Origin of the sequence: Haemophilus parainfluenzae (assembly GCF_036288925.1) — a bacterium.
Lineage (GTDB): Bacteria > Pseudomonadota > Gammaproteobacteria > Enterobacterales > Pasteurellaceae > Haemophilus_D.
In genome coordinates, this window is the sequence record NZ_CP127167.1 from 173,015 (window position 1) to 288,357 (window position 115,343).

Here is a 115,343-nt window from a genome sequence, read left to right on the forward strand (position 1 = left end):
CAAATTTTCAGCCGCACTTTTAATTTCTTTAATTTGCTCTTCGACCGTTGTGCCCGCAGCAGCCGCTTTTTCTTCTAGCTCTGCACGCATTTTTTGAGCTTGCTCTTTTAGCTCTTCAACGGTTTTACTTAAGTCTGGGGAAAGCTGTTTTAGATTCAGTTGTTCCGCTTTCTTGATGCTATCTTGCAATTCTTGCAATTTAAGCTCTTGTTTTAATTCATTTTGAACATTAGCTGCCAACCCACGGATCGTTTTCACCCAGCCCATTACCGTGCGAATAGCCACAGGTAAACGCTTAGGGCCTAGTACTACTAAGCCCACAAGCATCAATAAAACAAGTTCGGAAAAACCAATATCAAACACGGTTATGCCTGTTCTTTATCTTTTACAGTTTCAGTTTTTTCAGCGGTTGTTGTACCGTCTTTAATTTGAGTAAATTCCGCATCTTTTTTCGGTTCATCGTCAGACATCGCCTTTTTAAAGCCTTTTACTGCTGCACCGAGATCAGAGCCCGCATTACGTAATTTTTTCGTCCCAAATACTAATAAAATCACGACTAATAAAATAATCATTTGTGCTGGGGATAAACCAAACATAGAAAAACTCCGTTAGAATTAAATTGAAAATTTGGGCTTGAATATACTCTTTTTATGCATTTGTCTCAAGAGGTAATTTTAAAAGTGCGGTCAAAAAATAATGTTATTTTCAACCGCACTTTAGTCTTATTATTCAGCCAGTTCTGTTTGCTCGTGTGCCATCAATTCTTGGCCTACATCATCTAGCAAACTTAAGTAGCGTTCATAATGTTTCAACATATCGGCAATCAATTCATCTTGATTCATATATTGCACATCATATCCCACTCGTCCATCAAAGAAATAGGTATACGGTTCATAGGTCATACTATGCTGAATATGTGGTAAGTTATCATCATTAATTAGCTGTTTAGAGACATCTCTACCAACAGATTTCACACCATACATAAAATCACGCATGGATTCTTTTTGAATAACCAATTCCACGGCAGGTTCATCTTGTTCAAATAACGTGTTAATTTGTACGCTCAACTCATATTTACTAATCAATTCTTGGCGTAACTCACGCATAGCCGGTAAAACCGTATGTTTGAGGAAACGTAATGTATCTTTTTCTTGCGTTTGATTCATCATCTGCTCCAAACGATCTTGCCAGTTATCTCCTGTCCAGAAAATACTGGTTGGATTGACCTTAGTATCAAAATATTTTTTATCCGCATTCAAGCCTTTCCATAAACTAAAGCACATAATCAACATCAATATCGCAAAAGGTAATGCCACTAATAAGGTCATTGCCTGTAGATTAGCCAAGCCACCTGATTGCATCAAAACAATGGCAACAACTGACATTAATACACCCCACATCACTGCTTGCCAACGAGGCGATGTAAGACTTTTATCGCGAGATGCAATATTATTTAGCACATAAATACCGGAGTCTGCCGAAGTAATAAAGAATAAAGAAATTACCACTAAACTCACTAAACCGGTTAAACCAGAAAGCGGTAAATAATCCAAAAACTTAAAGAGTAACGTTTCAGGTGAGGAAATCATTTGTCCTAATGCACCTGCCGCCTCGCCATCATTTAGCCAAATAGCCGTGTTTCCAAATACAGTAAACCACAATATGCCAAACATACTAGGAATGACTAATACACCGAAAATAAATTCTCGAATTGTACGTCCTCTGGAAATTCTAGCAATAAATAGGCCTACAAATGGCGCCCAAGAACACCACCATGCCCAATAGAGAATTGTCCAACCACTAAACCAATCAGTATGTTCCTGTTCATAAACGTAAGTTTTAAAGCTTAATTGTACTAAATTGCCAAAATAAGTGCCGATATTGTCGCTAAAAGCCGATAGCAAGTATAATGTCGGACCAGCCACCAACACAAAAATTAATAAGCTGAAAGCTAATGTTAAATTTAGTTCACTTAAGATTTTTACCCCTTTCCCTACGCCAGAAATCGCGGAAAATATCGCTAAACTCATTACCACGGCAATCACGATAATTTGTAGACTAAAGCTATTTTCACTAATCCAGCCTAATTGATGTAAGCCGGCCCCCAATTGAGAAGCACCGAAACCTAACGTTGTAATAATACCGAATAAGGTAGCAAGTAGCGCCATTATGTCGATAAGATCGCCTAACTTGCCATTAATACGCTCTTTCAATAACGGATAGAAACAAGAACGTAATGCCAGTGGCAATTTATAGCGAAACCCAAAGTAGGCTAACGCTAAGGCTATGGTTCCATACACGGCCCAAGCATGAATCCCCCAGTGAAATAGGGTATGTAATAATGCTTCTTGTTGCTTATGCTCTGCTGCACCAGATGTAATATCAGATAAATAATGCGTCAATGGCTCTGCAACACCAAAAAACATCAATCCAACACCCATGCCTGCAGCAAATAACATCGCTAACCAAGATAGAAAACCAAATTCGGGTTCCTCTTCATCATTTCCCAGTTTAATATTGCCTAGGCTACTCACCGACAAAATGACTAAAAAACACAAAAATACTGAAAATACTAATACATAAAACCAACTAAAATTGGCAAAAATACCTGATTTAACAACATTTAATAACGTTTGTGTTTGTTCAGGTAAAATTAAAATCATTGAGACTAGTAATACAACAAAAAATAACGTTACGCCAATCACTAAAGGATTGAATGACGTCTGTTTTTCCATAAATTTAGATAAAGACAAGCTTTCCCCTTAGACGTTAAGTGATCTCTAATAAAATTAAACAAAACAGGGCTTAAGCCCCAAATGGTGCAATGGAACCATCACAAATGACAGCACGGAGAAGTGCGATTTTGAAGGAAACACTCAGAAGGACTTAAGGAATTGTTCCCATATACAGTTGTTATAATATCAAAATATCATCATTTTTTCAAATTGACGAAAATTGAAATACGATAAAAGAAAAAGTGTGGTCAGAAAAACCGTTAAATTTCTGACCGTACTTTGTTAAATGTTGATTAAATTCGTTCTTCAATAATGCCGCCACCCAAGCACACTTCATCTAGGTAAAATACCGCTGATTGACCTGGTGTGACCGCGGCTTGCGGTTCATCAAAAATCACTCGAATGCAATCATCATCAATTGGCTCAACCAAACAAGCTATGTCCGTTTGGCGATAACGAGTTTTCACTGTGCAACGGAACGCCTCACGTACAGGTTCGCGATTTATCCAATGTAACTGTTTAGCAATTAAGCCTTTGGAGAACAAACGTGGATGATCATGGCCTTGTGCCACAATCAATTCATTGTTTTCGACATCTTTATCCACTACATACCAGGCTTCATCACCAGCATTTTTTAATCCACCGATCCCTAACCCTTTACGCTGCCCGAGAGTGTGATACATCAAACCTTCATGGCGACCAATAATCTCTCCATCTACGGTACGGATGTCACCTGGTTGAGCCGGCAAATAACGTGCTAAGAAATCCTTAAACTTACGCTCACCGATAAAACAAATCCCAGTAGAGTCTTTTTTCTTCGCAGTGATTAAGCCTAAATCCTCCGCAATAGCACGTACGATCGGCTTTTCAATTTCACCAACAGGGAAAAGGCTTTGGCCTACCTGATTTTTACTCAACGTGTAAAGAAAATAGCTTTGGTCTTTATTGCTATCTAAGCCACGCAATAGCTCTGCTTGATTATCTGCACCACGACGACGCACATAATGACCAGTAGCAATATAGTTAGCGCCCAAATCTTCCGCTGCATATTCCAAGAAAGCTTTAAATTTAATTTCTTTATTGCACAAAATATCTGGGTTTGGCGTACGACCAGCTTTGTATTCTGTTAAGAAATGTTCAAACACGTTATCCCAATATTCTGCCGCAAAATTGATTTTATGTAGCTTAATACCTAGCTTGTCACATACTGCTTGCGCATCAGCAAGATCCGCTGCGGCTGTACAATAATCGGTATCGTCATCTTCTTCCCAGTTTTTCATAAACAGGCCTTCCACTTGGTAGCCTTGTTGTTGAAGAATAAAGGCAGACACCGAAGAATCTACCCCGCCGGACATACCGCAAATGACTTTTTTAGTGGAATTTTCGGCAAGTTGTTCTGCAGAGAATTTCGGAAAATGTTTTTCGTAGGTTTGTGATTTCATAGTTTAGTAATAAATGTTCCACTAAATAAATAATTGGGCATTCTACCGCAAATCAAGTAAGAGTAAAAATGCCCGACAATTTCGGGCTCTTTCATACAGGTTACGGCATGATCACTTCATTGAACGTCGAGAAGTTACCGTTTTCCCTCCAATCCCCCAGTTATCCATATCGACTTCGTCAATAACCACCACTGTCGTTTCGGGATTTTTGTTTAACACTTTCTGTAATAAATGGGTGACACCTTCAATTAACTCTGCTTTTTGTTTAGCTGTCGGCGCCTCTGCTCCACCGGTCACTTTAATATTGACATAGGGCATACTGTTCTCTCATCACAACGTTAAATGGAACTACTTCACTTCATAAAATTGCGAATCATCGTCTTTCTTCGCAAATTTTTGTTCGTATTCAGCTTTGGCATTTTCATCGCCAGCATCTAATTTTTCTTGCAAAGTGTCGCAAGGTTTATCGCAATCACAGGCTTTGGCAATACCGAGTGAAGAAAGACCTCCACAGCTGCCTTTTAAAGCTTGTTTTTTAAAGATAAAGCCTACTGACATCAATACGATGATTGCCACAAAAGCTAATAGAGTAAAAAATAACGTTTGCATGATTATTCCTTATTTTCGAGTAATTTTTGGAAGGCTGACGACATTTTCGTTTCAAAGCCTTTTTCCGTTTTCATAATTAAATACACGGGAATATTTTCTTTCTCAGCCACTTCAAGTGCTTTATTTTCACCGAGTACAAATAAACCAGTAGATAAGCCATCAGCCGTCATCGAACTTGGTGCGAGCACGGTAATTGAGGCTAAATGATGCTGAATTGGATAACCTGTTTTTGGATCGATTTCATGAGCAAAGCGTTGACCGTTTTCCTCAAAATAAATACGGTAATCGCCTGAGGTCGCCATCGCCATATTATTTAAACCTATCACTTCTTGAACAGCTCTTTCACCGGTATTATTCGGTTTTTCAATGGCGATTTGCCACGCTTTATTCTCGGGATTTTTACCTTTAGCGCGAATTTCCCCGCCAATTTCTACCATATAGCTTTGTACGTGATATTGCTCTAATACATCTGCAACTTGATCCACGCCAAAGCCCTTAGCAATAGATGACAAATCAATATAAACCTGCGGTACTGCTTTACTTAATGTTGGGGTGTTACCGCTCATATCAAGGTGAATTTTATCAATTCCCACCCAACTTTGACGTTCAGCAAGTTGTTCTGGGGTTGGTTTACGTTCTGGACGTTTTTCTGGGCCAAATCCCCATAAATTCACTACAGGTCCTACCGTCACATCCAATGAACCTTCAGTAACCTGATTTAAACGGATCGCTTCTTGTAATACTTTCGCAAAGTCAGCAGATATTTCAATTGGTGTATTCACTTGTGTATTTTGATTAAAGCGACTTAATTCAGAATCTTTAATGTAAGTAGACATTTTCTGATTCACGTCTTTTAAAACCACTTCAATTTGTTCATGTGTTTTTTGTGCGTTTTCGCTAACAGAATCATCCTCAATATAACGGATATGGTAAGTAGTTCCCATGGTTTTACCACTAAGTGAAATAATTTCGGGATCTTTCTTACATGCACTTAATGAACAAGCTAGGATTAAAGCAATCAATCCGCTTAATACTTTTTTCATCTATTCCTTCCTAAATATATGAATTACAGGCAAACCGACTCTTCCATCAGCTTGCCTGTAATCCATCTTAAATATTGACCGCACTTCATCACAAAGTGCGGTCAGTATTCATGATGTTTTGATTAACTAAAATCAACCACCGAAGTCATCTAATAAGATGTTTTCATCTTCAACACCGAGGTCTTTCAACATTTTGATGACCGCCGCGTTCATTACCGGAGGTCCACACATGTAGTATTCACAATCTTCTGGTGCTTCATGATTTTTCAAGTAGTTTTCATAAAGTACGTTGTGAATAAAGCCAGTGTAACCTGTCCAGTTATCTTCTGGTAACGGATCAGATAATGCCACGTGCCATGTAAAGTTAGGATTTTCGGCTTGAAGCTGATCAAAATCTTCTACATAGAACATTTCACGTTTAGAGCGTGCACCATACCAGAATGACATTTTACGTTTAGAGTGTAAACGTTTTAATTGGTCAAAGATATGAGAACGCATTGGTGCCATACCTGCACCACCACCGATGAAGACCATTTCATTGTCAGTTTCTTTTGCGAAGAATTCACCGAACGGACCTGAAATTGTCACTTTATCACCTGGTTTTAATGACCAAATATAAGAAGACATTTGACCTGGAGGTGCATCAGGTTGACGTGGTGGAGGCGTTGCAATACGCACGTTAAGCATAATGATGCCTTTCTCTTCTGGATATGAAGCCATTGAGTAAGCACGGATAATATGCTCGTCCACTTTAGACACATAACGCCATAAATCGTATTTATCCCAATCTTCATGGTATTCTTCTGGAATATCAAAATCTTTATAGTAAACCGTATGTGGATCAGCTTCGATTTGGATATAACCACCTGCACGGAAAGGTACTTCTTCGCCTTCAGGAATAGCCAATTTAAGCTCTTTAATGAAGGTTGCTTTGTTATCATTAGAAATAACGGTACATTCCCATTTTTTCACGCCGAAGATTTCTTCTGGAAGTTCAACGTCCATATTGCCTTTTACATTCACTTGGCAAGCTAAACGATAACCTTCTTTTGCTTCACGTTTATTAATGTGAGAAAGTTCGGTTGGTAAAATTTCACCACCGCCACTTTTCACTTTCACCACACATTGACCACAAGAGCCACCGCCACCACAAGCAGAAGAAACGAAGATACCTTTACTTGCTAATGCACCAAGCAATTTACCACCAGCAGGTAAGGTGATCGCTTTTTCAGGATCGTCATTAATAGAAATGGTGATATCACCAGAATCCACTAATTTTGATTTAGCGAATAAAATAATCGCAACGAGCACTAAAAGGATAACCGTAAATGCCGCAACACCTAATAATAAAATTGAAGATTCGCTCATTTATGCCTCCTTATAACTGAATACCAGAGAATGACATAAAGCCAAGCGCCATCAAGCCTGCAGTGATAAAGGTAATCCCTAATCCTTTTAAGCCTGCCGGTACATCGGCATATTTCATTTTTTCGGTTAAGCCTGCAAGCGCAACGATTGCTAACATCCAACCAAGCCCTGCACCCACACCATAAACTGCAGATTCTGCAAAAGTGTATTCACGTTGTACCGCAAAAGAGACACCACCAAAGATCGCACAGTTTACAGCGATAAGTGGAAGGAAAATACCTAATGCGTTATAAAGTGCTGGGAAGAATTTATCTAAAGCCATTTCAAGTAATTGAACAAGACCCGCAATAATCCCGATAAAGGTAATAAAGTTTAAAAACTCAAGGCTTACACCTTCTACTAATGCGCCATCTTTTAATACATGTTCGTATACAAATTGGTTCGCAGGCACCGCAATACCAAGTACCACTGTTACCGCAACACCAAGGCCAAACGCCGTAGAAACTTTCTTAGAAACTGCAAGGAAAGTACACATCCCTAAGAAGAAAGAAAGCGCCATGTTTTCAATGAAGATCGCCTTCACGAATAGGCTAATATAATGTTCCATTGATTATTTCTCCTGTTGCTCAGGTTTCCACGTTCTTAAGCCCCAAATAACGAAGCCGATAATAAAGAACGCACTTGGTGCAAGAAGGAATAAACCGTTTGGTTGATACCAACCGCCGTCTTGAATCGTTTGGAATACAGGGAAACCAAATAAACGACCAGAACCGATTAATTCACGTAATGTGGCGACAATTAATAAGATCGCACCATAACCTAAACCATTACCGATACCATCAACAAAGCTTTCTAGCGGAGGTGATTTCATCGCAAACGCTTCTGCACGACCCATTACGATACAGTTTGTAATGATAAGGCCAACGAATACAGAAAGCTGTTTAGATAAACCATAGGCATAAGCTTTTAATACTTGGTCAACCAAGATTACTAAAGATGCGATAATCGCCAGTTGTACAATGATACGGATACTATTTGGAATATAGTTACGAATCAATGAAATGAACAAACTGGAGAAACCGGTTACCAAACTTACCGCAATCGCCATAACGATTGCTGTTTGTAATTGGGTTGTTACCGCTAATGCAGAACAGATACCCAAAATTTGCAAGGCAATCGGGTTATTTTTAACAATAGGATCGAATAAAAGACCTTTTAAGTTTACTTTTGCATCAGCCATTATTTGATTTCTCCTGCTTTAAATTTCGCTAAGAATGGACCAAAGCCATTTTGGCTGAACCAATAATCAAATGAACCTTGAACACCGTTACTGGTTAAAGTTGCACCTGATAAACCATCTACACCGTGCTCTTTATCTGCAGCAGAGCTACCTTTGTAGATTTTGAATTTTTGGTTACCTTGCTCATCGAATAATTTTTTATCGACAAACTGTGCTTGCCAACGAGGGTTCGCAATTTCGCCCCCAAGACCAGCTGTTTCACCTTGATCATAGTAAGTAATACCTTTGATGGTATTCGCATCTGGTGCAACAGAAACAAAACCATACATGGTTGACCATAAACCACGGCCATACATTGGTAATACAACTTGGGTTACATTGCCTTGCTCATCTTTTACAAGATAAACACGCGCTTGGTTTGCACGGACCTTGATCCCTGCTTTATCTGCCTCAGCTGGGATAGCTTGGCTTTTAGCTGGATCTTTAACGGCATCTTTAGGTTCAAATTTATTGATTTCTTCTGCTGAAGCTTGAACGTAATCACCACTTTGCAAATCCACTAAACGAGGTTCAATAAATTTGTTGTAAGTGTCTTTGATTACTGATGCATTATCTTCTTTCATTAAGCCAGCAACAGTTAAAATGTTACGTTGAACGTCGAGTGCTTTTTGTTCATCTTGTTTGGATTTTAATGCTACTGCAGCACCAGAAACCACGATAGAACACACTAAACTTAGCAACACAACAACGGTAACTGTACCGCTAACGCTATCTTTATTAAATTTAGCCATTTGTTCTTGCTCTCCGACGTTTGATATTTGCTTGAACCACGATGTAGTCGAAAATTGGTGCAAATAAGTTTGCAAATAAAATCGCTAACATCATCCCTTCTGGATAAGCTGGGTTCACTGTACGAATTAATACCGCCATCACGCCAATTAACGCACCGTACCACCATTTACCTGTATTGGTGAATGAAGCTGACACAGGGTCTGTAGCCATGAAGATCATACCAAGTGCAAAACCACCTAATACAAAGTGCCAATGCCAAGGCATTGAGAACATTTGGTTAGAATCAGAACCGATTAAGTTGAATAAGGTTGCTGTTCCAATCATACCGATCATAACACCAGCCATAATGCGCCAAGAAGCAATACGGGTGAATACAATTAACGCACCACCGATTAATAACGCAAGCGTTGAAACCTCACCCATTGAACCAGGAATATTACCGATGAATGCATCCATCCAAGTAATTGGTTGACCTGTTACAGTGTGTTGTAATGCGGCTTGACCACCTTGAGACCATTGTGAAAGTGCGGTTGCACCAGAGAAACCATCTGCAGCAGTCCATACTAAGTCACCGGAAATTTGAGCCGGATAAGCAAAGAATAAGAATGCGCGACCAGCAAGCGCAGGGTTCATAAAGTTACGACCTACACCACCGAAGATTTCTTTCGCTACTACGATACCAAAGCTGATACCAAGTGCCGCTTGCCATAATGGCAATGTTGGTGGAACGATTAACGCAAATAAAATGGTTGAAACGAACATCCCTTCATTTACTTCATGACCACGCACCACTGAGAACAATAATTCCCAAATTGTACAAACGGTAAATACCACTAAGTAAATTGGTAAGAAGAAGATCGCCCCTAATGCCATTTTTGAGCCCCAAGTTGCATTATTGGTCAAGTCTAAACCTAATGAACTTGCAAGTGCATAGTGCCAATCATTAGCAATTAATTGATCTAAATTGCCTAATTGATTTAAGGCAGGGATCGCTTGGTTACCCACATTGTACATCCCGTAGAAAATCGCAGGGAACAACGCAAGGAAAACCGTAATCATCATACGTTTTGAGTCTAACGCATCACGAACGTGTGTGTTTTTGTGCGTTACCGTACCCGGTGTATAAAGCAAGGTATAAATCGATTCAAAGATCGGATAAAGCTTGCTGTATTTACCGCCTGGTAAAAACGCGGGTTCCATTTTTTCAAAAAGATTTTTTAAACCCATTTTTAACCTTCCTTCTCAATCTTATCTAATACTTGACGCAAGATTGAACCGTATTCATATTTGCCTGGGCAAACGAAAGAACATAACGCTAAGTCTTCTTCATCTAATTCAAGACAACCTAACGCTTGTGCGCCATCGGTATCGCCCACGATTAAATCACGTAATAATAATGTCGGTAAAATATCCAACGGCATCACGCGCTCATAGCTACCGATTGGTACCATTGCACGCTCACCACCATTTTCTGCGGTAGTGAAGTTGAATAATTTTTTACCAAAGTGACCTAATACGGTACGGGTAATCGAGTATTTGTTCGATTGTGGTGTGATCCAACCTAAGAACTCTTTCTCATTACCTTCTGCAATCACAGAAACTTGTAATGCATAACGACCCAAATAGTCGTGAGCATCTTTTGCAGTTTGACCACAAAGTACAGAACCAGAAATCACACGGTTATTGCCGCCTTTCAATTCGCCTGCTGTTAATTGAGAAAGGTTAGCGCCAATTACAGTACGAACTAAACGAGGGTCTTTCACTTGCGGACCAGCAAGAGATACTATACGTTCTACATAAAGCTCGCCCGTAGTGAATAATTTACCTACAGCAACCACATCTTGGTAATTGATATGCCATACGCTTTTATGAACACCAACCGGATCGATAAAGTGAATATGTGTACCCACTAAACCAGCAGGATGAACACCACCAAAATCATGTACTTTTAGATTAGCTAAATCCACGGTTGGAATATTACTATCACTCGCTTTACATAGATTTAATGGTTTATTTGGAAATAGACGACTTAATACGGTTAAACCATCAATAAAATCTTGATGATGAGCACTCAACACTACTTCTGGATTGACCGCCAAAGGATTAGTATCCATGGCATTAATAAATAAGGAGGAAGGTTCTGCATCCACTGCTGGTACTTTGCTAAATGGACGAGTGCGCAATGCTGTCCATAAACCAGAGTCAATAAGATTTTGTTTAACTTGCTCGGAAGAAAGCGTATTAAGTTGATCTGCGTTATATTTGGCAAAAGTAACAGACTCATTACCTTGCACATCAATGACCACAGATTGTAATACACGTTTTTCGCCACGATTAATTACAGTGATAGTACCACTCGCAGGGGCTGTGAAAACCACTCCTGGGTTTTTCTTGTCTTCAAAAAGCACTTGGCCTTTTTTCACGACATCGCCTTCACGTACCTTCATAGAAGGACGCATACCCACATACTCTTCACCAAGAATCGCAACCTGATTCACAGCGTTACCGCTATGGATTACTTGTGCTGGTTTTCCTGCAATAGGAAGATCCAAGCCTTTTTTGATTGTAATCATACTGTTTGCACTACTTTTCTAGGTTAAAAACACGACTGCAATCAAAGCCTACGCCTTAAAAGCAATCTCACGATTGAGCGTGACAAAAATACTTTTAAAACAAAGCATTATCAACTGCCACATAAATAGAAACTCAAATCTGTTTTAATGTCTCGACAAGTTAAACAACTATTAACTTGCCCAAAATTAAAATTTAAAAGCACACTATTCTAGCGGAAAATAAGGGGTTATTCCACTTTAACCCGCACTTTTTGTAAAATATTTGTGAACTGATTTTCACAATACTCTTTAATAGGTGGTAATGTTACAGTTAACCAAAAGACCATTCTACATTACCCGATAGTAATTTCCCTATTGACCAATCCCAAGACAATTTGGTGATTCTGGAAATGCTTCACCTTGTTTTTCCCATTCACTTTTTGTATAAAGATGAAGCGCTAATGCGTGAATGCCATTTTTTAAATCATCGGCAAAAAGTTGGTAAAGTTTTTGGTAACGTTGTACCTTGCGCATGCCTTCAAAAGCATCGCTGACAATTACTAATTTAAAATGAGAATCAGCCCCTCGACCAGAACTATGCATATGGCTTTCATTTTCTACGGTGGCAAAGTGCGGTTGAAATTCGGCCTGAATTCTCTCTAATAATTCTTGCTGTTTTGACATAAAACTCCCTAACTTTTTGCTATACATTCAGCGTTAAGTTTGTAAGAATAACACAAATTAACCTAATTCAATGAGGAAATTATGAAAGTAACAAACAAAATCAAAGCATTATCAACAATGACGTTGGCCGCTGCAACATTATTTTTAGCGGGTTGCCAAGCGCAATCTAATACCTTAACTTTTACCCCTCAATCACCAACTGCATCAATGAATATCAACCAATCAGCAGTGGTAACAGTTAATACCCGCGATTCTCGTCCACAACAAGAAATTGCAACTTATACTAAATCAGGTGAACTGATTAAATTAAACGCCTCACCAAGCGTGACTCAACTTTTCCAACAAGTGATGCAACAAAATTTAGTCAGCAAAGGTTTCCGTATTGGACAAGCGAATAATGCAAATGCTGGCGTAACTGTTGATGTAAAAGAATTCAACGCTAAAGTTGAGCAAGGTAATTTACGTTATACCTTAAACAGCAAAATTCAAGCGGTTGTTTATGTACAAGGTCCACGCGGACAATACAACAAAACCTTTAATGCGACCCGTTCACAATCTGGTGCATTTAATGCGAGCAATGATGAAATTCAAAAAGTGTTAGGCGAAACATTCAAAGATATTGTTAATAATATTTATCAAGATCAAGAGGTTACTAACGCAATTAATCAATATACCAATTAATTAAAAGTACCGTGTCCTTTTCAATAATACTTGACGAAAGTGCCTTTCAAGCGTAACATTCGCCCGATTTTTTAACGAGAAGGACACACACTTTGGACAGTCATAGTCGATACCGAATATCGCTTTAGACTCTCGCCTCTTATCAGCGAGAGTTCGCTGGTAATCAACTTACCTTTCTTCGGCATCTTTTATCGAACGAAACCCATTTTTAAAATTTTAAAACATGAAAAATTTGACCGCACTTTTCCCTAGTGCTCATTTCGTTTGATCTTTTTTGTTCACAGTTAGATCTTCATAATCCCAAAAGGAGTATGACCAATGATTAACGCTTTTGCCATTAACGATTCCCGCTTGCTTCGTATTGATGACGAGCCGGCCGACCTCAGTTCTGCCATTTGGTTGGATTTGCTTGAGCCATCAGGGGAAGAGCGTGAAATGTTGCAAGAAGGCCTAGGCCAAAGTCTCGCCTCATTCCTCGAATTAGAAGACATCGAAGCATCGGCTCGTTTCTTTGAAGACGAGGATGGTTTACACTTGCACTCATTCTTCTATTGTGAAGACGAAGAAAATTACGCTGACCTCGCAAGCGTAGCGTTTACTATTCGTGATGGGCGCTTATTTACCCTACGTGATCGTGAATTACCGGCATTCCGTTTATATCGTATGCGTTCCCGTAGCCAGCGTTTATTAGAATGTAATGCATATGAAGTTTTGCTCGACTTATTTGAAACTAAAATTGAGCAATTAGCGGATGTTATTGAAAACGTCTATGCAGATTTAGAAAAATTAAGTCGTGTGATTTTAAACGGCACACAAGATGAAGCTTTCGATGAAGCCTTAAATACGCTAACCGAACAAGAAGATACCAGTTCTAAAGTGCGTTTGTGTTTGATGGATACACAACGCGCATTGGGTTTTTTGGTGCGTAAAACTCGCTTGCCTCCAAATCAATTGGAACAAGCACGTGAAATCTTACGAGATATCGAATCCTTGCAACCGCACAATGAGTCTTTATTCCAAAAAGTAAACTTTTTAATGCAGGCGGCGATGGGTTATATTAATATCGAGCAGAATAAAATCATGAAATTCTTCTCGATAGTGTCGGTCATGTTCCTACCGGCAACCCTTGTGGCATCCACTTACGGGATGAACTTTGACTTTATGCCAGAGCTACATTTTAAATATGGCTATCTAATGGCTATCGGCTTAATGATTGGTGCGGCAATTACGCCTTATATCTATTTTAAACGGAAAGGTTGGTTATAATGGAGATTTCCCAAACTGCGTTATTTTTAGGATCGATTATCGATCTGTACTGTTTAGTGTTAATTTTACGCACATGGCTGCCTTTAGCGAACGTGGATTATTACAATCCCATTTCTCAATTTACGCTGAAATTAACCCAGCCGGTTATTGCGCCATTGCGTAAAGTTTTTCCTGTGGTAAGAAAAGTGGAAACCGCTGCACTGGTTTTAGTCTTCTTGCTTTGCGGATTAAAATCAGTTCTATTTGGCGGATTAAATCTCAACTACTTCCTACTATTGGGCATATTAGGGCTAATTAAAAATATCGGTATAGCCATTTTCTATGTGTTAATCGCAGGTGCAATTTTAAGTTGGTTTAATCGTGGCAATAACCCTGCATTCTATGCGTTATATCAGCTGACTGAGCCAGTATTAAAACCAATTAAACGCATTTTACCCACAGTAGGCATGATTGATTTTTCACCGATGGTTATCGCCATTGTTCTGTTATTTTTGAATAATCTCTTTTACGACTACTTCCAGGGTTTATGGGTAATCGCCGCTTAAAGTGCGGTCAAAAATAACATTATTTTTCGGGCTGGATTTTCCAGCCCTTATTATAAATGTGGTGAGTAAATTTAGTTATGTCTGCAATCGAACAAACGCCTGAAGGGCTACGTCTTAAAATCATTTTGCAACCCAAAGCTAGCAAAGATCAAATCGTGGGATTACATGATGATGAACTCAAGATTATGATTACAGCTCCACCCGTTGATGGTCAAGCAAATGCTCATTTGCTGAAATTTTTGAGTAAAGCATTCAAAGTACCTAAGAGCTCAATAGTTCTTGAAAAAGGTGAATTAAACCGACATAAACAAGTTTGGATTCCTTCGCCCAAATTAATTCCATCTGAAATTCAAAATCTCTTATAAAATCAGCAAAAAAATCACCGCACTTTCTACCAATTTTCCCTGTTTTACGCTATCCTATATCACATTTTACAAAGCAAAATATGCCGCAAAGTGCGGTCAAAATTTAAGGTGATTTTCTATGCAACAACATTACCGTCCTGATTTGATTGAACCCGCAGTTCAACAATATTGGGCTGAAAATAAAGTCTTCAAAGCAATCAAAGATACGTCTAAAGAAAAATATTACTGCCTTTCAATGTTCCCTTACCCATCTGGTCGTTTACACATGGGCCACGTGCGTAACTACACGATCGGTGATGTGGTTTCTCGTTATCAACGTATGAACGGCAAAAATGTGTTACAGCCAATTGGTTGGGATGCATTTGGTTTGCCGGCTGAAGGGGCTGCAATTAAAAATAAAACTGCACCCGCGAAATGGACTTACGAAAATATCGAATACATGAAAAACCAACTCAAAATGTTGGGCTTTGGTTATGACTGGGATCGCGAAATTGCTACCTGCCGTCCAGAATACTACAAGTGGGAACAATGGTTCTTCACTGAGCTTTACAAAAAAGGCTTAGTGTACAAAAAAAACTCAACCGTAAACTGGTGTCCGAACGATGTAACTGTGTTGGCGAACGAACAAGTGCACGACGGTTGCTGCTGGCGTTGTGATACTCCGGTAGAACAAAAAGAAATCCCACAATGGTTCATTAAAATCACCGACTATGCAGAGCAATTATTAGGTGGATTAGACCAACTGCCACAATGGCCAGATATGGTTAAAACTATGCAACGCAACTGGATCGGCCGTTCTGAAGGGGTGGAGATTACTTTTGATGTAGCGGATACCGCAGAAAAAGTTGCAGTTTATACGACCCGTCCAGATACCTTCTATGGTGTAAGCTATTTAGGTATCGCGGCAGCGCATCCATTAGCCGAATTAGCGGCAGAAAAAAATCCTCAATTAGCCGAATTCATCCGTGAAGCGAAAAATGCCAAAGTGGCCGAAGCAGACCTTGCCACGATGGAGAAAAAAGGGATGGCAACCGGCTTATTCGCCATTCATCCATTAACCGGTGAAAAATTACCGATTTGGGTCGCTAACTTTGTATTAATGCATTATGGTACTGGTGCAGTAATGGCGGTTCCAGCACACGACCAACGTGACTTTGAATTTGCTCAAAAATACGATTTACCAATTAAACAAGTAATCGCACCGCTTGCCGATGAAGAAATTGATTTAACTAAACAAGCTTTCGTTGAGCACGGTAAATTAGTAAACTCTGCTGAGTTTGATGGTTTAGATTTTGATGGCGCATTCAACGGTATCGCGGACAAATTAGAAAAATTAGGCGTGGGTAAACGCCAAGTTAACTATCGTTTACGTGACTGGGGCGTTTCGCGTCAACGTTATTGGGGGGCACCAATTCCAATGCTGACCTTGCCAAACGGTGAAACCGTACCGACACCAATCGAAGATTTACCGATTATTCTACCGGAAGATGTGGTCATGGACGGTGTGAAAAGCCCAATTAAAGCCGATCCAAACTGGGCGAAAACTACCTTCAATGGTGAACCTGCGTTAAAAGAAACGGATACTTTTGACACCTTTATGGAATCATCTTGGTACTACGCACGCTACACCTCGCCAAGCTATGCGAAAGGTATGTTAGATAAAGATGAAGCTAACTACTGGTTACCAGTGGATCAATATATCGGCGGTATTGAGCACGCGACCATGCACTTGCTCTACTTCCGTTTCTTCCACAAATTATTGCGTGATGCAGGTTTCGTCACGAGTGATGAGCCAGCACAAAAATTATTATGCCAAGGCATGGTGTTAGCCGATGCATTCTACTACACTAGCCCGACCAACGAGCGTATTTGGGTAAGCCCAACGCAAGTGACCCTTGAGCGTGATGAAAAAGGTCGTATCATCAAAGCCACCGATCCGGAAGGCCGTGAATTGGTGCATACCGGTATGACCAAAATGTCGAAATCCAAAAACAACGGTATCGACCCACAAGAGATGGTGGAAAAATACGGTGCAGATACTGTGCGTCTCTTCATGATGTTCGCATCTCCTGCAGAAATGACACTTGAATGGCAAGAATCCGGTGTAGAAGGGGCAAAACGTTTCTTAGGTCGTGTATGGAATTTGGTGTATGAATACAGTCAAAATCCTGCAAAAACTGCTTTAGATGTGACCGCACTTTCTGCAGACCAAAAAGCGCTTCGCCGTGATGTGCATAAAACGATCGCGAAAGTGAGCGATGACATTGGTCGCCGTCAGACTTTCAATACCGCTATCGCGGCAGTAATGGAGTTAATGAATAAATTAACCCGTGCGCCATTAGAAAGTGAACAAGATCGTGCTGTGATGGCAGAAGCATTAAGCGCAGTCGTGCGTATGCTTTATCCAATCACACCACATATCTGCTTTGAATTATGGAAAGCCTTAGGCAACGAAAGTAACATTGATCATGCCGAATGGGTGAAAGCTGACGAAGCAGCGATGGTCGAAGATGAAAAACTTATCGTGGTGCAAGTCAATGGTAAAGTTCGTGGTAAAGTCACCGTTGCAGCTGATGCGGATGAAGAAACCGTGAAAACGGTTGCATTTGCAGATGAAAATGTGAAGAAATTTACTGACAATACACAAATCGTGAAAGTGATTTATGTACCAGGTAAATTGTTAAATGTGGTGGTTAAACCGCAATAATCCATAAAATAACCGCATTTTATTCTAAGTGTTGCATAAACAGCTCTTAAACAAAATAAAGTGCGGTGAATTTTACAGGTAATTTTTATGATGAAATCAATCAAAACGATCTGCTTTGTTGGGGCAACAGCCTTTTTAACTGCTTGTGGTTGGCACTTCGATAATGGTGCGGCTGTTCCTGCAGAATTAAAAACAATGGCTCTTGAAAGTAGCGACCCATACAGTGAAATGTCTATGGCAATGCGTAAGCAACTGCTTAGCAACAACGTGAACCTGGTTCCTGCAAAACAAGGTGTACCAGTGTTACGTTTAAATAAACAGACTTCAAGCGACAAAGTCGCATCAGTCTTTAAACAAGGCCGAGAAGCAGAAAAAGTATTAACCCTTGATGTTGAGGCTAGCGTGCGTTTAGCAAATGGGGAAACCTATCCAATCTCTGCAAAAATCAACCGCACTTTCTTTGATAACTCACGTGCTGCATTGGCAAAATCAGCTGAACGCGATGTGATTTGGAATGATATGCGCGAACAAGCGGCTCGCCAATTAATTAATAAAATGGCTGCCTTGCAACATCAAGTTCAAGGAAAATAATGAACCGCATTTTTCCTGAGCAACTGGCCTCAAACCTGAACAACCATTTAGCGAAAGTCTATTTTTTGGTTGGGAGCGATCCCCTGTTGCTCAGTGAAAGTGAAGATCTGATTCATCAATCTGCTCTTCTTCAAGGTTTTGATGAAAAAAATCAAATCACTATAGATACTAATACTGACTGGCCCGCATTAATCGAGACCAGCCAGTCTATGGGACTCTTCTTTAATAAGCAAATTTTCATTCTCAATTTACCCGAAAATTTGACCACACTTTTACAGAAAAACCTTCTGCAATTTATCAGTGGATTAAATGAAGATAGCTTGCTTGTCCTCACCTTGCCTAAATTGTCTAAAGCAGCCGAAAAACAAGAGTGGTTTATTCAGGCAAATCAACTTGAGCCACAAGCTGTTATCGTGAACTGCCAAACACCGAACTCAGAACAACTTTCTCGTTGGGTGAAGCATCGTACAAAAAATATGGGATTATCAGCTGATGAGGAAGCCATTCAACTACTTTGTTACAGCTATGAAAATAATCTACTGGCATTGAAACAAGCGTTACAGCTTTTAGATTTGCTTTACCCAGATCACAAACTTACGTATAACCGCGTTAAATCAGTGGTAGAGCAATCTTCTGTCTTTACCCCTTTCCAATGGATTGATGCCTTGTTAGCAGGCAAGGCAAATCGCTCAAAGCGAATTTTGCGAGGTTTACAAGCTGAAGATGTGCAACCTGTCATTTTATTGCGTACTTTACAGCGTGAACTACTCACGTTGTTAGAATTAACCAAACCACAGCTGCGTAATCCCTCTCTTAACACGAGTTTGCCTACACAGACACTCAAAGCGGATTTTGACCGTCTCAAAATTTGGCAGAGTCGTCGTCCTCTTTATACAACTGCGATACAACGACTTACCTATCAAAAGCTTTTTGAAATATTGCAAGAATTAGCAGATATTGAGCGCACAGCCAAGCAAGAATATGGTCAAGACGTGTGGGTAAAATTGGCAGACTTATCGGTTAAAATTTGTTTATAAAAAATCTCGGCGTTAACCGAGATTTTTTATTATTGCGCAATTTTTAAATCTTGATACAGATAATTTCGATAGCTATTCACTAAATCCACATCCTCTGCATCTTCGAGCTTACCTTGGCTTAGCTGACGCATAGCGATATTCGCTCGCATAAAGTCATCTTTCGGTGATAAACCTGCCACATCAAGTAATACACCACCAACAAAGGCTAAATCTAAGAAATCTTGCTGTTGAACAAAGTCAGTCCTACGATTAGTTCTAACCACAAATTGAGTCACATAATCTGGATTCGCAAAGTTACCTTTTTTCGGTGGGAGCTGATTATCAAAAGCGACTTGGTGATCACCAAAATAACCGAATACATAAGGTGTTTCTCGTGATTTCAAATAATCATTCAAGCCTTCGATTGCCTCATTAAGGCTAGCAATGCGATCAATATAATCGTTCAAGCAAGAAATCGCTTTTCCCCCTAAGCGTTTACTCGCCAAATTAAAATGATTTGGCATATTCGTGTTGTAAGGGCCGTGCTCTTTCATCGTGAGCACATAAACAAACATGGGCTGTTGTACATTTTCCAATGATGGATGCTGTTTCTGCAAAATCAGTTTGGTGTAATACATCATCTCTTCGCTTGTAATATGCCAGAGATTTTTGCTGATTGATGCGGGATAGCCTAAATCTTGTGGTTGCAACATCAAATCAAAACCAAAGTGGTCATAAGCAGGTTTTGCGTTGTAGTTACCTTTCGTAAAAGGCGATAACGCTACGCAAAAATAGCCTTGCTCACGGAGATTTTTAATAAAACCCGTCTGTAAGTGTGGCACAACAGAATAAAACACCCCACTTGCTAAAGCACCAAAATCGGTTGAAGGCACCCCTGCAAGGAAAGCAAATTCAGATTTCCACGTTGCACCGCCCACCGTATGTACACGCAATGGACTCATAAATACGGTATCTTCCTGCTTATTAAACATTGAAAATGGTGGGATGGTTTCTGCATCAAAATCAAATTGATGAGGATTCAAGGTTGATTCTTGTAAACAAACCACAATGTCGGACTTTTCTGCACTTTCAGTTTTACTCTCAGCCTTTTCATTTAAAAGTGCGGTCATTTTTTCTTTAAATTTTTGGCTATTACCTTCAAATTCTGGCACTTTAAAAAATACGCCACGACAAGACATAGGCAGGTTTAAGAACACATCTCGACCATCATCCGGCAATGAGTCTAACCAGACTTTTGTCGCATCTGGATCTTTAGAATAATGCCATATTAAACCAAAACTCGTTGCTGCAAGTATTGCTGCAAATACGCGAAATCCAGTTGAGGCATTTTCTACATCTGACCAGCCAAAGACGGCATAACCCAATAGACCTAATAGCCCAAATACACCGAAAATCGCCCCTTTATAATGTAAAAGGGTTTCCCAATTTCGCCAGTCTGTCACAAGCCAAAAATCTGAAATGAGTAAAGGTTGTTTGTAGTAATGAATTTTCATTCGATGGAATAGCATCAACACCACAAAAAGCACGGATGCAAAATTCAATCCGCGTTGCCATTGACCGGTTATTGCAAACATTGAGCTAAACAATAAAACGAATAATGCAATCGCAAAAAAATATGTCCAACGATAGTGCGAATTGACGATAAAAATCACCGTCGCAATAAAAAATAAACTCAGAAAAATACTTGGAATCATAATAAATAAATTTGATTAAATGTTATTTGACACTTTCAGCCACTAAACGCTGAATCAGCTTTAAATTGGCTGGCGGGAATTGTCCTGCATCAAGCTCACGTTGTTCAAGCCAAAAACCTTCCTGGCCTTCTCGTCCAAAAGGCTCGCCGATCCATTCAGTGACCAAATAAAAACTAAAATCTAAAATTTTGGTTGGATATTCAAATTGAAAACGTTCGTACAGTTCAGCATTTAAAATATGAATGCCAATCTCTTCTTCCAATTCTCTTTTTAAGGCTTCTTCAGGGGTTTCACCTGCATCAACTTTACCGCCTGGAAATTCTAATGCCTGTGCAAAATCTTGTCCTTCTAAACGCTGGGTCAAATATAGCTGCCCAAATTCATTACGAATAATCCCTGCCGCAACTTGAATGATAGGCTTACTCATCGTTTTTCCTTATCTCAAAAGTAGAAAGAGCGGTTATTTTTAGCGGTGTTTTAAAACACGCAAAAATTTAACCGCTCTTTTCCTTAACTAAGCATATCGGGCTTTACTGCCGTGACAATGCTTGTATTTTTTACCTGATCCACAAGGACAAGGTTCATTACGTCCAATATGGCGATCTGAATAGTCCTCGCTTTGAGCTTGCTCTGTGTTTTCACCTACAGGATGATGCATTTGAGCTTCACGCTCAGCCATTGCTTGACGTGCTCGCTCTGCCTCTTCTATCTCTTCCTGCGTACGAACTTTCACACGAGTAAGTGTCATAATCACATGATGTTTTAAAGAATCTAACATTTCAGTAAACATACGGAAAGATTCTTTTTTGTACTCTTGTTTTGGATCTTTTTGCGCATAACCACGTAAATGGATACCTTGACGTAAATAATCCATTGCAGCCAAGTGCTCTTTCCAAAGCTCATCAAGGGTTTGTAACATCACGCCTTTTTCGAAATGACGCATGGTTTCTTCACCCGCAAGCGCTTCTTTCGCTTTGTATTCATCTTCCGCTTCTTGAATAATGCGCTCACGCAAGTTTTCTTCGTGAAGATTATTATTTTCTTCTAACCAATGTTCAATTGGTAACTCAAGGCCAAACTCTTGCGCTAAACGCTCTTCTAAACCTTTAATATCCCATTGTTCTTCTAACGATTGTGGTGGAATATATTGGTCAATCACATCATTAAATACATCGCTGCGGATTGCTTTAATAGTCTCTGAAATATCATCATTATCGAGCAAGTAATTACGTTGTTCGTAAATCGCATGACGTTGGTCGTTCGCCACATCATCATATTCAAGCAAGTTTTTACGACCGTCAAAGTGGAAGGCTTCTACTTTTGCTTGCGCTGATGCAATCACTTTAGCAAGCAGTTTAGATTCCATCGCTTCGCCTGGTTGAGTGAAGGCTTTACGCATCATATTTAATTTACCTTCATTCAGATAAATACGCATTAAGCCATCTTCTAAAGAAAGGTAGAAACGTGAAGAACCTGGGTCACCTTGACGACCAGAACGACCACGTAACTGGTTATCAATACGACGTGATTCGTGACGTTCTGTCCCGATAATATGTAAACCACCGGCTTGCATCACGATCTCATGATTTTTCTCCCACTCAGCTTTAAGTGCCTCGATTTGCTCTGGGGTTGGGTTATCCAATTTTGCAGCTTTTGCTTTCCAGTTACCACCCAGGATAATATCGGTACCACGACCGGCCATATTGGTTGCAATGGTTACTGCACCTGGCGCCCCTGCTTCAGCAACGATTTCCGCTTCTTGTGCGTGGAATTTTGCATTCAATACATTGTGTTTGATGCCCGCTTTATCTAACGCTTGAGAAAGCATTTCAGATTTTTCAACTGATACGGTACCCACAAGAACTGGTTGATTGCGAGCAACGCAGTCTTTGATATCTTCAATAATCGCATTGAATTTGTATTCTTCATTCTCAAACATGACGTCCGTACGGTCATCACGAATCATTGGACGATTTGTTGGAATGACGACAGTTTCTAAACCATAAATTTGTTGAAATTCAAAGGCTTCGGTATCTGCTGTACCTGTCATACCCGCTAATTTGTCATAAAGACGGAAGTAGTTTTGGTAAGAAATAGAGGCAACCGTTTGGTTTTCGCTCTTAATCTCTACCCCTTCTTTCGCTTCGATCGCTTGGTGTAAACCATCAGACCAACGACGACCCGCCATAGTACGACCAGTGTGTTCATCGACGATTACGATCTCGCCATCTTTCACGATATAGTCTACATCGCGCTCAAATAAGGTGTTTGCACGTAATGCCGCCATAACGTGGTGTAACAATACAATACGCGCAGGTGAATAAAGGGAATCACCTTCTGGCATTAAACCTTGTGCGATTAACCACTCTTCTACTTTTTCTTGACCGCGCTCAGTCAAATACGCCTGTTTGGTTTTAAGATCTAAGGTGTAATCGCCTTCACCGGTATATTCTTCCGTATCTTCTTTTTCTTGCTTAATTAAATTCGGAATTAATTTATTTACCGCAATATAAAGCTCAGAACTGTCTTCCGCTTGACCTGAAATAATCAACGGCGTACGTGCTTCATCGATTAAGATAGAGTCCACCTCATCCACTAAGGCATAGCCTAAATGACGTTGGAAACGCTCTTCTTTAGAATGCGCTAAGTTATCACGAAGGTAATCAAAACCTAATTCGCTGTTTGTCGCATATGTAATATCTGCCGCATAAGCTTCACGTTTTGCTTCAGGCGGTAAGCCTGGGATATTCACGCCAACAGTCATACCTAAGAATTCAAATAATGGACGGTTGGTATCCGCGTCACGACGAGCTAAGTAATCATTCACTGTCACAACATGTACGCCTTTACCTTCTAACGCCATCAAATAACAAGGCAAGGTTGCAGTTAAGGTTTTACCTTCACCCGTACGCATCTCAGCGATACAACGGTTTGTTAACACCATACCACCGATTAATTGCACATCGAAATGACGCATACCGAGTACACGTTTACCCGCTTCACGCACGGTAGCAAACGCTTCAGGTAAAAGTTGTTGTAAGGTTTCACCGTTAGCTAAACGGCTACGGAACTCGTCAGTTTTTGCTCTTAATTCATCATCACTTAATGCTTCAAAAGCCGGCTCCATTTTGTTGATTTTCGCAACTTGTTTTCTTAATCTGCGTAAAATACGTTCGTTACGGCTGCCAAAAATTTTTGTTAAAAAACTCATAATTTCTCTTTCAAATAAAAAATAAAAAGGATCATCCGATTAAAAAATCGGTTCGTTCAAAGATAAAAGAAAATTAAATGATGGCTGGGCCGGCACGAATAGGGGCAAAAACAGGGAATTCTGCCGCAATAAAGTGCGGTTGAATTTTTTCGTGTTTTTGATTGGAATGGGTTTTGTGATTTGTTGGCTGAGGTTGAACCTGCAATGCTTGACGAATTTCACGCACCGCAATCAATATATGTTGTTCAGATGATGTTTGGTAATTTTCACCGCTCATATTTGATGAAGGCTGAGCCTCCAGTCCCTGAGCAACAGGTAAAGCAAAAATCGCAATCATGCTTAACAGCAACTGCGACCAGAAATTTGTTTTACCTTTGTTTGATTTCATCATCTTATTGTCTCTGACAAAATTTGTGTGTATTGTATCGGAAATTCAACGTAAAGTCATTATTGGGGTATTTTTGTGGAAAACAAGCATGAGCGTTATCAAAAAGCCATGAATATTATTGATGTGCTAGAAGGATCACAATTTGCCAAAATCATGCAGAAAGGGTTAATGTTGAATGAACTAAACCAAAACATCAGTCGCCTTTTTCCTCAAGAATTTAAAGGACTTTTTCGGTTAGGCTCCATCACAAATGGGAAACTCTTTATCGAAGTCAAAAGTGCGGTCGTTCGCCAAGGGATTTTATTTCGCCAAAACGAATTACTCACTGTAATTCAACCGACTTATCCCGAAGTAAAAGACTTTGAGATTAAAATCAATCCAGAATTAACCTGCTAAACTAACCTTTAAAAATAGCGATTAATTCTTTTACCTTAACTCGTTTCTCTGAAGATTGACTGATTGAGCGCTGTACTTTAACGCGTTTAAATTTTGCCCCTTTGTAAATCTCACGTGTGAATTTTGTATCGTGGTTAGAAATCACGACAGAAATTTGCTTTTCTTTTTGGGCTTTCTTTGCACATTCCGCTAAATTCTTTTGATGCTCAAGCCCAAAAGCATTCCCCGCATAGCCAGTAAAATTAGTATCTTGCGGAAGCGGTGCATAAGGCGGATCACAATAGATCACGCTGTGTTTATCCGCTAATTCAAATGTCTGTTGAAAATCAGCACATAAAAAGACCGCACTTTGTGCCTTATGAGCAAAATAGCGTAATTCATCTTCAGGGAAATAATGGGTTTTATAAGCGCCAAAGGGCACATTAAACTCATTTTTACTGTTATAACGGCACAAGCCATTAAACCCAAAGCGGTTCAAATAAAGGAATAACACCGAACGCACGAAAGGATCGGTGGATTGATTAAAGGCGTCTCGCTGTGCGTAATAATACTCGGCTGTATTCGCATTTTCAGCGAAGAAAATTGGCTTACAAGCCTCAATATAGGCATCCACATTGTCTTTGACGATATTAAACAAGTTAATCAAATCGGGATTAATATCCGCCAAAATATAACGTTCAAAATGAGAATTTAAAAAAACAGCACCCGCGCCCACAAAAGGTTCGATTAAACACTGTTTTCTTTTTGGAAAGACTCGGTTGAGATCGTCCGTTAAACGAAATTTACCGCCCGCCCATTTCAAAAACGGGCGGTGTTTAATTCGAGGTTTCGTTTTGTTATTTTTCGGACGCAACATGAGAGCAACGACAGTTAGTCATGTTGTGTGCAACGCTCAATGGCGTTTAGCACAAGAGATTTGTCAGTATCAGTCGCCACATAGGCTTGACCAAGGGCTTTTAGCAATACAAGACGCAACTTACCTGCGAGCACTTTTTTATCACGCATCATGTGCGGTAAATAATCATCTGGTTGCATGCTATCAGGCGAAACAGTCGGCAAATTAGCACGCGCTAAAAGTTTTTCTAAACGTGCAACATCTTCAAAAGAAAGATCGCCTAATTGTTCAGATAACACCGCAGCCATCATAGTTCCTGCTGCAACAGCTTCACCATGTAACCAGTTTCCGTAGCCTAGATGCGTTTCGATCGCATGCCCAAAAGTATGACCGAGATTTAATAATGCACGATCACCTTTTTCAGTTTCATCGCGCGCAACAACATCCGCTTTGATTTGGCAACAACGCGCAATGCAATGTTGGAGTGACTGTTGATTTAACGCGACTAATTCATCAATATGTGCTTCAAGCCATTCAAAAAAGGCATAATCTAAAATCGCCCCATATTTAATGACTTCTGCAAGTCCCGCATTCACTTCACGTTTTGGCAAGGTATTGAGTGTAAGGGTGTCAATGATCACCGTAGAAGGTTGATAAAACGCCCCAACCATATTTTTGCCTAACTCATGATTAACGGCTGTTTTGCCACCGACAGAAGAATCCACTTGAGCTAATAATGTGGTAGGAATCTGAATAAAACGCACGCCACGCTGATAACTTGCGGCGGCAAAACCTGCCACATCCCCAATCACACCACCACCTAATGCAATAATGGTGGTATCTCGCCCATGATTATGTTTTAAAAGTGCGGTAAAAATAAGGTTTAAAGAATCGAGCGTTTTGTATTTTTCGCCATCAGGCAATAATACTGATTCAACCTGACAGCCGATTTTTTCTAAAGTTTGTGTAACGGTTTCAAAATAATATTGTGCGATGGTTGGATTAGTCACGATCATCACTTTATCCCCTTTCTTCAGCGGATAACAGGTTTCATCTTTAAGCAACCCTTCGCCAATATAAATGGGATAACGACGTTCTCTTAATTCAACATTTACGCACAACATTTTTAATCCTTAGAATGAACCGTTTAATCCGTTTAGATTATCAATTAAATCAACGATTTGATTAACCATTACTTTGGCATTTTGCTCATCTGTTGGTAAAGTAATATCCGCAATTTCTTCGTATAACGGATTACGCACTTTAGCTAAATCTTCAAGCACTTGGCGCGGGTCATCAGCCCCTTGTAATAATGGGCGCTTTTTATCACGTTGTGTACGTTGATATTGCTTATCTACCGTGGTTTCTAAATAAATGACAATACCACGAGCAGAAAGATAATTACGACTCTCTTTTGACATCACTGCGCCACCACCAGTAGAAAGCACGACGCCCTGTAATTGAGTCAATTCATTGATAATACGTTCTTCACGCTTACGAAAGCCTTCTTCACCTTCTAAATCAAAAATCCAGCTAATGTCTGCTCCCGCACGTTCCTCAATTACGGCATCTGAATCGACAAAATCCATATTCAATTGTTGCGCAAGCTGACGGCCAATGGTGCTTTTACCCGCACCCATGGGACCTACTAAAAAAATATTACGTTTTTCAGCCATTGTTATTCTTCTAACTTAAATAATGTTCAAATTAATCTTTCCTAATAAAAACTGGCCACCTGAAAAAATGGCAGCCGAAAGATCACCCAAAAAATAATGAAAATTATCGCAATAAATCCCCCTATGTTTCAACCTTTAGCGGGAATTTATTTTAAGAAGCGCAAAAGTGCGGTCAGTTTTTTAGGGATTTTAATGAATGATAAAGTCAAATAGAGCATCGAGATAAAACATCCTAAAATTCAACCGCACTTTAGAAACAAAAAAGGCTATTCAAACGAATAGCCTTTTCTTTTATCAGCAGTTAATTATAGATAACCAAACAAGCTTGTGAAAATGTAACCAAAGATACATGAAGTGATTACACCGATTAAGCCCGGTAAAATAAAGCTGTGGTTAATTACAAACTTACCGATGTGGGTTGTACCTGAACGGTCGAATTGGATTGCCGCAAGGTCGCTTGGGTAAGTTGGTAAAATGTAGTAACCGTAACAAGCTGAAGCAAAGGCTAAGATAACAGCTGGGTCAACTCCGATACCTAGAGCAAGTGGAACGAATGCAACTAATGCTGCCGCTTGTGAGTTGACGAATTTAGAAATTAATAACAACATCACGGCGTAAGTCCAAGGATGTGCTTTTACCACATCACCAAGTGCTGCTTTCATCATTGGCGTGTGAACAGTAAACATCGTTTCCGCCATCCAAGAAATCCCGAATACAGCGACTAACGCAATCATACCTGAACGGAAAATTTCATTTTTACTGATTTTGCCTGCATCAGTTTTGGTAAAGATAACAATTAATGCACCCGCTAATAACATGAAGATTTGAATAACGTGAACCATACTTAAATTGACTTTTTTCTTCGCGCTATCTTTCAATACAATTGCAGCGTTATCAATCGTTTCTGTTTTATCTCCCGCTGTAATTACAACACCGTTATCTTGAGCGGTAATTGTTTGAGCAACTTCACCTTTATCGTTATAAATCGCAACGTTGTTATAGGCTGTTTTTGCTTTTGCTTTGCTGTCTTTAACATCAAGTACTAATGTACCGTCTTTTGCTAAAGCAACGATTTTACCGTCTTTAACATTAAAGGTTTTCACTGCTTTATCAGCAGAAACGATTTCAACCACTTGAGCAGGTGCTGATTTTTCAAAGGCTGGACGTAAATCTTTAAAGTAACCTAATAGGGCAACCACTAAAATCGCACCAAAGAAGATCCACATCGCATTCCAGCTAGATTGTGGTAATTTTTTGTCCAACAATGATGTGCTATCACCATAAACATATTTTTTGAATTCGGGATCTTTTAATTTCTCTTGGAATTCTGGGTCTTTATCTAAATCTTTACCACGGAACCAGCTGAAAATACCGATAGCTAACACACCACAAAGGGTTGAAGGCACGGTAATTTTTAATAAATCTAAATAGCCATCAAAACCTGCTAATGGGGTTTTAGCATTCACTAAGAATGTGGTTAAAGTCACGACTGCCACCGAAACTGGTGACGCGATGATACCCAATTGAGAGGCAATTGAACTTGCCGCCATTGGACGTTCAGGACGAATGTCATTTTTGATCGCGATATCATAGATGATTGGTAACATGGTATAAACCACGTGTCCTGTACCACATAAAATAGTTAAGAAACAAGTGACAAATGGTGCCAAAATACTGACATATTTCGGATTACGACGAAGCATTTTCTCCGCAATTTGTAACATGACATCTAAACCACCACTGGCTTGCAATGTTGCCGATGTGACCACAACTGCAAGGATGGTCAACATTACATCGATAGCTGGCTTACCTGGTTCAATACCAAAGCCGAAAACAAGAACAATTAAGCCTACTCCACCGAGCATACCCAGTGCGATACCACCTTTTTTTGCCCCGTAAAATAAACAGATAAGAACAATAGCAAGCTGAATCGCAAACTGGCTACCTTCACCTAGGTTCGTTAGAAAATCCATAAGATACTCCGAATCATTTTATGGTTAATTAGAAAAAAATTTTGATCGAATACTAGCATCAAAATTAACTCATAATAAGTACTTTTAAGGTAAATCTTGTTTTAAATCAAAAAATAAAGGAAGCAAACAATAAAAGCAAATCTGAGAAAGATTAAATAAAGGAAAGTGCGGTCGGAAATTTAAAAGATTGAGATGTATCTTGTTTTATTTGAAGATAAGTAATTTAGAAAGGAATTTAAAGAAAAAAATTAGGCGACCTAAAAGATCGCCCAACTTAAAAATTACTGATTGTTTTGAACGTAGTCAATCGCAGATTGAACAGTTGTGATTTTTTCAGCTTCTTCATCAGGAATTTCGATATCGAATTCTTCTTCTAAAGCCATTACTAATTCAACTGTATCTAAAGAGTCCGCACCTAAATCTTCAACGAAAGAAGCTTCTGGTTTTACGTCTTCTTCTTTAACACCTAATTGTTCAACGATGATTTTTTTCACGCGTTCTTCAATACTCATTTGTTTTTCCTATTGTTGTTTTAACTCATTTAAGAGCGGTTAGTGTATGCATTTTTGATAAAGTTGCAACTATTTCTTAGGTGGTCGCACCACAAAAAACAGGCAATGTAAAAACACATACAGAGAAAAAGTTACATTGCAGTTGGGATTTTATCATTAACAAAACGGCTTTGCTATATTTTATAGACAAAATCCCAGATATATCTCCCCTAAAGGGCTAGCTCATATATAAGCCACCATTCACATGCAATGTCGTACCCGTAATATAAGCTGCATCGTCAGAAGCTAAAAATGCCACTGCTTTTGCGATATCTTTTGGCTCACCTAAACGGCCAGCAGGAACATTACCAAGAATACCGGCTTTTTGTTCTTCTGTAAGCACTTCGGTCATATCCGTTGCAATAAAGCCAGGAGCCACAACGTTTACAGTAATGCCACGTGATGCTACTTCTTTCGCTAAGCCTTTAGAGAAACCAATCAAACCCGCTTTTGCTGCACAATAGTTAGATTGTCCCGGGTTACCCATTGAGCCCACCACTGAGCCAATAGTAATGATACGACCGAAACGTTTTTTCATCATGGAACGTAACATCGCTTTAGAAAGATGGAATACAGAAGTTAAGTTGGTTTGCATAATATCAAACCATTCTTCATCTTTCATACGCATTAATAAGTTATCACGTGTGATACCTGCGTTATTCACGAGAATATCAATATCGCCAAATTGTTCTTTAATTTGCTCTAATACGGCATCAATACTTTCTTTGTCTGCCACATTTAATACGAAACCTTTACCTTTATCGCCAAGGTAAGCTGAAATTGTATCAGCACCTTTTTCAGAGGTTGCGGTACCAATTACAAATGCACCTTTTGATGCTAATTCTTCTGCAATTGCGCGGCCAATTCCGCGTGTTGCACCTGTCACTAATGCGATTTTATTTTGCATTTTTAATCCCCCTTTTATGCTAATAATGCTTCAACAGCATCTAATGATGCCACATCGTTTACTGATGTTGCTTGTAATTCTGCCACGATACGTTTTGTTAAACCGTTTAAGACTTTACCTGGGCCGATTTCAACTAAAACTTCTACGCCATCTTGCGCCATTTTCTCAACAGTTTCAGTCCAACGAACAGGGCTATATAATTGACGAATAAGTGCGGTACGAATTTCTGCACTTTCTGTTTCTGCTTTAACATCCACGTTGTTTAATACTGGTGTTGCGGGCGCATTAAGCGTAATGCCTTCAAGTGTTACGGCTAATTGTTCTGCTGCCGGTTTCATTAATGCGCAATGTGAAGGAACACTTACCGCTAATGGTAAAGCACGTTTTGCGCCCGCTTCTTTACATAATGCAGCCGCACGTTCTACCGCTTCTTTCGCTCCCGCAATGACTACTTGCCCTGGTGAGTTAAAGTTTACTGCAGATACTACTTCACCTTGCTCGGCTTGTTTACATGCATTGATAATCGCTTCATTGTCTAAACCAATAATCGCATACATTGCACCAGTACCTTCAGGTACCGCTTGCTGCATTAATTTACCGCGTAATTCGACTAATTTAATCGCATCTTTAAAATCAATGACACCTGCACAAACTAATGCTGAATATTCACCTAAACTGTGACCAGCCATCACGCTTGGTTGTAATTGAGGGTATTTTTCTTGCCATACACGGAAGATCGCAACGGATGCCGCTAATAATGCCGGCTGAGTTTGCCAAGTTTTATTTAGTTCTTCTGCTGGACCTTGTTGAACTAAGTTCCATAAATCATAGTCAAGCGCTTCAGATGCTTGTTTAAAAGTCTCAGTGACTACCGGATATTCGTTAGCAAGATCAGCTAACATGCCAACAGCTTGAGAACCTTGTCCTGGAAAAACCATTGCGAATTTTTTCATGTTTTCTTCCTATTTCTTCATCGTTTAAATGTTGAAAGTGCGGTCAAATTTAACCGCACTTTTAAAATTCTGTTGGGATTCTAACAAATTAATTAGAATCGCACCAATGCTGAACCCCAAGTCCAACCACCGCCAAAAGCTTCGAGTAAAAGCAATTGACCGCGTTGAATTCGGCCATCACGCACCGCTTCATCTAAAGCCGTTGGCACAGTCGCCGCACTGGTATTGGCTGTACGATCAAGTGTGACCACGACTTGCGACATATCCATCTCTAATTTTTTCGCTGTCGCCGTGATAATACGTAAATTCGCTTGATGTGGCACAAGCCAGTCGATATCTGTTTTTTGGAGATTATTAGCAGAAAGGGTTTCTTCCACGACATTAGAAAGCTCACGCACCGCTAATTTAAAGGTTTCATTACCTTGCATTTCAATATAGCCAGATTTCTCCACGCCACGTTCAGCTTGTGGAAGTAGTAATGCCGCATTGTTATCTGGCGACGCATGTAAATGCGTTGAAATAATGCCTTCTTGCTCTGATGCTTCTAAAATCACCGCACCGGCACCATCGCCAAATAACACAACAGTGCTACGATCGGTTTCATCTAATTTACGCGAGTTAAGATCTGCACCAATCACAAGGGCTTTTTTCACGCTACCTGAACGAATAAATTTATCCGCTACGCCTAAAGCATAAACAAAACCGGTACAAGCCGCCGCTAAATCAAAAGAAATCGCGTCTTCGATGCCTAATAAACCTTGAACTTGGCAAGCTGAACTTGGATAAGCGTGAGAACCACTGGTTGTTGCAACGATGATCAACTCAATTTCTTGAGGATCAAGATTGGCCATTTCAAGTGCTTTTTTGGCTGCTTCATATCCCATTGTTGCAACGGTTTCATCTGCTGCAGCAATACGACGTTCACGAATGCCTGAACGTGTCACGATCCATTCATCTGAAGTATCAACCATTTTTTCCAAATCCGCATTGGTACGAATATGGCTCGGCAAATAGCTACCGGTGGATAAAATTCTACTATTCATAATATCAAAACTTATTAATTAATAACGTTGTAAACCCGCCAAGATTTTTTGTGGAATTTGCAAACGAGCTTGTAAAGCTGCATCCGCAATTGCACGAGCAAATGCATCCACATTTGCGCTGCCATGGCTTTTCACCACAACAGCCGTTAATCCGAGTAAAGACGCCCCATTATATTCATCTGGGTTAATGCGTTTCAAGCGATGATAAGCATCCTTAAAGAAAAAACGCAGAATAAATTTGGCAAATGATTTAAAAATAGGCTGTTTTTCTTTTCCTTTCAGAAGGGATACCAGATTCTTAGCTGCCCCTTCAAGGGTTTTTAATGCAATATTTCCCGAAAACCCATCACTCACGATCACATCAGCCACACCATTTAATAAAAAGTTACCTTCAATAAAGCCGGTATAATTAAGTGCGGTCGATTTTTCTAATAAATTCGCGGCTTCACGAATGGATTGATGTCCTTTAATTTCTTCCACACCAATATTGAGTAAAGCAATACGTGGATAAACTAAGTTCAATCGGTTTTCGGCAAAGATCGAGCCCATGACGGCAAATTCATAAAGATTTTGAGCAGAACATTCTACGTTTGCGCCTAAATCTAACATCACGGTTTTATCACCCGTCATCGACGGTAATAAGGATACCAACGCTGGGCGTTGAATCCCCTCTAAAGGCTGTAAGAGTACCTTTGACAATCCCATCAATGCCCCCGTATTTCCTGCACTCACGCAACCTTGCGCCTCGCCTTTCTGAACCATTTCAATCGCTAAACGCATCGACGTACCTTTGCTATGACGCAATGCATGGGAAATACCTTGATTGTTATCAATAGTCTTAGTGCAATGATAAATTTGAATACGTTCTAAAAGAGAAGAAGGTGTATTTTCTAGCAAGGGGGAAATTTGTTGGCTATCGCCAAACAGCACTAAAGAGAGCATTGGATCTGCTTCCAACGCTGAAAGAGATGCGGGGATAGTAATACGGGGACCAATGTCCCCGCCCATCACATCTAACGCTAAGGTTAGACGGTTCAAGTGAATACCTTATAAGTAAAATTACTTATTGATCACTTTGCGACCACGGTAGTAACCGTCAGCAGTTACGTGGTGGCGTAAGTGAGTTTCACCGCTTGCTTTATCCACTGATACTGCAGCAGTAGTTAATGCATCGTGTGAACGACGCATATCACGACGTGAACGAGATTTTTTGTTTTGTTGAACAGCCATTGGCTATACTCCTAAATTTAATTTACTTTTGCTTTAAATTAGCTAATACAGCGAACGGGTTCGGTTTTTTTGCCAATTCTTCAGGCAATTCGCCAAAAACCTGTTCGTGCGCGGACACTTCACAGTGTTCAGATGAATGCATTGGAACAAGCGGTAGAGCTAAAATAAGTTCGTCTTCCACTGCACCAACTAAATCTATTTCACCAAACTCATTAAATTCGATTGGCTCATAAATTTCCGGCAAGTCATCAGCCTGATCCCAATTAGCCACTGGACTATACATAAAATGACATTCCAATGTTTGTTTGAATGGTTCGCCACAACGTTGACAGTCTAATTCGACATCAACTTGTACTTGCCCTTTCATCACCACTAATTTTTGTGGATCAATATAAAACGATAATGTTACCTGTGCATCGCTGAGCACTTTCCCCGTAGATTCAGCTAAACGCACTAACTGACTAGCGGTATAATAACCATCATAATCAATTCTTTGTTGAGCGTCTTTAACCGGATCAACGGTTAGGGGTAGTTTTACCTTTTGCATAGGGTGCGAATATTACCTGTTGTCAATAAAATAGTCAAAGGAAATTCGCACTAATTATGAGAAAAGTTCAATCTCTATCTAAACTCTCTCAAGATTTACACCTTTGCAAAGTGCGGTCATTTTTTCCTGTGTTTTACTCAGCATGCTCACTCAAGAAGCCGCCACTTTGATGTTTCCAAAGGCGAGCATAAAGGCCATTTTGTTCAAGCAATTCTGCATGAGTCCCTTGCTCGACAATTTGCCCTTTATCTAACACGATTAAACGATCCATTGCTGCAATAGTGGATAAACGGTGAGCGATGGCAATAACCGTTTTATTTTCCATCATCTTGTCGAGACTTTCCTGGATCGCCACTTCCACTTCGGAGTCTAGCGCACTGGTCGCTTCATCCAACAGTAAAATTGGCGCATCTTTTAACATGACACGCGCAATCGCAATACGTTGGCGTTGGCCACCTGACAGTTTCACCCCACGTTCACCAACATGAGCATCATAGCCTTTTCTACCTTGCGCATCGCTGAGATAAGGGATGAAATCAGCTGCTTCCGCACGTTTAGCCGCATTGAGCATTTCTTCATCGGTCGCTGTTGGGCGACCATAAATGATGTTATCGCGAACAGAACGGTGTAAAAGCGAGGTATCTTGTGTTACAAGACCAATCTGACTACGAAGGCTTTCTTGGCTTACATCTAAAACATTTTGACCATCAATGGTAATTGAACCTTCTTGCGCTTCGTAGAAACGTAGAAGTAAATTCACAATGGTTGATTTGCCCGCACCAGAACGACCAATTAAGCCCACTTTTTCACCCGGTTTGATGGTGAGATTAAAATGGTTAAGTAACGGTTTATTCGGATCATAGGCAAACGAAACATTATTAAATTTGATCTCACCTTGTTTTACTTCTAATGCAACACAATTTGGCTTATCAACAATGGTATGCGGTTTGGTTAGTGTTGCCATACCATCATTCACTGTCCCGATATTTTCAAATAAACGAGCTGATTCCCACATAATCCAACGAGAAAGACCATTTACACGTAACGCCATCGCGGTTGCTGTAGCTACTGCTCCCACACCGACTTGACCGTTTTGCCACAACACCACGCCTAAAATCGCGGTGCTTAACGTTAAGAAAATATTGGTTGCATAAGTTAAGGTATCTAATGAACTCCCCAAACGCATCTGTGCATGCACGGTGACCATAAATTCTTCCATGGAACGTTTTGCATAATTGGCTTCTCTAGCATCATGTGAAAATAGTTTTACCGTTGCAATATTTGAGTAAGCATCTGTAATACGCCCTGTCATTAAAGATCGCGCATCAGCTTGTCGTTGTGCAGTTTTCGCTAAACGAGGAATAAGCAAACGTAAAATAGTCAAAAATGCCACAATCCATAAGAAAAACGGCACTAAAAACCAGGTATCTAAAGCCGCAAGCACTAAGCCGGAGGTGATAAAATATACGGCAACATACACCAGCATATCCGCAATGGTCATGACGGTATCACGCACCGCAAGCGCAGTTTGCATCACTTTCGCCGATACACGACCTGCAAATTCATCTTGGTAGAAACTTAAGCTTTGCCCCAGCATCAAACGGTGGAAATTCCAACGCAAACGCATTGGGAATACCCCTTGTAACGTTTGTAAGCGTACATTCACGCCCACAAATGACCATACAATACTGAAAATGAGCAAAGCTGCCATACCGGCAAGCAAATGCCCTTTTTCTTGCCAAAGTGTGGTTGGTGAATAAGCGCCGAGCCAATCTACTAATAATCCCATAAATTGGAAAAGTAAGGCTTCCATCACCCCAGTACCGACCGTCAATACCGCGAGTAAAAAGATCCAGCCCTTCATGCCATCAATGCTTGACCAAATAAAACGGAACAAGCCTTTTTCAGGCGTCGTTGGATTGCTTTCCGGATAAGGATTTAAACGGTTTTCAAACCATGAAAATATTTTATTAAACATAATAATACCCTAAAAATACAAGGCGACAGTGCCGCCTAAAGTGCGGTCATTATAGCGTAAGTTTTGAACGATGGGCTACGCTTTACGAAACTGACTCGGTGAAAGCCCATAAATTGCCTTAAATGCTTTACTAAAATGTGCTTCTGATTGATACCCCACTTCAAGGGTGATTGCCAAAATAGTCTTTTGCGTATTTTTCAATAAAACAGCCGCCATTTCTAACCGCACTTGTGTGAGAAATTTTCCTGGTGGCATCCCGAGTTGCTGTTGAAATATCCGCATAAACGTTGCACGAGACATAGATGCCAACTCGGCTAATTGCTCAATATTCCAATCTAATTGAGGTGAAAACAGGATTTTTTCAAGGACTTGATTCAGTCTTTTATCCTGCAACGCGGCTAATAAACCCTGATTGAGTAAACCTATTTGCTGAGCATGACGCAAAATATAAATAAACAACACATTTGATAGCGCGTCTATCACGGATTTTGTGCCTTGCTCCGGTTTCTCAGCTTCTTGTAAAAAAAGTGAAACCAAAGGCTGCACAGGCGTATTTTGTAGCGAAAGATGTAAATGATCAGGTAACGAATCAATTAATAAAGACGGTTTTTGATAATAAAACGTCCCACAAAACATCTTCAGATCAGGCGTACCTGCTCCTATTTGATGGACATTAAAAAGTGCGTTTGATTGCTCTCTCTGTAGGCTATTCTCTCTTTTTTGTTGAGAACTGCCCAAAAAGTGTGGTCGATTTTGAGGGAGAAAAAAGAGATCGCCTTTTTTTAAATGAAATTGTTTTCCCGTCAAGGTTACCCAACACTCACCTTGCTCGATTAAATGAAATAAACCTTGATATTCCGCTGCATCAGGCTGATTTTCAACTTGCCAATCCCCTTGAAACAAGCAGCGAATATTGATTTCCCCGCGCACTTGTGCCAGTTGCGTTAATTTATCTAAATAATCCATCATGAGATTTTCCGTCTAAAAGTTAAGACAATTTGACAAGTATCATACGCTAATCTGCTTATAATTTCTCTCGAAATTTGTACTAAATTTAAGGAGAAAAACAATGTTTGCAGATTGGAAAAATGATGTAGCACACGTTAAAAAATCATTCGGTGCATTAGGTAAAAAATACCCAAAAATGTTACAAGCTTACGGCGCATTAGGTGCGGCTGCAGCAGAAGGTAACGTATTAGATGCCAAAACCCGTGAATTAATTGCATTAGCGGTTGCCGTAACAACTCGTTGTGAAAGCTGCATTGGCGTGCATGCTGATGAAGCTGTGAAAGCAGGTGCAACTGAAGAAGAAGTGGCAGCAGCATTAGCGATGTCTATCGCATTAAATGCAGGTGCAGCTTACACCTATTCTCTTCGTGCATTAGAAGCTTACAACGCACAAAAAGGCGAATAATTCGCAAGGAACTTTATGATTCTTTTAGCCCTCATTTGAGGGCTTTTTTTATCTCTAAAATTGACCGCACTTTAAAATAAATTCAATGCTCTCATCTGAGCCACTACTTGATCTACCTGAATTTCAGCCATTAAATTTTTGCCTTTTAATTTTGTCGCCCAAGGCAATTCACTTGAAGGTTTTCCTTGTTCTTTTTGCACATTTTCTTCATATACTGACACCACATTATCCAAATTATGATAAGGCGCGGTGCGCAATGGATTGTGATAGGCATACAATCCAATGACAGGTGTTCCTTGCGTGGTAGCGATATGAGCTGGACCAGAATCAGGCGAGATGACTAAATTTGCTTGATGAATTAATGCAGCAAGTTGTTTCAAACTGGTTTTTCCAGATGCATCAACCGGTTCAAAATCACAAAGTGCGATAATTTTTTTCACCATTTCTAATTCGCGTTTTGCTGGCGAGCTACAAAAAATCACATTCACATGATGTTGATGAGCAATATTTGCCACTTCCGCATAACGCTCTACCAACCAATCTTTCTCGGCTTTACTAGAACAAGGGGAAATAATCAGATTTTTACGTGTAGGATCAATGAACTGTTTGGCATATTCTCGATCTGAATCAGAAATTGCCAATTGCCAAGAAAGCATTTCTGCTGGTGGTACACCAAGATAATCTGCAAAAGCCATGAAGCCGTCTAGCACATGAGGCGTTTTCGGATCTTGAACTCGACGATTCACAAACAACCACTGTCCTTCTCGAGAACGTTTTTTGCCAAACCCAATTTTATATTTCGCTTGAATACCAAGAGAAATAATCGAAGCACGAAATGCTGTCTGCATATTCAAAAGCGCATCAAATTGATTGTTTTTCAAAAACATCCATAAATTCCACACGCCTTTCCAACCGCTCTTTTTATCGTAAGGGACAAGCTCCACGCCTTCAATACCAGAAAGCAAGCCCATTTCTGTTTTACCCACAATCCACGTTAATTTCGTTTGCGGCCAATGACGTTGAATATGCTGCACTACAGCAAGTGCATGACAAACATCGCCCACCGCAGACAAACGCAAAATACAAAGTGATTTAGGGGGAGAGGTAAAAAGTGGAGAATGGGACATTTGAGTTCCTCGCGCATTTAATTTCCGTCTATTTTAAAGTAGAATGAGGGCATTTTCTATTATTCGGTTCAACTAAAATGCTTGAATTCCAACAAGATAATCAATTCTTTCTTTTTAATCTCACGGAAAAACCAACTGAACCCGCTTCATTTTTTGAATCGGCTTTTTGGGAAAAACAACAATGTATTACCGGTTCTGCCAAAGGACGCGGCACAACCTACTTCCTCAATACAAAAGATCTGTTTGGTGTAAACACTGCCCTTCGTCATTATTATCGCGGTGGTTTATGGGGAAAATTCAACAAAGATCGCTATCGTTTTCAATCATTTAGTGAAACTCGCAGCGTGGCGGAATTTCAGCTGTTAAATCAACTCCATCAAGCAGGTGTAGCCGTACCCAAACCGATTGCTGCACGTGTTAAAAAAGGCAAACTAGGAATTTGCTACCAAGCGGATATCTTGAGTGAAAAGATCGAAAATGCCCAGGATCTGACCGCACTTTTACAAACACAGCAACTGCCGAATGACATCTGGCAAGCCATTGGTAAATTAATTCGTCAGCTGCATGATTTACAAATTTGCCATACGGATCTCAATGCCCATAATATTCTCGTTCAACAACTCGGAAATGAACAAAAATGTTGGCTCATTGATTTCGATAAGTGCAGTCAAAAATCAGGCGATTTTTGGAAACAAAGCAACCTAGAAAGATTACACCGCTCTTTTGTCAAAGAAGTCGGCAGAATGAATATTCAATTCAATGAAGAAAACTGGGCTGAGTTATTGAAAGGTTATAACACCCCAAACGCCTAAGAAAGGACAATAAAAAAGACCGCCTAATGCGATCTCAATAGATGGTCCCCCTTGCCGGACTTGAACCAGCGACCAAGCGATTATGAGTCGCCTGCTCTAACCGACTGAGCTAAAGGGGGAAAGTGCGGGTGATTATAGAGAAATAATCCGTTGAAGTCTATATACAAAAGGATGGTCGTTTGAAAATTGACCATCCTTTTTAGATCTATTATTGCAATACCGAAATATCCGCCACTTGTAAGAACAGACCTTGTAACGTGTTTAAAATCGCTAAGCGGTTTTGGCGTAATGCTGGATCTTCAGCATTTACCATTACGTTATCAAAGAAACTGTCTACCGGTGCACGTAAGTTCGCTAATTTATCTAATACAGCCGTGTAATCACTTTGCGCGATAAGCGGTTGTACTTCAGTGCGTAATACAAGTACCGCTTCAGCAAGGGCTTTTTCTGCTGGCTCTACGCAAGCGGTCAAATTGATCTCGCCAATTGCAGCATCCGCTTTCGCTAAGATATTGCTTACACGTTTGTTTGCTGCTGCTAACGCTTCCGCTGAATCTAAAGTACGGAAGTGTGAAACCGCACGCACGCGCGCATCAAAATCAGCAGGACGAGTTGGACGACGTGCCAATACTGCTTGAATCACATCCACCGCAATACCTTCATCTTGATACCATGCACGGAAACGACCGAGCATGAAGTCCACCACATCAGTAACCACGTTTTGATTCGTGAGTTTATCACCGAAAAGTGCGGTGGATTTTTTCACTAAATCTTCCAAATCCAGAGGCAAGTTTTTCTCAACGATAATACGCAATGCACCTAATGCTGCACGGCGTAATGCGAACGGGTCTGCACTGCCTTTCGGAGCTTGCCCGATGCCGAAGATCCCCGTTAAGGTGTCAAATTTATCTGCTAAAGCGACCGCACTTGCCACCAAAGATTTAGGTAATTCATCACCCGCAAAGCGTGGCATATATTGCTCATTTAATGCTACTGCCACTTCTTCATCTTCACCATCATGACGAGCGTAGTGCATACCCATTACACCTTGCGTATCGGTGAATTCAAATACCATGTTGGTCATCAAGTCACATTTTGACAGTAAACCCGCACGTTTTGCTTTCGCTTCATCTGCACCGATTTGTTTTGCAATTTCGCCTGCAAGTTGTTCAATACGGTCAGTTTTGTCTTTCAATGTACCGAGCTGTTGTTGGAACAACACAGTTTCTAAACGTGGTAAACGATCAACCAGTTTTTGTTTTAAGTCGGTTTTGAAGAAGAATTCCGCATCGGTTAAACGTGGGCGAACCACTTTTTCGTTCCCTTCGATAATCGCGGTTGGATCTTCTGGGTTGATGTTTGATACAAAAATAAAGTGCGGTAATAATTTGCCGTCTTTGTCATAAATCGGGAAATATTTTTGGTCGCCTTTCATGGTGTAAACCAAGGCTTCCGCAGGCACTTCTAAGAAACGCTCTTCAAATTTTGCCGCTAAAACATTTGGATATTCCACCAACGAAGTCACTTCTTCAAGTAAGCTTTCTTCAATGTCAGCCACGCCGCCAAGTGCGGTCGCTTTTGCTTGAGATTTTGCAAGAATTTCTGCTTTACGTTCATTGAAGTCTGCTACCACAGAACCTTTATCACGCAATAATTGTGGATATTGGTCTGCATGTTGAATTTCAAATTCTTTCTCGCCTAAGAAACGGTGACCGCGAATGGTGCGAGCACTTGCCACACCTAAAATTTCGCCTTCAATTAACTCATCACCTAACAACATAGTCACAGTATGAACCGGACGAATAAACTGCACGGTTTTGTCTGCCCAACGCATTGGTTTTGGAATTGGCAATTTCGCCAAGGCATTAGCCACAATATCGTTCAGCAAGTTTTTGGTCGGTTGACCTTCAATTTTTGCACGGTGAACTAACCATTCACCTTTATCGGTCGCAATACGTTCTGCTTGATCAACGGTAATTCCACAACCACGCGCCCAGCCTTCTGCCGCTTTAGTTGGTTTACCTTCTGCATCAAAGGCAGCTGACACTGCCGGACCACGTTTTTCGATCTCTTTGCTCGGTTGCTGTGTTGCTAAGTTTAATACTTTCACCGCCAAACGACGCGGCGCCGCAAACCATTCGATTTTGTCGAATGATAAGCCCGCTTGGTTTAATTCCGCCTCAACGTTATCCGCAAAAGAGGTCGCTAATGTTTTGAGAGCTTTTGGTGGCAGCTCTTCTGTGCCGATTTCTACTAGGAAGTTTTGGGTTGTCATTTTGTTTCTCTTATTTAAAAATTCTGTAGATTTAAATTCTTATTTTCTTTGTTATTACCTCTGCCAAATCTCCCCTAACCCCTCTTTGCTAAAGAGGGGATTGGATCTTTGGAGGGTTAAATATTTATGTTCTACTTTAACGTTTTTTGAAAGCAGATAATTTAATCTCTATTGAAATTAAAATGTAAATGAGTCAGTTACTATCAATTTACTCAATAAATCCCCCTCTTTAGCAAAGAGGGGTTAGGGGAGATTTGGCAGAGGTTAATCCAACCTCATACTCAATCAGCCCTCACATTCTCCAAAAACAAATAAATCTGCTCTACTACACCTTCAATTTCACGCATGACTTCATCATTACTAAATCGCATCACCGTAAAACCAAGTGAATTTAATTCTGCATCTCGCAATGCGTCTTTTTCCTGATAATCAGGTTCATAGTGCTGACTACCATCTAATTCGATAATCAGCTTTGCTTTCGCACAATAAAAATCAACGATATAACTTAAAAGTGGCTTTTGTCGATTAAATCGAAATCCTAATAATTGATCTCGATTGATGCGTTGCCATAATTTTCTTTCCGCATCCGTTTGATCCACTCGCAATTTCTGCGAATTCTCTTTTAAGTATTTTTCATAGGGTTGCATGAACGCTATTTCTTACCGTTCTTAATACTCTCACTCAACACCTGTTGAAAACGTTCGTAATCACAGAAGCCCTTTTCATCTTTTTCACAGCCTTTGAGAGTTAAGGCGGTTTGGTTTGGTGGTGTTGATAAACTTAATGGCGTGATATTAATCAGCTGTTCAGTGGTTTGATAAACATAATCCAACTTAAATTTGAGCTTACCACTGGGTTTGTGTTTCCACACTTCAAATAGCAACTTGCCACCGATTGGGATATTTTCCAACGAATCATCCAACTCATAAGGCTCAACACCCAGTGCGGCAAGCAGAGCGACGATATTAGAATCGTGTCCAACCAACAAGTTAATTTTGTTTTCACTATTTAGCTGTTGCTGAATAAATGCCAATAGCGGGTATGATGCATTTTGTGCTAACGCTTCGTTATTTTTAAATAACGTGCGGTAATATTCATTTTTAATTTCGTTAATTGCACGCCATTTTTCTTGGCTATCCACACGACCATTTGCAATTTCTGAATCAGGCTTACCCACATAATGCGCGAGCAATAATGCACTGACAATTTTCTTCCCGGTGCTGATAGAACCAGTAATTTTGACCGACTTGCCGTCTTCAATACTGTATTCACCGACTTTTCCACCTAAATCACATTCGCCTTTTTGCAAGCAGTTTGGTGAGTTTTTATAATCGATGATTTCACTCAATAGCGCATAATTTGGTGCTAATTTTTTCTGTAAAGCGGTTAAATCTACATTATTTTTTTCTGATTCGATCAAAGCTTTACTTGGATTGTGGACTTTTGTCGTAAAAATTGGATCTTTTTCTGAACCAATTTCACCGCGATGGTGTAATTGCACATTACATCCGGCAAAAGCCCCTGCCACAATCGCTTGCCCTGTTGCAACTGTGCGTTGTACTGCATTCGCATAAGTGAAAATACCTTCACCCGATGCACAACGTTCTGTTGTTAGTAACCCTTTATCTGCAAGCCATTGACCTAAATACTGTCCGAAATAGGTTTCTAGCACCGTCCCTTTTGCAGTGAGATAGCCAGATGGTACATTCCATTTTGCCCATTCATAAGGGGAATATTTCGCCATTTCTTGCGGATCTTTTTCCACTGGTGAACGCAATCCGTGTCGGCTGAAAATCAATACTTTCTCTAATTCATAATCAGAACTTGAGGAAGTTTGACCATTTTCTGTTGCAAACACACTACTTGCTAAAGCTGAGCCAAGCAAAAGTGCGGTGAATTTTAGGGTTATTTTTTTCATATTCGAGATTTAATCATTTAATGTTGAAATTGAGCTATAAAAATTCAAGGCATATTTGGTGCCGTAAACTAACACCATAAATACTGCAACAATATTGACTACCGCAAAAAAGATTAGTTGTTTACTGTTGCTCTCCACCCAGAGCATTTTAAATAATGCGAGCGTACCAATATTTTCATCAAGTTCGCTCTCTCCGCCTAGTGTTCTTAAGGTTTTCAGCATCTTGCGTACAAAAGCGACGGTATTTATTGCCATGACGCTGAGTGCAATAAATCCTGAAGCCAAACTTAAAAACAGCACGAGCACATTACTCCACGCCCAATGTGTCCAATTCAGCTCAGAATACATAAATAACGCGAGTGATAAAAACAACACAGCGGGTGTTAAATTTCGCAAAAACATTAAATAGTCATCACCAATTCTAAATAAAAATTGCAAAAAACTGACTTTCTTCATTACTTTAAAAAATCTCTTTTAATTTGGATTCATCTAAAATAACACGGTCATCATCTAACAATAATGCCGGAAAGCCCGCATAGCCTTGTGCTTTTGCATCATCAAATGCGGCATGACGATCACGCAAACGCAACCATTGTTTCAAGTTTGGAATGGAAGATAATACTTCCACTGCCTCATAATCCACGCCCAAGCGTTTTAACTCTGCCACAAATGGCGCAGTATCAGGGCAATCTGCTGCATAATAAAGGATAGGTTTCATTATTCACCTCCTTGTTCTGCTGCCGCAGTTGGATTTAATTTCGGGTCAGCAATTTTCGTTAAACGGTTACGATCGCGATGTTCAAATGGCGCATCATAATTCGGGATAATCATGGTTGTGGTTTGATCGTATGACCAAGAGCCATCATCATGGAATTTTACCGTCATTTCAAAACTTTCCGTGGTAAATGAACGCTCTAAGAACGGATTAGAAATAATACCGTTTGTTAGTGAACCACGTACTGCTTTTACCGTAAACTCTTTCGCATCAGCCGGTGCATTACCGACAGCAATAAACGTTTGGCCACGTGGAATGCTGCCTGTTAATAAAATATTGCCTGTTTCAGGTTCCCATAACCAATAACCCACTTGATCGTGGAACGTCTCCACTTCGCCTGGTTGTACAATATGGGTGTGATAGCGTAATCCATAATAGAGTTGCGGACCATTGGTTTGCGCATCCGTTGGATGGGCTTCGTAACGTTCGATATAAGGATCTTTTTCTGGCCCTTCTGCTTTTGGGTTGATATCCACACCGCGTTTACCTTCCCAAACACCCGCTAATTTTGCCAATGGGCCTAAATTCGCGAGTGTATTAGGATCAGTTTCTGCTTCAGTATAAATATCGTCTGGGTATTGAAAATCTTTCATCATGTTCTCCTTATATCGTTGTGTTAATGCTTAAAGTGCGGTCGTTTTTCGCCTTATTTTTTACAACCTGGGAAACCTAAGGCTTCACGGCTCGCATAGTACGCTTCCGCCACGCCTTTAGTTAATGCACGAATGCGTAAAATATAGCGTTGACGCTCTGTGACCGAAATCGCTTTACGTGCATCTAACAAGTTGAAGCTGTGTGCCGCTTTTAAAATGCGCTCGTAAGCCGGTAATGGTAACGGACGTTCTAATTCTAATAAGCTTTTTGCTTCTTTTTCGTATTGATCAAAGCAGTAGAATAAGAAATCAGTATCCGCATATTCAAAGTTGTACGTGGATTGCTCGACTTCGTTTTGATGGAACACATCACCGTAAGTGGTTTTGCCTAATGGGCCGTCAGACCAAACTAGGTCATACACAGAATCTACGCCTTGAATGTACATGGCTAAACGCTCTAAACCGTAGGTCACTTCACCTGTTACCGGTTTACATTCTAAACCACCCACTTGTTGGAAATAAGTAAATTGGGTCACTTCCATACCATTTAACCACACTTCCCAGCCTAAACCCCAAGCACCCAAAGTTGGGTTTTCCCAGTTATCTTCCACGAAACGAATATCGTTCTGTGTTGGATCGAAACCGAGCATTTCAAGTGAACCTAAATAGAGTTCTTGAATGTTATCTGGAGAAGGTTTAATTACCACTTGGAATTGGTAGTAATGTTGTAAGCGGTTTGGGTTTTCGCCATAACGACCATCGGTCGGACGACGTGAAGGTTGCACATAAGCAAATGCCATTGGCTCAGGGCCTAATGCGCGTAATGCAGTCATTGGGTGAGAAGTCCCTGCGCCCACTTCCATATCAAAAGGTTGAACAACGGTACAACCTTGATTTGCCCAATATTCTTGCAAGGCTAAAATCATGCCTTGGAATGTTTTTACGTTGAATTTTGTACTCATAATTTTTTTAATAACAATGTGATGAAAAATACAGGCATTATACTTGAAACTATAAGGCGGATAAAGGCGAAAAAGTGCGGTCAGAAAAATCCTTAAATTTTTTATTTCTCTTAAATTTCATTCATTTTGATGATGAGTTATTTTCATCATGAGAGATTTGCTTGCCAGGCCTCAAATGTGTAAACTGCTGGCGCTTTTATACAGACTTTTATCCTAGGGATTTTAAAATGAAAAAAAATGTGATTACTTCAGCGATTTTATTAGCGATTCCAGCATTAGCTGCGGCTGAAGACGTGGCAAAATTAGATGTGATTAACGTCTATTCTGCATCAGCCACGCCAACTAGCCTTCATCAAACCGCCTCATCTGTTACTGTTTTAACTGAAAAAGATTTTGCACAACGTGGTGCGACTTATGTCAGTGACGTATTGAAAACGGTACCGAGTTTAGCCGTGAGTACTTCAGGCGGTCGTGGCACATTAACTAATGTATTCTTACGTGGTGCGGATGCAAACCACACTGCAGTGATTATTGATGGCGTGAAAGTGAACCCAGTTTCTGGTTATGGCTTTGATTTCGGTGGCTTAGCATTAAGCAATATTGACCGCATCGAAGTATTGCGCGGCGAGCAATCAGCTCTTTGGGGAAGTGATGCGATGGGTGGTGTGATTTATATCACCACGAAGAAAGGCTTAGAAAAAGGCAAAACCTTCAACGTTGATTACGATTTCGGCACTGGCTCTAATCGTACAGTAGATGGTTCATTAACCCTTTCAGGCTCAAATAACGGCTTCTATTATGCTTTACACGGTGACAGCCACCATACCAAAGGCATTTCAGCACTCAGCAAAAACCGATTTAACTATACCGCGCAAGATGGCACAGCGGTAAGTACCGGTGGCTCAAACGAACGCGATAAATTCCATCGTGATAATGCCTCTCTTCGTTTTGGCTATGACGATAATCAAAAAGGTTTTGATTTCTTAACCTCTCACAGCAGCCAAACGGCTAACTTTGATAACAGCGCAACAGATGAAAAAGGCCACTACACTCGCACACGTGATACCTTATTCAAATTAAGTGGCTTCTTAGGTAATGACGATCAATTGCTTAAACATAAGGTTGGTGTAAGCCATCTCAAAACTGACAGCGATACCGTTGGCTATACATCAGCTTATGATGCGAAAAAACTCAATGCAAACTATCAATTAGATGTCAATTTCGATCGTGAAGGCACTCTCACACAAGGTTTAAGCTTCTTAACTGACTATCAAAAAACAGATTTCAACTCGTCTTATTTCAACAATGCTGGCAATAAAAAGCTTATTGAGAAAAGCTTAGCGGCAGAATATCGCTTATTACACGATGCAGATCATAGCTTAAATATCAGTGGCCGTTACACTGACAGCTCTGAATATGAAAACTCATGGACTGGCCGCATCGCGGGCGCTTATCGTTTACATAATAACGTGAAAGCACACGCAAGTTTTGGTTCAGCGATTCAAAACCCAACGATCACTGAATATTACGGCTACAACGCGCGCTATATCGGCAACCCGAATTTACAACCTGAGAAAAGTTTAGGTGGCGATGTTGGTTTATTATTTGAAACCAATGATGGTCGTCATAGCTTTGATGTGACTTATTTCGCTCGTAATGTGAAAAATGCCATTAGCAGCGAAGTAATCAACTTCACCACTTATGCAAGCCGTGCCGTAAACCTTGAAGGTAAGAGCAAAGTGAAAGGTGTTGAAGTGGCTTATAACGGTAAAATCACCGATGCATTAACAGCTTATGCGAACTATACCTACACACAAACCCGAGATAGCAAAGGTGCTGAATTAGCACGTCGTCCAAAACATTTAGCGAATGCGGGCTTAGCATACCAAATCACTGAAAAGTTAGGTGCTGATGTGAATGTGTCTTATACCGGCAAACGCATGGATACCTACTATTCACCAACCTACAGCACGCATAAAGTAAAATTGCCATCTTACACCTTGGCAAACTTAGGCGTAAATTATAAAGTGACGGATAGCTTGACGATTTATGCAAACCTTAACAACGTATTCAATAAAAAATACGAAAACGTACTGGGCTACGGCCAAGAAGGACGTAATGTTTACGTTGGGTTAAAAGGATCGTTCTAATTCTTCCTTACCTATAAGGGCGTGCTTAGCACGCCTTTTTACATTCTTGATGGCGTAGCGTATCATTATCTATATGCAAAAAACTCGCTTAATTTTAATCGCACTTTTTCTTCCGTTTACCGCTCAGGCTTCGGAACAATTTGTCTCACTTACGCTTTGCAGTGACAGACTGCTTATCGAACTGGCTGAGCCTTCGCAAATTGCTGCACAGTCACCTTATTCGAAAAATCCGTTGATGATGTTAGACAAAATCAATACCAACAAACCTGTGCTGGAACCGCAATTAACGGAATTATTGCCCTATTTAGATAAAACTATTCTGATTAATGAAACTTTTTATCCCCAATTAGTCGCAGAGCTGAAAAAACTCAACGCGAAGATTATCCCGATTAACGACAGTCCGCAGACACCAGATGAATTATTTGCGCTGATTCTAGACTTAGGCAAACAACTTGGGAATGAGCAAAAGGCGGCAGATTTAGTAACAAAACTCAAATCACAAAACTTTCACTTAAATCGACCGCTTACTGACACACTGATTTTGTCAGAGACAGGTGTGGTAGAGAGTTATTATCCGCAATATCCTGTGCTGTTAAACCTACTCGGATTAACACCGTTAAAAACGCCACTAACCGCACAAAACTTCTCGCTAGAAAAAGTGATTTTAAGCCAACCGAATGTGCTCATTTCTCTGTCTGATAAACAAGGTTACAATGCGCAAGCTGAATTACTGCACCACCCTATGTTGCAAGATTTTTTCAAAAACCAACCGCTTATCAGCATCCCGATGAAATATACCTATTGTTTCGATTACGGTGTGTGGCAAGGGGCGGAGAAGATTTATCAACAGTTAAAATAATGTAGCTGACAAATCTCCCCTAACCCCTCTTTGCTAAAGAGGGGAATTTCATGATTAAATTAACCCTAGATGACATATTTATATGTCTTTATGTATAAATGATTAGAATAAAGCATCAGAATTATAAATCTTGACACTATAATCCCACTCTCTCTACTAAAGAGAGAAATTGCATGATTAGATTAGCCCAAGATAATGTATTTACAGCTTTTATGTATAAATGATTAGAATAAAACATCAGAATTATAAATCCCGACACTATAATTCCCCTCTTTAGCAAAGAGGGGTTAGTGGAGATTTGACAGAATCAAATTAACAAATGATATTTGGATTACATAGGAAATTGATCATTGACCAAAACACTCAAATTAAATACCGCACTTTTCTTCGCGTTACTGTTGATTAGCGGATTTGCAGTTTATCATCAGCTCGGTGATTTCGCGCATCTCAAAAATGCGGATGGCGTACTCACCGATATGCGTTCAATGGTGCTGTGGGATATTCGTTTTCCGCGCATTGGTTTAGCTTTATTGACAGGCGCTAGCCTAGCAATAGCGGGCAATGCGATGCAAGGTATTTTCCAAAACCCATTAGCGAGTCCAGGCTTACTCGGCAGTAGCGCTGGGGCAACAGCCGCTAGTGTATTTATCCTCTATTATTTTGCCGTGCCATTTTCACTGCTCTTAGCTGGAGGAGTAATTGGGGCGCTTTTAAGCTTTTTCATCGTGTATTTAATCGCCAAAAACTACGGCACTACGATGATGATTCTAAGCGGGCTAGCGGTCAATATGTTACTTGGTTCAGCAATTGCATTACTGCTATCCAACGCAGAAAGCCCATGGGCATTAGCTGAACTTTATCGTTGGCTACAAGGCTCGTTGATGTGGGCGAAATTAGATACCCTGCTTATTTCACTCCCGATTGTTCTGGCAGGGGTTTTCTGCTTATACCACACTCGTCGATACTTAGATTTACTCACCTTTGGTGAAGAAACTGCGAGCACCATGGGCGTAGATCCGAAACGTAGCTTTTTCATCAGCACCTTTGGTGTGGCCTTATTAGTCGGTGCAACCATTCCACAAACCGGTACCATCGGTTTTATCGGCTTAATCGCGCCACACTTCGCCCGTATTTTACTGAAAGCACGTCCATCGCAACTTTACCTTACGAGTGCGTTAATCGGGGCATTATTGCTGTTACTGGCCGATTTAGCCATTTTATATATCCCGCTGTTCTCACATATTTACATCGGCACATTGACTGCACTTATCGGTGCACCTTGCTTGATTTGGATGTTATTAACGCAACAGAGAAAAATCTATGATTAGAATTGAAAAACTCACCCAATCTTATTGCTTAAATGATATCTACTGTACGCTTCCATCAGGTAAATTGATTGGCATTATGGGTGCCAATGGGGCGGGAAAATCCACCTTATTGAAAACCATTGCGGGTATCCTGCCCCTCAAACAAGGGGAGGTTTGGTTTGATGATCAGCCATTAAGTAAGATGAACGCAACCGAAAAAAGCCAACACATTGCTTACCTTGCACAAAATACGCAAATTCATTGGGATTTATCCGTTTATGATGTGATTGCATTAGGTTTAGCTGCGACCTTACCAAAAGAAAAAGAGCGGTCAAAAATTCAAGCGTTTTCAGAAAAGTTTGCGGTAGCTCATTTGCTCGACAAACCTTTCCAACAACTTTCTGGAGGCGAAAAAGCGCGTGTACAACTCGCTCGTTGCTGTATTAAGGAATCACCTGTTTTATTAGTCGATGAGCCGATTGCACCGCTCGACCCTTATTATCAAATTGATATGATGGAACAGCTTCAATCACTCACACCGGAACATACGTGTGTCGTCGCAATTCATCACCTTTCGTTGGCTTATCAATTTTGTGATGAAATTGTTCTATTAGATAAAGGAAAATTGTTAGCTGTAGGTGAGACGCAAGCCGTGTTAAATGCGGAGAATTTAGCGAAAGCCTTTCATATTCGAGCTGAAATTGATCCAATGAAAAAGACTATCTCAAAAATTGAAAAGCAATAAAAATAAAAGCACTTAGCGATTCACTAAGTGCTTTTTTATAGAAATGAATTATGGTTGGATTTCTGAATCTACGAAGAAATAAGCAATTTCTCGTTTTGCGCTTTCAACACTATCAGAACCATGGACAGAGTTTTCACGCTGACTTAACGCGAAGTCTTTGCGGATAGTGCCTTCTGCCGCCTCAGCTGGATTCGTTGCACCAATCAAAGTGCGGTAATCTTTCACGGCATTTCCTTTTTCCAACACAGAAACCACCATCGGTCCAGAGATCATATACTCCACCAACGGCTCAAAAAACGGTTTACCTTGATGTTCTGCATAGAAACCTTCCGCTTGATCCTTGGTTAATTGCACCATTTTAAGGGCAACAACACGGAATCCTTGTGATTCAAAACGCCCTAAAATAGCACCAATTAAATTACGCTTTACTGCATCTGGTTTGATAATTGAAAAAGTACGTTCTGTCATAAAATCCTACTTAACTTGCTTTCGTTACTAATAAATTTGCTAAAGTTTTCACACCGATTCCGGTTGCACCAACCGCCCATAAATCACTACCTGATTTACGATAAGTGGCCGAACAATCAATATGCAACCAACGTTGTTGATAGTTCTTCACAAAATACGATAAAAATGCCGTTGCAGTACTTGCACCAGCGACAACTGGCGCTGTGCCTGTATTTGCAATATCTGCAAAAGAAGACGTGATTTGGCTACGATGGAACGCTTCAAAAGGCAAACGCCAGAACGGTTCATTTTCTTCTTTCGCCGCTTGGAATAAGCTATTTACCAACGCATCATCCATAGAAAGCACACTGTGGTAATCATTACCGACCGCCACTTTCGCCGCACCGGTTAAGGTTGCACAATCGACAATAAATTGTGGGTTTTGACTATCGGCTTCAATTAAGCCATCCGCCAATACCAAACGGCCTTCCGCATCAGTATTTAAAATTTCCGCGGTTACACCATTTTTATATGTGATGATATCGCCCAATTTAAATGCATTATCACTCACCAAGTTTTCCGCACAGCATAGATAGAGTTTTACACGTTGATTCAAACCGTGCGCAATCGCAAATCCTAATGCTCCCGTTAATAACGCAGCGCCGCCCATATCGGTACGCATGGTACTCATGCCATCACTTGGTTTGATGCTGTAACCGCCACTATCAAAAGTAATACCTTTACCGACCAAACATGCTAATACTGGCGCATTTGGATCATTAGTCGGGTTAAAATCTAATTGCAGCATGGCTGGCGGATTAATAGACCCGCGACCCACAGTAAAGATCCCGTGGTAACCTTGCTCTTTTAACGCTTCACCAGAAATGATTTTAAAACTGACCGCACTTTTATCGGCATAACTTTCGGCTTGTTTAGAAATAAATTCAGCCGCACGTTCTGCTAATTTAACCGGGGTAAGGGTTTGTGCCGGTTCATTAATAATGCCACGCACAAAATCACCACATTCAATACGAGCCAATAATTCATCTTGTGGCTCATCCTCTAAATGAGGAAACTCAATCGAATAATCTTGCTTCGCCGTGTAAAAACCTTGATAAAATGCCCAGCAATTTTCTAATTCCCATGCATCCCCTACAAGCTCAACATCTTTAATACCTTGCCCACGTAATTTACGTGCCGCTTTTTGCACTAAAACAAGGTTCGATTTTTCATCATCTTTAAGATGAATAACGGCTTGATCTTGATTAAAACTTAAAATAGCATCTTTGCCCCAACTCTCCGAAGCGGGAGCCGTTGATAATGTAATTTGCATGTGGTTGTTCTCCTTTATTTATTGTATAAGTTACTTTGCTAATAAGCTCCGGTCTTCTTCCATACAACTTTAAATGTTTTAAATAGAATCACGATATCATTCCATAATGACCAGTTCTTTGCGTACCAAGTATCAAAATAGACACGAATATCATAACTTACATTATTTCGTCCGCTCACCTGCCATAAACCTGTCATTCCAGGTTTTGCCATAAGATAATAATCAACGTCCTCCTGATAATAAGGTAACTCCTCTTTTACTATTGGGCGAGGTCCCACTAAACTCATTTCACCTTTGAGAACATTCCAAAGCTGTGGCAATTCATCTAGACTTCTCGCTCTTAGCCATCTTCCAATAGGTGTAATACGAGGATCATCTTTAAGTTTAAAGTCTTTCTCCCATTCTAAACGAGCATTTTCATCCGTTGCTAAAATTCTTTCTAAAACCTCATCAGAATTATTTACCATTGTTCTAAACTTCAAACATTTGAATTCTTTTTTATTCTGACCAATTCTTGAATGCTCATAAATTAGTTTTCCACCATCTTTCTTAATAAGAAAATACAATGGGATACATAATGGAAATAAAAAAATCAAAAGAAAAGAGGCCCCCAATATATCAAAGACTCTTTTAATAAATCGAGAAGACCGTTTTGCTAAGTTATTATTTACTCGAAACAGTACCATTTCATGGCTAAACAGAAAAGACATATCCGTACCATAAAGCGGAATACCTCGAAAATCAGGAATAACTGAGATAGAACGACAGCCTTTTCGAATTAAATAACGCAACCAGAAATCCTGCTTTACTTTATTTTCCTCATCTATAGCAAGAATAAACTGTGTAAATTCTGGAGATACCAGTTTGATCAGCAACTCAGGATTATGGCGCATAACTGGCACCCCTTCAATGAACTCTGATTTATATTCTTCAGTATTTATAAACAATTTAATATTAAACCCTAAATATGGCTCATTATTTAATGCATCAAATACTTCTTTCGCATTCTTACCATTGCCAATAATAATGGTTTCTTTCAAATACCATCCTAATTTGATAAGTAAATTTTTGATTAAAACTCGCCCCAAGGGCACTAAAGTAAAAACAAAAAGCCAAGTTATAGACCAAAAATAACGAGAAACATAAAGACGGGAAAAAGCAACTATGGCTAGCTCAATAACAAAAATAATTAATAATGTTCTAAATATCTCTTTTAACTCAAACCAAAATGGCTTGCGGTAGGTGTAATGACGCAAACGAATCCAAAACCAAATAACACAGCATCCTCCCATAAGGCTATGAATAAAAATAAAAGATGAAAGCTGCTCTATGGGAAAATATTGACCATCCGCCCTACTAAATTTAAGTAAAACAAAGGAGGCTAAAAAAATAGAAATCCAAAAAGAAACAAAATCTACAGAAATTTGAAAAAACTTAATAAAATTGGCTCTATTCATGTTACTTTATCCCAATATCCTTTATGCATACTAAAAGCCCTACACCACTTATAAGGTAATCTATAGTAATAATAACCTAATTTAAAACCGAGCCACTTAACACATGTAGATAATATAGCTTTAGGAATTAAATACGGTGACTTTATGGATAAAAACTTTAATTCTGATAGTACAAACCTTTTTCCCTCAGAAGCAGCACTACCAAATTTTTGTTGAATCCATTTCTGTTCTTGCTGAAATACACCTGTATCAAAATAACGTTGGAATTCTTGTTTTAGTGCATAGTTATGACTGTGAAACACTGTTGCCTCAGCGCAGTAAGCAACTTTATATCCCGATAAAATCATTTTTGCCGTTAAATACATATCTTCCGCTAAAATAGTGTTATCTGGAAACCCTCCTAATTTATCAAATACAGATAAGCGGTATGCAGCAAAAGAATTAGACATAAATGCTGTCTTGATACCTAACACTGAAATATCAGCTAGAGTTCTCTCGCTAGACTCAGGCGGATAATTAAAATAACGAGCATGAGCTGCTAATGGTGTTGCTTCATGATGTGGCAACTGTCGTCCACAAACAGCAGCCACTTCAGGATCTACAAAAGGAGCGAGTAAATTTGCTAACGAATCTGGTGAAGCTAAAATTGCATCTTGAGTCATAAATACCACTACATCAGCAAAACTTTTGGCAAATTCAACCGCTTGATTACGAGTTCTACCATGGTTAAAGACGGATTGCGGAATAGAATAGACTGAAAATCCTGCTTCTTCAGCTAATTTTACCGTACTATCAGAAGAAGAAGAATCAATCACAATTACTTTATCAGCTTTCAAGAGTTGAGATTGATAGGCTGTGATCCAATCTTGCCATTTATTACCCGCGTTATAAGTTGGTACACATAATACAAATTGAAGAGCGGTCATTTTTCATCCTTATTTTACCAAAAGGGATAATAGCCACTGCTTTAATTTTGGCACACTTCGGTACTCTCTTTTTGAAGAGGGAGGTAAACAATGTGGTTTGCCATATTTTGTAGCAAATTGTTCAAACATTTTAACTTGCCGGATTGCCTGACGAATATTTTTCCAGTAAGACTTAAATCGAATAAAATAATAAAATAGACGCAATTTATGGTTAAACACCCCCACTTGATTTTGGCAATGTTGACGATAATCTAGCAAAGGCTTATCTATAAATTGTGTTTCACCATAATAGCGCGCTAACAGTGCCAACCACCAATCGTGCATATAAAGTTCAGAAAGTTGAGTATAAGATAAAGAATCTAGTGCTAGATTACGTAAGGCACGATTGAGCATACAGGCTGCGCCTTGCACACAATTTTTATATAAAATCGAATCATCGCTTAAGCATTTCTCACTTAAAGCCTGATAAGCAAAAAAACTTGGGGCGATTTCTTGATTTTGTTCATCAATCAAACGAGCATCACTGAAAGTCAGAGTTGGGACATTACTATTTTGTTTTTCAGCCATTTGAGCAAATTCTGTGATCTTGTCCAAGTGCCAAATATCATCTTGATCCGCTAAAAAAGTAAAATCTGCTTCACAATGCTTTAAGGCAGACAGAAAATTAGTGATTACGCCTTTTTTAGGGCCTTGTACAATTTGATAAGCCGCAAAGTTAGCCTGAGCAAAAATTTGCTGAACAATAGCAAGGGTTTCATCGCAAGAACCATCATCAGATATAATAATTTTTTGTGGCAGAATAGGCTGCGATAAAATGCTCTTTAGTTGTTCTGATATAAAAGATGCACCGTTGAAGGTGCATACAATCACGGAATAATTTAAACTCATTTTATTATCTATTTAAAAGTTAACAATAATAACATCATTTACTAATGCAATACTTCCTTTTGATGGCCAATGAGGCATATTCTCAGAGACTTTCGTAGCAATTTGTATTTGTTCACTAGATGGGAGATTATAGCTTGCACCTTGAGCCGCAAAAAAATGGTTCTTTACAAAAGTTCCATGCTCATTGCCAAAAGTTATTTCAAATAAAGAACGACCTGTAAGAGCTAATTTTTGGCTAGAATAACAACTATTATTACATTTAACGCTATGTGAACCAATGAATGCAACGGGATAGGGAGGAAACTCACCATATCCAAGCTCACCTATTTTATTTTGGACGCTATAAACCAAATTAACGTCTTGCTGATACGTAATAGCCTCAGTATAAAATATTCTATTCACTACATAGCTTTGAGATAATCCAATAACAGACAGAATTAATACTAAAATACCCTTAAGGTATTTATGCTGTTTTTGAATGTGTTGATAAATATAAAATAGCATAAAACCCAAGGCAAATGGATGAGTCATTATTGTTCGTTCTGTAGTTCTATTACCTAGAATAATGCCCATCATAAATGGAGAGGCGATTATACAGATCGCAATCAATAAGTTATATATAGATTTTTTTTCATAAAATGTTTTAATTAACAGCAATAGGAAAAATACTATGGAAACAATTAGAAACCACTTAGTGAAGAATATACTATTCGAATAATATATTTCAATAAGATGATTTAAGAGATTGCTAAGGATAATGTGAATATCATCCTTACCCCATCTTAGCTGCTCAGATATATATGGATGAGTGGATATATCAAAATACCATTGAGCTCCTTTATTAAAAATAGTATAAGCTAAATAAGATGCCACAAATACAAAAATATATCTAATTGTAAAAAATACAGTTTCCTTATTTAATCTATTATCATTTTCTATTTTCATAAAAACGATAAAGAAAGTTGCTACGATAAATATCGTCACCATAGCGAGATAAATAGAAAATGCAATAAAGCTAAAAATAATTGCAAATAAAAGCGCCATTCTTGATTTACTAAAAATCCAGTTCTGAGTACACATCAAACTTATAGCAATAAATATAAGAGCTAGAGCAACTTCCATCCCCATTAATAAAAATCCTAGCATTTCAGCAATAATAGGCGATGAAACAACTGGTATTGTAAAAAAAAGAAGAGAATGATTCTTTTTTACGCCTCCATTTAGTAAATAAGCCCATACCAATGCAGATAAGCCAATAAATAAAACCATTAAAAAAGATGCTAATGCATTATTATACCAACCAATACCCATCAGATGTTTAAATAGCACAAGCCCAGTACGTCCTAATTCATGCCAAGCACTATATTGAGAATCAGTAATAGAAATAATGGCCTCAGTATCGATTGAGAAACTTAGTGAAAATAGTTTTATCCCATATCCCAATAGCAGAAAGAAAACGGTAATATTAATAAGAAATAAATTATTTCTTAGAAAATCGATAAATTCATCAAAACTATATTTGCAATTAGACAAGAAATACATACAAGGTTCCTATAAAAATCACATCATTCTTTTGAAAAGAAACTTAGAAAAATTACTCACAACTGGATATATAATAATGGCATAAGAAAAGCTTATAACACAAACAGAAACCCAAATACTCAATTTGAAAGTAGAGTTCTCATTAGGTAGATTAGGTATCTCCTGAAAGAAATACAATAAAACCTGATGATGTATAAGGAATGCTAAAAAAGTATATTGGGCCCAGTATGCTGTTTTATCTAATATTTTTGGGGTTAGATATTGACCAATCCCCCTAAAAATACATTCGAGAATCAAAAATAATGAAATTCCTGTTAAAATCATATGAAAATGATATGGAATATGTGCATGAGTGAAATCTGAAAATATCAAGTAAATTAAAGATAATATAGGCAATATCATTTTGCACATATTATTTTTAGACAAAAATGTAGTAAAAATTATTCCAAAGAAAAAATCAGGTAGCCTCATTATTGGATTAATCGTCTGAGGAATCTGAAATATTTCTGAATAAATATTAAATACACATACAACAATAGCAATTATTATAATAAATGAGATAATTGGTTTCTTAGAAAAAAACATATACAATACCGGAAAGAACAGATAGGTTATCAGCATATACCCTGTATACCATTCACCAACTAGGTAATAGCTAGGAAATTTATATAAAAAGAAACCATCTAAACCAATAACTGTTAATATGATTTTCCAATATTCTCCATCACCAAAAGGTTTATGCAGAATAATTAGAAAGACTAAAGCAACCAATATATAGGTAATCCAAAATGAAGGATAGATTGCTAAAAACCTTTTTTTAAAGAAACCTCTTATACTAAAATTTTCTCTGCTTGTTAATGCTAATGTTAATCCAGAAATAATAATAAACATTGATATCCAAAGATCACCAAAGCTAACATTAAAATAAGTAAGAGAACCAATCAAAGAAGCGCTATTATTTGCATAAAATGCATGAACATTAAGATGAAATAGTATGATTGATATACAAGCTATAATCTTAATGGCATCAACATAAAATAGATGTTGTTTCTCTTGCATTTATCTTTTTCCCCAAGTAGCCATAGAATCATAAGTTCTTGCAGGAAAAACATTATACTTAGGCTTAATTTTTAAGTTATGCTCAGTAATAAATTCTTCTACTGCTGTTCGCAAACTCTTTGGTTTACCTGAGCAACAGTTAAATACCCCAGATTGCTTACTTGAAATTCTTTCTTCTATTTGCGCTGAAAGTTCCTCAATATCAATAAAGTCATAAAGCATTTCACCACTGTTCAAAGGGAAAAACTCTTGTCCATCATCTTCAGCCTTTAAGATCTTCGTAAAAATAGAATTACTAAAACGATCATCGCCTGTAATATAGTAAAAGCGTAACCACTGTAAATTTAATTCAGGCGTTACACTAGCAAAATCAAACATTGCTTGGCGTAAGAAGTTTTTTGCAATTCCATAAGGATTTCGAGGATTACAAGGTGTATTTTCATCAATAGGTCCAACAAAGTATCCGACCTCATGCATCGTTCCTGCAACAGAGATATTTTTTATACCTAATTCAGCCATCGATGTGAGAAATTCATAATGTTTCATCACGTTAGCTAAATGAGATGGGTCTCGATGATTAAACCCAGCCTGCCAAGCCAAATGTAATAAACATTCTGCATCTTTCACTAAATCACATTTCTTATCTTGAGATAAAGCGAAGATATTCCCATAAAATAAGCTTGCTCCCTCTAAAAAATGATGAGGTGTTTCTCCATCAAAAAGCATTGCTGTGACTTGATGTCCTTTATCTAATAAACCTTTTACAACATTTCTACCGATATAACCATTGGCTCCCGTTACAATAATATTCATTGAATTAATGTCCTCTAAATTTATGATAATAGTGTCTTAATTTTCTATATGGCATACGTGTTACTTTGGATAATTTAGGATAATTGCCTAATACATGATTTTTTAATAGGCGTACCACATTAATTATAAAATAACGGCTAACATTGGGATTTCCAGATGAAATTCCCAACATATATTTAGCATTATGAGCCAGACTAATTTGATATGAAATGTCTCCATTAGAAAGATTACTTACTAATCTCTGTATTTTATATTCTAATTTAGTGTAATTAAGCTCCATCATTTCTGACGACATAATGTTACATGCTAAGTAACCAGCATCATGAGCAGCATAAGCTAATAAGCGCTCTAATACATGAGCCAACGAACCATCGTAATGCATTGGTTCTTTATTAAAATCTTCAAACTTCCAGTTATATTCAAAAAGCTTACGCAATGCTTTTGGTCTAAACCAGAACATGGTACCGTATGCAGCAAATGGAGATATATCGTCAAAAGGCACATTAATATTTAGTTTTTTTGCTATCTCTAAGCAAAGAGGTTTATTACTATACCAAGCATGCCCAAGAGTTGGATATCCAATATGAACCATTGAAGGCATTGCAAAACCTATGTTTTTATTATTATCTAGATAATTAAGCAACTTAGATACATATGCTTTATCCTTCAATAAATTTAAATACATCATTTCCTTAAAATGTTTCGCCATGTTATAACCATTTTGAGGAGATTTTTTTGAATGTAAACGACAGACCCAATCATAATCACTATTCATAATATCATCTTTACAACTAATAAATAGTGAAGACATATCTCGTCCTCTATTTTGCTCAGTTACAATCACCTTAATATTATTCGTATTTATTGTTTCCAATATAGGAGAAGATAAGATCTCTTCTCTTTGCTCTTTACTTGATGTCGTAATAAGCAAATCATATTTGCAAGGTATATTTTCGGTATAAAATAATATCTCTTCAAGCATATCTGCATAGAATATATGTGCAACCACAAGAATTTTCAAATTCTCTCTAAGTTTTACAGTATTTAAAGAATCAAATACTTTTAATAAAGTCATATTAGTTGCAATATCTTTAGGTTTTGATGTTCTTAAGATATTTTTGATTATCAGCTCTATCGGATATTCTGATTCTTCTTGAATGTATTCTATGGCTCTTCTTAAAAATAAGCATTCTCTATCATGATGTAATGGGTCATGAAAAAAAGGTCTTCTCTTTAAGATAGGAGAACGAGATTTACTAAATGTATCATCAATTTCATAGAATGTTGGATATTTACTACCAAAAACATCAGAATCTACATAAACAGCATAACTATACCCTTTAGAGTAGAAATGATGTGTAAATCTAGACTCATGCATTAACACTGAGTCTGTATATGAATGGATCATTGGCATATTTTTCCAATAATGCTCAAATTCATGTGAATTTAACATATTCTTTCTGACTGCAATAAAATGCGATTGAATATGCTTATGTAAAACACCTGTACCGGTAAACGGATTAGGTTGGACCTTTCCATGATCCGATATTCCCCAGAAATCAACATTTTGCTTTTCTGACCACTCAAATAATTCTGAGAATGGGAAAATAGGTGCAAAGAAAGTATAATTTAATAGAATAAGTTCATCATATTCAGCTAGTTTATCAAAGCCAATTTTCTCAATTGCCTCTTTATATCCCCAAACATCAAATCCAATATTTTCTCGGCACATAATGTAATCTGTGCAATGTTGAATTTTTTTACGTGACTCAGCTGTTAAATCTGAATTTGAAACAAACCAGATGTCTTGGACAAACTCTTTTAGTTTTTCTAGTTTATACGGGATATAATCATCTACGATTCCATCGTGATCATAGAATAAATAAATTGCTAATCTTTTCATTTTTTTCCTTAGATTTAGTTATTAACCATAGAAGATATATATTCTTGAGAAACAGAACAAGTATCCCCTATAGCCCTTACTTCACCATTATCAATCCAGATAGCGCTAGAGCATAACTCTTTAACTTGCTCAATTGAATGAGATACAAACAATAATGTTGTGCCATTGCTCAACAAATGTTCCATTCTCTCTTTACACTTTTGTTGAAAGGCAAAATCGCCTACGGCTAATACTTCATCAACAATCAAAATATCGGGTTTCTGCACTGTTGCAATAGCAAATCCTAATCTAGCAGACATACCTGAAGAAAAATTCTTAATAGGAACATCAATAAAATCATTTAATTCTGCAAAGTCAACAATCTCTTGGAAATGAGATTCAATAAATCTTTTACTATAGCCTAATAATGCCCCATTAAGAAAAATATTCTCTCTTGCTGTCAATTCCGGATCAAAGCCAGCTCCTAATTCAATTAATGGTGAAATAGAACCATTGACTGTTACATTTCCTTGGTAAGGTCTGATAATTCCTGAAATTAATTTAAGTAAAGTAGATTTTCCTGAACCATTCTTCCCAATTAATCCCCAAGACTCCCCTCGTTTTACAGTAAAATTAATATTTTTAAGTGCCAAGAACTCTTGAAACATTAGCTCTCTTTTTAACATCTTAATAATATATTCTTTTAAACCACTAATACTTTCAGCTGATTTATTAAATCTTACTGTAGCATTTTTTACTTCGATCACTATATCATTCATAATTATTTAGATATAAAGTATAAATTCATTTTCTTTACGATTAAAAAACCAAATACCGACTAATAATAGAATTATCGATATAATAAAACCTTGAGATAAAGACTCCATTGACAAACTCTGACCATTTAGAATTACATTTCTAAATTGCTCAACATAATTCACCATAGGATTAAGGTTATCATACCACCAACGATATTCTTGAGAAATAATAGACACAGGATAAATTATAGGGGTTAAATACATCCAAATAGAAGTAAAAACACCCCATAAATATTGAATATCTCTAAAAAATACAGTTGAAGCTGATAAAATGAATCCTAATCCTAAACTAAAAATATAAAGCTCTAAGAAAATTATGGGAACCCATAAAACATTCAATGTAATTTCTACTTGGGTAAAAATCATCACAAGAATTAGGGCTATCATTGCAAACAGCATATTAACTAATGAGCTTGTTATTTTAGATAAAACAAAAATATACTTTGGTACATATGTCTTTTTAATTAAAGAAGCATTATGAACAATAGCCGTGACTGAACTAGAAGTCGCTTCTGAGACAAAACCAAAAATTAATTGTCCTGTAAGCAGATAGGCTGAAAAATTAGGAATATCGAATTTAAATAAGTTTGAAAAAACCACTGTTAATACAATCATCATTAACAAAGGATTTAAAATACTCCAAATATAGCCTAAATAACTTCTTCTATATTTTAGTTTTATATCCTTAAGGACCAACTGCTTCAATAATTCGATATATTTAATTTGATTTACAAATGATTTCATAAGCAATATCTTATTTAAATTTCACAGCATCCTTTAAAATTTTTCCAGCTAAATCTTTTGCTGACAAACTCGGTTCGCCCTCTAAAGGCCATTCAATACCGACGGCCTCATCATTCCAAATTAAAGAATGCTCTGCTTTAGGATTATAGTAATCAGTACATTTATAAGTAAATTCAGCTTCATCAGTTAAAACATAAAAGCCATGTGCAAACCCTTCAGGTACCCAAAGCTGACGTTTATTTTCAGCAGATAAAATTTCACCTACCCATTGTCCAAATGTAGGAGAGAATTCCCGCATATCAACGGCAACATCAAATACAGCTCCAGATACTACACGCACTAATTTACCTTGTGTATTTTCAGTTTGATAATGTAATCCACGTAATACTCCTTTTACCGATTTTGAATGATTTTCTTGTACAAAAGTACGATCTGCTACATTTTGTTTAAACCATTCATCACGGAAGGTTTCCATAAAGAAACCACGTTCATCACCGAATACTTGAGGTTCTAATAATTTTACATCGGGAATTTTAGTATCAATAACTTTCATTATGAATCCTTATATTTTCTTATTCTGCATAAGCCTTAATATTTTTTAATGCTTTTTGCCAATCACTTGGTTTAACTCCAAACGCTTGCTGAATTTTAGTTAAATCTAAGCAAGTATTGGCTGGACGTTTAGCCTGGGTTGGATAATCCGCAGTCGTAATCTCATTTACAAAAGGAACTTTCTCTAACACATTTTGCGAAACAGCCTCAGCCAAAATAGCTTTAGCAAAATCACACCAACTAACATATGGCACTCCACTAAAATGATAAATGCCATATTCGATACTTTCGCCTCTAATAATTTTTTCGGCAATCTGAACTAATGTACTAGCAATATCTCCAGCATAAGTTGGCCCACCAATTTGATCCGCAACAACGTTTAATGTATCGTGTTTTTTGGCTAAGCGAAGCATAGTTTTCACAAAATTATTGCCATGTTCGCCAAAAACCCAAGAAGTACGTAAAATGATCACTCTTGAAACAAGGGAAAGAAGCACCTTATCTCCCTCTGCCTTACTTTTGCCATAAGCACTTAAGGGACAAGTAATATCGGTTTCTGTATATTTACCTTTTTTATATCCATCAAATACATAATCAGTAGATATATGCAAGATAGTTGCATTAACTCTATTTGCAGCCTCAGCTAAATATTTTAACCCTTTGACATTAACATCATGAACTAGTGACTCTTCAGTTTCAGCTCTATCCACATGAGTGTAAGCTGCCCCATTAATAATAATATTCGGCTTAAACGAATCAACCAAAGACAGTACAGCATTTTTATTCGTGATATCAAGCTCGTTATGTTTTAAAGCTAATATATCATGACCGTTTTCAAGCCTTAACCTTTGTGTCAAAGCAAAACCTATTTGTCCATTTGCCCCTGTGATTAGGAATTTTGCCACACTATTTTTTTTCCTTAATTATTCTAAGCAAGTATTGACCATACTCATTTTTTGCCATTGGTTTTGCTAATTTTTCCACCTGTTCAGAAGTGAGCCAACCATTACGCCATGCTATTTCTTCTAAACATGCTACTTGCAAACCTTGCACCTTTTCAATGGTACGAACAAATGAAGCCGCCTCATGTAAACTTTCGTGTGTACCAGTATCTAACCATGCAAAACCACGTCCGAGCAATTGCACGTTGAGTGAGCCATCGTTTAAATACATTTCGTTAAGAGTAGTAATCTCTAATTCTCCACGAGCAGAGGGCTTGACTTGTTTTGCAAATTCTACCACACGGTTATCATAAAAATATAAACCTGTTACAGCATAGTTTGATTTTGGTTGAACTGGTTTTTCTTCAATCGAAACCGCTTTGAAGTTTTCATCAAATTCCACTACACCAAAGCGCTCAGGATCTTTCACTAAATATCCAAACACTGTTGCACCGTGGGGCTGTTTAACTGCATCTTGCAACATTTGACTAAAGTGTTGACCGTAGAAAATGTTGTCGCCCAATACTAAGCAACAGCTATCACCATTGATAAACTCTTCACCAATAAGAAATGCTTGAGCTAAACCATCTGGGCTTGGTTGAATTGCGTACTGTAAATTTACACCAAAGTCTGAACCATCACCTAATAAGCGCTTGAAACTTTCATTATCTTCAGTGGTAGTAATAATAAGAACATCGCGAATACCCGCTAACATTAATACTGAAAGTGGATAGTAAATCATCGGTTTATCATAAACAGGCAAAAGCTGCTTAGAGACACCTCGAGTAATGGGATAGAGGCGAGTACCAGAACCGCCTGCAAGAATAATACCTTTCATAAGGAGACCTTTAAAAGAGCGGATAGATTTTCTTAAATTTTTGCAAATTATTAGAAAAACTCCACCGCTTGTTAATAATTAGTTACCTAAACGCTCACGGTTATAAGAGCCATCTAATACACGGCTCCACCATTTTTTGTTATTTAAATACCATTCTACCGTTTTGCGGATACCTGATTCAAAAGTTTCTTGTGGCTTCCAACCTAATTCTCGACCAATTTTGGCTGCATCAATCGCATAGCGTACATCGTGACCTGGGCGATCTTTCACATAGGTAATAAGATCTTCATATTTTGCTACGCCTTCTGGTTTGTTTGGCACTAACTCTTCTAATAAACGACAAATAGTACGTACTACATCAATATTTGCTTTCTCGTTATGCCCACCAATGTTGTATGTTTCTCCTACTTCTCCTTCGGTTACTACTTTATATAATGCACGAGCATGATCTTCTACAAATAACCAGTCACGAATTTGTTGACCATTTCCATAAACTGGTAATGGCTTTCCATCTAGTGCATTTAAAATCATTAGTGGAATAAGTTTTTCGGGAAAGTGGAATGGACCATAGTTATTTGAGCAGTTAGTCACAATCGTTGGTAAACCATAAGTACGCAGCCATGCACGCACTAAGTGATCGCTTGATGCTTTAGACGCTGAATAAGGGCTACTTGGTGCATAAGGCGTGGTTTCGGTGAATAAATCATCCGTGCCTTCTAAATCACCGTAGACTTCATCGGTTGAAATATGGTGGAAACGGAATGCCACTTTTTTCTCGTTGCTTAATGTACTCCAATAAGCACGAGCCGCTTCTAATAGTGTGTAAGTTCCCACAATGTTAGTTTCAATAAAGGCAGCAGGACCATCAATAGAACGGTCAACGTGGCTTTCTGCCGCTAAGTGCATCACCGCATCTGGTTGGTGTTGCTCAAACACACGAGAGAGTGCTTTCGCATCACAAATATCTACTTGCTCAAACACATAGCGTGGATGATTTTCTACCACTTCAAGGGATTCTAAATTACCTGCATAGGTCAATTTATCAACGTTTACTACGCTATCTTGCGTTTTTTCAATAATATGGCGAACCACTGCAGAGCCGATAAAGCCTGCACCGCCAGTGACGAGAATTTTCTTACTCATAAGTCCTCTTTAATTGTCAGGATAAAAATTCTTAGACATACTACATCTTTCAACAAAAAACTTTGGTCTATTCTTACTTTCAATATAGATCTTACCAACGTACTCACCAATTACACCAAGTGATAGCATTTGAACCCCACCTAAGAAGAAAATTGCAATCATAAGTGATGTCCAACCTTCTACTGTGTGTCCTAATAGTTTATCCACTAAAACATAAACTCCTGCTAAAGCGGAAAATAAGCAAGTTAGAAAACCAATCACCGAGATTAAACGCAATGGGGTAATACTTAACGAAGTAATACCTTCTAATGCAAGAGCTAACATTTTCTTTAATGGATATTTAGACTCACCCGCAATACGTTCACTTCTTGTGTAATAGACTTTGTCGTTTTTAAAGCCTATTAATGGGATCATTCCACGTAGATACACATTTTGCTCTTTATATTGTTTTAATGCTTCTAATGCTTTAGAGCTCAGTAAACGATAATCTGCGTGATTTTCAGTTTGCTCAACACCTAATTTAGTCATTAAGGTATAAAATAGTCCAGCTGTGCCGCGTTTAAATACCGTATCTGTTGTACGATCGTTGCGAACGCCATAAACAATTTCATTACCTTGCATATATTTATCAAGCATTTCATAAATGCAATTGGTATCATCTTGCAAATCAGCATCAATACTTATACTCACATCAGTATCTACAGAATACAAACCTGCTAAGAGTGCAATTTGGTGTCCTTTATTACGAGAGAGTTTTACTCCACGAATGAGATTGGATACGTTACTTGCTTGCTCGATTTGTTGCCAAGTGTCATCTTTGCTGCCATCATCAACAAAAAGCACATAACTATTTGCTTTAATCTTATTCTTATTAATAAGATCTTTTAATATATCTGTTAGTACATTCAAGCAATAGCTAAAAACTTCACTTTCGTTATAACAAGGAACAACGATCGCCAAAGATGGCTGTTCTGTTCTGTTCTGTTCTGTTGGCATTATTTCATCACCCATAATTTATTTAAAATAAAACCTGAAACGGTATAAGCTCCCATACCGCATAATTGTGCAAAATAGATCCATTCATTATTAATGAATAAAACTAGATAAATTACAACTAAATTAACCACATAACAAATCCCACAGTTTATTATAAATTTTATAAATCTTTTCCATGTGAGTTTAGTTGAGAAAGTAAATAATGTATTGAAGATAAAGCTAACGATAATGCCAGCAACATAACCGAACGCATTAGAAGTATATACTCCTAATCCCAAATACATCAATAAAAGAATAAGTAGTGCTGTAATGGCGGTATTGATGATACCGACTAGAATATATTTAGAAAACATATAAAAATCACACATCGTACAATGGGATTATATCTTCTGTTTTACCAGAAGCTTTTGCGATACCTTTATCAATCCAAATCACATTCTGGCAAAGCTCTTTTACTTGCTCAATTGAGTGGGAAACAAACAATAATGTTGTGCCACCAGCAAGCACTTCATCTACAATGAGAATTTCAGGCTTAACAATCGTCGCTACTGCAAAACCAAGGCGTGCAGCCATACCAGATGAAAAGTTTTTAAGCGGCATATCCACAAAATCTTGAAGTTCCGCAAACTCAATAATTTCATCAAAATACTGCTCCATAAAGGCTTTTTTATGACCCAATATTGCACCATTTAGATAAATATTTTCTCTTGCGGTTAGCTCTCCATCAAAACCTACACCTAGCTCAATTAACAGTGCAATATTACTATGTACTTCTACCGTACCTTTATAGGGTTTTAGGATACCGCAAATCAATTTTAAAAGCGTTGACTTCCCCGAGGCATTGGTACCAATTAAGCCTCAAGACTCCCCTTTTCTGACTTCAAGATTCACATCTCTTAACGCTAAGAACTCCTGGAACATGAGTTCACCTTTTAGCATTTTAATCACATATTCTTTTAAGCCATTATATTGTTCAGTTGCTTTAAAAGTTCATCGAATGCAAAAAATCGACGAAACTTTCCTACAAATTTACTTAGCATAATCTAGCCCTATCTATAATCGGATTTCGATTATACACGAATTAAATACAATATACACATACAAAAAATGCGGTCCAAAACGACCGCACTTTTCTTGTTCAACAACTTGAATTCCGTTGTTTATCATTATGCATAATACATCTCAAACTCAACTGGATGTGGTGTCATATTTAAACGTTCCACGTCTTTACGTTTAACGCTAATAAATGCTTCGATAAAGTCTTTAGCAAATACGCCACCTTGAGTTAAGAACTCATAGTCTTTTTCTAATGAATTCAACGCTTCTTCTAGTGAGCTTGCAACTGCGGGAATATCTTTTAATTCTTCTGGTGGAAGATCATAAAGATTTTTATCCATTGCATCGCCTGGGTGGATTTTGTTTACTACACCGTCAAGGCCAGCCATCAATAATGCAGCGAATGCAAGATATGGGTTTGTCAATGGATCTGGGAAACGCGCTTCAATACGAATTGCTTTCGGGTTGGTTACTGCCGGGATACGAATTGATGCAGAACGGTTGCTTGCAGAGTAAGCCAACAATACTGGCGCTTCAAAACCTGGCACTAAACGTTTGTATGAGTTAGTACTTGGGTTAGTGAATGCATTTAATGCTTTAGCGTGCTTAATGATACCACCAATGTAATAAAGTGCGGTTTCAGAAAGACCTGCATATTTATCACCTTGGAAAATATTTTTACCGTCTTTGCTTAATGACATATTACAGTGCATACCCGAACCATTATCACCTGTGATTGGTTTTGGCATAAAGCAAGCGGTTTTACCATGTTCTAATGCAACGTTTTGCACCACATATTTATAGATTTGAGTTTCATCCGCTTTCAAGGTTAAGCTATTGAATTTCGTTGCAATTTCATTTTGACCTGCAGTTGCCACCTCATGGTGGTGAGCTTCTACTACTAAGCCCATTTCTTCTAAAATCAAACACATTTCAGAACGAATATCGTGTGCCGTATCAATTGGAGCAACCGCACAGTAACCGCCTTTTTTCAATGGACGATAAGCGTTGTTACCACCTTCGTATTTTTTGTTGGTGTTCCAAGCAGCCTCAATATCATCAACGGCAAAAGAAGCACGGTTCATTGATACATCAAAACGTACATCATCAAATAAGAAGAACTCTGGTTCAGGACCAAAGAATGCTTGATCAGCAATACCGATTGAACGCATATAGTTTTCAGCACGAATAGCAATTGAACGCGGGTCACGATCATAGCTTTGCATAGTCGTTGGTTCATAAATGCTACAACGAATAGAGAGGGTTGGGATCTGCGCAAATGGATCGACTACCGCCGTCTCAGCGATTGGCATTAAAAGCATATCGGCTTTGTTAATGGTTTTCCAACCTTCAACAGAAGAGCCATCGAACATTTTGCCATCTTCAAACATATCTTCATCAACAAGGCTAACTGGAATAGAAACACCGTGTTCTTTCCCTTTAATGTCGGTAAAGCGAAGTAGTGCGAACTTAATATCGTTCTCTTCGATCAGTTTGAATACGTTGGCAATTGCATTTGCATTTGGCATAAGGAGTCCTCTATTTTGCTATGTATATAATCTTTATAAAAATTAAAAGAGCATTATAACGCAACCGCTTACTTTTTTCATGGGATTTATTTTAAACACCAGCATAGCAGAATAACGAAATATCGTGTATAATCTTTGCCCTTTCGAGATTCTCGTAGGGTGAGTTTAACTCACCAATTTAAACTACTTGGACTATTTGGTGGCCTAAAAATTCCACCCTACAAAACTTAAACATTAAGAACGTAATAAATGAAAAACGACATTGATATTAATAAATTGCGCAATATTGCAATTATCGCTCACGTTGACCATGGTAAAACCACCCTCGTTGACAAACTCCTTCAACAATCTGGTACATTTGAATCAACTCGTGGTGATGTTGATGAACGCGTAATGGACTCAAACGATCTTGAAAAAGAACGTGGTATTACCATTCTTGCAAAAAATACCGCAATTAACTGGAATGGTTATCGCATTAACATCGTAGATACCCCAGGACACGCCGACTTCGGTGGTGAAGTAGAACGTGTACTTTCTATGGTGGATTCTGTACTTTTAGTGGTAGATGCCTTTGACGGTCCAATGCCACAAACGCGTTTCGTAACCCAAAAAGCCTTTGCTCATGGTTTAAAACCAATTGTAGTTATCAACAAGGTTGACCGTCCAGGCGCACGTCCTGATTGGGTGGTGGATCAAGTATTCGATTTATTCGTTAACCTTGGTGCAACCGATGAGCAATTAGACTTCCCTATTATCTATGCTTCAGCATTAAATGGTGTTGCAGGTCTTGAACACGAAGATTTAGCGGAAGACATGACCCCATTATTTGAAGCGATTGTTCAACACGTTGAACCGCCAAAAGTGGAACTTGATGCCCCATTTCAAATGCAAATCTCACAATTAGACTATAACAGCTATGTGGGGGTTATTGGTATCGGTCGTATCAAACGTGGCTCAATCAAACCAAATCAACCTGTAACGATCATTGATGGTGAAGGTAAAACTCGCCAAGGTCGTGTGGGTCAAGTATTAGGTCACCTTGGTTTACAACGTTATGAAGAAGATGTTGCTTACGCAGGCGATATCATCGCGATTACCGGTTTAGGTGAATTAAATATCTCGGATACTATTTGTGATATCAACGCCGTTGAAGCCTTACCATCATTAACTGTTGATGAACCGACTGTAACCATGTTCTTCTGTGTAAATACTTCACCGTTTGCGGGTCAAGAAGGTAAATATGTGACTTCTCGTCAAATTCTTGAACGTTTAAACAAAGAGTTAGTTCACAACGTCGCATTACGCGTAGAAGAAACACCAAACCCAGATGAATTCCGTGTTTCTGGCCGTGGAGAATTACACCTTTCTGTATTAATTGAAAATATGCGTCGTGAAGGTTATGAGCTTGCGGTTTCTCGTCCTAAAGTAATCTACCGTGAAATCAACGGCAAAAAACAAGAGCCTTATGAGCAAGTCACCATCGACGTAGAAGAACAACACCAAGGCTCTGTCATGGAAGCATTAGGTATCCGTAAAGGTGAAGTTCGCGACATGATGCCGGATGGCAAAGGTCGTGTACGTTTAGAATATATCATCCCGAGCCGTGGCTTGATCGGTTTCCGTGGTGAATTCATGACGATGACGTCTGGTACAGGTTTACTTTACTCTAGTTTCGATCACTACGATGACATCAAACCAGGTGAAATCGGCCAACGTAAAAACGGTGTATTAATTTCTAACGCAACCGGTAAAGCACTTGCTTATGCGCTATTTGGTTTACAAGAGCGTGGTAAATTAATGATCGAAGCTAACGTAGAAGTTTACGAAGGTCAAATCATTGGTATTCACAGCCGTACAAACGACTTAACGGTTAACTGTTTACAAGGTAAAAAACTCACCAATATGCGTGCATCAGGTAAAGATGATGCCATCGTCTTAACCACACCGGTGAAATTCACCCTTGAACAAGCCATTGAGTTTATCGATGACGACGAGTTAGTGGAAGTCACACCTGAATCGATCCGTATCCGTAAAAAACTCTTAACGGAAAACGATCGTAAACGTGCAAACCGTACCACAACCAGTACAAGCACACACTAATTAAAAACGTGCGGAAATTTGACCGCACTTTTAAACAAACAAAAGGCGAACATCTCATGTTCGCCTTCTTTTATTTCATGATTAAAACTAGCCTAACCTTACTTTCTCGCCACCGAATTCATCGAGTAAATTTTCGGTCAGTTTAGATAAAATACCTGTCATTAATACAAAATCGGCATCAAAGCGTTGCGCATAGTCTTCTTTTAAAATATCGGCATTTTTCTCACGCACCGCATCAGCAAATTTTAAACGTTTGAGCGTGCAATCTTCATTAAATACAAAAGTCAGCGTATCTTCCCATTCCAATGCGAGCTTGCTCACCACTTTTTTGCCATCTTGTAAAAGCGCTAAGATCTCCTCATTTTCCAAAGGCTGTTTCTTACAACGGATCACACTGTCTTCTTGGCTTCCACGCAGTTCAGCCTCTTCTAACGCCACCAACCAATGCGGAATTTTTTCCTGCACAATCCAATCCGTTAAAATGGTCGAAGGTTCATTCGCAAAAGCCAACGGCACAACCGGTAACGAACCAAGTGATTTACGTAATAATGCTAAGGCATCTTCTGCACGTTTACTGGATGCCGCATCAACATGAACAAGGTTATTTTCGGTATCAATCCACACGGCAGTTTGCTGATTTTTACTGAACGCACGCGGCAATAAATTCATCACCACATCATCTTTTAACGTTTGTTTTTCCGTTTTCTTCAATTTACGGTTTTCTTTTTGCTCAAGGCTTTCAATGCGTTCATCTAATTCACGTTTCACCACATTCGCCGGCAACATTTTCTCTTCTTTTTTCGCAACCAATAAAATGTGTTTACCGACAGAAAAATGCAATAATTCGCTGCCTTTCAAGGGATTCGTCCAACCGAATTTGCTTTGATCTTGTGAGCCACAAGGATGAAATTCACAATCTGACAACTGGCGTTGCAATTCATTAAGATCCCAATCTAGAGGCTTAGTCAGCCTATATGTCATTAAATTTTTAAACCACATCGTAACACTTCCTTCATAATAGGGTAAAATACACAGCATTGTAGCCCATAAACTCACGGGAAAAAATGATGCAACAGAAATTAATTGCCTTCATCGGCGGTGGCAATATGGCACAAGCCATTGTGTTAGGCCTATTAAAACAAGGTTATCCAGCCGATAAAATTATCGTTAATGATCCTAATGAAGAAAAACGTGCTTTTTTTGCTCAATATGGCATTTCCGTTTCGACTGACAACGAGCAATCCATCACACAATCTCAAGTAGTCTTATTTGCGGTTAAGCCACAAGTCCTCGCTGATGTTTGCAAGCCATTAAGTGCGGTTGATTTTTCTAACAAATTAATCATTTCTATTGCTGCGGGGATTTCGACCATCCGATTAGCCGAATTCATCCCAACAGCAAAATCCATTGTTCGTGTCATGCCAAACACGCCTGCATTAGTAGGTGAAGGAATGGCTGGCTTATTTGCCGATAAAAACACGCCTGAAACTGACCGCACTTTTGCGGAAGATTTGCTTTCTGCGGTCGGACAAACCACTTGGGTGGAGAATGAAGATCAAATGCATGCAGTCACTGCCGCATCTGGTAGTAGCCCTGCTTACTTCTTCCAATTTTTAGAGGCTATGCAACAAGGCTTAATAGAAATGGGCTTAGATGAAAAGCAAGCTCGTGAGTTGGTACAACAAGCCATGTTAGGCTCGGCGAAGTTGGTGATTGAAAATCCTCAAACTGCCCTTTCCACTTTACGAGAAAATGTCACCTCAAAAGGCGGTACCACCGCAGCCGCATTAAATGTGTTCAATCAACATCAATTTAACGACATCATTAAACAAGCGATGCAAGCCTGCGTGGCACGCTCACAAGAAATGGAAAAATTATTCTAATGCAAGTTCGTCCTTTTACTTGGCTCACCCTGAGCTTTTTTGGTTACTATTGTGCCTACGGTGTGTTTCTTCCCCTTTTCCCTGCGTGGTTGAAAACACAATCTTATAGTGAAGAAAGCATCGGTTTATTGCTGGCCTGTGGTTATATTTTCCGTTTTAGTGGCAGTATTTTATTTTCTGGCTTGATAAAACGCGTTTCTCTTTTAGTGAATGGCTTACGTTACTTAGCTGTTGCCAGCGCTGTCACCATGGCGTTAATCGGGCTCATGTCGCATAATTTTTGGTTATTATTTATTGGACTTGCCTTGTATTCCATGGTGAATGCGGCTGGCATGCCGATTGGTGATAGCCTCGCTAGCACGTGGCAACAACAAATTCATTTAGATTACGGCAAAGTACGCTTAATTGGCTCCTTTGCATTTGTTGTTGGTGTGATGGTGTTTGGGTATTTAGCGGGGATGATTGGTGAGCAATACATCACATGGATGATTACGGGAATCCTTATTTTCTATAGCATTGTGCAATTACTTCATCCCAATCCAATGCCACAAGATGAGCCACAAAGTGCGGTCGAAAATTCTGTTGGATTTTTAGGCTTACTCAAAAATAAAACGACACTTCGTTTATTTATCGCTATTGCACTGATTCAAGGATCACATGCCGCTTATTACTCATACAGCACTATCTTCTGGACAAGCCACGGTCATTCTGTTTCCGATGCGGGCTTATTTTGGGGAATTAGCGTATTAGTAGAAATTGTCGTCTTTTTCTTCTCCACCCGATTATTCAAAAATTGGAGCATTACGGCCCTTTTCTATCTCACTGGCATCGCTGCTATCGTACGTTGGCTTGCTTTCGGTTATGCCGACACCTTTGTTGAAATCGTTCTATTGCAATGTTTTCACAGCCTCACTTATGTGGCGGGGCATTACGCAACAGTGCGTTATATCACGACTCAACCACAAAACCATATTGCAAAATTACAAGGTTTATACAATGCTTTAGCGGGATGTGCAGCCATTGCTATTTTCACTGCACTTTCTGGCGTACTTTATCCAATTTCTCCAGTTTATGCTTTCAGCTTAATGGCTGCTTTTGCATTCATTGGTTTATTTATCACTCCGCGTGGCGTGAAAGCCTTTTTGGTACATAGAGTGTAAACATGAATAATCTCACGCTAGTCGATTTATTCTTAAATGAATATTGGATCGAAAAAGGGTTGTCCGAAAACACTGTGCAGTCTTATCGTCTCGATTTGACCGCACTTTGTGATTGGTTAGATAAACAAAATTTATCCCTCGAAACCCTTGAACCATTAGATCTGCAACAATTTCTAGGCAGCCGTTTAGAGCAAGGTTACAAAGCTACCAGTACTGCACGAATGTTGAGTGCGATGCGAAAATTGTTTCAATATTTATATCGTGAGAAATATCGTACGGATGATCCAAGTGCCGTACTGAGTTCGCCTAAACTACCAAGCCGTTTGCCTAAGTATTTAACCGAGCAACAAGTCACAGATTTATTAAATACGCCAGATGTAGAAATTCCGCTCGAGTTACGCGATAAAGCCATGTTGGAATTGCTGTACGCCACAGGATTACGTGTCACGGAATTGGTCACGCTCACTATTGAGAATATGAACCTGCAACAAGGTGTCGTGCGAGTGATTGGTAAAGGTAACAAAGAACGCATTGTGCCAATGGGAGAAGAAGCCGCATTTTGGGTGCGACAATTCGTGCTTTACGGTCGTCCTATTTTGCTTAATGGACAAAGCTCTGATGTGGTCTTTCCAAGTCAACGAGCTCAGCAAATGACTCGCCAAACCTTTTGGCATCGTATAAAACATTATGCGGTGTTAGCGGGAATCGATACGGATGCCCTTTCACCACATGTTCTTCGTCATGCCTTCGCGACGCATTTAGTGAATCACGGTGCGGATCTCCGTGTTGTGCAAATGCTCCTCGGACACAGCGATCTCTCCACTACGCAAATCTATACTCATGTGGCTAAAGAACGCTTGAAACACCTTCATGAAAGATTTCATCCGAGAGGATAAGATCAAAAAGTGCGGTCAAATTTATTGTTATTTTTGATCGCACTTTAGTATGAAAAGCTTATTTCAATGACAACAATCTCGCCACATTTTGAGCTGTTGAGATTAAATTCTGCTCGCCCTGTTTGAGAATTGTCGGTAAATCATCCAGATTACGGATAATTGGGAACACCGCATCAATGCCATGTTCATACACCACTTCATAATCCTCACGTAAACAACCTACGATCGCGATGACTGGCTTATTAAATTGTTTTGCTGTGCGTGCCACACCAATTGGGGTCTTACCTAAAATACTTTGTGCATCCATACGGCCTTCACCGGTAATGACTAAATCAGCCTCTTTAACTTGCTCAGCAAGTTTCAAATTATCCAAGACAATCTGCACACCGGCTTTGAGCTGCACATTGGGTAAAAGCAATAAACCACCGCCCATACCACCTGCCGCCCCCGCGCCTGGTTGTTCTTGAATTTGTTTACCACAATCCCGCTCGGCAATTTTAGCAAAATGGGCTAATGCAGCATCGAGTTCTTTCACCATATCAGGCGTCGCACCTTTTTGTGGACCAAAAATCGCAGAGGCACCTCGTTCACCACAAAGTGGATTATTCACGTCACAAGCTACTTCAATTTCCACATGTTGCAATCGAGGATCTAAATCAGTCATTTGGATTTCAGCAAGATTGGATAACGCTGCACCACCAAAGCCAATGGATTGACCATTTTTATCCAATAAACGTAAGCCTAACGCTTGCAACATACCCGCGCCACCATCATTTGTAGCACTCCCGCCAATTCCTAAAATGATATGCTGTACGCCAAGATCAAGGGCTTGCTTAATTAGCTCACCCGTACCAAAACTGGTGGTTTGACAAGGATTTCGTTTATCTATCGGGACAAGATGCAATCCCGATGCGGCCGCCATTTCGATAATCGCTGTTTTACCATCACCCGATAAACCGAAAAAGCTTTTTACTTGATTGCCTAACGGTGCAGTGACTTCTGTTTCAATCAGGCGACCTTGAGTGGCATCCACTAAGGATTGCACGGTTCCCTCACCTCCATCTGCCATCGGTAATTTCACATATTCGGCATTCGGGAAAATTCGTTTAAAGCCCGTTTCAATTGCATTTGCCACTTCGAGCGCGGTTAAACTTTCTTTAAATGAATCAGGCGCAATCACAATTTTCATACACTCTCCTGACATCAATAAAACACTCCGAAAATGAGCGTAGAAACGACCGTCATAATCAAACCAATCGCGCTTTCATAAGGAATCAGTTTTAAGCGTTCTTTCATATTCATATTCACACTGCCGCCAGTCGCATGGAAGAAAGAACCGTGTGGCATATTGTCGAATACAATCGCTCCCGCATGGATCATGGCGGCGGCCGCAAGGCTGCTTACACCCAGTTCTAATAATGTTGAGCTGAATACATTGGATGCGACTGCCGTGCCTGCCGTCGTTGACGAAGTCGCAAGAGACATCAATACACCAGAAATCGGGGCGAGAATATAAGGAGGCAAACCAGAGTGTTTTAAGCCCTCGATTAGCACATCTTTCATACCCGAGTTACCAATAATGCCCGATAAAGCACCGGTACCGAGCAACATAATCGCCACAGGTGCCATTTTTCCTAAGCCACTAATCGCATAGCTATTTGCGTGGCGAAGTTTTCCCATACATAACGCACCAATTAAACCACCTAGTGGTAATGCAATGAGAGGATCGACTTTAATGTCCGCCAATGGACGTAGCGCCAGTAATAAGATGGCCACTAATGGCGCTACAAGTGCGGTCAAAAATGAGGGTAAATTTTGAGTATCAACGGCAACGCTCTCTTGTTCGGATACAAAAGAGCCTTTATTTTTTAAACGTTTCGCTAAGAAATAGGTTAAGGCTAACCCAAAGATCCCGGGGATAATCCCCGCTACCATTACCGACGTTAAAGGCAGATGAAAGGTATCTGCAGCAGCAATGGCATTGGGATTCGGTGACATCAAGTTTCCAGCTTTCCCCCCACCAATCATCGCTAATAAAACAGCTGATTTTGATAAATTGGTGCGACGAGCTAACGCGAGCGCAATCGGGGAAACGGTAATAACAGCCACATCAATAAACACACCTACAGCGGTTAAAATCAGTGTTGCTAAAGCTAAGGCCAATAACGCTCTTGCTTCACCAAGTTTATGTGTAATAGTTTCGGCAATCGTGCTGGCCGCCCCCGATTCAATGAGTACACCTGCTAGTACGCCCGCCGCTAAAATTCGCATAACGGCTGTCGTAATGCCCTTTGCCCCACCGATCATTAAGTTCACCGTTTCGGATAAATCTGCGCCTCCAATTAGTCCGCCTATCAAGGCCCCCGTCAACATGCCATAGACTGGTGAGACTTTTTTCAAAATAAGAAAAATGGCCACAATAAGCGCAACTAATGCACCGAAAGATGAAACTGTTGTCATAAATACCTACTTATATCCAATACCGCTGAGATATATAAATGTTTGTGTACATTATACAAAAACGGCTTATGTAAAACACATAAGCCGAAATTGTTACTGAAAATTGACCGCACTTTAGAAAAATAAAATACTTCCCCAAATAACGGCAACGATGCAAAGCGCAATGAATACCGCTGCTGAGCCTTGGTCTTTCGCTCTTCCTGAAAGCTCGTGGCGTTCTGTACCGATACGATCCACCACCGCTTCAACTGCACTATTTAACAGCTCCACTGCCATCACGAGTAAAACCGATGAAATCATCAGCGCGATTTCAATTTTAGTGTCACCTAACAAAAATGCGAGCGGAATCAGAATGCACGCAAGAAAACATTCGTGGCGAAATGCAGTTTCATTTTTGAATGCACTCTTTAAACCTTGTAAGGAATATTTTGTAGAGTTAATTAAATGGGTTAATCCCGTGGTTTTATACATAAAAGTTCCTATGTTGCAATCTATAAACGTTTTGCTTCGATAACGTCGTCTAACTTCGCTAATCTGGCCAGTATTTTACTTAAACTTTCGACATTTTTCAGTTCAATTTCCATATCCATCGTTGCTATTTGTTTTTTGGTGTCCGCACGACTTGAAACACCTAGCACACTGACTTTTTCATTCGCCAGTACAGTCGTAATATCGCGTAATAAACCATTACGATCACTCGCCACGATGCGAATATTAATATGGAAACCTGCCGCGTAATTATCCCCCCAAAGGGCTTCCACCACGCGTTCAGGATGAACGACTTGTAATTCAATGAACTGTTCACAATCGCTACGGTGAATAGAGATCCCTCGCCCCACAGTAATATAGCCTGTAATTGCATCACCTGGAATAGGTTGACAACAACGCGCCATGTGATGCATCAAATTGCCTACACCTTCAACAATTACATAACTTTTATTCTGTTGTTGTTCTGCTTTCTGTTGTGCCTTTTGTTGTGCGGTATTCGCGCTTTTGCTCGCAACATGACGAAGAATCTCTTGATCAGCCTCTTCTGCCGTCACTTTAATCAGCCGACTTTGTAAGAAGTTCATCAACTGATTTAAACGAATATCTCCACTACCTATACCCGCATATAAATCTTCTAGATTTTTTAAGTTATAACGTGGTAAAGCAAGCTGTTCTACTTGTTTTAAGCTGATATTCAAACGAGCAAGTTCATTATCTAACAGCTCTTTACCCGCTGGAACATTTTTATCGCGATCTTGTTTTTTGAACCAGGCTTGAATTTTCGCACGTGCTTTTGACGTATGGGTAAAACCTAAGTTTGGATTCACCCAATCTCGGCTTGGATTTGGATTTTTCTGTGTGATGATATCCACTTGCTCACCCATCTGTAGGTGATAAGTGAATGGCACGATACGCCCCCCAACTTTCGCCCCAATACAACGATGACCAATTTCACTGTGGATCGCATAAGCAAAATCGAGAGGGGTTGATCCAGCGGGTAAATCAACCACTTCACCTTTTGGCGTAAACACATAGACTCGATCATCAAACACTTGGCTACGCAATTCGGCCATCACTTCGCCAGAATCTGTAATATCATCTTGCCATGCAAGTAATTTACGCAACCAAGTGATTTTTTCTTCATAAGCAGAAAGACTACCTGTCGTTCCCTCTTTGTATTTCCAGTGTGCTGCAACCCCAAGTTCCGCATCATCATGCATTTGTTGAGTACGAATTTGCACTTCAATCGGCTTGCCGCCTTTACCTAATACGACGGTATGAATAGATTGATAGCCATTCGGTTTTGGATTGGCGACATAGTCATCAAATTCTTTTGGTAAATGTTTGAAATGAGTGTGCACGATACCAAGCGCGGTATAACAATCCTGCAATTTTTGCACGATAATTCTGACCGCTCTTACATCATATAAACCACTGAATTCCAAATGTTTCTTTTGCATTTTTCGCCAAATACTATAAATATGTTTTGGACGACCGTAAACCTCAACCTGCTCGATATTTTCTTTTAAATAACCGGTTAATTCTGTTACAAAATCAGCAATATATTGCTCACGGTCTAAACGACGCTCGTGCAATAATTGAGCAATATTTCGATATTGTTCTGGATGTAAATAACGGAAGCAGTAATCTTCAAGCTCCCATTTTAATTGACCGATACCTAAACGATTTGCCAACGGGGCATAAATATTGGAACATTCTTTCGCTGCTAACACTTTTTCTTCTTCGTAAACATGATTTTCTGCATTACGAAGAAAGGTAATACGTTCAGCAAGTTTGATTATCACGCAACGAAAATCATCTACCATCGCAAGGAGCATTCGGCGCATATTATCTACTTGAGAGGCATTAGCAGAATGACTGGCGTTGAGCTGACGAATATTATCCATCTCTTCTACGCCTTTGAGTAGTTTAGTGATTTTTGGACCGAAATCTTCTTGAATTTGTTCCCAATCGACGAGTTGGTTGGCCACTAATGGAAATAGCATCGCAGTGAGCAAACTTTCACTGTCCATATTCATTTCATGCAGGATTTCCACCATCTCCACGCCGGATTGCAACGTAAGAATTGCATTTTTCATTTGAGCTGCGTGTTCAGCCATCTTAGCTTGAGCATAATACCAGGCATTAATTAGGGATTTTTCAGTTGAAGTTAGAAGTTTAAGGCTCGAACACCATTGTTCGATCACAAAATCTTGCGGATTTGATAAGTGAGAACCACGAACTGCAACCATAATACCCCCTTGTTGATGAATATGGCTCGGCGACATCCTGTCAACCGAGTTGTCTTTTTTAAGACAACAAAAAAGCCTGATTATTCTATCAGAATTTATAGCTTATTTAAGAAATAATGTCACCGACTCCAAATGGCTGGTATGGGGAAACATATCAATCATGGACGTTTTGATGATACGATACCCAAAAGATCGGAGAATTTCAGCATCTCGTACTAAAGTGGCGGGATTGCAAGATACGTAAAGAATGCTTTCTGCACCCAGTTCACATAACGCATTCAGTGCAAAAGCCGCACCACTGCGAGGCGGGTCGAGAAGAATTTTATTGAAATGTTGTTTTGCCCAAGGTTGTTCTGAAAAAGCTTGGTCTAAATCGGCTTGATAAAATTCAATATTATCGATGTGATTAAACTGTGCATTCGCTTGGGCTTTTTGCACCATATCAAAAACACCTTCAATTCCAACCGCACTTTTCACGCGTTTAGCTAAAGGCAACGTGAAATTGCCCATGCCGCAGAATAAATCTAAGACATGATCATCCTGATTCAAATCAAGCCAATCTAAAGCCGTCTCAACCATTTGTTGATTTAAGTGGGTATTCACTTGAATAAAATCGCGAACATCAAAAGATAAACGAATACCATTTAATGCATAATAAGGCATTTCACCATGCACAAGTTGAATACCTTGATCATCTTGCAGGAACAAATTGACGGCATTTATACGAGCAAACTCAAGCAACAAAGTGCGGTCAGTTTCAGCTAAATTTCCTTTGTAACGTAACAACATAGCTATGCCATTCTCAGCAGAAACCAATTCAATATGCCCTAATTGTTTCGGGGCTGAATATTGCGCCCAAAGTGCGGTCAATTTGGGGATAAGATCATTGATTGCTTGCTCTGCGACTAAGCATTGCTGAATGCTGACTAACTGATTGGAGTTTTTCTGACGAAATCCCATTTCAATGATTTTATTTTTCGCATTCCACAGTAAACTTAATCGTACTCGACGACGATAAGCCCATTGTTCGCCACAAATCATGGGCATTAATTGAATAGGCGCTGCTTGCAGTTTACTTAAACGAGAAAAAAGGGCTTTCTCTTTCGCTTTACGTTGCATTTCCACAGGAATATGCTGGCCTTGGCATCCACCACAACACCCATAATAACGACATTGTGGCTCAACACGCTGATTACTTTCTTGTAGCCATTTTTGTGCAGTCGCTAATCCATATTGACGTTTTTCATCGGTCACTACCGCTTCCACTTTTTCCGTTGGCAAGGCATTTTCAATGAACCAGGTTTTACCTTGAATTTTGGCGACACCTAGCCCTTGATAATCCAAATCCTGAATTTCTGCGACGATTCTTTGCGTGGTTTTCTGTTTTTTTTGTGGAGCGTAAAGTAAAGCCATGATGGTGTTTTAATCTATTTATATCAAAGAAAGAGATTATTTTAAATAAAGTACATTTTGCGTAAATAATTCTCGGCTTTTCAGCGGCTTATCACCTAAATAAGGTTTAAGCGCGATGCGGGTAAAACGCTTTGCCGCTTGCAAGACTGCCTCATCAGTAAATTCCAAACGCTCAAAGGCGAGTAAATCTCGACCATAAAAGGTCAAGTTATCTTTCACCAACGAAGCGATAAAACCCTTTTCCGCACGATATTGGTAAGTCATCGATTCATCCACAGGCAAACCCGAGCCAGCACAATGCAAAAAATCAATACCATAACCTAAGATTTTAAGTAGATGAAATTCAAATAGACGTAATGTAGGCTCAACCTGTGGTTGAGTGGCTAAGCCGGTTAAGCATTGCAGATAATGCTGAAAAAGCTGTAGATTGGCAGTTTCTGGCTCGATCACTCGCGTAATCAACTCATTTACATAAAACCCGCTGTATAGAGCCGTCTGTTGTAAAGGTAATGTAATCGCTGCCGGCTCAGCTTTGGTGAGTGTTTTTAATGCGCCTTTCCCCGCCCAACGTAAAAGCAATGGCGTAAAAGGCTGTAAAACAGATTTCCATGCAGAACGTTTCGCTCGAGCACCTTTTGCAATAACTGTCAAACGTCCTGTTTCCTCCGTAAATAAATCTACCAAAAGACTGGTTTCACTATAAGGACGACGATGTAGCACAAAGCCGCGTTGGAGATCCATAAAGAATGACTTACCTGATTTTAATTGATTTGTTATTTAACACAGCGTTCCGCAAGTACTTCGCCTACGCTAGTTTGTAATTGGCTGAAGTCATCACGTTCCTGCCAGTACCAACGAATATTCGCATAATTTCTACCTCGTTCCGAAATCACGCGCATTAGCTTTTCAGTTACACCATTAAAGGTTACTGTTACTTGACTTAATATTTTTTTACTCTTTTTTTTCTGTCTAATATGCATCACGCTCACTTCTTTATTTCCTTCACACAGATAAACTGTTACTAATCCCTTTTGAGATTTCTTATCAAGCGTTTGCACTTTCATTTTTTGTAAAGTTGGTTGATTTAAGACCATGTTTTGGGTACAAGCTGACAACCCAACTATGGTCAAAATTAAAATTAATTTTCTTAACATAAATATTATTTCCATAAAAATTTTTATCATTGTTCACTTCATAAAATGAACAGAGATAAACAATCTTATCTAGAAAAAAGGGCGATTGCTCGCCCATTAAAAATTATTTTTTATATTGATATGAACCATCAGATTGACGAATAAACTTACCGCCATTCGATAAACGAAGTTGATTCACTCGTCCTTGACTGTTCAATAAAACCTGTACTCTATCACCAGGTTTGAAACTGCTTAAGACATTACCTGCACCAGGTGCTTTAGTCATCGCATTTACATCAGCAATATTCAATTTATTATCACGGAATACTTGCATCAATGAAACCCCTTGCGGCACAGTTAATGTTTTAGTTGCGCCAGACAGCGGTGTTTTTTCTTCTGCTGGTCCAATTTTCACTCTATCACTTGTTGGTTTAGCCTCAACAATCTGAACATTCTTATTTTTCGTCACAACAGGTTTAGCCTCTTGAATTTTAGCTTGCTCTTTTCTTACCGTTTGAGTAGATGGAGCGCTCGCTTTGTCAGCTGATTTAAACTGTTTTTTCTCTTGAATAACTTGTGTCTGTTCACGACGTAGTTCTGCTTTATGTTCAACCGTTGCATTATTTTTTTCTACGGCTGGTTGTGCAGTTTTCACTGGCTCTTTAACTGGAGCTGGAGCAACAGTTGGTTGTGTAGGAGCTTCTGTTGCAGGTTGTTGAGCAACAGTTTGTTTTGCTGGTTCTGCAGTTTGAGGTTTAGTTGCATCTGCTTTGTCACCTACATATTGCATCGCTGGAGGCGTATCTGATTTAGCCTCATTTGCTGCTTGTTCTGTTGTTGCCGGAGCGGTTGTATTGTTGTTATCTAATACGGTTGTTTCAACCGGTTGAGATTGATCCAATGATTGAAACTGGACAGGGATTTCATTACCATTTTGTTGTTCAAAGCTCTCCACCGTATCGGAGTTTGGTTTCAACGCAAAGAAAATGATCAGTAATACCACTAAACCCAAAATCGCAATAAATAAACGACGATGTTTTTCTGGTAACATTTGTAGAACCTTCCATTTTTCAGGTGATTTCAAGCTTGCAGCAGCGGCTGCTGGTGCAACTGTTTCTGCTTGAGTTGTCACTTCTTCCACAATCTCTTCTGCAGGAGCATTTTCAAAAATCACTTTTTCTTCCGCTACGTTTTCTACCTGAACATTCTCAACGGACTCTTGAGTTCCGAAAGCACTTGATGGCGCTGACTGTTCAGCATTTTCACTTTGAAATGCTTGAGCTGGTGAAAAATGTTCACTTGTTGTCGTGCCAAAAGTCGGCTCTCGACGAACATGAAATTGCGTATCTGGTTGTTCTTTTTTACCAAAAAGGCCTTTGGCTTTATCAAAAATTGAGTCACTTGATTGAACCCGTTTTCTTGGTGTAATAGCGTCAGAATGATTGAGTCCTAAATCTAATTCATTTTGAGATGAATTGTCATTAGATTGATTTTGCTTATCCACGATGTTACCTCGATTTGCTAAACTAAAGATCACACAAAAGTGCGGTGAAAAACTAAGCCCATTTTATCGGATATTAAGATGTGTATAAAGTTTTATTTGGTTCCCCTCCGATTTCTCTCGCTAATTTGGGCACTAAATAACCTGAGGTGAGTGTCTGTAATTCTTTGTAGATTTGTAACGCTTTCTCATCTGAAATATAGAAATGGCTTGCACCCTGCACTTTATCCAACAAATGCAAGTAATAAGGCAGAATTCCCGCTTGAAACAACTTATCGCTCAATACTTTTAATGTATGTGGGTTATCATTCACATCTTTTAAAAGGACTGATTGATTGAGTAATGTGACCTTGGCGTCTACCAGTTTTTGCATAGCCAAAGCGAGTTCTTCATCAATTTCATTTGGGTGATTGATATGCGTTACAAATACTGTTTGTAATGGACTTTTTAGCAATAAATCACAAAACTCATCCGTAATACGCTCTGGAATCACGACCGGCAAACGAGAGTGAATACGCAAACGTTGTAAGTGCGGTATCTTTTCAAGGTGTTCTAATAGCCATGCCCATTCACCATCCTTTGCCATCATCGGATCACCGCCTGAGAAAATGACTTCTTCAATTTCAGGATGTGCAGCAATATAGTCTATTGCTTGCTGCCAACTCGTTTTATTGCCTGGATTTTGGTCATAAGGAAAATGACGACGGAAGCAATAACGGCAATTGACTGCACAGCCTCCTTTTGTCATGAACAGCAAGCGATTTTGATATTTATGCAGAATATTAGGTACCGCATTTTTTTGCTGCTCATCTAAAGGATCTTGGCTAAAACCTTCGGCCTCAATAAATTCTTGTTGAGCCGTCATTACCTGTAAAAAAAGTGGGTCTTTAGGATTCCCTTTTTCCATTTTTTCAACAAAAGGTAAAGGTACTCGCATAGCAAAAAGTTTACGAGCGACGATGTCCTCGGCAAAATCTTCAACAGACAAATTTAAGGTTTTTAGCAAGATTTTCGGATCAGAAATCGCATTTTTTAGGGTTTCTAACCAATTTTGTTCTTCTCTAATCGCAATATTTCGGGTTAAAATACGCACTTTCAAACAATCTCTATTTTTTAGGATATTTTTAATATGGCTACATATACTACCAGTGATTTCAAACCAGGTCTAAAATTTATGCAAGACGGTGAGCCTTGTGTGATCGTTGAAAACGAATTCGTTAAACCAGGTAAAGGCCAAGCTTTTACTCGTACTCGTATTCGTAAATTAATTTCAGGCAAAGTATTAGACGTAAACTTCAAATCTGGTACTTCGGTTGAAGCTGCTGATGTTATGGATCTTAACCTCACTTATTCATACAAAGATGATGCATTCTGGTATTTCATGCACCCAGAAACATTCGAACAATACTCTGCTGATGCAAAAGCAGTAGGTGATTCAGAAAAATGGTTGTTAGATCAAGCAGATTGTATCGTGACTTTATGGAATGGTGCACCAATCAGCATCACACCACCAAACTTCGTAGAATTAGAAATCATCGATACTGATCCGGGCCTTAAAGGTGATACAGCCGGTACAGGCGGTAAACCAGCAACATTAAGCACTGGCGCTGTAGTGAAAGTACCTCTTTTCGTTCAAATCGGCGAAGTGATTAAAGTCGATACTCGTTCAGGCGAATACGTTTCTCGTGTGAAATAATCTTTTATAATGAGATAAAAAGAGCGGTCAATATTTGATGAATATTGGCCGTTTTTTATTGCTTGCTCATTAGTTTTATAGATATAAAAAATGCGGTTATTTCTAACCGCACTTTGATTGATTATTTTGCTTTTGAGCCTTCTAACTCTAAAGAAGGTTTTCTATCTGAGTTCACACAAATGATTTGTGCGGCAGCATAGAGCGTTGTATTCGGCTTTAAACTAATGGTGTATTTCTCTTGTTTTTTCGGTGCTGCACGTAAACCTTCGCCCCAGAAATCATCATAAAAATCGGTACGAACTTGGGTTAAATGGTAGTTCTTACAGTTTAAGATTTTATATTGGCGAACAGAACGTGCATAACGTCTAGTTTCGTTTGGATACACATATAAACCTTTATCCAAATTTACGACTGCATCAAAATGCACTTGGTTTAAATCTTGGTTATCGACCCAAATAGAATCAGCATCAATATAGTAATTTTTATCTTTTACCAATCGAACATAACCCACTCTATCTTTAGAAGGTGGGCTTAGTTTCACCTCTTCTTGATAAAGTGTCGGTTGGACAGCTGAACAGCCTGCTAAAAGGGCTATACCTAAAAACGTTAATGCTAATTTTTTCATTTTTCTCTCCTTAAAGCTTACTGAAGCTTGCTGTTTACCATTTCATACTATCGCTTAATATTTTACGGTGTGTCCGTATCCCTCTAAGATATTTTTAATATGCTCAAGCGACTCTTTTGTCGGTGGCAATACATCTTCGAGTTCATAGTCAAACCCAAGGGTTTTCCATTTGTGGGCACCTAATCGATGATAAGGTAGAAGTTCGACTTTTTCAATATTGGTCATACCTTCAATAAACTGTCCGAGCAGATGAACATCATGATCGTTATCGGTATAGCCTGGAACTACTACATAACGAATCCAGGTACGCTGATTACGTTTTTGCAAATATTTCGCAAATTCCAGCGTCCGTTTATTCGGTACGCCGATCAAATTCTGGTGTACTTTGTCGTTCAGTTCTTTTAAATCAAGCAAAACGAGATCAGTTACATCGAGTAGTTCATCAATAATATGGTCATAATGACGTACAAACCCATTAGTATCTAAACAAGTATTAATCCCTTCTGCTTTACAAGCTCGGAACCAGTCACGCACAAATTCTGCTTGAAGAATTGCCTCACCACCTGATGCTGTCACACCACCACCAGTTGCATTCATAAAATGGCGATAGCTCACGACTTCTTTCATGAGTTCTTCCACACTGATTTCGCGCCCACCATCAAGATCCCAAGTATCACGGTTATGGCAATATTTGCAACGCATTAAACAGCCTTGCATAAATAAAATAAAACGAATACCGGGGCCATCCACGGTTCCACAGGATTCAAAGGAGTGAATTCTTCCTAGCACAGACATACATAAATTTCCAAAAAATTAATCTAGCTAAATTTTACCAAAAATATCATCTATAAAAAATGAGCCTGACTTAAAATCAGGCTCATAATTAAAATATATTTATCAAAGTGCGGTCATTATTCGCTAACTTTTTGAAAGGTTTGCACCACTGGCGCTTGTTCACAATACTCGACCAATACAGGTACAATTGAGGTAAAGTGTGACGTTGCAAAATGTTGTTCTAAATCGGCTTTGCTTTTCCATTGCTCAATAAAAACATAATGATTAGCCTGCTCACTATTTTGTTGTAATTCATAAGATACGCATCCTGTTTCTTGACGAGTATGCTTAATTAATTCTTTGCATTGAGTTAGAAAATCATTAATTTTGTCTGCTTTTACTGAAAATTGGGCAATAACTGTTAGCATAATTTGCTCTCCTATATATAAAAATAAACCACTCACAAAACTAGTCTGTGAGTGGTTTATATTAAAACATAATATTATTTACTTAGAAAGACTCAGTAAATGTACGAGTTACGACGTCTTGTTGTTGCTCTTTAGTTAAAGAGTTGAAACGTACTGCGTAACCAGATACACGGATAGTCAATTGTGGATATTTATCCGGATTTTCCATTGCATCTAACAACATTTCACGGTTTAACACGTTCACATTTAAGTGTTGGCCACCTTCAACTGTTGCTTCGTGGTGGAAGTAACCATCCATTAAGCCAGCAAGATTACGACGTTGTGCTTCTGCATCTTTACCTAACGCATTTGGTACGATTGAGAAGGTATAAGAAATACCATCTTTCGCGTAAGCAAATGGAAGTTTAGCTACAGAAGTTAATGATGCTACCGCACCTTTTTGGTCACGACCGTGCATTGGGTTTGCTCCTGGTCCGAATGGTGCACCAGCACGACGACCATCTGGAGTATTACCCGTTTTCTTACCATAAACCACGTTAGAAGTAATGGTTAATACAGATTGTGTAGGCACTGCATTGCGGTAAGTTTTAAGTTTTTGAATTTTCTTCATGAAACGTTCAACTAAGTCACAAGCGATGTCATCAACACGGTTATCGTTGTTACCATATTGTGGATATTCACCTTCGATTTCAAAGTCGATTGCTACGTTACTTGCTACAACATTGCCATCTTTATCTTTGATGTCACCACGAACCGGTTTAACTTTCGCATATTTAATTGCTGAAAGTGAGTCTGCCGCAACAGAAAGACCTGCAATACCACAAGCCATGGTACGGTATACATCACGATCATGTAATGCCATTAATGCTGCTTCGTATGAATATTTATCGTGCATATAGTGGATTACGTTTAATGCAGTCACATATTGTTTTGCCAACCAATCCATAAAGCTATCCATACGAGTCATTACTGTATCAAAATCTAACACTTCATCAGTAATTGGTGCTGTTTTCGGACCTACTTGCATACCTAATTTTTCATCGATACCGCCGTTGATTGCGTATAACAATGTTTTCGCTAAGTTTGCACGTGCACCGAAGAATTGCATTTGTTTACCCACAACCATTGGTGATACACAACATGCGATTGCGTAGTCATCATTGTTGAAGTCTGGACGCATTAAATCATCATTTTCGTATTGAACTGATGAGGTATCAATCGATACTTTCGCACAGAAACGTTTGAAGTTTTCAGGTAATTGTTCAGACCAAAGGATAGTTAAGTTTGGTTCTGGAGAAGTACCCATGTTGTAAAGGGTGTGTAAAATACGGAATGTATTTTTGGTTACTAATGTACGACCGTCTAACCCCATACCTGCGATGGTTTCAGTTGCCCACATTGGGTCGCCTGAGAATAATTGATCGTATTCAGGTGTACGTAAGAAACGAACCATACGGAGTTTCATAACTAAGTGGTCAACTAATTCTTGCGCTTCAGTTTCAGTAATTTTACCTGCTTGTAAATCACGTTCGATATAGATATCGATAAAGGTTGCAGTACGACCGAATGACATCGCTGCACCGTTTTGTGATTTGATTGCAGCAAGATAAGCAAAGTACATCCATTGAATGGCTTCTTTAGCATTAGTTGCAGGGTTAGAAATATCATAACCGTAGCTTGCCGCCATTTGTTTCATTTGACCTAATGCACGGTGTTGTTCTGCGATTTCTTCACGTAAACGAATAGTTGCTTCAAGATTTACGCCATCTTCTAAGTCTTTTTGTAAAGAAGAGAACTGTGCGTATTTATCTTTCATTAAGAAGTCAACACCATAAAGTGCGACACGACGGTAGTCACCAATGATACGACCACGGCCGTAAGCATCTGGAAGACCAGTTAATACACCCGATTTACGACAACGTAAAATGTCTGGCGTATAAACATCAAATACACCTTGGTTGTGGGTTTTACGATATTCAGTAAAGATTTTTTTCACTTCAGGATCTAATTCACGACCGTAAATTTTGCATGATCCTTCCACCATTTTAATGCCACCAAATGGCATAATGGCACGTTTTAATGGCGCATCTGTTTGAAGACCAACTATTTTTTCTAAATCTTTATTGATATAGCCTGGCGCGTGAGAAATAATCGTTGAAGGCGTATGTTCGTCAAAGTCTAATGGCGCGTGAGTGCGGTTTTCAACTTTGATCCCTTCCATTACGGTTTCCCAAAGTTTTGTTGTCGCTTCGGTTGGACCAGCTAAGAAAGAATCATCACCTTCATACGGGGTGTAGTTTTTCTGAATAAAATCACGCACGTTGACGTTTTCTTGCCAATCACCGGCAACGAACCCTGTCCACGCCACTTTTTGTGCTTCATTAAGTTCTGACATAGTCATTTCCTTTTTTAATTGATAAAAAATAAGTCTGTTAGTTCGTTAGTACATTAGTGAGCTTTAGTTAAATAACGTTGGAATAAGCCGATACAAACTGCGCCGCCCACAATGTTGCCCAACGTTACGGGAATTAAATTCTTCACAATGAAATGATAAAGATCTAAGTCTGCATATTTCATTGGATCCACACCAATTTGTTGCCAAAATTCTGGTGTACTAAAATGAGCTGTGATAATGCCTAGTGGAATCATAAACATATTTGCCACACAGTGTTCAAAACCTGATGCGACAAATAAACCAATCGGCATGATCATAATAAATGCTTTGTCTGTAACAGTTTTACCGGAATAAGACATCCATACCGCTACACACACCATAATGTTACATAAAATACCAAGGTTAAATGCTTCAAACCAAGTATGATGAATCTTATGTTGAGCGGTTGCCAAAATGGTTAAACCCCATTGACCATTTGCTGCCATGGTTTGTCCTCCAAACCAAATCACCGCAGCAATAAATAAACCGCCTATGAAGTTGCCCAAATATACTACAATCCAATTTCGAATCATTTGGGTTGTGGTTATTTTTCCGCCTACACGGGCAACTAAGGTTAAAGTAGAAGAGGTGAATAATTCTGAACCTAAAATCACCACCATAATTACGCCCAAGGAGAAGACTAATCCACCAACTAATTTGGTTAATCCCCAAGGCGCACCAGCGCTCGCTGTTTGAGTTGTCGTATAAAATACAAAGGCTAATGCAATACAAGCCCCAGCACTAATACCAGACATGAATGATAAAAATGGACGTTTTTGCGCTTTATACGCAGCGATGTTTTCAGCATAATCCGTTGCTTCAACTGATGTGAGAGCAACAGAAGATTGATTTAAATTTTCTGATGCCATATCTGACTCCAAATAATTAATTTATTCTTTTTATACTTCAACATAGGTATTTTTATACCTATTGGTATTCTACTCTCTTAAAAAACCTTTGCAAGAAATCCCCCATTTATTTCAAAAAAATTTGATATTTTGCAAGTTTTGGTAAATTTTCTACTCAAATACAAAAAAAAGCGAGATATCTCTATCCCGCTTTTTATATATAAATAACAGAGATTAAAACACGATGCGATCGCGATTTTTCTCTAAGGTTGCTTTACCTATGCCTTGTACTTCAAGCAATTGTTCTGCCATAGTGAAATTACCGTGCTTTTCACGATACTGTACAATGGCTTCCGCCTTTTTCGCACCAATACCAATTAGCGCTTTTTGAATTTCTGATGCGCTGGCGGTATTGATATTTAATTTATCACTCACTGCTTGTTGTGTCGTTTGTGATGCAGTTTGTTGCTGAACTTGCGCTTGAGGTAGAGCCTGTTCAGCCACTTGTTCTTCTGCAAACACTTGCGAGCTCAACATTGTGGTTGCAACAAATAATGAACTAAATAAATGTTTCATCAATTTCATAAAAATGCCCTTTATTAATAAAAAGTACCGTTGATTTATATCAACAGCGACATTTTTAAGAAAGACCAAAAACACGCAAGAAATTGACCGCACTTTTGCGATCATGATCGCAAAAATTACATTTAAGTAAATGAAAAACGACCTTAGCGCACCACCACTGCCGTGCCACTTGCAATCACCATAAACATGCTTTTCGTGCCTACCGTTGTGTAATTAACCTCTACGCCAACAATGGCATTAGCACCCAAGGCATTTGCTTTTTCTTCAAGTTCTTTCAACGCATCTTGACGCGCGCGACTAATACGACGCTCATAAACACTAGAACGCCCACCAATCACATCTGTGATGCCAGCAAAAAAATCACGCATGAAGTTTGCCCCCGCAATCACCTCACCAAAGACGACTTGTTTGTATTCTACGATTTGTTTCCCTTCAACACTAGGGGTTGTTGTCACAATCATTTTGTATCCTTAAATTCTCGTTAAAAATTAACCGCACTTTAGACGCTTAATTTTGATTTTAAAATGGCTAATGCCTTAGCACGATGAGAAATTTTCTTTTTCTCTACGGTTTCTAATTCTGCAAAAGTACAACCTTTTTCAGGGCTAAAAAAGAGCGAATCGTAACCAAAGCCGTTTTCACCTCGTTCTTCATAAATGATATTCCCTTCACATTCACCTTGAGCAATGATCGGAGAAGGATCACTTGGGTATTGTAATAACACAATCGTACTCACAAATTTTGCTTGGCGACGTTCAGTTGGTACATCAGCTAATTCTGCCAGTAATTTTTCACGATTTTTCGCATCGGCTTCCTCACCATCTACACCCGCATAGCGTGCAGAATACAATCCTGGCGCACCATTTAACACATCCACCACAAGACCGGAATCATCTGCAATAGCCGGTAAACCTGATTTTTCAGATGCATAACGCGCTTTCAGGATCGCATTTTCGACAAACGTTAAGCCCGTTTCCTCTGGGCTTTCGATGCCTAAATCCGTTTGAGCAATCACTTCAAAACCGAAATCGGCTAATACGTCTGCCATTTCTTTTACTTTGCCTTTATTGCCCGTGGCAAGCACAATTTTTTGCTTCATGATTCTGTTCCTCATATCAAATATTGTCTTATTCTAGCACCTCACCAAAAATTTTCGGAATAAATATTGACTTTAACCTTAGGTCAAAGTTTATGATTGGTGCTCATTCAGTTATCACATAGGAGAAAAACATGAAAAAACTTATGACTTTTATCACACTTAGCGCTGCTGCAGTTTCAATTTATGCCCAAGCTAATGAACAACCGCATCAAGCACACATGAATATGCCAATGTCGACAGATTCTGCAATGCAACAAGAATTAATGCAAGGTATGAGTCAAATGCATCAAGACATGATGGCAGCTGCGCAATATAAAGATCCTGATGTTGCTTTTGCAGCAGGTATGTTGCCACACCATATTGGCGCAGTAAAAATGGCAGAAGTTGAATTAAAATACGGAAAAGATCCTGAGATGCGTAAGCTTGCTGAGAATATTATTAACGCTCAACAGGCAGAAATTGAACAAATGCAAAAATGGCTTAAAGTGCACAATAAAAAATAAAATAACACCAAAAAAGTGCGGTAAATTAACCGCACTTTTTTAATAGAATTAGTTTACTTCTTTTATTCGTAGCTCTTTTGGCACTTCAAAGAACATATTTTCTTCTAAGCCTTGAAGCTCTTCAATGCTATCCGCACCAAATTCTTTTAATCGAGCAATCACAGATTGCACCAACTCTTCGGGTGCTGAGGCCCCTGCTGTTACGCCAATTGTTTCAACGCCTTCAAACCAATCTGCTGTCACATCATTTGGATCATCAATCAATTTTGATTTCACACCCATACGCGATGCCAACTCAGCTAAGCGATTAGAATTCGATGAGTTTTTAGAGCCTACAACGACCACTAAATCACATTGTTTCGCTAATTCACGCACTGCTTCTTGGCGATTGGTTGTCGCATAGCAAATATCGTTTTTATGTGGGCCTTGAATAGCTGGATATTTGTCTTTCAATGCACTGATAGTTTCCGCCGTATCATCAAGAGAAAGCGTAGTTTGTGTCATAAAGGTTAAATCATCATTTTCTTGAACCGGCAAACGAGCAATATCTTCCACGCTTTCAATTAAGAAAATACCACCTTCCTCGTTGTTGTACTGTCCCATTGTGCCTTCCACTTCGGGATGGCCTTTGTGTCCGATCAAAATCGCTTTCGTCCCTTTACGGCTCGCACGAGCCACTTGCATATGTACTTTGGTTACCAACGGACAAGTTGCATCAAATACTTTTAACTGACGATCTTTCGCTTCCTGACGAACAGCTTGTGACACGCCATGAGCAGAGAAAATCACAATGGCGCCATCTGGCACTTCGCTCAGTTCTTCTACAAAAATCGCCCCACGCTCACGCAAACCATTCACCACAAAACGGTTATGCACCACTTCATGACGTACATAAATTGGTGCACCATGAATTTCAAGTGCTAATTCAACAATGCTAATGGCTCGATCGACACCCGCGCAAAATCCGCGAGGGTTAGCTAAAATTATCTTCATTTTTGACCGCTCTTTTTATCACCTTTAAAGGCATCTAATGCTAATAAACCCGCACCAATACAAATCGCAATATCTGCCACATTGAATACCGGATAATGATAAATATCCCAATAAAAATCTAAGAAATCCACCACAAAACCGTTATACGCACGGTCCACCATATTGGCTAATGCGCCACCGATAATCAGTGCATAAGCTGAATTTTGTAATTTTTGCTCTGCCGAATTCTTTTTCATAAAGTAAGCCAGCATTAAAGAAATCCCAATCGCAAGCACAATAAAGAAATATTTCTGCCAACCATCATGCTCAGCTAAAAAACTAAACGCTGCGCCATAGTTACGCACATAGGTTAAATTAAAAATGGGTAATAGGTTCACACTTTCATATAAATCAAAGCGCTGTACCACAATATATTTGGTCAGTAAATCAAGGATAAAAGCGACCGCACTTAGCCAAAGGAATGAAAGTCCTGTTTTATTTTTTGTCATAGGAAATTATCTGTCTTTATAAATGGACGATGATTTTAGCAACTCGAACAACCTTTATAAAGTAAAAGGCATCAAATCATAAAAGGCGAACACATTGGTTCGCCTTGCAATGTTAATTACTTTTTCTTCACCGGTCTTTGCCAACCTTGAATATGACGTTGTGGCACACGAGTGATCACCAGCTCATCTCTCTCAATATTTTGAGTGATCGTTGAACCAGCTCCAATGGTTGCACCATCTGCCACAGTAACTGGCGCGACTAATTGTGTATCCGATCCAACAAATACATTGTTACCAATGATTGTTTTAAATTTATTTGCACCGTCATAGTTACAAGTAATGACACCTGCACCAATGTTACAGTTCTCTCCGATTTCGGTATCACCTACATAAGTGAGATGATTTACTTTAGAACCTTTACCTACTGTAGATTTTTTAATTTCCACGAAGTTGCCCACATGGGTTTCAGCCGCTAATTCAGCACCTGGACGTAAACGAGAGAATGGGCCAATCGCCGCTTTCTCACCAATTGTTGCATCTTCTAAAACAGAATAAGGCTTGATCTCAACATCATCACCAATAGTCACGTTTTTCAATACACAACCAGCGCCAATTTTCACACGATCGCCCAAGCGCACATTACCTTCCACAATCACGTTCACATCAATTTCAACATCTTTACCGTGCTCTAATGTGCCGCGTAAATCAAAACGTTCAAGGTCAATCAACATCACACCTGCAAGTAAAAGTTTTTCTGCTTGTTTACGTTGATAATAGCGTTCCATTTTGGCTAATTGTAGGCGATTATTTACCCCTTCAACTTCCATAAAATCAGTTGCTTGCACAGCTACAATCGGACAACCATCTTGATGAGCTAAGCCAATTACATCAGTAATATAAAACTCGCCTTGTGCATTATTATTATCTAAACGCGCTAACCATTTTTTGAAACTTGCACCATCTGAAACTAACACACCTGTATTAATCTCTTGAATTTTAAGCTGCTCAGGCGTTGCATCTTTTTGTTCAACAATCCCTACAACTTTGCCATTTTCACGTACGATTCGACCATAACCTGTTGGGTTATCTAATACGACGGTTAACACTGCGATACCATTTTCAGGTTTCGCATCGATTAATTTTTGCAATGTTTCCGGTGTGATCATTGGGCCATCGCCATACACCATTAAAACATTTTCATCATCACGGAAAAAAGGCATTGCTTGTTGCATAGCATGTCCTGTACCCAATTGTTCCGCTTGGAATACCCAGTTCACACTTTCATTTGCCAAACGCTCACGCATTAATTCGCCACCGTGACCATAAATCAAATGCACATTTTCTGCACCTAATTGATTCGCTGTATCGATCACATGTTTTACCATTGGTTTTCCTGCCACTTTATGTAAGACTTTTGGTAAATCAGAATACATACGAGTGCCTTTACCGGCTGCTAAAATCACAACACTTAATGCTTTATTTGTCATAAATTCTTCTCTTCTTGATAAAAAATTTTTGGGCGTATTCTATCGTAGAAAGGGTTGAATGATAAGTTGTTTATCTTTTTAAGAAAATCCTATAATAGAAAAAACTTTTCAACCCATAGAGGTACGCATGCGTAATCGAGACGAAATCATCTTACAACTACTAAATCACCAAGGGAAAGTTAGTGTGCAAGAACTTGCCCAGCAATGCGAAATGTCAGTAGAGACCATTCGTAGAGATCTTAATCGATTAGAAAAAAAAGGTTTACTCTATCGCATTCATGGTGGCGCTGTTAGCGGAAAAACGAATGATATAGGATCTTTTTTTCAAATACGACAACATATCAATGCTGCAGCCAAAAGACATATTGCCCAAAATGCCCTTGAATTACTTTATGAAAATGCTGTGATTGGCCTCGATGCAAGCTCCACCAGTTGGTACTTTGCATATCTCATGCCTGATATCCCCTGCACGGTTGTGACAAACTCAATTTTTAACATCAATGCTCTCGTAAATAAGCCCAATATCAAAACAATAGTGACTGGTGGAGTTTACTCTCCAAAATATGAAGCTTTCTATGGGCCTTTATCCGAATATTTATTACAGCGCTTACATATCAATTTTTCTATTCTTTCCTGCTCAGGCATTGATAACGAAGGTAATATTTGGGAATCAAACGAACTCAATGCCTCACTAAAACGAAAAATGATGGAAGCATCAGAAAAATGCTATTTACTTGCAGATCAGTCAAAATTTGAGAAAAAAAGCCTCATACAATTAAGCGAGCTAAATAAAATGGATACCATTTTTACGGATTCCCCCCTTTCGCCACTCTTACAACAATATTGTGATAAAACAGATACAATGACTGTTTTATAGATAAATATGCCCGAATTGACTGTTTTTAGGATAAAAATAAGAAAATCGGGCATCTACTTTATAAAAAAAATAATTCTTTTGTGTGATCTCTTTCACAAATCTGAAATCTACTTTGCATTTCGTCTATCTTATTACATTCTTTTTATCAAAAATAATACCAAGTTAAGTTGATATCAGCTTATTCACCTTTCATCATAAATGTTAACCGGAAAACATTGTGTATGTAGACGGCAAAGGTAAACACGAAGAAAACAAACTGCCGTCTAGTGAATGGCAATTCCATTTAGCTGTCTATCAAGCACGCCCTGAAGCCAATGCGGTGGTGCATAACCATTCTATAAACTGCGCAGGGCTTTCTATTTTGGAAAAACCGATTCCGGCCATTCATTACATGGTCGCGGTTGGTGGCACCGATCATATCCCTTGTGTGCCTTATGCAACGTTCGGTACTCACGAATTAGCGTCCTATGTGGGCGAAGGCATTAAAGAAAGCAAAGCGATTTTACTTTCTCATCACGGTTTGATCGCTTGTGGTGAAAACCTAGACAAAGCCTTATGGTTAGCACAAGAAGTCGAAGTATTAGCATCTTGGTATTTGAAATTGTTATCAACGGGCTTAGAAATTCCATTATTAAGCAAAGAACAAATGAACGTGGTTTTAGGAAAATTCCACACTTATGGGCTGCGCATTGAAGAATAGTCCGCAAATAGATTCATCACTTATTTAAACAAGGAAAAGATTATGAGCGCTAAAGTTTTAGAAAAAAAATATCTTGTGCCCTTCATTCTTATTACAAGCTTATTTGCATTGTGGGGCTTTGCGAATGATATTACCAATCCTATGGTTGCCGTATTCCAAACAGTCATGGAAATTCCGGCATCTGAAGCAGCTTTAGTACAATTTGCTTTTTATGGTGGTTATGGAACCATGGCAATTCCGGCTGCATTATTTGCCAGTCGCTATAGTTATAAAGCAGGTATCCTTCTAGGTTTAGCGCTCTATGCGGTCGGTGCATTCTTATTCTGGCCAGCTGCTAAATATGAAGTGTTCAATTTCTTCTTAATTTCTCTTTATATTTTGACTTTTGGCTTGGCATTTCTTGAAACAACAGCAAATCCTTACATTTTAGCCATGGGTGATCCGCAAACGGCTACCCGTCGCTTAAACTTTGCCCAATCCTTTAATCCACTTGGTTCTATTACCGGGATGTTCGTCGCATCTCAATTAGTCTTAACCAATTTGGAATCCGATAAACGGGATGCTGCTGGAAACTTGATTTACCATACTTTATCCGAAACAGAAAAAATGGGCATTCGCACCCACGACTTAGCCGAAATCCGTGACCCTTACGTTGCACTTGGTTTTGTCGTTGTTGCAGTGTTAGTCATCATCGCCTTATATAAAATGCCTTCAGTGAAGGTAGAGGAGAGTGATACCCGCCTTTCTTTTAAAGAGGCCGTAGCTCGCTTAATTAAGAAGCCGAAATATCGCGAAGGTGTGATTGCTCAAGTATTCTACGTTGGCGTACAAATTATGTGCTGGACTTTCATCGTACAATATGCCGAACGTTTAGGCTTCACCAAAGCGGAAGGGCAAAACTTCAACATCATCGCTATGGGGATTTTTATTACCAGCCGTTTCATCAGCACAAGCTTAATGAAATATCTTAAAGCCGAATTCATGCTCATGTTGTTCGCTATCGGCGGTTTCTTCAGCATCCTCGGTGTGATTTTCATTGACGGTGTGTGGGGCTTGTACTGCTTAATTTTAACTTCTGGCTTTATGTCACTCATGTTCCCAACCATTTACGGCATTGCACTCTACGGCTTAAAAGAAGAATCTACCTTAGGTGCCGCCGGTTTAGTGATGGCAATTGTAGGCGGTGCGTTAATGCCTCCGTTGCAAGGTATGATCATCGACCAAGGCGAAGTGATGGGATTACCGGCTGTCAACTTCTCATTTATCCTACCGTTAATCTGCTTCGTCGTTATCGCGATTTACGGCTTCAGAAGTTGGAAAGTTCTAAAATAATGTAAAACATGACCGTACTTCGCTTAAAAGTGCGGTCGTTTTTTTACGCATTTTTATCATCTTAAGTAAAGGAGTATATTTTATGGCTAATCGAATGATTCTTAACGAAACCAGCTATCACGGTGCCGGCGCTATTCAACATATTGTGGATGAAGTCAAAATCCGTAGCTTTAAAAAAGCCTTAGTGGTGACGGACAAGGATTTGATTAAATTCAAAGTGGTGGAAAAAGTCACCGCACTTTTGGACAACGCAGGGCTTGCTTACGAGATTTTTGACGAAGTGAAAGCTAACCCAAGCGTCGATGTCATCAAAAAAGGTGTGGCAAAATTCAAACAAAGTGGTGCAGATTATCTAATTGCTATCGGAGGAGGTTCTCCTACAGATACTTCAAAAGCTATCGGCATTATTATCAATAACCCTGAATTTGAAGACGTTCTGTCTCTTGAAGGTGTTGCGCCTACCAAGAACAAATGTGTACCCATTATTGCTGTTCCGACTACAGCAGGCACTGCCGCTGAAGTCACCATCAACTATGTGATTACCGATGAAGCGAATAAACGCAAATTTGTTTGCGTAGATGTACACGACATACCAGTAGTCGCTGTAGTCGATCTTGACATGATGTCCAGCATGCCTAAAGGTTTGACCGCTGCCACCGGCATGGATGCACTAACCCATGCTATTGAAGGTTACACCACCAAAGCCGCTTGGGCACTTACCGATGCTTTGCATTTGGAAGCGATTCGTTTAATTGCTAAACATTTACGTGGTGCGGTAGAAAACACCAAAGAAGGACGCGAAGGCATGGCGCTTGGTCAATATGTTGCTGGGATGGGCTTTTCAAACGTAGGCTTAGATATCGTACACAGCATGGCACACCCGCTTTCTGCCTATTATGACACTCCGCATGGTATCGCCAATGCTGTCTTATTGCCTTATGTTATGGAATTCAATGCGCCTGAAACGGGTGAAAAATTCCGTGAAATTGCCCGAGCAATGGGTGTAAAAGGCGTAGATGACATGAGCCAAGATGAATATCGCAAAGCGGCAATTAATGCTGTAAGACAACTTTCTAAAGATGTCGGAATTCCAGAAAAATTACACACGATAGGCGTTCAAGAAAAAGATCTTCTCTCTCTTTCTCAAGATGCACTTAATGATGTGTGTACTGGAGGCAATCCGCGTGATTGCACAGCAGAGGATATTTTAGAAATCTATAGATTAGCGTTTAAATAATTCATTGATAAAAATTAATCTAGAGCGATTATTCTTCCGTTGAGTTAACTCAATAAATAAGGTAGACTATCCTCCCGTCTTGATAGCTAGTCATCTTTTTCTTTTATTTTTGACCGCACTTTTCAGCATCCTGCAGAAATTTGCATAAAAGATGATTGGCTATAATCATTTTTATCCCAACATTTTTAGGTCTCTCACTATGGCTACAAATTATATTTTCGTCACAGGCGGTGTGGTTTCATCGTTAGGTAAAGGTATTGCTGCAGCATCATTGGCAGCCATTTTAGAAGCACGTGGCTTAAACGTGACTATTATGAAATTAGACCCTTACATCAACGTGGATCCGGGTACAATGAGCCCAACCCAACACGGCGAAGTGTTCGTGACACAAGACGGGGCGGAAACCGATTTAGACTTAGGTCACTACGAGCGTTTTATTCGTACCAAAATGACCAAACGCAACAACTTCACCACAGGTAAAATTTATTCTGAAGTATTACGCAAAGAGCGTCGTGGTGATTATTTAGGTGCGACAATTCAAGTTATTCCACACATCACCAATGAAATCAAAGATCGTGTGATTGCCGGTGCACAAGGCCATGATGTGGTAATCGTGGAAGTGGGCGGAACAGTGGGTGATATTGAATCACTTCCATTCTTAGAAGCCCTTCGTCAACTTGCCGTACAAGTGGGCCGTGAGCATACTCTCTTTATGCACTTAACATTAGTGCCATATATCCCAACTGCAGGCGAAGTAAAAACCAAACCGACACAACATTCTGTAAAAGAATTACTTTCAATTGGTATTCAACCGGATGTGCTTATCTGCCGTTCAGATCGCATGATTCCACCAAACGAGCGTGCAAAAATCGCCTTATTCTGTAACGTACCAGAACGTGCGGTCATCTCATTAAAAGATGTGAATTCAATCTACCAAATTCCGGCGTTATTGAAATCACAAGGTTTAGATGAATTCATTTGTCAACGTTTCCACTTAGACTGTCCTGAAGCCGATCTTTCTGAATGGGAACAAGTGCTTTATCAAGAAGCCAACCCTGTGGGCGATGTGACCATCGGTATGGTTGGTAAATACATTGAATTACCTGATGCTTATAAATCAGTGAATGAAGCCTTAAAACATGCAGGCTTGAAAAACCGTTTAAGTGTTCATATCAAATACATTGATTCTCAAGATGTTGAAACCAAAGGCACTGACGTATTAAAAGGCGTAGATGGTATTTTAGTACCTGGCGGCTTTGGCTATCGCGGTGTAGAAGGTAAAATTTTGACAGCAAAATATGCGCGTGAAAACAATATTCCTTACCTCGGTATTTGTTTAGGGATGCAAATTGCGTTAATCGAATACGCGCGCAACGTTGCTGGTCTTGAAAAAGCCAACTCATCTGAATTTGATCGTAACTGCGAACAACCAGTAGTTGGTTTGATTACAGAATGGCAAGATGCGGAAGGCCACATTGAAACTCGTGACGACAATTCAGATCTCGGTGGCACGATGCGTTTAGGGGCACAGCAATGCCATTTAATTGAAGGCTCAAAAGCGCGTGCATTATATGGCAAAGAAACGATTGAAGAACGTCACCGTCACCGTTATGAAGTGAACAATAACCTGCTTCCACAAATTGAAAAAGCGGGTCTTAAAGTGACAGGTTTATCGGCTGATCGTAAATTAGTGGAAATCATCGAAGTACCAAACCACCCATGGTTTGTGGCATGTCAATTCCACCCAGAATTTACCTCAACGCCACGTGATGGTCACCCATTATTTGAAGGCTTTGTCAAAGCAGCCAGAGAAAATCAGTTAAAAACTGAAAAGTAATTTACTGATAATTCCATAAACAAGTGATCTGCACCCCAAAATCGGGACACCTACTTTGGGTCCAGATCACTTTTTATATATGGTCTATTTATCGAAAATAGCTTCGACGGTTAATTCCTTGTAGTAATAGCCTTTTTCTTGACTAAATTGCATATCAAGCTCACTCAAATAAATCGTAAAGCTTGGTCTATCAATTTTTAATAAATCTTGGCTAAGCGATTTAAATTCAGCTTGAGAGATTTTTTTCATCGGGTCTAGCTGATGTTCTTTGAATACTTTGTGAATATGTTCATCCATATTCGTACAATATCTGTCATGATCTTCAACAAAGCAAACCTCTGGCTTCTCTTTGTGCTTATCCGCTTTTTCATCAGATTTCATATAAGTCTGAATCTCTGTACGAGCAAATCCAGGCATCGGTACATGAATCCATTTTTTATACGGCGTGACATCAATTGATTTCCATTCAAATCCCACTGTTGTTTTTCGGTCGCTAATTATTCGCTCATTGATGCGGATCTCATCACGATAAATATTGAATGCCAAAAGTTCTTTCGATTTTTCACCATATTGCTTCTTAAATACCTCTCGTCTTTCTTGATAAGCATCTTCCACAGAAGAGTCTAGCTCTATACTGTAAAGCAAATAGTCTGATACACTATCTAATTCTTCCCAATCTTTAAGCTCGCTCTTCGGCATATTCTCTAAACGCTCTACAAAATCTACATCATCACGAATTTTTCCTTGTCCATCAGATAAATTTAGTTTTGTTAATAACTGTTCAAAACGTTCCGTTTGGCTTTGATAAGCAATTTCTTTCGGACTCACCACCCAAGTCATGGCAAAAATTGCCACCATTACAACTCCAGAAATCAGCCGGTATTGACGTGCTTTTGGCACAATCAGGATCGCATAAGCAATCGTAATCGCCGTAGCCAAAGCCACTAAATAAATACGCTGTTCCGTCCAAGCATAGGCACTAATACGGCGATCAATCGCCAGCCATAGCAACACGATTGACACAATAGCAAGATATGGATAGAACTTAAAGAAAGTTTCCCAGCTGGCTTTAGCACAAATAGAACGTAATGCATATACGCCTAAACCACCAAGCAGGTAAGGCAAGGAAATATTCGCCAGCATGCCTTTTGGTAATACGCCTTCAAAAATAATTTGAACAACATAAGCATAAAGCAACACAGTGAAAATAATCAATGCTGGTGCTAATACGAAATTAACTAAAATGTCAAAAATGCGATTTAACGTCATTTCCGATTTAACTTGGCGCTGTTGGAATACTAAGAAAAACAGTGGCTGAGTAAAAATGCCTAAAGACATATAAACGTGACTATAGAAACTATCAGAAAACGCTATATTAAAGAGTGTTGTAATCGTAAATAAAATAGCCGCTATTAATCCAAATACCAATAACCATACTGCCGTTGCTAAGCCAAGATGGAATAGATTGATAAAATTACGGTAGGTAAACCCTTGATTATTTTTTTCAAATGGAAACCCTAATAACATCAGTAACGCAATAAAATTTGCGCCCCAAAACTTAGGGCTATAGCAATAAAAATCAGCATTATCATTCACTTGCCAAATGGTGAAAACAGTAATGAGAGGCACAATCCATGAAAAACGATACCAAGAATATGGGCGAGATAAATAAATAAAGGCAAGCAGCATCGGCTCAAATAGCCAATAAGCTAAATGATCTTTTTCTGAATTCATATCTACAAACCAAATTCCAAGAGCAAACGCAGCAATCATGAATATTTCGATCGGATGGGTAGATATCACTGATTTTATTTGTGTTTTGGTTTGCTGAAAAAAAGTCGAAAGAGACATAATGATTCCTTTTTCAATGCAACAAAGTCTCAATTAAGAATAAATAATTGTTCGTAAAATAATACGAAATTTCGTGCAACTGTAACCAACTTTTGAAGGCAATTCCACTGAAATAAAAGAAATAATTGGCGAAAAAGAGATAAAAACTTACCGCACTTAATTAAAAAATAAGATACAGATCAAAGTGCGATCATTTTTCCAAGACAAATTTCTAAATTTGCTTTATTATATTGCCACTTTAGGTTCGCCTAACTAATTTTAATTAACTTTAAACAGAGGAAAACAAAATGGCAAAAATCGTTAAAGTCATTGGTCGTGAAATCATCGACTCTCGTGGTAACCCAACTGTAGAAGCTGAAGTTCATCTTGAAGGTGGTTTCGTTGGTTTAGCAGCTGCTCCATCAGGTGCATCTACCGGTTCTCGTGAAGCATTAGAATTACGTGACGGCGACAAATCTCGTTTCTTAGGTAAAGGTGTATTAAAAGCGGTTGCTGCAGTAAACGGTCCTATCGCAGATGCATTAGTGGGTAAAGAAGCGTCTAACCAAGCTGAAATCGACCAAATCATGATCGATTTAGACGGTACTGAAAACAAATCTAACTTCGGTGCAAACGCAATCTTAGCGGTATCTTTAGCAAACGCAAAAGCCGCTGCAGCGTCTAAAGGTTTACCTCTTTACGCTTACATCGCAGAACTTAACGGCACGCCAGGCGTTTACTCTATGCCATTACCAATGATGAACATCATCAACGGTGGTGAGCACGCAGATAACAACGTTGATATCCAAGAATTCATGATTCAACCAGTTGGCGCGAAAACGTTACGTGAAGCACTTCGTATCGGTGCAGAAGTATTCCACAACCTTGCGAAAGTATTAAAATCTAAGGGCATGAGCACTGCTGTAGGTGATGAAGGTGGTTTTGCACCTAACTTAGCATCTAACGCAGACGCTTTAGCATGTATCAAAGAAGCTGTAGAAAAAGCAGGTTATGTATTAGGTAAAGACGTCACTTTAGCAATGGACTGTGCATCTTCTGAGTTCTACAACAAAGAAACTGGCAAATACGAAATGAAAGGCGAAGGCCGTTCATTCACTTCTCAGGAGTTCACACACTATCTTGAAGAATTAACCAAACAATACCCAATCGTGTCTATCGAAGATGGTCAAGATGAATCTGACTGGGAAGGTTTTGCATACCAAACTAAAGTGTTAGGCGATCGCGTTCAATTAGTGGGCGACGACTTATTCGTCACTAACACCAAAATCTTAAAAGAAGGTATCGAAAAAGGTATCGCAAACTCTATCTTAATCAAATTCAACCAAATCGGTTCTTTAACTGAAACTTTAGCGGCAATTAAAATGGCTAAAGATGCAGGTTACACTGCGGTTATCTCTCACCGTTCAGGTGAAACCGAAGATGCGACTATCGCTGATTTAGCGGTTGGTACAGCAGCAGGTCAAATCAAAACTGGTTCTATGAGCCGTTCTGACCGTATTGCGAAATACAACCAATTAATCCGTATTGAAGAAGCATTAGAACGCGCAGGTACTCCAGCAGCATTCCCAGGCTTAAAAGCGGTTAAAGGTCAAGCGTAATTCACGCTGAATTTACTGTAAAATCTCACCGCACTTTGTATAAAAGTGCGGTGTTTTTTTAGGGAGTTTTTATGAATACTCAATCTAATTCATTGCTTACTGAACCTTGGTTATCTTGGGCTATCGAAATTCAAAGCATTGCACAAAACGGGCTAACTTATTGCAAAAATATCTATGATATTGAACGCTATGAACGCTTGCGGGATTTGTCTGCTGAAATGCTCGCTTATAAAACAGCCATACCCAAAGAAACTGTCAAATCGTTTTTCTGCAATGGGTCTGGTTATCAAACCCCTAAAATCGATTCGCGCGCAGCTATTTTCAAAGATGATAAAATTTTATTAGTACAAGAAAATGATGGACTTTGGTCACTGCCTGGCGGCTGGATAGATGTGCTAGAAACCATTCATAGTAATACGATTAAAGAAGTACGCGAAGAAGCGGGGCTTAATGTTAAACCGACTTTCATTATTGCTATTCACGAACAACATAAACGCAATTTTCCGCCTTTTGCGCATCCTGTACTCAAAACCTTTGTCATGTGCGAACCATTAAGTGGCGAATTTCAACCAAATAGTGAAACCGTTCAATCTGCCTATTTTACGTTGAATGAACTGCCACCAATGAATGAAGAAAAAAATACGCCCGCACAGGTTGAACTTTGCTTTCAAGCACACCATAGTAGTCACTGGACTACACAATTTGATTAGGAAATACCATGTTACATTTAACCCTCGAAGATCAACTCTTTCTCGGTCAAGCAAAGCAAGTAGGCACACATTCAACTGTACATGACCATTTGGCGGTAATGTTTGAAGATGACGGTGAAACGGGCTATTTTTATGCATTAGATATGCGTCAAAATGCGCAGCCTGTTGTCGATTGCTTACATGTTTATAACGTCGATAACACAAGCAATCACCACGAAGCACGTAAATTAGAAATCTGCTGGGATGAAAGTGGTTATTTAGCCTTATTGCTCATTAACGGCTATCCGCATGCCGTATTTGATTTTGCTCATTTGATCGGCTATAACACTAACAAACATCCTCAGCCTGACTTAATGAGCATGTGGACACACGAAGAAATCACCAATGAACGTGCGACAGCATGGCTTGGTGTCAATACCATTAAATAGGATTAACTATGCGATTTTACCGAGGTCTTCAGCCTTTCAAGGTCATGAGTTTTGATCTTGATGACACCCTTTACGATAATAGTGATGTCATTCGTTTGGCCGAAGAACGCTTTCTTCAATGTGTACAAGAACACGCACAACTGAGCGAGCTTACCTCAGAATATTGGCGAGAATGGAAATGGCAACTGGCGGAGAAAGATCCCTTGATTGCTGAAGATGTGATCGCCTGGCGGGTCGAAACGTTACGACACTTACTGGCGCATCATAGTAAAAGTGCGGTTGAAATTGACCGCACTTTGGCCATCGCTATGGAAGAATTTATTGAATGGCGGCATAAAATTGATGTACCCGCAGAAAGCATTGAAGTGCTGAATCAACTGAAAGATCGCTACCTGCTAAGCGTAATTACTAACGGCAATGTGATTGCAACACGTATTGGATTTGAACACTTTCAACTGAGTTTACGTGGAGGAGAGCAAGGCAGAGCGAAACCTCATCAAGATTTGTTCCACCAAACCGCCGATCATTTTGGCATAAAACCGAGTGAAATTTTACATATTGGTGATAACTTAACCACGGATGTTCAAGGCGCCATTCAAGCTGGCTGCCAAGCTGTATGGATTAATTTATCAGGCAAAGCTCTCAATTCATTTACTGAAGCAAGTGTTTTGCCTACATTAGAAATCAATCATTTAACTGAATTATTAACACTTTAACCCTATGATAAAAAAGAAAAATCAAGTTCTCGTCAGCCTTTCTATTGTGGCTTTATTGGGCGGCTGCTCAGAAGAGCAAGTTCAACGTGATGTTTATAACAGCCTTGAGGATTGTTTAGCTGATTGGCAAAAAATTGAATTATGCGAAGCTGACCAATCTAATGAAAATAACAGCAGCACAACTACACATGCTGGATCTGGCTCCTCTCTCTCGGGCAATTTAAATACACGTCCAAGCAATAATAGTGAATGGTCAGAAGACAATCAGACCGTCAAACAAACCTTAAATCCAGATGGCGCAACTCACTCTGGCAACTCAAGCGGTTCTGAGGGAACAAGCCACACGAGTTCTGCAACAGGAGAAGGACACGGTAGTATGGGCAGTGCGATTGCAGGTGCCGCAATGGGTTATATGATCGCGCGTACGATGGGCTCATTTTTAGGTCCAAGCTACAATCCAAGTAACCGTGCCGTTTCAACGCCAACGGGCCAAGTTATTCAACCGCAAACTAATCGTTCTGTCGGTAAACCTGTATTAGTGAAAGGTAATGCAGGCAGCACTTACAGCAAACCAGTTTCACGCGGTGGCTTTAAAAGCTCAAATTCAAGCAGCAGCCGTAGCTCAGGCGGTTAAATATGAAACGAATCACCGGTTTTCCCACTCGCCCCGATATGGTGCAACAATTATTAGATGTGGGCTTTGATTACTATAATCTGCCTTCCTCTGATGGCTCGCATTATTGGTCGGATAATGTAGCGTATGAATTTACCTTAGCTGAAATCGATCACATTGAAGATGCTACCAACGAATTGCATGCAATGTGTATGGATTTTGTTGCCGATGAAATTAAACAAGGTGATTATGCCCATTATCGCTTCACCGATTTACAGAAAAATCTGATTGAACAAACATGGGCTAAAAACGTACCGCACTTATATGGCCGTTTTGATTTTGGTTATGACGGCGAAAACCTCAAAATGTTTGAATACAATGCCGACACCCCTACTTCCCTGCTTGAAGCTGCTGTGGTGCAATGGCAATGGTTAGAGCAAATTGAAGGCTTAGCACATCGTGACCAATTCAATTGGATTCACGAAGAATTACTCAATCGCTTTCAGTTTATTCAACAGCAAACAGGGCTAAACGATTTCCATTTTAGTGCCATGCAAGAAGCGGGCCGTGAAGATTGGGGCAATATCGATTACTTGGCGGATGTGGCTTACAACGCAGGTTGGCATATTCATCAACTTGCCATTGAAGATGTTGGCTACGATAAAGACAGTCAGCAATTCCTCGATCTGAATAATCAACCTATTGATTGTTTATTTAAGCTCTATCCGCTTGAATGGATGACTACGACAGAATATGCACCACACATGCTTAATTCATCCACCACTTTTATTGAACCCGCGTGGAAATTACTATTAAGTAATAAAGTGCTATTAGAGAAATTGTGGCAAAAACATCCAAACCACCCTTTATTACTACCCGCTTACTTTAGTAAACATGATATTACCGATCGCCAATCAATATGGGTGAAAAAACCGACGTTAGGTCGTGAAGGCGCCAATGTTTCTTACTATGAAAAACGTAATGGTCTGGAATTTGCCGCCAAAGGTAGCGAACATTCAGCCTTTTACGATCAAGCTGGTTACATCTATCAACAAAAATTTGAACTGCCAAATTTTGATGGCATGTACCCTATGATTGGTTCTTGGGTAGTGGGTGATGTGGCTTGTGGCATTGGATTGAGAGAAGATTTTACCCCAGTTACTGGCAATGATAGTCACTTCATTCCGCATTACTTTGTGGAATAAAAACAACGCAAAAACTGACCGCACTTAACAGATAATAAGGAGATAAATATGTATCCATTTAGTTTTCAAAACCCTACTCGCATTGAATTTGGTCTCGATAAAGAAAAAGAGATGGGTAAATATATGCATGAATACGGTGCAAAAAAGGCCTTAATTATCTATGGTAGTGAACGTGTCAAACAATCCGGTTTATTTGAAGATGTGGCGAAAAGCTTACGTGAACATGGCATTGAATACATTGAATGTGGTGGCGTAAAAAGCAACCCGACAATCAGTAAAGTTCGTGAAGCCGTTGCAATGGCGAAAGACTTTGGAGCTGACAGCGTGTTGAGTATCGGTGGTGGCTCTTGCCTTGATAGTGCGAAAGCGATCGCAGCGGGTGCGTGCTATGAGGGTGATACTTGGGACTTTTTTAAAGGCACACCGGTGCAAAAAGCATTAATGATTTTCGATGTAATCACCCTTGCGGCAACAGGCAGTGAAATGAACTGGGGAGCCGTCATTACCAATGAAGAAACACAGCAAAAATATTCAATTCACAGCAATCATTTATTCCCAAAAGTATCTGTCATTAACCCGAAATTGCAAGCGACCGTCAGTCGTGATTATTTAGTGTATTCTGCCGCAGATATTATTGCTCATTCTATTGAAGCCTATTTCACAGCTGAATATCGTCCTGAAATTATTGATTTCTTAGTAGAAAGCAATATTAAAACTGTTATTCGTACGACTGAAATCTTGCTCAATGATCCACAAGATCTCAATGCGCGTGGCGAATTTGCCTGGGCGGCTACACTGGCGTTGAACGGTTTAACGCATTTAGGTATCTCACCTTACGGTTTCCCAAATCATATGATTGAGCATTCCATGAGTGCGATTTCAGATGTACCCCATGGCGCAGGGCTCTCTGTAATTATGACTGCGTGGATGCAATGGTATCAATCTCAAAGACCTGCTCAATTCAAACGCTTTGCTAAAGAAATATTTGGCTTAGATAAGGCTGAAGAGGGTATTCAAGCCTTAAAAGCTTGGTTTGATAAAATCGGTACACCAACCCGCCTTGAACAACTTAACATTGATGATAAAACCTTAGCTGAAATTGTTGATAATGCGGTTCAAACTGCGATTAAGGCGAAAATGGATAAGATTTATACCAAAGAAGCTATTGAAGCAATTTTCGCTTTAGCGAAGTAATCTCTCATAAGAAAGAGCGGTCAAATTCAAAATATAATGAAATTTGAGCGCTCTTTTTATATTCTCAACATTTCACTTATTGAAAAGCATGTAAAAAATAACCGCACTTTAGTTACCCAAAGTGCGGTTAATTTGAATTAAGTTTTAACGCTTAATTATAGTGAAGCTTGATCAACAGCCACACCAGCACCCATAGTTGTAGAGATGCTTACTTTCTTGATAAAGATACCTTTTGCAGTAGTTGGTTTTGCTTTGTTTAAAGCAGCCAATAATGCTTGAAGGTTTTCTTTTAATTGAACTTCAGAGAAGTTTGCTTTACCAATTGTTGTGTGGATGATACCGTTTTTATCGTTACGATAACGGATCTGACCAGATTTAGCATTTTTAACTGCTTCAGCAACGTTTGGTGTTACGGTACCAACTTTAGGGTTTGGCATTAAACCACGTGGGCCTAATACTTGACCTAATTGACCAACAACACGCATTGCATCAGGAGAAGCGATAACAACGTCAAAGTTCATTTCGCCTTTTTTGATTTGCTCTGCTAAATCTTCCATACCGACTAAATCAGCGCCAGCTTCTTTAGCTGCATCTGCGTTAGCACCTTGGGTGAACACAGCTACGCGTACTTCACGACCTGTACCGTGTGGTAATACAGTTGCACCACGAACGTTTTGGTCTGATTTACGAGGATCGATACCTAAGTTTACTGCAACGTCAACACTTTCAACGAATTTAGCCGTTGCGAATTGTTTTAATAACGCAATTGCTTCGTTGATTTCGTATGCTTTAGTAGAATCTACGCCAGCTTTGATTGCTTTCATTTTTTTAGTCAATTTAGCCATCGTATTATTCCTCCACCACTAAGCCCATTGAGCGAGCAGTACCAGCAATTGATTTCATTTTAGTTTCGATAGTCGCACCAGTCATATCTGCTGCTTTAGTCTCAGCGATTTGACGAACTTGATCTAAAGTTACTTTACCCACTTTATCTTTGTTCGGTTTACCAGAACCAGATTTGATACCTGCAGCTTTTTTCAATAATACTGCTGCTGGTGGAGTTTTAGTAATGAAAGTGAATGAACGGTCTGCATATACAGTGATAACAACCGGAATCGGTAAACCTTTTTCTAAGCTCTCAGTACGAGCGTTGAATGCTTTACAGAATTCCATGATGTTCACACCTTGTTGACCTAATGCAGGACCAACTGGTGGTGATGGGTTTGCCATACCCGCTGCAACTTGCAACTTAACGTATGCTTGGACTTTTTTTGCCATTTTTTAGTTTCCTCTAAATGGGTGATAACGCCGAAATCGGCTCCCCTGTTAATGAAAGGCTGTATTTTAATTAATCAGCCTCGAAATTTCAAGCAGAAAAACTACTCGAAAAACAACCGCACTTTATTTTTAAGTGCGGCCATTAAATTTCTTATTTTGGTAAAGGGAAATTAACGTGTTTTTTCTACTTGACCAAATTCAAGCTCAACGGGTGTTGCACGACCGAAGATAGATACAGACACTTTTAAGCGACCTTTTTCGTAATCCACTTCTTCAACCGTACCATTAAAGTCAGCAAATGGACCTTCTGTCACACGCACTTCTTCACCTGGTTGATATTCTTTACGATGACGTGGTTTTTCAGCACTTTGCTCTAAACGATTTAAAATTAAATCTGCTTCACGTTTAGAAATTGGCGCAGGCTTATCTGGTGTACCACCGATAAAGCCCATTACACGTGGTACGCTTTTCACTAAGTGCCATGTGTCATCATTCATTGCCATTTCAACTAATACATAGCCGGGGAAGAATTTACGTTCGCTTTTACGGCGCTTACCCGCAACATTTTCAACAACTTCTTCAGTCGGCACTAACACTTCACCAAACTGATCTTCCATTTGTTGTTGTTTGATATATTCACGCAATGTGATTGCAACACGACTCTCAAAGCCTGAGAATGCTTGCAATACATACCAACGTTTTTTGGATACGTTTTCAGTTTCGCTCATTTTAGAATCTCAAATCGGTTAAGAAGTTAATCAATGCAATGATAATTGAATCTATTGCCCAGAAGAATAAAGAGGTAAGCACGGTTACCCCAATAACGATTAAAGTTGTTTGACGTGTTTCTGCACGAGTGGGCCATACCACTTTACGACCTTCAACTTTTGCTTCGCTAAAGAATGTACGAGCTTTTGTACCTTGATTAGTAATTGCAGCTAAACCAAAGGCAATTAATAAAGCGACAACTACGCCAACTACACGTACAGGTAAAGAGAAGGCGTCTTTAAAATAAACGTTACCAATCGCTGCAGCAGTAAAAAATGCCACAGAAAGAATCCAAAGAAACGTATTTAAGCCTTTTGATTTTCCTTCTACGACTTGTTCTTGGTCGTGTTTCTTTTTCTCAACAATTTCAGTTGCCATAAGTGAATCCGTATAAAATAAGGGATAAATAATTTTTAGATTAATTTTAGAACGTGCGATTGTAGCATTTTCTTTCGGGATTGCCTATGAAAAATGTTAGAAAAAACAACCGCACTTTCTATTAGTTTTTATATTCGAGCTTCGGTGGTTTGTTATCAACGATAGTTTCTTCATCCACAATCACTTTTTGCAAGTTTTCGATTGAAGGTAAATCATACATCGTATCTAACAACACAGCCTCAACGATTGAGCGTAAACCACGTGCACCGGTTTTACGTTCAAGGGCTTTTTTCGCCATCGCTTTTAATGCTTCTGGGGTGAATTCAAGCTCCACATCTTCTAAGCCAAATAATGCTTGATATTGTTTGGTCAGTGCATTTTTTGGTTGAGTCAGGATCTGAATTAACGCCTCTTCATCTAATTCGCTTAATGGC

The 115,343-nt window shown here is 39.2% G+C and carries 114 protein-coding genes, 1 tRNA gene and 3 pseudogenes (2 of these 118 running past the window's edge); 32 read left to right on the plus strand and 86 right to left on the minus strand.

All coding sequences use genetic code 11. The annotated features are described in order from the left end of the window. From tatB to QQS40_RS00910, 14 genes are all read right to left on the minus strand, one after another. Nucleotides 1-363, minus strand: partial view of a Sec-independent protein translocase protein TatB gene (gene tatB / locus QQS40_RS00845; protein WP_289902519.1) — the 5' portion only. Its footprint begins 189 nt before the window's first position; the window shows 363 of its 552 coding nt (coding positions 1-363); it begins with the start codon at nucleotides 361-363; its stop codon lies beyond the left edge, outside the window. Between the two features lie 2 nt (nucleotides 364-365). Further along, complete coding sequence (locus tag QQS40_RS00850) at nucleotides 366-596, minus strand: twin-arginine translocase TatA/TatE family subunit (RefSeq protein ID WP_005695386.1); 231 nt, start codon at nucleotides 594-596, stop codon at nucleotides 366-368. Nucleotides 597-725: 129 nt separating this feature from the next. After that, nucleotides 726-2,753 (minus strand): BCCT family transporter, encoded by a 2,028-nt coding sequence (locus QQS40_RS00855; protein WP_308601880.1) that lies wholly within the window; start codon nucleotides 2,751-2,753, stop codon nucleotides 726-728. Nucleotides 2,754-3,028: 275 nt separating this feature from the next. Beyond that, on the minus strand, nucleotides 3,029-4,177 hold the full coding sequence (gene mnmA, locus QQS40_RS00860) for a tRNA 2-thiouridine(34) synthase MnmA (RefSeq protein WP_329505552.1): 1,149 nt from the start codon (nucleotides 4,175-4,177) through the stop codon (nucleotides 3,029-3,031). A 111-nt stretch (nucleotides 4,178-4,288) separates the two neighbouring features. Next, nucleotides 4,289-4,495, minus strand: coding sequence for a tautomerase family protein (locus QQS40_RS00865; RefSeq protein WP_014064153.1), 207 nt, complete (start codon nucleotides 4,493-4,495; stop codon nucleotides 4,289-4,291). Nucleotides 4,496-4,525: 30 nt separating this feature from the next. Further along, on the minus strand, nucleotides 4,526-4,786 hold the full coding sequence (nqrM, locus tag QQS40_RS00870) for a (Na+)-NQR maturation NqrM (RefSeq protein ID WP_014064154.1): 261 nt from the start codon (nucleotides 4,784-4,786) through the stop codon (nucleotides 4,526-4,528). A 2-nt stretch (nucleotides 4,787-4,788) separates the two neighbouring features. Next, on the minus strand, nucleotides 4,789-5,829 hold the full coding sequence (locus QQS40_RS00875; RefSeq protein WP_289902511.1) for an FAD:protein FMN transferase: 1,041 nt from the start codon (nucleotides 5,827-5,829) through the stop codon (nucleotides 4,789-4,791). Nucleotides 5,830-5,961: 132 nt separating this feature from the next. Then, complete coding sequence (gene nqrF / locus QQS40_RS00880) at nucleotides 5,962-7,197, minus strand: NADH:ubiquinone reductase (Na(+)-transporting) subunit F (RefSeq protein ID WP_160222065.1); 1,236 nt, start codon at nucleotides 7,195-7,197, stop codon at nucleotides 5,962-5,964. Nucleotides 7,198-7,207: 10 nt separating this feature from the next. Then, complete coding sequence (gene nqrE, locus QQS40_RS00885; protein WP_070714890.1) at nucleotides 7,208-7,804, minus strand: NADH:ubiquinone reductase (Na(+)-transporting) subunit E; 597 nt, start codon at nucleotides 7,802-7,804, stop codon at nucleotides 7,208-7,210. A 3-nt stretch (nucleotides 7,805-7,807) separates the two neighbouring features. Next, a complete protein-coding gene (locus tag QQS40_RS00890; protein WP_005695375.1) occupies nucleotides 7,808-8,437 on the minus strand; it encodes an NADH:ubiquinone reductase (Na(+)-transporting) subunit D in 630 nt (209 codons plus the stop codon). After that, the gene (locus tag QQS40_RS00895) at nucleotides 8,437-9,228 is read right to left on the minus strand and encodes a Na(+)-translocating NADH-quinone reductase subunit C (protein ID WP_054420318.1); all 792 of its coding nucleotides are present in this window, start codon (nucleotides 9,226-9,228) and stop codon (nucleotides 8,437-8,439) included. The genes QQS40_RS00890 and QQS40_RS00895 overlap by 1 nt, the downstream gene beginning before the upstream one ends. After that, nucleotides 9,221-10,456 carry an NADH:ubiquinone reductase (Na(+)-transporting) subunit B gene (locus QQS40_RS00900; protein ID WP_049358020.1) on the minus strand — a complete coding sequence of 412 codons (1,236 nt, stop codon included), beginning with the start codon at nucleotides 10,454-10,456 and terminating at the stop codon, nucleotides 9,221-9,223. The genes QQS40_RS00895 and QQS40_RS00900 overlap by 8 nt, the downstream gene beginning before the upstream one ends. 2 nt (nucleotides 10,457-10,458) lie before the next feature. Beyond that, nucleotides 10,459-11,802: a Na(+)-translocating NADH-quinone reductase subunit A gene (locus tag QQS40_RS00905; protein WP_329505561.1), complete on the minus strand. Its 1,344-nt coding sequence runs from the start codon at nucleotides 11,800-11,802 to the stop codon at nucleotides 10,459-10,461. A gap of 351 nt (nucleotides 11,803-12,153) precedes the next feature. Beyond that, nucleotides 12,154-12,465, minus strand: coding sequence for a BolA family protein (locus QQS40_RS00910; RefSeq protein WP_329505563.1), 312 nt, complete (start codon nucleotides 12,463-12,465; stop codon nucleotides 12,154-12,156). A gap of 81 nt (nucleotides 12,466-12,546) precedes the next feature. Between QQS40_RS00910 and QQS40_RS00915 the strand changes: the two genes are divergently transcribed. From QQS40_RS00915 to holA, 7 genes are all read left to right on the plus strand, one after another. Next, the gene (locus QQS40_RS00915; protein WP_049358017.1) at nucleotides 12,547-13,146 is read left to right on the plus strand and encodes a YajG family lipoprotein; all 600 of its coding nucleotides are present in this window, start codon (nucleotides 12,547-12,549) and stop codon (nucleotides 13,144-13,146) included. 318 nt (nucleotides 13,147-13,464) lie between these two features. Beyond that, complete coding sequence (gene corA, locus QQS40_RS00920) at nucleotides 13,465-14,412, plus strand: magnesium/cobalt transporter CorA (protein ID WP_329505565.1); 948 nt, start codon at nucleotides 13,465-13,467, stop codon at nucleotides 14,410-14,412. After that, nucleotides 14,412-14,957 (plus strand): YggT family protein, encoded by a 546-nt coding sequence (locus QQS40_RS00925; RefSeq protein ID WP_126469604.1) that lies wholly within the window; start codon nucleotides 14,412-14,414, stop codon nucleotides 14,955-14,957. The genes corA and QQS40_RS00925 overlap by 1 nt, the downstream gene beginning before the upstream one ends. Before the next feature lie 77 nt (nucleotides 14,958-15,034). Continuing rightward, complete coding sequence (gene yggU / locus QQS40_RS00930; RefSeq protein WP_307981096.1) at nucleotides 15,035-15,322, plus strand: DUF167 family protein YggU; 288 nt, start codon at nucleotides 15,035-15,037, stop codon at nucleotides 15,320-15,322. Nucleotides 15,323-15,440: 118 nt separating this feature from the next. Then, nucleotides 15,441-18,029, plus strand: coding sequence for a leucine--tRNA ligase (gene leuS / locus QQS40_RS00935; protein ID WP_289902233.1), 2,589 nt, complete (start codon nucleotides 15,441-15,443; stop codon nucleotides 18,027-18,029). 87 nt (nucleotides 18,030-18,116) lie between these two features. Continuing rightward, nucleotides 18,117-18,620 carry an LPS-assembly lipoprotein LptE gene (locus tag QQS40_RS00940; protein WP_049358012.1) on the plus strand — a complete coding sequence of 168 codons (504 nt, stop codon included), beginning with the start codon at nucleotides 18,117-18,119 and terminating at the stop codon, nucleotides 18,618-18,620. Beyond that, on the plus strand, nucleotides 18,620-19,657 hold the full coding sequence (holA, locus tag QQS40_RS00945; RefSeq protein ID WP_329505572.1) for a DNA polymerase III subunit delta: 1,038 nt from the start codon (nucleotides 18,620-18,622) through the stop codon (nucleotides 19,655-19,657). The genes QQS40_RS00940 and holA overlap by 1 nt, the downstream gene beginning before the upstream one ends. A 29-nt stretch (nucleotides 19,658-19,686) precedes the next feature. Here holA and QQS40_RS00950 read toward each other — a convergent pair whose 3' ends face one another. The 4 genes from QQS40_RS00950 to secM all read right to left on the minus strand — a co-directional run bounded on the left by QQS40_RS00950 (nucleotide 19,687) and on the right by secM (nucleotide 24,953). Next, nucleotides 19,687-21,351, minus strand: coding sequence for a sulfatase-like hydrolase/transferase (locus QQS40_RS00950; protein WP_329505574.1), 1,665 nt, complete (start codon nucleotides 21,349-21,351; stop codon nucleotides 19,687-19,689). 22 nt (nucleotides 21,352-21,373) lie between these two features. Beyond that, nucleotides 21,374-21,778, minus strand: a complete 405-nt coding sequence (mutT, locus tag QQS40_RS00955; protein WP_065244539.1) for an 8-oxo-dGTP diphosphatase MutT — start codon at nucleotides 21,776-21,778, stop codon at nucleotides 21,374-21,376. A gap of 87 nt (nucleotides 21,779-21,865) precedes the next feature. Next, the gene (gene secA / locus QQS40_RS00960; protein ID WP_289902229.1) at nucleotides 21,866-24,562 is read right to left on the minus strand and encodes a preprotein translocase subunit SecA; all 2,697 of its coding nucleotides are present in this window, start codon (nucleotides 24,560-24,562) and stop codon (nucleotides 21,866-21,868) included. 73 nt (nucleotides 24,563-24,635) lie between these two features. Then, nucleotides 24,636-24,953 (minus strand): secA translation cis-regulator SecM, encoded by a 318-nt coding sequence (gene secM, locus QQS40_RS00965; RefSeq protein ID WP_289902228.1) that lies wholly within the window; start codon nucleotides 24,951-24,953, stop codon nucleotides 24,636-24,638. A gap of 72 nt (nucleotides 24,954-25,025) precedes the next feature. On the opposite strand from secM, the gene QQS40_RS00970 reads away from it, so the two are divergent. Continuing rightward, complete coding sequence (locus tag QQS40_RS00970) at nucleotides 25,026-25,346, plus strand: DciA family protein (RefSeq protein WP_289902227.1); 321 nt, start codon at nucleotides 25,026-25,028, stop codon at nucleotides 25,344-25,346. A 1-nt stretch (nucleotide 25,347) separates the two neighbouring features. Here the strand turns inward: QQS40_RS00970 and QQS40_RS00975 are convergent, their stop codons facing one another. The 13 genes from QQS40_RS00975 to QQS40_RS01035 all read right to left on the minus strand — a co-directional run bounded on the left by QQS40_RS00975 (nucleotide 25,348) and on the right by QQS40_RS01035 (nucleotide 38,005). After that, complete coding sequence (locus tag QQS40_RS00975; protein WP_285266665.1) at nucleotides 25,348-26,202, minus strand: Dam family site-specific DNA-(adenine-N6)-methyltransferase; 855 nt, start codon at nucleotides 26,200-26,202, stop codon at nucleotides 25,348-25,350. A gap of 14 nt (nucleotides 26,203-26,216) precedes the next feature. Beyond that, entirely contained in the window at nucleotides 26,217-27,305 is a 1,089-nt protein-coding gene (aroB, locus tag QQS40_RS00980) for a 3-dehydroquinate synthase (RefSeq protein WP_329505581.1), read from the minus strand. Between the two features lie 9 nt (nucleotides 27,306-27,314). Continuing rightward, nucleotides 27,315-27,857 (minus strand): shikimate kinase AroK, encoded by a 543-nt coding sequence (aroK, locus tag QQS40_RS00985; RefSeq protein ID WP_308601898.1) that lies wholly within the window; start codon nucleotides 27,855-27,857, stop codon nucleotides 27,315-27,317. A 305-nt stretch (nucleotides 27,858-28,162) separates the two neighbouring features. Next, the gene (locus QQS40_RS00990; protein ID WP_329505584.1) at nucleotides 28,163-29,830 is read right to left on the minus strand and encodes an anaerobic C4-dicarboxylate transporter; all 1,668 of its coding nucleotides are present in this window, start codon (nucleotides 29,828-29,830) and stop codon (nucleotides 28,163-28,165) included. Nucleotides 29,831-30,111: 281 nt separating this feature from the next. Then, on the minus strand, nucleotides 30,112-30,342 hold the full coding sequence (gene acpP / locus QQS40_RS00995; protein WP_005544465.1) for an acyl carrier protein: 231 nt from the start codon (nucleotides 30,340-30,342) through the stop codon (nucleotides 30,112-30,114). Between the two features lie 217 nt (nucleotides 30,343-30,559). Then, nucleotides 30,560-31,288, minus strand: coding sequence for a 3-oxoacyl-ACP reductase FabG (gene fabG, locus QQS40_RS01000; RefSeq protein ID WP_289902224.1), 729 nt, complete (start codon nucleotides 31,286-31,288; stop codon nucleotides 30,560-30,562). Nucleotides 31,289-31,302: 14 nt separating this feature from the next. Beyond that, nucleotides 31,303-32,241: an ACP S-malonyltransferase gene (gene fabD / locus QQS40_RS01005; protein ID WP_329505586.1), complete on the minus strand. Its 939-nt coding sequence runs from the start codon at nucleotides 32,239-32,241 to the stop codon at nucleotides 31,303-31,305. Nucleotides 32,242-32,333: 92 nt separating this feature from the next. Next, complete coding sequence (locus tag QQS40_RS01010) at nucleotides 32,334-33,284, minus strand: beta-ketoacyl-ACP synthase III (protein ID WP_177992184.1); 951 nt, start codon at nucleotides 33,282-33,284, stop codon at nucleotides 32,334-32,336. 18 nt (nucleotides 33,285-33,302) lie between these two features. Then, nucleotides 33,303-34,322, minus strand: coding sequence for a phosphate acyltransferase PlsX (gene plsX, locus QQS40_RS01015; protein WP_329505590.1), 1,020 nt, complete (start codon nucleotides 34,320-34,322; stop codon nucleotides 33,303-33,305). A gap of 21 nt (nucleotides 34,323-34,343) precedes the next feature. Further along, nucleotides 34,344-34,514, minus strand: coding sequence for a 50S ribosomal protein L32 (rpmF, locus tag QQS40_RS01020; RefSeq protein WP_005544470.1), 171 nt, complete (start codon nucleotides 34,512-34,514; stop codon nucleotides 34,344-34,346). A 22-nt stretch (nucleotides 34,515-34,536) separates the two neighbouring features. Next, nucleotides 34,537-35,061 carry a 23S rRNA accumulation protein YceD gene (gene yceD / locus QQS40_RS01025; protein ID WP_299305000.1) on the minus strand — a complete coding sequence of 175 codons (525 nt, stop codon included), beginning with the start codon at nucleotides 35,059-35,061 and terminating at the stop codon, nucleotides 34,537-34,539. Nucleotides 35,062-35,194: 133 nt separating this feature from the next. Next, entirely contained in the window at nucleotides 35,195-37,039 is a 1,845-nt protein-coding gene (locus QQS40_RS01030; protein ID WP_049383913.1) for an ABC transporter ATP-binding protein, read from the minus strand. Between the two features lie 75 nt (nucleotides 37,040-37,114). After that, nucleotides 37,115-38,005 (minus strand): cupin domain-containing protein, encoded by an 891-nt coding sequence (locus tag QQS40_RS01035; protein WP_049383917.1) that lies wholly within the window; start codon nucleotides 38,003-38,005, stop codon nucleotides 37,115-37,117. Nucleotides 38,006-38,108: 103 nt separating this feature from the next. On the opposite strand from QQS40_RS01035, the gene QQS40_RS01040 reads away from it, so the two are divergent. Further along, on the plus strand, nucleotides 38,109-38,453 hold the full coding sequence (locus QQS40_RS01040) for a carboxymuconolactone decarboxylase family protein (protein ID WP_005698020.1): 345 nt from the start codon (nucleotides 38,109-38,111) through the stop codon (nucleotides 38,451-38,453). Nucleotides 38,454-38,524: 71 nt separating this feature from the next. Here the strand turns inward: QQS40_RS01040 and QQS40_RS01045 are convergent, their stop codons facing one another. Continuing rightward, nucleotides 38,525-39,580: a glycosyltransferase family 9 protein gene (locus QQS40_RS01045; protein WP_049383914.1), complete on the minus strand. Its 1,056-nt coding sequence runs from the start codon at nucleotides 39,578-39,580 to the stop codon at nucleotides 38,525-38,527. Between the two features lie 77 nt (nucleotides 39,581-39,657). Between QQS40_RS01045 and QQS40_RS01050 the strand changes: the two genes are divergently transcribed. Further along, a complete protein-coding gene (locus QQS40_RS01050; protein WP_049383915.1) occupies nucleotides 39,658-40,392 on the plus strand; it encodes a 3-deoxy-D-manno-octulosonic acid kinase in 735 nt (244 codons plus the stop codon). 42 nt (nucleotides 40,393-40,434) lie between these two features. On the opposite strand, the gene QQS40_RS01055 is transcribed toward QQS40_RS01050, so the two are convergent. The 8 genes from QQS40_RS01055 to glyQ form a co-directional block, all read right to left on the minus strand. Beyond that, a tRNA-Ile gene (locus QQS40_RS01055) sits at nucleotides 40,435-40,511 on the minus strand. An 89-nt stretch (nucleotides 40,512-40,600) separates the two neighbouring features. Next, a complete protein-coding gene (gene glyS, locus QQS40_RS01060) occupies nucleotides 40,601-42,667 on the minus strand; it encodes a glycine--tRNA ligase subunit beta (protein ID WP_049369792.1) in 2,067 nt (688 codons plus the stop codon). A gap of 281 nt (nucleotides 42,668-42,948) precedes the next feature. Next, the gene (locus tag QQS40_RS01065) at nucleotides 42,949-43,314 is read right to left on the minus strand and encodes an endonuclease domain-containing protein (RefSeq protein WP_049369793.1); all 366 of its coding nucleotides are present in this window, start codon (nucleotides 43,312-43,314) and stop codon (nucleotides 42,949-42,951) included. A gap of 5 nt (nucleotides 43,315-43,319) precedes the next feature. Continuing rightward, complete coding sequence (locus QQS40_RS01070) at nucleotides 43,320-44,585, minus strand: histidine-type phosphatase (protein ID WP_329505600.1); 1,266 nt, start codon at nucleotides 44,583-44,585, stop codon at nucleotides 43,320-43,322. Nucleotides 44,586-44,594: 9 nt separating this feature from the next. Further along, complete coding sequence (locus QQS40_RS01075; RefSeq protein ID WP_049384805.1) at nucleotides 44,595-45,041, minus strand: hypothetical protein; 447 nt, start codon at nucleotides 45,039-45,041, stop codon at nucleotides 44,595-44,597. 4 nt (nucleotides 45,042-45,045) lie between these two features. Continuing rightward, nucleotides 45,046-45,303 (minus strand): hypothetical protein, encoded by a 258-nt coding sequence (locus QQS40_RS01080; RefSeq protein ID WP_049380690.1) that lies wholly within the window; start codon nucleotides 45,301-45,303, stop codon nucleotides 45,046-45,048. Next, a complete protein-coding gene (locus QQS40_RS01085; RefSeq protein WP_070582625.1) occupies nucleotides 45,303-45,953 on the minus strand; it encodes an FABP family protein in 651 nt (216 codons plus the stop codon). The genes QQS40_RS01080 and QQS40_RS01085 overlap by 1 nt, the downstream gene beginning before the upstream one ends. Before the next feature lie 53 nt (nucleotides 45,954-46,006). Continuing rightward, complete coding sequence (gene glyQ / locus QQS40_RS01090; protein WP_005695296.1) at nucleotides 46,007-46,915, minus strand: glycine--tRNA ligase subunit alpha; 909 nt, start codon at nucleotides 46,913-46,915, stop codon at nucleotides 46,007-46,009. 227 nt (nucleotides 46,916-47,142) lie between these two features. Between glyQ and QQS40_RS01095 the strand changes: the two genes are divergently transcribed. The 4 genes from QQS40_RS01095 (at nucleotide 47,143) to QQS40_RS01110 (ending at nucleotide 51,976) form a co-directional block, all read left to right on the plus strand. Next, nucleotides 47,143-49,065, plus strand: a complete 1,923-nt coding sequence (locus QQS40_RS01095) for a TonB-dependent receptor plug domain-containing protein (protein WP_329505605.1) — start codon at nucleotides 47,143-47,145, stop codon at nucleotides 49,063-49,065. Between the two features lie 73 nt (nucleotides 49,066-49,138). After that, nucleotides 49,139-49,924 (plus strand): substrate-binding domain-containing protein, encoded by a 786-nt coding sequence (locus QQS40_RS01100; protein WP_329505607.1) that lies wholly within the window; start codon nucleotides 49,139-49,141, stop codon nucleotides 49,922-49,924. Nucleotides 49,925-50,274: 350 nt separating this feature from the next. Next, entirely contained in the window at nucleotides 50,275-51,252 is a 978-nt protein-coding gene (locus tag QQS40_RS01105) for a FecCD family ABC transporter permease (protein ID WP_329505609.1), read from the plus strand. After that, the gene (locus tag QQS40_RS01110; RefSeq protein WP_302481883.1) at nucleotides 51,245-51,976 is read left to right on the plus strand and encodes an ABC transporter ATP-binding protein; all 732 of its coding nucleotides are present in this window, start codon (nucleotides 51,245-51,247) and stop codon (nucleotides 51,974-51,976) included. Before QQS40_RS01105 ends, QQS40_RS01110 begins: the two co-directional genes overlap by 8 nt. Nucleotides 51,977-52,024: 48 nt before the next feature. Here QQS40_RS01110 and ndk read toward each other — a convergent pair whose 3' ends face one another. From ndk to glnA, 19 genes and pseudogenes are all read right to left on the minus strand, one after another. Further along, on the minus strand, nucleotides 52,025-52,444 hold the full coding sequence (gene ndk / locus QQS40_RS01115; RefSeq protein WP_329505614.1) for a nucleoside-diphosphate kinase: 420 nt from the start codon (nucleotides 52,442-52,444) through the stop codon (nucleotides 52,025-52,027). 10 nt (nucleotides 52,445-52,454) lie between these two features. After that, on the minus strand, nucleotides 52,455-53,756 hold the full coding sequence (gene pepB / locus QQS40_RS01120; RefSeq protein WP_329505616.1) for an aminopeptidase PepB: 1,302 nt from the start codon (nucleotides 53,754-53,756) through the stop codon (nucleotides 52,455-52,457). Nucleotides 53,757-53,794: 38 nt separating this feature from the next. Further along, on the minus strand, nucleotides 53,795-55,213 hold the full coding sequence (wbaP, locus tag QQS40_RS01125) for an undecaprenyl-phosphate galactose phosphotransferase WbaP (RefSeq protein WP_070776175.1): 1,419 nt from the start codon (nucleotides 55,211-55,213) through the stop codon (nucleotides 53,795-53,797). Beyond that, nucleotides 55,210-56,139, minus strand: coding sequence for a glycosyltransferase family 2 protein (locus tag QQS40_RS01130; protein ID WP_329505619.1), 930 nt, complete (start codon nucleotides 56,137-56,139; stop codon nucleotides 55,210-55,212). Before QQS40_RS01130 ends, wbaP begins: the two co-directional genes overlap by 4 nt. A 9-nt stretch (nucleotides 56,140-56,148) precedes the next feature. Beyond that, entirely contained in the window at nucleotides 56,149-57,027 is an 879-nt protein-coding gene (locus QQS40_RS01135) for a glycosyltransferase family 2 protein (protein ID WP_329505621.1), read from the minus strand. Nucleotides 57,028-57,039: 12 nt separating this feature from the next. Beyond that, on the minus strand, nucleotides 57,040-58,569 hold the full coding sequence (locus QQS40_RS01140; RefSeq protein ID WP_329505623.1) for a glucosyltransferase domain-containing protein: 1,530 nt from the start codon (nucleotides 58,567-58,569) through the stop codon (nucleotides 57,040-57,042). A gap of 18 nt (nucleotides 58,570-58,587) precedes the next feature. Beyond that, entirely contained in the window at nucleotides 58,588-59,628 is a 1,041-nt protein-coding gene (locus tag QQS40_RS01145; protein WP_329505625.1) for an acyltransferase family protein, read from the minus strand. Next, on the minus strand, nucleotides 59,629-60,441 hold the full coding sequence (locus QQS40_RS01150; protein ID WP_329505627.1) for an NAD-dependent epimerase/dehydratase family protein: 813 nt from the start codon (nucleotides 60,439-60,441) through the stop codon (nucleotides 59,629-59,631). Nucleotides 60,442-60,445: 4 nt separating this feature from the next. Then, the gene (locus QQS40_RS01155; RefSeq protein WP_329505629.1) at nucleotides 60,446-62,344 is read right to left on the minus strand and encodes a rhamnan synthesis F family protein; all 1,899 of its coding nucleotides are present in this window, start codon (nucleotides 62,342-62,344) and stop codon (nucleotides 60,446-60,448) included. 14 nt (nucleotides 62,345-62,358) lie between these two features. Next, the gene (locus tag QQS40_RS01160; protein WP_329505631.1) at nucleotides 62,359-63,102 is read right to left on the minus strand and encodes an ABC transporter ATP-binding protein; all 744 of its coding nucleotides are present in this window, start codon (nucleotides 63,100-63,102) and stop codon (nucleotides 62,359-62,361) included. A gap of 6 nt (nucleotides 63,103-63,108) precedes the next feature. Beyond that, nucleotides 63,109-63,885, minus strand: coding sequence for an ABC transporter permease (locus QQS40_RS01165; RefSeq protein WP_197543785.1), 777 nt, complete (start codon nucleotides 63,883-63,885; stop codon nucleotides 63,109-63,111). A gap of 10 nt (nucleotides 63,886-63,895) precedes the next feature. Further along, entirely contained in the window at nucleotides 63,896-64,438 is a 543-nt protein-coding gene (gene rfbC / locus QQS40_RS01170; RefSeq protein ID WP_329505635.1) for a dTDP-4-dehydrorhamnose 3,5-epimerase, read from the minus strand. A gap of 19 nt (nucleotides 64,439-64,457) precedes the next feature. Beyond that, complete coding sequence (gene rfbD, locus QQS40_RS01175) at nucleotides 64,458-65,342, minus strand: dTDP-4-dehydrorhamnose reductase (RefSeq protein ID WP_197543787.1); 885 nt, start codon at nucleotides 65,340-65,342, stop codon at nucleotides 64,458-64,460. A gap of 1 nt (nucleotide 65,343) precedes the next feature. Then, on the minus strand, nucleotides 65,344-66,216 hold the full coding sequence (rfbA, locus tag QQS40_RS01180) for a glucose-1-phosphate thymidylyltransferase RfbA (RefSeq protein WP_329505638.1): 873 nt from the start codon (nucleotides 66,214-66,216) through the stop codon (nucleotides 65,344-65,346). Nucleotides 66,217-66,294: 78 nt separating this feature from the next. Further along, nucleotides 66,295-67,359 (minus strand): dTDP-glucose 4,6-dehydratase, encoded by a 1,065-nt coding sequence (gene rffG / locus QQS40_RS01185; protein WP_329505640.1) that lies wholly within the window; start codon nucleotides 67,357-67,359, stop codon nucleotides 66,295-66,297. A 9-nt stretch (nucleotides 67,360-67,368) separates the two neighbouring features. Continuing rightward, nucleotides 67,369-68,355, minus strand: coding sequence for a glycosyltransferase family 2 protein (locus tag QQS40_RS01190; RefSeq protein WP_329505642.1), 987 nt, complete (start codon nucleotides 68,353-68,355; stop codon nucleotides 67,369-67,371). Then, on the minus strand, nucleotides 68,355-68,708 hold the full coding sequence (locus QQS40_RS01195) for a GtrA family protein (protein ID WP_329505644.1): 354 nt from the start codon (nucleotides 68,706-68,708) through the stop codon (nucleotides 68,355-68,357). The genes QQS40_RS01190 and QQS40_RS01195 overlap by 1 nt, the downstream gene beginning before the upstream one ends. A gap of 7 nt (nucleotides 68,709-68,715) precedes the next feature. Further along, a pseudogene (locus tag QQS40_RS01200) lies at nucleotides 68,716-69,339 on the minus strand (ABC transporter ATP-binding protein); the annotation flags it as partial. Between the two features lie 182 nt (nucleotides 69,340-69,521). Further along, nucleotides 69,522-70,940 carry a type I glutamate--ammonia ligase gene (gene glnA, locus QQS40_RS01205; protein ID WP_329505646.1) on the minus strand — a complete coding sequence of 473 codons (1,419 nt, stop codon included), beginning with the start codon at nucleotides 70,938-70,940 and terminating at the stop codon, nucleotides 69,522-69,524. A gap of 249 nt (nucleotides 70,941-71,189) precedes the next feature. Here glnA and typA point away from each other — a divergent pair, with 249 nt between their 5' ends. Next, nucleotides 71,190-73,040, plus strand: coding sequence for a translational GTPase TypA (gene typA / locus QQS40_RS01210; RefSeq protein WP_005695275.1), 1,851 nt, complete (start codon nucleotides 71,190-71,192; stop codon nucleotides 73,038-73,040). A gap of 87 nt (nucleotides 73,041-73,127) precedes the next feature. Here typA and rdgC read toward each other — a convergent pair whose 3' ends face one another. After that, nucleotides 73,128-74,039, minus strand: coding sequence for a recombination-associated protein RdgC (gene rdgC / locus QQS40_RS01215; protein ID WP_289902198.1), 912 nt, complete (start codon nucleotides 74,037-74,039; stop codon nucleotides 73,128-73,130). A 68-nt stretch (nucleotides 74,040-74,107) separates the two neighbouring features. On the opposite strand from rdgC, the gene proC reads away from it, so the two are divergent. Genes proC through xerD form a run of 3 tightly spaced genes read left to right on the plus strand, consistent with a single transcriptional unit; the run spans nucleotide 74,108 to nucleotide 76,979 of the window. Continuing rightward, nucleotides 74,108-74,923 (plus strand): pyrroline-5-carboxylate reductase, encoded by an 816-nt coding sequence (gene proC, locus QQS40_RS01220; protein ID WP_289902241.1) that lies wholly within the window; start codon nucleotides 74,108-74,110, stop codon nucleotides 74,921-74,923. Continuing rightward, nucleotides 74,923-76,083: a 3-phenylpropionate MFS transporter gene (locus QQS40_RS01225; protein ID WP_289902197.1), complete on the plus strand. Its 1,161-nt coding sequence runs from the start codon at nucleotides 74,923-74,925 to the stop codon at nucleotides 76,081-76,083. Before proC ends, QQS40_RS01225 begins: the two co-directional genes overlap by 1 nt. Nucleotides 76,084-76,085: 2 nt before the next feature. After that, nucleotides 76,086-76,979: a site-specific tyrosine recombinase XerD gene (gene xerD / locus QQS40_RS01230; RefSeq protein ID WP_005698164.1), complete on the plus strand. Its 894-nt coding sequence runs from the start codon at nucleotides 76,086-76,088 to the stop codon at nucleotides 76,977-76,979. A gap of 58 nt (nucleotides 76,980-77,037) precedes the next feature. Here xerD and QQS40_RS01235 read toward each other — a convergent pair whose 3' ends face one another. From QQS40_RS01235 to epmB, 9 genes are all read right to left on the minus strand, one after another. After that, on the minus strand, nucleotides 77,038-78,168 hold the full coding sequence (locus QQS40_RS01235; protein ID WP_289902196.1) for a glycerate kinase: 1,131 nt from the start codon (nucleotides 78,166-78,168) through the stop codon (nucleotides 77,038-77,040). Between the two features lie 14 nt (nucleotides 78,169-78,182). Continuing rightward, complete coding sequence (locus tag QQS40_RS01240) at nucleotides 78,183-79,439, minus strand: GntP family permease (RefSeq protein WP_289902195.1); 1,257 nt, start codon at nucleotides 79,437-79,439, stop codon at nucleotides 78,183-78,185. 114 nt (nucleotides 79,440-79,553) lie between these two features. Further along, a complete protein-coding gene (locus tag QQS40_RS01245; protein WP_128786865.1) occupies nucleotides 79,554-79,910 on the minus strand; it encodes a diacylglycerol kinase in 357 nt (118 codons plus the stop codon). A 20-nt stretch (nucleotides 79,911-79,930) separates the two neighbouring features. Further along, nucleotides 79,931-82,180 (minus strand): GTP diphosphokinase, encoded by a 2,250-nt coding sequence (gene relA / locus QQS40_RS01250; RefSeq protein ID WP_329505651.1) that lies wholly within the window; start codon nucleotides 82,178-82,180, stop codon nucleotides 79,931-79,933. 102 nt (nucleotides 82,181-82,282) lie between these two features. Continuing rightward, nucleotides 82,283-83,593: a 23S rRNA (uracil(1939)-C(5))-methyltransferase RlmD gene (rlmD, locus tag QQS40_RS01255; RefSeq protein WP_289902193.1), complete on the minus strand. Its 1,311-nt coding sequence runs from the start codon at nucleotides 83,591-83,593 to the stop codon at nucleotides 82,283-82,285. Between the two features lie 36 nt (nucleotides 83,594-83,629). Next, the gene (gene recO, locus QQS40_RS01260; protein ID WP_289902192.1) at nucleotides 83,630-84,334 is read right to left on the minus strand and encodes a DNA repair protein RecO; all 705 of its coding nucleotides are present in this window, start codon (nucleotides 84,332-84,334) and stop codon (nucleotides 83,630-83,632) included. 32 nt (nucleotides 84,335-84,366) lie between these two features. Further along, nucleotides 84,367-84,747, minus strand: coding sequence for an Opacity-associated protein OapB (locus tag QQS40_RS01265; RefSeq protein ID WP_289902191.1), 381 nt, complete (start codon nucleotides 84,745-84,747; stop codon nucleotides 84,367-84,369). A 103-nt stretch (nucleotides 84,748-84,850) separates the two neighbouring features. Beyond that, nucleotides 84,851-86,230 carry an opacity-associated protein OapA gene (oapA, locus tag QQS40_RS01270; protein ID WP_329506700.1) on the minus strand — a complete coding sequence of 460 codons (1,380 nt, stop codon included), beginning with the start codon at nucleotides 86,228-86,230 and terminating at the stop codon, nucleotides 84,851-84,853. 73 nt (nucleotides 86,231-86,303) lie between these two features. Next, on the minus strand, nucleotides 86,304-87,320 hold the full coding sequence (epmB, locus tag QQS40_RS01275) for an EF-P beta-lysylation protein EpmB (protein ID WP_329505654.1): 1,017 nt from the start codon (nucleotides 87,318-87,320) through the stop codon (nucleotides 86,304-86,306). A gap of 36 nt (nucleotides 87,321-87,356) precedes the next feature. Here epmB and efp point away from each other — a divergent pair, with 36 nt between their 5' ends. Further along, complete coding sequence (gene efp / locus QQS40_RS01280; RefSeq protein ID WP_049357938.1) at nucleotides 87,357-87,923, plus strand: elongation factor P; 567 nt, start codon at nucleotides 87,357-87,359, stop codon at nucleotides 87,921-87,923. A 121-nt stretch (nucleotides 87,924-88,044) separates the two neighbouring features. Here the strand turns inward: efp and QQS40_RS01285 are convergent, their stop codons facing one another. The 8 genes from QQS40_RS01285 to rdgB form a co-directional block, all read right to left on the minus strand. Then, nucleotides 88,045-88,548: a surface-adhesin E family protein gene (locus QQS40_RS01285; protein ID WP_329505656.1), complete on the minus strand. Its 504-nt coding sequence runs from the start codon at nucleotides 88,546-88,548 to the stop codon at nucleotides 88,045-88,047. A 54-nt stretch (nucleotides 88,549-88,602) separates the two neighbouring features. Next, nucleotides 88,603-89,343: a pyruvate formate lyase 1-activating protein gene (pflA, locus tag QQS40_RS01290; RefSeq protein ID WP_049357935.1), complete on the minus strand. Its 741-nt coding sequence runs from the start codon at nucleotides 89,341-89,343 to the stop codon at nucleotides 88,603-88,605. Nucleotides 89,344-89,459: 116 nt separating this feature from the next. After that, complete coding sequence (locus QQS40_RS01295) at nucleotides 89,460-89,750, minus strand: putative quinol monooxygenase (protein ID WP_128786860.1); 291 nt, start codon at nucleotides 89,748-89,750, stop codon at nucleotides 89,460-89,462. A gap of 82 nt (nucleotides 89,751-89,832) precedes the next feature. Continuing rightward, nucleotides 89,833-92,145, minus strand: coding sequence for a formate C-acetyltransferase (gene pflB, locus QQS40_RS01300; RefSeq protein ID WP_172621991.1), 2,313 nt, complete (start codon nucleotides 92,143-92,145; stop codon nucleotides 89,833-89,835). A 53-nt stretch (nucleotides 92,146-92,198) separates the two neighbouring features. Then, nucleotides 92,199-93,053: a formate transporter FocA gene (gene focA, locus QQS40_RS01305; protein WP_289902190.1), complete on the minus strand. Its 855-nt coding sequence runs from the start codon at nucleotides 93,051-93,053 to the stop codon at nucleotides 92,199-92,201. A 213-nt stretch (nucleotides 93,054-93,266) separates the two neighbouring features. Beyond that, nucleotides 93,267-93,617 carry a helix-hairpin-helix domain-containing protein gene (locus QQS40_RS01310; RefSeq protein WP_289902189.1) on the minus strand — a complete coding sequence of 117 codons (351 nt, stop codon included), beginning with the start codon at nucleotides 93,615-93,617 and terminating at the stop codon, nucleotides 93,267-93,269. A 143-nt stretch (nucleotides 93,618-93,760) separates the two neighbouring features. After that, on the minus strand, nucleotides 93,761-94,078 hold the full coding sequence (locus QQS40_RS01315) for a heavy metal-binding domain-containing protein (protein ID WP_128786856.1): 318 nt from the start codon (nucleotides 94,076-94,078) through the stop codon (nucleotides 93,761-93,763). A gap of 38 nt (nucleotides 94,079-94,116) precedes the next feature. Next, nucleotides 94,117-94,716: an RdgB/HAM1 family non-canonical purine NTP pyrophosphatase gene (gene rdgB, locus QQS40_RS01320; RefSeq protein WP_049357925.1), complete on the minus strand. Its 600-nt coding sequence runs from the start codon at nucleotides 94,714-94,716 to the stop codon at nucleotides 94,117-94,119. Nucleotides 94,717-94,847: 131 nt separating this feature from the next. Here rdgB and copM point away from each other — a divergent pair, with 131 nt between their 5' ends. Next, nucleotides 94,848-95,219 carry a CopM family metallochaperone gene (gene copM, locus QQS40_RS01325; RefSeq protein WP_049357924.1) on the plus strand — a complete coding sequence of 124 codons (372 nt, stop codon included), beginning with the start codon at nucleotides 94,848-94,850 and terminating at the stop codon, nucleotides 95,217-95,219. A gap of 48 nt (nucleotides 95,220-95,267) precedes the next feature. Here copM and ispH read toward each other — a convergent pair whose 3' ends face one another. The 3 genes from ispH to glmU form a co-directional block, all read right to left on the minus strand. Beyond that, nucleotides 95,268-96,212, minus strand: a complete 945-nt coding sequence (gene ispH / locus QQS40_RS01330; protein WP_065244609.1) for a 4-hydroxy-3-methylbut-2-enyl diphosphate reductase — start codon at nucleotides 96,210-96,212, stop codon at nucleotides 95,268-95,270. Then, the gene (gene lspA / locus QQS40_RS01335; RefSeq protein WP_289902188.1) at nucleotides 96,209-96,700 is read right to left on the minus strand and encodes a signal peptidase II; all 492 of its coding nucleotides are present in this window, start codon (nucleotides 96,698-96,700) and stop codon (nucleotides 96,209-96,211) included. The genes ispH and lspA overlap by 4 nt, the downstream gene beginning before the upstream one ends. 116 nt (nucleotides 96,701-96,816) lie before the next feature. After that, the gene (glmU, locus tag QQS40_RS01340) at nucleotides 96,817-98,187 is read right to left on the minus strand and encodes a bifunctional UDP-N-acetylglucosamine diphosphorylase/glucosamine-1-phosphate N-acetyltransferase GlmU (RefSeq protein WP_065242722.1); all 1,371 of its coding nucleotides are present in this window, start codon (nucleotides 98,185-98,187) and stop codon (nucleotides 96,817-96,819) included. A 127-nt stretch (nucleotides 98,188-98,314) separates the two neighbouring features. Here glmU and QQS40_RS01345 point away from each other — a divergent pair, with 127 nt between their 5' ends. The 5 genes and pseudogenes from QQS40_RS01345 to pyrG all read left to right on the plus strand — a co-directional run bounded on the left by QQS40_RS01345 (nucleotide 98,315) and on the right by pyrG (nucleotide 104,170). After that, nucleotides 98,315-99,064, plus strand: a complete 750-nt coding sequence (locus QQS40_RS01345; protein ID WP_065242721.1) for a DeoR/GlpR family DNA-binding transcription regulator — start codon at nucleotides 98,315-98,317, stop codon at nucleotides 99,062-99,064. 205 nt (nucleotides 99,065-99,269) lie between these two features. Next, nucleotides 99,270-99,764, plus strand: a pseudogene (locus QQS40_RS01350) (L-fuculose-phosphate aldolase); the annotation flags it as partial. Nucleotides 99,765-99,806: 42 nt separating this feature from the next. Continuing rightward, nucleotides 99,807-101,096, plus strand: coding sequence for an L-fucose:H+ symporter permease (gene fucP, locus QQS40_RS01355; protein ID WP_065242717.1), 1,290 nt, complete (start codon nucleotides 99,807-99,809; stop codon nucleotides 101,094-101,096). A gap of 82 nt (nucleotides 101,097-101,178) precedes the next feature. Further along, nucleotides 101,179-102,333 (plus strand): lactaldehyde reductase, encoded by a 1,155-nt coding sequence (gene fucO, locus QQS40_RS01360; protein WP_329505666.1) that lies wholly within the window; start codon nucleotides 101,179-101,181, stop codon nucleotides 102,331-102,333. A gap of 199 nt (nucleotides 102,334-102,532) precedes the next feature. Beyond that, nucleotides 102,533-104,170, plus strand: a complete 1,638-nt coding sequence (gene pyrG / locus QQS40_RS01365) for a glutamine hydrolyzing CTP synthase (protein WP_065242715.1) — start codon at nucleotides 102,533-102,535, stop codon at nucleotides 104,168-104,170. Between the two features lie 84 nt (nucleotides 104,171-104,254). Here pyrG and QQS40_RS01370 read toward each other — a convergent pair whose 3' ends face one another. Beyond that, nucleotides 104,255-106,021: a DUF4153 domain-containing protein gene (locus QQS40_RS01370; protein WP_049357906.1), complete on the minus strand. Its 1,767-nt coding sequence runs from the start codon at nucleotides 106,019-106,021 to the stop codon at nucleotides 104,255-104,257. A gap of 287 nt (nucleotides 106,022-106,308) precedes the next feature. On the opposite strand from QQS40_RS01370, the gene eno reads away from it, so the two are divergent. From eno to QQS40_RS01405, 7 genes and pseudogenes are all read left to right on the plus strand, one after another. Further along, nucleotides 106,309-107,619 carry a phosphopyruvate hydratase gene (gene eno, locus QQS40_RS01375; protein ID WP_297568200.1) on the plus strand — a complete coding sequence of 437 codons (1,311 nt, stop codon included), beginning with the start codon at nucleotides 106,309-106,311 and terminating at the stop codon, nucleotides 107,617-107,619. A gap of 71 nt (nucleotides 107,620-107,690) precedes the next feature. After that, nucleotides 107,691-108,329, plus strand: coding sequence for an NUDIX hydrolase N-terminal domain-containing protein (locus QQS40_RS01380; protein WP_297568202.1), 639 nt, complete (start codon nucleotides 107,691-107,693; stop codon nucleotides 108,327-108,329). 8 nt (nucleotides 108,330-108,337) lie between these two features. Then, nucleotides 108,338-108,757 carry a DUF2251 domain-containing protein gene (locus QQS40_RS01385; RefSeq protein ID WP_297568204.1) on the plus strand — a complete coding sequence of 140 codons (420 nt, stop codon included), beginning with the start codon at nucleotides 108,338-108,340 and terminating at the stop codon, nucleotides 108,755-108,757. An 8-nt stretch (nucleotides 108,758-108,765) separates the two neighbouring features. Continuing rightward, nucleotides 108,766-109,473, plus strand: coding sequence for an HAD-IA family hydrolase (locus QQS40_RS01390; protein ID WP_297568206.1), 708 nt, complete (start codon nucleotides 108,766-108,768; stop codon nucleotides 109,471-109,473). Between the two features lie 373 nt (nucleotides 109,474-109,846). Beyond that, a pseudogene (locus QQS40_RS11205) lies at nucleotides 109,847-110,107 on the plus strand (hypothetical protein); the annotation flags it as partial. Nucleotides 110,108-110,109: 2 nt separating this feature from the next. Beyond that, complete coding sequence (locus QQS40_RS01400) at nucleotides 110,110-111,291, plus strand: glutathionylspermidine synthase family protein (RefSeq protein WP_289902183.1); 1,182 nt, start codon at nucleotides 110,110-110,112, stop codon at nucleotides 111,289-111,291. 48 nt (nucleotides 111,292-111,339) lie between these two features. Beyond that, the gene (locus tag QQS40_RS01405; protein WP_265469400.1) at nucleotides 111,340-112,485 is read left to right on the plus strand and encodes an iron-containing alcohol dehydrogenase; all 1,146 of its coding nucleotides are present in this window, start codon (nucleotides 111,340-111,342) and stop codon (nucleotides 112,483-112,485) included. 155 nt (nucleotides 112,486-112,640) lie between these two features. Here QQS40_RS01405 and rplA read toward each other — a convergent pair whose 3' ends face one another. The 5 genes from rplA to clpX all read right to left on the minus strand — a co-directional run. Beyond that, the gene (gene rplA, locus QQS40_RS01410) at nucleotides 112,641-113,330 is read right to left on the minus strand and encodes a 50S ribosomal protein L1 (protein WP_005695230.1); all 690 of its coding nucleotides are present in this window, start codon (nucleotides 113,328-113,330) and stop codon (nucleotides 112,641-112,643) included. Nucleotides 113,331-113,334: 4 nt separating this feature from the next. Then, complete coding sequence (gene rplK, locus QQS40_RS01415; protein ID WP_014064251.1) at nucleotides 113,335-113,763, minus strand: 50S ribosomal protein L11; 429 nt, start codon at nucleotides 113,761-113,763, stop codon at nucleotides 113,335-113,337. A 170-nt stretch (nucleotides 113,764-113,933) separates the two neighbouring features. Further along, entirely contained in the window at nucleotides 113,934-114,491 is a 558-nt protein-coding gene (gene nusG, locus QQS40_RS01420) for a transcription termination/antitermination protein NusG (protein WP_005695227.1), read from the minus strand. A gap of 1 nt (nucleotide 114,492) precedes the next feature. Continuing rightward, nucleotides 114,493-114,909, minus strand: coding sequence for a preprotein translocase subunit SecE (gene secE, locus QQS40_RS01425; RefSeq protein ID WP_289902182.1), 417 nt, complete (start codon nucleotides 114,907-114,909; stop codon nucleotides 114,493-114,495). Nucleotides 114,910-115,030: 121 nt separating this feature from the next. Then, a protein-coding gene (clpX, locus tag QQS40_RS01430) for an ATP-dependent protease ATP-binding subunit ClpX (protein ID WP_289902181.1) crosses the window boundary here: on the minus strand, nucleotides 115,031-115,343 show its final stretch. Its footprint extends 926 nt past the window's final position; the window shows 313 of its 1,239 coding nt (coding positions 927-1,239); its start codon lies beyond the right edge, outside the window; the stop codon is at nucleotides 115,031-115,033.

Bases quoted from the DNA above. Each gene is read 5' to 3' on its own strand.
- QQS40_RS00850 (WP_005695386.1), bottom strand. From the start codon at position 596: ATGTTTGGTTTATCCCCAGCACAAATGATTATTTTATTAGTCGTGATT.
- mnmA (WP_329505552.1), bottom strand. From the start codon at position 4,177: ATGAAATCACAAACCTACGAAAAACATTTTCCGAAATTCTCTGCAGAA.
- QQS40_RS00865 (WP_014064153.1), bottom strand. From the start codon at position 4,495: ATGCCCTATGTCAATATTAAAGTGACCGGTGGAGCAGAGGCGCCGACA.
- nqrM (WP_014064154.1), bottom strand. From the start codon at position 4,786: ATGCAAACGTTATTTTTTACTCTATTAGCTTTTGTGGCAATCATCGTA.
- QQS40_RS00875 (WP_289902511.1), bottom strand. From the start codon at position 5,829: ATGAAAAAAGTATTAAGCGGATTGATTGCTTTAATCCTAGCTTGTTCA.
- nqrF (WP_160222065.1), bottom strand. From the start codon at position 7,197: ATGAGCGAATCTTCAATTTTATTATTAGGTGTTGCGGCATTTACGGTT.
- nqrE (WP_070714890.1), bottom strand. From the start codon at position 7,804: ATGGAACATTATATTAGCCTATTCGTGAAGGCGATCTTCATTGAAAAC.
- QQS40_RS00890 (WP_005695375.1), bottom strand. From the start codon at position 8,437: ATGGCTGATGCAAAAGTAAACTTAAAAGGTCTTTTATTCGATCCTATT.
- QQS40_RS00895 (WP_054420318.1), bottom strand. From the start codon at position 9,228: ATGGCTAAATTTAATAAAGATAGCGTTAGCGGTACAGTTACCGTTGTT.
- QQS40_RS00900 (WP_049358020.1), bottom strand. From the start codon at position 10,456: ATGGGTTTAAAAAATCTTTTTGAAAAAATGGAACCCGCGTTTTTACCA.
- QQS40_RS00905 (WP_329505561.1), bottom strand. From the start codon at position 11,802: ATGATTACAATCAAAAAAGGCTTGGATCTTCCTATTGCAGGAAAACCA.
- QQS40_RS00910 (WP_329505563.1), bottom strand. From the start codon at position 12,465: ATGTCAAAACAGCAAGAATTATTAGAGAGAATTCAGGCCGAATTTCAA.
- QQS40_RS00915 (WP_049358017.1), top strand. From the start codon at position 12,547: ATGAAAGTAACAAACAAAATCAAAGCATTATCAACAATGACGTTGGCC.
- corA (WP_329505565.1), top strand. From the start codon at position 13,465: ATGATTAACGCTTTTGCCATTAACGATTCCCGCTTGCTTCGTATTGAT.
- QQS40_RS00925 (WP_126469604.1), top strand. From the start codon at position 14,412: ATGGAGATTTCCCAAACTGCGTTATTTTTAGGATCGATTATCGATCTG.
- yggU (WP_307981096.1), top strand. From the start codon at position 15,035: ATGTCTGCAATCGAACAAACGCCTGAAGGGCTACGTCTTAAAATCATT.
- leuS (WP_289902233.1), top strand. From the start codon at position 15,441: ATGCAACAACATTACCGTCCTGATTTGATTGAACCCGCAGTTCAACAA.
- QQS40_RS00940 (WP_049358012.1), top strand. From the start codon at position 18,117: ATGATGAAATCAATCAAAACGATCTGCTTTGTTGGGGCAACAGCCTTT.
- holA (WP_329505572.1), top strand. From the start codon at position 18,620: ATGAACCGCATTTTTCCTGAGCAACTGGCCTCAAACCTGAACAACCAT.
- QQS40_RS00950 (WP_329505574.1), bottom strand. From the start codon at position 21,351: ATGATTCCAAGTATTTTTCTGAGTTTATTTTTTATTGCGACGGTGATT.
- mutT (WP_065244539.1), bottom strand. From the start codon at position 21,778: ATGAGTAAGCCTATCATTCAAGTTGCGGCAGGGATTATTCGTAATGAA.
- secA (WP_289902229.1), bottom strand. From the start codon at position 24,562: ATGAGTTTTTTAACAAAAATTTTTGGCAGCCGTAACGAACGTATTTTA.
- secM (WP_289902228.1), bottom strand. From the start codon at position 24,953: ATGATGAAATCAAACAAAGGTAAAACAAATTTCTGGTCGCAGTTGCTG.
- QQS40_RS00975 (WP_285266665.1), bottom strand. From the start codon at position 26,202: ATGTTGCGTCCGAAAAATAACAAAACGAAACCTCGAATTAAACACCGC.
- aroB (WP_329505581.1), bottom strand. From the start codon at position 27,305: ATGTTGTGCGTAAATGTTGAATTAAGAGAACGTCGTTATCCCATTTAT.
- aroK (WP_308601898.1), bottom strand. From the start codon at position 27,857: ATGGCTGAAAAACGTAATATTTTTTTAGTAGGTCCCATGGGTGCGGGT.
- QQS40_RS00990 (WP_329505584.1), bottom strand. From the start codon at position 29,830: ATGGATTTTCTAACGAACCTAGGTGAAGGTAGCCAGTTTGCGATTCAG.
- acpP (WP_005544465.1), bottom strand. From the start codon at position 30,342: ATGAGTATTGAAGAACGCGTGAAAAAAATCATCGTTGAACAATTAGGT.
- fabG (WP_289902224.1), bottom strand. From the start codon at position 31,288: ATGCAAAATAAAATCGCATTAGTGACAGGTGCAACACGCGGAATTGGC.
- fabD (WP_329505586.1), bottom strand. From the start codon at position 32,241: ATGAAAAAATTCGCAATGGTTTTTCCAGGACAAGGTTCTCAAGCTGTT.
- QQS40_RS01010 (WP_177992184.1), bottom strand. From the start codon at position 33,284: ATGAATAGTAGAATTTTATCCACCGGTAGCTATTTGCCGAGCCATATT.
- rpmF (WP_005544470.1), bottom strand. From the start codon at position 34,514: ATGGCTGTTCAACAAAACAAAAAATCTCGTTCACGTCGTGATATGCGT.
- yceD (WP_299305000.1), bottom strand. From the start codon at position 35,061: ATGCAAAAGGTAAAACTACCCCTAACCGTTGATCCGGTTAAAGACGCT.
- QQS40_RS01030 (WP_049383913.1), bottom strand. From the start codon at position 37,039: ATGTTTAATAAAATATTTTCATGGTTTGAAAACCGTTTAAATCCTTAT.
- QQS40_RS01035 (WP_049383917.1), bottom strand. From the start codon at position 38,005: ATGGATTATTTAGATAAATTAACGCAACTGGCACAAGTGCGCGGGGAA.
- QQS40_RS01040 (WP_005698020.1), top strand. From the start codon at position 38,109: ATGTTTGCAGATTGGAAAAATGATGTAGCACACGTTAAAAAATCATTC.
- QQS40_RS01045 (WP_049383914.1), bottom strand. From the start codon at position 39,580: ATGTCCCATTCTCCACTTTTTACCTCTCCCCCTAAATCACTTTGTATT.
- QQS40_RS01050 (WP_049383915.1), top strand. From the start codon at position 39,658: ATGCTTGAATTCCAACAAGATAATCAATTCTTTCTTTTTAATCTCACG.
- glyS (WP_049369792.1), bottom strand. From the start codon at position 42,667: ATGACAACCCAAAACTTCCTAGTAGAAATCGGCACAGAAGAGCTGCCA.
- QQS40_RS01065 (WP_049369793.1), bottom strand. From the start codon at position 43,314: ATGCAACCCTATGAAAAATACTTAAAAGAGAATTCGCAGAAATTGCGA.
- QQS40_RS01070 (WP_329505600.1), bottom strand. From the start codon at position 44,585: ATGAAAAAAATAACCCTAAAATTCACCGCACTTTTGCTTGGCTCAGCT.
- QQS40_RS01075 (WP_049384805.1), bottom strand. From the start codon at position 45,041: ATGAAGAAAGTCAGTTTTTTGCAATTTTTATTTAGAATTGGTGATGAC.
- QQS40_RS01080 (WP_049380690.1), bottom strand. From the start codon at position 45,303: ATGAAACCTATCCTTTATTATGCAGCAGATTGCCCTGATACTGCGCCA.
- QQS40_RS01085 (WP_070582625.1), bottom strand. From the start codon at position 45,953: ATGAAAGATTTTCAATACCCAGACGATATTTATACTGAAGCAGAAACT.
- glyQ (WP_005695296.1), bottom strand. From the start codon at position 46,915: ATGAGTACAAAATTCAACGTAAAAACATTCCAAGGCATGATTTTAGCC.
- QQS40_RS01095 (WP_329505605.1), top strand. From the start codon at position 47,143: ATGAAAAAAAATGTGATTACTTCAGCGATTTTATTAGCGATTCCAGCA.
- QQS40_RS01100 (WP_329505607.1), top strand. From the start codon at position 49,139: ATGCAAAAAACTCGCTTAATTTTAATCGCACTTTTTCTTCCGTTTACC.
- QQS40_RS01110 (WP_302481883.1), top strand. From the start codon at position 51,245: ATGATTAGAATTGAAAAACTCACCCAATCTTATTGCTTAAATGATATC.
- ndk (WP_329505614.1), bottom strand. From the start codon at position 52,444: ATGACAGAACGTACTTTTTCAATTATCAAACCAGATGCAGTAAAGCGT.
- pepB (WP_329505616.1), bottom strand. From the start codon at position 53,756: ATGCAAATTACATTATCAACGGCTCCCGCTTCGGAGAGTTGGGGCAAA.
- wbaP (WP_070776175.1), bottom strand. From the start codon at position 55,213: ATGAATAGAGCCAATTTTATTAAGTTTTTTCAAATTTCTGTAGATTTT.
- QQS40_RS01130 (WP_329505619.1), bottom strand. From the start codon at position 56,139: ATGACCGCTCTTCAATTTGTATTATGTGTACCAACTTATAACGCGGGT.
- QQS40_RS01135 (WP_329505621.1), bottom strand. From the start codon at position 57,027: ATGAGTTTAAATTATTCCGTGATTGTATGCACCTTCAACGGTGCATCT.
- QQS40_RS01140 (WP_329505623.1), bottom strand. From the start codon at position 58,569: ATGTATTTCTTGTCTAATTGCAAATATAGTTTTGATGAATTTATCGAT.
- QQS40_RS01145 (WP_329505625.1), bottom strand. From the start codon at position 59,628: ATGCAAGAGAAACAACATCTATTTTATGTTGATGCCATTAAGATTATA.
- QQS40_RS01150 (WP_329505627.1), bottom strand. From the start codon at position 60,441: ATGAATATTATTGTAACGGGAGCCAATGGTTATATCGGTAGAAATGTT.
- QQS40_RS01155 (WP_329505629.1), bottom strand. From the start codon at position 62,344: ATGAAAAGATTAGCAATTTATTTATTCTATGATCACGATGGAATCGTA.
- QQS40_RS01160 (WP_329505631.1), bottom strand. From the start codon at position 63,102: ATGAATGATATAGTGATCGAAGTAAAAAATGCTACAGTAAGATTTAAT.
- QQS40_RS01165 (WP_197543785.1), bottom strand. From the start codon at position 63,885: ATGAAATCATTTGTAAATCAAATTAAATATATCGAATTATTGAAGCAG.
- rfbC (WP_329505635.1), bottom strand. From the start codon at position 64,438: ATGAAAGTTATTGATACTAAAATTCCCGATGTAAAATTATTAGAACCT.
- rfbA (WP_329505638.1), bottom strand. From the start codon at position 66,216: ATGAAAGGTATTATTCTTGCAGGCGGTTCTGGTACTCGCCTCTATCCC.
- rffG (WP_329505640.1), bottom strand. From the start codon at position 67,359: ATGAGTAAGAAAATTCTCGTCACTGGCGGTGCAGGCTTTATCGGCTCT.
- QQS40_RS01190 (WP_329505642.1), bottom strand. From the start codon at position 68,355: ATGCCAACAGAACAGAACAGAACAGAACAGCCATCTTTGGCGATCGTT.
- QQS40_RS01195 (WP_329505644.1), bottom strand. From the start codon at position 68,708: ATGTTTTCTAAATATATTCTAGTCGGTATCATCAATACCGCCATTACA.
- glnA (WP_329505646.1), bottom strand. From the start codon at position 70,940: ATGCCAAATGCAAATGCAATTGCCAACGTATTCAAACTGATCGAAGAG.
- typA (WP_005695275.1), top strand. From the start codon at position 71,190: ATGAAAAACGACATTGATATTAATAAATTGCGCAATATTGCAATTATC.
- rdgC (WP_289902198.1), bottom strand. From the start codon at position 74,039: ATGTGGTTTAAAAATTTAATGACATATAGGCTGACTAAGCCTCTAGAT.
- proC (WP_289902241.1), top strand. From the start codon at position 74,108: ATGCAACAGAAATTAATTGCCTTCATCGGCGGTGGCAATATGGCACAA.
- QQS40_RS01225 (WP_289902197.1), top strand. From the start codon at position 74,923: ATGCAAGTTCGTCCTTTTACTTGGCTCACCCTGAGCTTTTTTGGTTAC.
- xerD (WP_005698164.1), top strand. From the start codon at position 76,086: ATGAATAATCTCACGCTAGTCGATTTATTCTTAAATGAATATTGGATC.
- QQS40_RS01235 (WP_289902196.1), bottom strand. From the start codon at position 78,168: ATGAAAATTGTGATTGCGCCTGATTCATTTAAAGAAAGTTTAACCGCG.
- QQS40_RS01240 (WP_289902195.1), bottom strand. From the start codon at position 79,439: ATGACAACAGTTTCATCTTTCGGTGCATTAGTTGCGCTTATTGTGGCC.
- QQS40_RS01245 (WP_128786865.1), bottom strand. From the start codon at position 79,910: ATGTATAAAACCACGGGATTAACCCATTTAATTAACTCTACAAAATAT.
- relA (WP_329505651.1), bottom strand. From the start codon at position 82,180: ATGGTTGCAGTTCGTGGTTCTCACTTATCAAATCCGCAAGATTTTGTG.
- rlmD (WP_289902193.1), bottom strand. From the start codon at position 83,593: ATGGCTTTACTTTACGCTCCACAAAAAAAACAGAAAACCACGCAAAGA.
- recO (WP_289902192.1), bottom strand. From the start codon at position 84,334: ATGGATCTCCAACGCGGCTTTGTGCTACATCGTCGTCCTTATAGTGAA.
- QQS40_RS01265 (WP_289902191.1), bottom strand. From the start codon at position 84,747: ATGTTAAGAAAATTAATTTTAATTTTGACCATAGTTGGGTTGTCAGCT.
- efp (WP_049357938.1), top strand. From the start codon at position 87,357: ATGGCTACATATACTACCAGTGATTTCAAACCAGGTCTAAAATTTATG.
- QQS40_RS01285 (WP_329505656.1), bottom strand. From the start codon at position 88,548: ATGAAAAAATTAGCATTAACGTTTTTAGGTATAGCCCTTTTAGCAGGC.
- pflA (WP_049357935.1), bottom strand. From the start codon at position 89,343: ATGTCTGTGCTAGGAAGAATTCACTCCTTTGAATCCTGTGGAACCGTG.
- QQS40_RS01295 (WP_128786860.1), bottom strand. From the start codon at position 89,750: ATGCTAACAGTTATTGCCCAATTTTCAGTAAAAGCAGACAAAATTAAT.
- pflB (WP_172621991.1), bottom strand. From the start codon at position 92,145: ATGTCAGAACTTAATGAAGCACAAAAAGTGGCGTGGACAGGGTTCGTT.
- focA (WP_289902190.1), bottom strand. From the start codon at position 93,053: ATGGCATCAGAAAATTTAAATCAATCTTCTGTTGCTCTCACATCAGTT.
- QQS40_RS01310 (WP_289902189.1), bottom strand. From the start codon at position 93,617: ATGAAATTGATGAAACATTTATTTAGTTCATTATTTGTTGCAACCACA.
- QQS40_RS01315 (WP_128786856.1), bottom strand. From the start codon at position 94,078: ATGATTGTGACAACAACCCCTAGTGTTGAAGGGAAACAAATCGTAGAA.
- rdgB (WP_049357925.1), bottom strand. From the start codon at position 94,716: ATGAAGCAAAAAATTGTGCTTGCCACGGGCAATAAAGGCAAAGTAAAA.
- copM (WP_049357924.1), top strand. From the start codon at position 94,848: ATGAAAAAACTTATGACTTTTATCACACTTAGCGCTGCTGCAGTTTCA.
- ispH (WP_065244609.1), bottom strand. From the start codon at position 96,212: ATGAAGATAATTTTAGCTAACCCTCGCGGATTTTGCGCGGGTGTCGAT.
- lspA (WP_289902188.1), bottom strand. From the start codon at position 96,700: ATGACAAAAAATAAAACAGGACTTTCATTCCTTTGGCTAAGTGCGGTC.
- glmU (WP_065242722.1), bottom strand. From the start codon at position 98,187: ATGACAAATAAAGCATTAAGTGTTGTGATTTTAGCAGCCGGTAAAGGC.
- QQS40_RS01345 (WP_065242721.1), top strand. From the start codon at position 98,315: ATGCGTAATCGAGACGAAATCATCTTACAACTACTAAATCACCAAGGG.
- fucP (WP_065242717.1), top strand. From the start codon at position 99,807: ATGAGCGCTAAAGTTTTAGAAAAAAAATATCTTGTGCCCTTCATTCTT.
- fucO (WP_329505666.1), top strand. From the start codon at position 101,179: ATGGCTAATCGAATGATTCTTAACGAAACCAGCTATCACGGTGCCGGC.
- pyrG (WP_065242715.1), top strand. From the start codon at position 102,533: ATGGCTACAAATTATATTTTCGTCACAGGCGGTGTGGTTTCATCGTTA.
- QQS40_RS01370 (WP_049357906.1), bottom strand. From the start codon at position 106,021: ATGTCTCTTTCGACTTTTTTTCAGCAAACCAAAACACAAATAAAATCA.
- eno (WP_297568200.1), top strand. From the start codon at position 106,309: ATGGCAAAAATCGTTAAAGTCATTGGTCGTGAAATCATCGACTCTCGT.
- QQS40_RS01380 (WP_297568202.1), top strand. From the start codon at position 107,691: ATGAATACTCAATCTAATTCATTGCTTACTGAACCTTGGTTATCTTGG.
- QQS40_RS01385 (WP_297568204.1), top strand. From the start codon at position 108,338: ATGTTACATTTAACCCTCGAAGATCAACTCTTTCTCGGTCAAGCAAAG.
- QQS40_RS01390 (WP_297568206.1), top strand. From the start codon at position 108,766: ATGCGATTTTACCGAGGTCTTCAGCCTTTCAAGGTCATGAGTTTTGAT.
- QQS40_RS01400 (WP_289902183.1), top strand. From the start codon at position 110,110: ATGAAACGAATCACCGGTTTTCCCACTCGCCCCGATATGGTGCAACAA.
- QQS40_RS01405 (WP_265469400.1), top strand. From the start codon at position 111,340: ATGTATCCATTTAGTTTTCAAAACCCTACTCGCATTGAATTTGGTCTC.
- rplA (WP_005695230.1), bottom strand. From the start codon at position 113,330: ATGGCTAAATTGACTAAAAAAATGAAAGCAATCAAAGCTGGCGTAGAT.
- rplK (WP_014064251.1), bottom strand. From the start codon at position 113,763: ATGGCAAAAAAAGTCCAAGCATACGTTAAGTTGCAAGTTGCAGCGGGT.
- nusG (WP_005695227.1), bottom strand. From the start codon at position 114,491: ATGAGCGAAACTGAAAACGTATCCAAAAAACGTTGGTATGTATTGCAA.
- secE (WP_289902182.1), bottom strand. From the start codon at position 114,909: ATGGCAACTGAAATTGTTGAGAAAAAGAAACACGACCAAGAACAAGTC.